This is a genomic window from Chryseobacterium sp. YIM B08800 (genome assembly GCF_026163565.1).
Taxonomy (GTDB): domain Bacteria; phylum Bacteroidota; class Bacteroidia; order Flavobacteriales; family Weeksellaceae; genus Chryseobacterium.
The window spans coordinates 1-115343 of sequence record NZ_JAPDKN010000019.1; the positions used below are offsets into that span (position 1 = coordinate 1).

At 33.4% G+C, this 115343-nt stretch carries 105 protein-coding genes (1 of these 105 running past the window's edge); 41 read left to right on the forward strand and 64 right to left on the reverse strand.

Features of this window, described 5'->3' with window-relative positions:
* Window positions 1-44: 44 nt before the first annotated feature.
* Together OEW74_RS08630 and OEW74_RS08635 are read right to left on the reverse strand one after the other, a co-directional pair.
* Window positions 45-866 carry an alpha/beta hydrolase gene (locus OEW74_RS08630; RefSeq protein WP_265428083.1) on the reverse strand — a complete coding sequence of 274 codons (822 nt, stop codon included), beginning with the start codon at window positions 864-866 and terminating at the stop codon, window positions 45-47.
* Between the two features lie 196 nt (window positions 867-1062).
* Complete coding sequence (locus OEW74_RS08635; protein ID WP_265428084.1) at window positions 1063-3396, reverse strand: ATP-dependent helicase; 2334 nt, start codon at window positions 3394-3396, stop codon at window positions 1063-1065.
* A 215-nt stretch (window positions 3397-3611) separates the two neighbouring features.
* Between OEW74_RS08635 and OEW74_RS08640 the strand changes: the two genes are divergently transcribed.
* The 3 genes from OEW74_RS08640 (at window position 3612) to secG (ending at window position 7495) form a co-directional block, all read left to right on the forward strand.
* A complete protein-coding gene (locus tag OEW74_RS08640) occupies window positions 3612-4925 on the forward strand; it encodes a M16 family metallopeptidase (protein WP_265428085.1) in 1314 nt (437 codons plus the stop codon).
* Between the two features lie 55 nt (window positions 4926-4980).
* Window positions 4981-7026, forward strand: coding sequence for a M16 family metallopeptidase (locus OEW74_RS08645; RefSeq protein ID WP_265428086.1), 2046 nt, complete (start codon window positions 4981-4983; stop codon window positions 7024-7026).
* 124 nt (window positions 7027-7150) lie between these two features.
* On the forward strand, window positions 7151-7495 hold the full coding sequence (gene secG / locus OEW74_RS08650) for a preprotein translocase subunit SecG (protein ID WP_265428087.1): 345 nt from the start codon (window positions 7151-7153) through the stop codon (window positions 7493-7495).
* A gap of 50 nt (window positions 7496-7545) precedes the next feature.
* On the opposite strand, the gene OEW74_RS08655 is transcribed toward secG, so the two are convergent.
* Both OEW74_RS08655 and recR read right to left on the reverse strand, forming a co-directional pair.
* Complete coding sequence (locus tag OEW74_RS08655; protein ID WP_265428088.1) at window positions 7546-8385, reverse strand: glycosyltransferase family 2 protein; 840 nt, start codon at window positions 8383-8385, stop codon at window positions 7546-7548.
* A 2-nt stretch (window positions 8386-8387) separates the two neighbouring features.
* Window positions 8388-8999, reverse strand: coding sequence for a recombination mediator RecR (recR, locus tag OEW74_RS08660; RefSeq protein WP_074229938.1), 612 nt, complete (start codon window positions 8997-8999; stop codon window positions 8388-8390).
* Between the two features lie 167 nt (window positions 9000-9166).
* On the opposite strand from recR, the gene OEW74_RS08665 reads away from it, so the two are divergent.
* The 10 genes from OEW74_RS08665 (at window position 9167) to OEW74_RS08710 (ending at window position 16511) form a co-directional block, all read left to right on the forward strand.
* Entirely contained in the window at window positions 9167-9769 is a 603-nt protein-coding gene (locus OEW74_RS08665; protein WP_265428089.1) for a hypothetical protein, read from the forward strand.
* 68 nt (window positions 9770-9837) lie between these two features.
* Complete coding sequence (locus OEW74_RS08670) at window positions 9838-10329, forward strand: hypothetical protein (RefSeq protein ID WP_265428090.1); 492 nt, start codon at window positions 9838-9840, stop codon at window positions 10327-10329.
* Window positions 10330-10440: 111 nt separating this feature from the next.
* Entirely contained in the window at window positions 10441-11886 is a 1446-nt protein-coding gene (locus tag OEW74_RS08675) for an aminoacyl-histidine dipeptidase (protein ID WP_265428091.1), read from the forward strand.
* 134 nt (window positions 11887-12020) lie between these two features.
* Window positions 12021-12254 carry a hypothetical protein gene (locus OEW74_RS08680; RefSeq protein WP_265428092.1) on the forward strand — a complete coding sequence of 78 codons (234 nt, stop codon included), beginning with the start codon at window positions 12021-12023 and terminating at the stop codon, window positions 12252-12254.
* On the forward strand, window positions 12238-12537 hold the full coding sequence (locus OEW74_RS08685) for a type II toxin-antitoxin system RelE/ParE family toxin (RefSeq protein ID WP_265428093.1): 300 nt from the start codon (window positions 12238-12240) through the stop codon (window positions 12535-12537). The genes OEW74_RS08680 and OEW74_RS08685 overlap by 17 nt, the downstream gene beginning before the upstream one ends.
* 79 nt (window positions 12538-12616) lie before the next feature.
* On the forward strand, window positions 12617-13081 hold the full coding sequence (locus OEW74_RS08690; RefSeq protein WP_265428094.1) for a GNAT family N-acetyltransferase: 465 nt from the start codon (window positions 12617-12619) through the stop codon (window positions 13079-13081).
* A 14-nt stretch (window positions 13082-13095) separates the two neighbouring features.
* A complete protein-coding gene (locus OEW74_RS08695) occupies window positions 13096-13677 on the forward strand; it encodes a TIGR00730 family Rossman fold protein (RefSeq protein ID WP_265428095.1) in 582 nt (193 codons plus the stop codon).
* Between the two features lie 43 nt (window positions 13678-13720).
* Window positions 13721-15874 carry a prolyl oligopeptidase family serine peptidase gene (locus tag OEW74_RS08700; protein ID WP_265428096.1) on the forward strand — a complete coding sequence of 718 codons (2154 nt, stop codon included), beginning with the start codon at window positions 13721-13723 and terminating at the stop codon, window positions 15872-15874.
* Window positions 15875-15960: 86 nt separating this feature from the next.
* A complete protein-coding gene (locus OEW74_RS08705; protein WP_265428097.1) occupies window positions 15961-16203 on the forward strand; it encodes a hypothetical protein in 243 nt (80 codons plus the stop codon).
* A complete protein-coding gene (locus tag OEW74_RS08710; RefSeq protein WP_265428098.1) occupies window positions 16194-16511 on the forward strand; it encodes a type II toxin-antitoxin system RelE/ParE family toxin in 318 nt (105 codons plus the stop codon). The genes OEW74_RS08705 and OEW74_RS08710 overlap by 10 nt, the downstream gene beginning before the upstream one ends.
* Window positions 16512-16581: 70 nt before the next feature.
* Here the strand turns inward: OEW74_RS08710 and OEW74_RS08715 are convergent, their stop codons facing one another.
* Window positions 16582-16911: a 2Fe-2S iron-sulfur cluster-binding protein gene (locus OEW74_RS08715; RefSeq protein ID WP_074229948.1), complete on the reverse strand. Its 330-nt coding sequence runs from the start codon at window positions 16909-16911 to the stop codon at window positions 16582-16584.
* Window positions 16912-16989: 78 nt separating this feature from the next.
* Entirely contained in the window at window positions 16990-18045 is a 1056-nt protein-coding gene (locus OEW74_RS08720; RefSeq protein WP_072952612.1) for an NAD(P)/FAD-dependent oxidoreductase, read from the reverse strand.
* A gap of 154 nt (window positions 18046-18199) precedes the next feature.
* Between OEW74_RS08720 and OEW74_RS08725 the strand changes: the two genes are divergently transcribed.
* Window positions 18200-18970 carry a DUF3108 domain-containing protein gene (locus OEW74_RS08725; RefSeq protein WP_265428099.1) on the forward strand — a complete coding sequence of 257 codons (771 nt, stop codon included), beginning with the start codon at window positions 18200-18202 and terminating at the stop codon, window positions 18968-18970.
* Between the two features lie 1398 nt (window positions 18971-20368).
* On the opposite strand, the gene OEW74_RS08730 is transcribed toward OEW74_RS08725, so the two are convergent.
* The 5 genes from OEW74_RS08730 to OEW74_RS08750 all read right to left on the reverse strand — a co-directional run bounded on the left by OEW74_RS08730 (window position 20369) and on the right by OEW74_RS08750 (window position 25085).
* Window positions 20369-21013, reverse strand: a complete 645-nt coding sequence (locus tag OEW74_RS08730) for a response regulator transcription factor (protein ID WP_265428100.1) — start codon at window positions 21011-21013, stop codon at window positions 20369-20371.
* A complete protein-coding gene (locus tag OEW74_RS08735) occupies window positions 21010-22749 on the reverse strand; it encodes an ATP-binding protein (RefSeq protein ID WP_265428101.1) in 1740 nt (579 codons plus the stop codon). The genes OEW74_RS08730 and OEW74_RS08735 overlap by 4 nt, the downstream gene beginning before the upstream one ends.
* A 266-nt stretch (window positions 22750-23015) precedes the next feature.
* A complete protein-coding gene (pheS, locus tag OEW74_RS08740) occupies window positions 23016-24026 on the reverse strand; it encodes a phenylalanine--tRNA ligase subunit alpha (protein WP_265428102.1) in 1011 nt (336 codons plus the stop codon).
* A 131-nt stretch (window positions 24027-24157) separates the two neighbouring features.
* On the reverse strand, window positions 24158-24418 hold the full coding sequence (locus OEW74_RS08745) for a hypothetical protein (RefSeq protein WP_265428103.1): 261 nt from the start codon (window positions 24416-24418) through the stop codon (window positions 24158-24160).
* Between the two features lie 16 nt (window positions 24419-24434).
* The gene (locus OEW74_RS08750; RefSeq protein ID WP_265428104.1) at window positions 24435-25085 is read right to left on the reverse strand and encodes a YceI family protein; all 651 of its coding nucleotides are present in this window, start codon (window positions 25083-25085) and stop codon (window positions 24435-24437) included.
* Window positions 25086-25158: 73 nt separating this feature from the next.
* On the opposite strand from OEW74_RS08750, the gene OEW74_RS08755 reads away from it, so the two are divergent.
* Complete coding sequence (locus OEW74_RS08755) at window positions 25159-26094, forward strand: sulfate/molybdate ABC transporter ATP-binding protein (protein ID WP_265428105.1); 936 nt, start codon at window positions 25159-25161, stop codon at window positions 26092-26094.
* Between the two features lie 292 nt (window positions 26095-26386).
* Here OEW74_RS08755 and OEW74_RS08760 read toward each other — a convergent pair whose 3' ends face one another.
* Window positions 26387-26719 carry a zinc ribbon domain-containing protein YjdM gene (locus OEW74_RS08760; RefSeq protein WP_265428106.1) on the reverse strand — a complete coding sequence of 111 codons (333 nt, stop codon included), beginning with the start codon at window positions 26717-26719 and terminating at the stop codon, window positions 26387-26389.
* Window positions 26720-26932: 213 nt separating this feature from the next.
* Between OEW74_RS08760 and OEW74_RS08765 the strand changes: the two genes are divergently transcribed.
* From OEW74_RS08765 to tyrS, 6 genes are all read left to right on the forward strand, one after another.
* Complete coding sequence (locus OEW74_RS08765) at window positions 26933-28138, forward strand: RsmB/NOP family class I SAM-dependent RNA methyltransferase (RefSeq protein WP_265428107.1); 1206 nt, start codon at window positions 26933-26935, stop codon at window positions 28136-28138.
* Between the two features lie 181 nt (window positions 28139-28319).
* Window positions 28320-29984, forward strand: coding sequence for a GLPGLI family protein (locus OEW74_RS08770; RefSeq protein ID WP_265428108.1), 1665 nt, complete (start codon window positions 28320-28322; stop codon window positions 29982-29984).
* A 318-nt stretch (window positions 29985-30302) separates the two neighbouring features.
* Window positions 30303-31970, forward strand: coding sequence for an asparagine synthase B (gene asnB / locus OEW74_RS08775; RefSeq protein ID WP_265428109.1), 1668 nt, complete (start codon window positions 30303-30305; stop codon window positions 31968-31970).
* Between the two features lie 144 nt (window positions 31971-32114).
* Window positions 32115-32930 (forward strand): hypothetical protein, encoded by an 816-nt coding sequence (locus OEW74_RS08780; RefSeq protein WP_265428110.1) that lies wholly within the window; start codon window positions 32115-32117, stop codon window positions 32928-32930.
* Between the two features lie 87 nt (window positions 32931-33017).
* Window positions 33018-33884, forward strand: a complete 867-nt coding sequence (locus OEW74_RS08785) for a GLPGLI family protein (protein ID WP_265428111.1) — start codon at window positions 33018-33020, stop codon at window positions 33882-33884.
* A gap of 216 nt (window positions 33885-34100) precedes the next feature.
* Window positions 34101-35300, forward strand: coding sequence for a tyrosine--tRNA ligase (gene tyrS, locus OEW74_RS08790; protein ID WP_265428112.1), 1200 nt, complete (start codon window positions 34101-34103; stop codon window positions 35298-35300).
* A gap of 169 nt (window positions 35301-35469) precedes the next feature.
* Here the strand turns inward: tyrS and OEW74_RS08795 are convergent, their stop codons facing one another.
* From OEW74_RS08795 to panD, 9 genes are all read right to left on the reverse strand, one after another.
* Window positions 35470-36981: a helix-hairpin-helix domain-containing protein gene (locus OEW74_RS08795; RefSeq protein ID WP_265428113.1), complete on the reverse strand. Its 1512-nt coding sequence runs from the start codon at window positions 36979-36981 to the stop codon at window positions 35470-35472.
* A gap of 27 nt (window positions 36982-37008) precedes the next feature.
* Entirely contained in the window at window positions 37009-37821 is an 813-nt protein-coding gene (locus OEW74_RS08800) for a hypothetical protein (protein ID WP_265428114.1), read from the reverse strand.
* 17 nt (window positions 37822-37838) lie between these two features.
* A complete protein-coding gene (locus tag OEW74_RS08805) occupies window positions 37839-39197 on the reverse strand; it encodes a PP2C family serine/threonine-protein phosphatase (protein ID WP_265428115.1) in 1359 nt (452 codons plus the stop codon).
* Window positions 39198-40241, reverse strand: coding sequence for a TerY-C metal binding domain-containing protein (locus tag OEW74_RS08810; RefSeq protein ID WP_265428116.1), 1044 nt, complete (start codon window positions 40239-40241; stop codon window positions 39198-39200). It abuts the gene before it with no gap.
* 247 nt (window positions 40242-40488) lie between these two features.
* Window positions 40489-41127, reverse strand: a complete 639-nt coding sequence (locus tag OEW74_RS08815; protein WP_265428117.1) for a vWA domain-containing protein — start codon at window positions 41125-41127, stop codon at window positions 40489-40491.
* 188 nt (window positions 41128-41315) lie between these two features.
* Window positions 41316-41981 carry a TerD family protein gene (locus OEW74_RS08820; RefSeq protein ID WP_265428118.1) on the reverse strand — a complete coding sequence of 222 codons (666 nt, stop codon included), beginning with the start codon at window positions 41979-41981 and terminating at the stop codon, window positions 41316-41318.
* Between the two features lie 176 nt (window positions 41982-42157).
* Window positions 42158-42733 (reverse strand): TerD family protein, encoded by a 576-nt coding sequence (locus OEW74_RS08825; protein ID WP_265428119.1) that lies wholly within the window; start codon window positions 42731-42733, stop codon window positions 42158-42160.
* 173 nt (window positions 42734-42906) lie between these two features.
* On the reverse strand, window positions 42907-43920 hold the full coding sequence (locus tag OEW74_RS08830) for a lysylphosphatidylglycerol synthase transmembrane domain-containing protein (protein ID WP_265428120.1): 1014 nt from the start codon (window positions 43918-43920) through the stop codon (window positions 42907-42909).
* Window positions 43921-43923: 3 nt separating this feature from the next.
* Entirely contained in the window at window positions 43924-44274 is a 351-nt protein-coding gene (panD, locus tag OEW74_RS08835) for an aspartate 1-decarboxylase (protein ID WP_066679682.1), read from the reverse strand.
* A 399-nt stretch (window positions 44275-44673) separates the two neighbouring features.
* On the opposite strand from panD, the gene OEW74_RS08840 reads away from it, so the two are divergent.
* Window positions 44674-44982, forward strand: coding sequence for an HU family DNA-binding protein (locus OEW74_RS08840; protein ID WP_265428121.1), 309 nt, complete (start codon window positions 44674-44676; stop codon window positions 44980-44982).
* A 78-nt stretch (window positions 44983-45060) separates the two neighbouring features.
* On the opposite strand, the gene pdxH is transcribed toward OEW74_RS08840, so the two are convergent.
* On the reverse strand, window positions 45061-45702 hold the full coding sequence (gene pdxH, locus OEW74_RS08845; protein WP_265428122.1) for a pyridoxamine 5'-phosphate oxidase: 642 nt from the start codon (window positions 45700-45702) through the stop codon (window positions 45061-45063).
* Between the two features lie 24 nt (window positions 45703-45726).
* On the opposite strand from pdxH, the gene OEW74_RS08850 reads away from it, so the two are divergent.
* Complete coding sequence (locus OEW74_RS08850; protein ID WP_265428123.1) at window positions 45727-46275, forward strand: YqgE/AlgH family protein; 549 nt, start codon at window positions 45727-45729, stop codon at window positions 46273-46275.
* Between the two features lie 229 nt (window positions 46276-46504).
* On the opposite strand, the gene OEW74_RS08855 is transcribed toward OEW74_RS08850, so the two are convergent.
* The 9 genes from OEW74_RS08855 to OEW74_RS08895 all read right to left on the reverse strand — a co-directional run bounded on the left by OEW74_RS08855 (window position 46505) and on the right by OEW74_RS08895 (window position 57457).
* Window positions 46505-47314 carry an aminotransferase class IV gene (locus tag OEW74_RS08855; protein ID WP_265428124.1) on the reverse strand — a complete coding sequence of 270 codons (810 nt, stop codon included), beginning with the start codon at window positions 47312-47314 and terminating at the stop codon, window positions 46505-46507.
* Between the two features lie 81 nt (window positions 47315-47395).
* Window positions 47396-47782 carry an START-like domain-containing protein gene (locus OEW74_RS08860; RefSeq protein WP_066675814.1) on the reverse strand — a complete coding sequence of 129 codons (387 nt, stop codon included), beginning with the start codon at window positions 47780-47782 and terminating at the stop codon, window positions 47396-47398.
* Window positions 47783-47973: 191 nt separating this feature from the next.
* Window positions 47974-49149 carry an aspartate aminotransferase family protein gene (locus tag OEW74_RS08865; protein WP_265428208.1) on the reverse strand — a complete coding sequence of 392 codons (1176 nt, stop codon included), beginning with the start codon at window positions 49147-49149 and terminating at the stop codon, window positions 47974-47976.
* Window positions 49150-49460: 311 nt separating this feature from the next.
* Window positions 49461-51206, reverse strand: coding sequence for an OstA-like protein (locus OEW74_RS08870; RefSeq protein ID WP_265428125.1), 1746 nt, complete (start codon window positions 51204-51206; stop codon window positions 49461-49463).
* Window positions 51207-51209: 3 nt separating this feature from the next.
* Window positions 51210-51683, reverse strand: a complete 474-nt coding sequence (locus tag OEW74_RS08875; protein ID WP_047399628.1) for a Fur family transcriptional regulator — start codon at window positions 51681-51683, stop codon at window positions 51210-51212.
* Window positions 51684-51758: 75 nt separating this feature from the next.
* On the reverse strand, window positions 51759-53750 hold the full coding sequence (locus tag OEW74_RS08880; protein ID WP_265428126.1) for a KUP/HAK/KT family potassium transporter: 1992 nt from the start codon (window positions 53748-53750) through the stop codon (window positions 51759-51761).
* A 123-nt stretch (window positions 53751-53873) separates the two neighbouring features.
* Window positions 53874-54854, reverse strand: a complete 981-nt coding sequence (locus OEW74_RS08885; RefSeq protein WP_265428127.1) for a pyruvate dehydrogenase complex E1 component subunit beta — start codon at window positions 54852-54854, stop codon at window positions 53874-53876.
* Between the two features lie 110 nt (window positions 54855-54964).
* The gene (locus OEW74_RS08890) at window positions 54965-55384 is read right to left on the reverse strand and encodes a DUF2147 domain-containing protein (protein WP_265428128.1); all 420 of its coding nucleotides are present in this window, start codon (window positions 55382-55384) and stop codon (window positions 54965-54967) included.
* A 144-nt stretch (window positions 55385-55528) separates the two neighbouring features.
* Entirely contained in the window at window positions 55529-57457 is a 1929-nt protein-coding gene (locus OEW74_RS08895; RefSeq protein ID WP_265428129.1) for an LTA synthase family protein, read from the reverse strand.
* 213 nt (window positions 57458-57670) lie between these two features.
* On the opposite strand from OEW74_RS08895, the gene OEW74_RS08900 reads away from it, so the two are divergent.
* The 5 genes from OEW74_RS08900 to OEW74_RS08920 all read left to right on the forward strand — a co-directional run bounded on the left by OEW74_RS08900 (window position 57671) and on the right by OEW74_RS08920 (window position 61178).
* Entirely contained in the window at window positions 57671-58384 is a 714-nt protein-coding gene (locus OEW74_RS08900; protein ID WP_265428130.1) for a CDP-alcohol phosphatidyltransferase family protein, read from the forward strand.
* An 82-nt stretch (window positions 58385-58466) separates the two neighbouring features.
* Window positions 58467-59231: a 3'-5' exonuclease gene (locus tag OEW74_RS08905; RefSeq protein ID WP_265428131.1), complete on the forward strand. Its 765-nt coding sequence runs from the start codon at window positions 58467-58469 to the stop codon at window positions 59229-59231.
* Between the two features lie 62 nt (window positions 59232-59293).
* Window positions 59294-59692 (forward strand): putative signal transducing protein, encoded by a 399-nt coding sequence (locus OEW74_RS08910; RefSeq protein WP_265428132.1) that lies wholly within the window; start codon window positions 59294-59296, stop codon window positions 59690-59692.
* Between the two features lie 373 nt (window positions 59693-60065).
* Window positions 60066-60671, forward strand: coding sequence for a fumarylacetoacetate hydrolase family protein (locus OEW74_RS08915; RefSeq protein WP_265428133.1), 606 nt, complete (start codon window positions 60066-60068; stop codon window positions 60669-60671).
* A 69-nt stretch (window positions 60672-60740) separates the two neighbouring features.
* On the forward strand, window positions 60741-61178 hold the full coding sequence (locus OEW74_RS08920; RefSeq protein WP_265428134.1) for a universal stress protein: 438 nt from the start codon (window positions 60741-60743) through the stop codon (window positions 61176-61178).
* Window positions 61179-61250: 72 nt separating this feature from the next.
* Here the strand turns inward: OEW74_RS08920 and OEW74_RS08925 are convergent, their stop codons facing one another.
* Window positions 61251-61484, reverse strand: a complete 234-nt coding sequence (locus OEW74_RS08925; protein ID WP_175621109.1) for a DUF6341 family protein — start codon at window positions 61482-61484, stop codon at window positions 61251-61253.
* Between the two features lie 42 nt (window positions 61485-61526).
* Here OEW74_RS08925 and OEW74_RS08930 point away from each other — a divergent pair, with 42 nt between their 5' ends.
* Complete coding sequence (locus OEW74_RS08930) at window positions 61527-62432, forward strand: DUF6427 family protein (RefSeq protein WP_265428135.1); 906 nt, start codon at window positions 61527-61529, stop codon at window positions 62430-62432.
* A gap of 12 nt (window positions 62433-62444) precedes the next feature.
* The gene (locus tag OEW74_RS08935) at window positions 62445-63029 is read left to right on the forward strand and encodes a DUF3109 family protein (protein WP_265428136.1); all 585 of its coding nucleotides are present in this window, start codon (window positions 62445-62447) and stop codon (window positions 63027-63029) included.
* Between the two features lie 235 nt (window positions 63030-63264).
* Here OEW74_RS08935 and OEW74_RS08940 read toward each other — a convergent pair whose 3' ends face one another.
* The 13 genes from OEW74_RS08940 to OEW74_RS09000 form a co-directional block, all read right to left on the reverse strand.
* Window positions 63265-66117 carry a M16 family metallopeptidase gene (locus OEW74_RS08940; protein ID WP_265428137.1) on the reverse strand — a complete coding sequence of 951 codons (2853 nt, stop codon included), beginning with the start codon at window positions 66115-66117 and terminating at the stop codon, window positions 63265-63267.
* A gap of 155 nt (window positions 66118-66272) precedes the next feature.
* Window positions 66273-66953, reverse strand: a complete 681-nt coding sequence (locus OEW74_RS08945; RefSeq protein WP_265428138.1) for a hypothetical protein — start codon at window positions 66951-66953, stop codon at window positions 66273-66275.
* A gap of 203 nt (window positions 66954-67156) precedes the next feature.
* On the reverse strand, window positions 67157-68119 hold the full coding sequence (locus tag OEW74_RS08950) for a T9SS type A sorting domain-containing protein (protein WP_265428139.1): 963 nt from the start codon (window positions 68117-68119) through the stop codon (window positions 67157-67159).
* A 163-nt stretch (window positions 68120-68282) separates the two neighbouring features.
* Window positions 68283-69617, reverse strand: coding sequence for a trigger factor (locus tag OEW74_RS08955; RefSeq protein ID WP_265428140.1), 1335 nt, complete (start codon window positions 69615-69617; stop codon window positions 68283-68285).
* A gap of 142 nt (window positions 69618-69759) precedes the next feature.
* A complete protein-coding gene (locus OEW74_RS08960; protein ID WP_265428141.1) occupies window positions 69760-70320 on the reverse strand; it encodes a hypothetical protein in 561 nt (186 codons plus the stop codon).
* Between the two features lie 27 nt (window positions 70321-70347).
* On the reverse strand, window positions 70348-72732 hold the full coding sequence (locus tag OEW74_RS08965; protein WP_265428142.1) for a TonB-dependent receptor: 2385 nt from the start codon (window positions 72730-72732) through the stop codon (window positions 70348-70350).
* Window positions 72733-73074: 342 nt separating this feature from the next.
* Window positions 73075-73428 (reverse strand): hypothetical protein, encoded by a 354-nt coding sequence (locus OEW74_RS08970; RefSeq protein ID WP_265428143.1) that lies wholly within the window; start codon window positions 73426-73428, stop codon window positions 73075-73077.
* 379 nt (window positions 73429-73807) lie between these two features.
* A complete protein-coding gene (locus tag OEW74_RS08975; RefSeq protein ID WP_265428144.1) occupies window positions 73808-75739 on the reverse strand; it encodes an ABC-F family ATP-binding cassette domain-containing protein in 1932 nt (643 codons plus the stop codon).
* 298 nt (window positions 75740-76037) lie between these two features.
* Window positions 76038-76709: a response regulator transcription factor gene (locus OEW74_RS08980; protein ID WP_265428145.1), complete on the reverse strand. Its 672-nt coding sequence runs from the start codon at window positions 76707-76709 to the stop codon at window positions 76038-76040.
* Window positions 76709-77440, reverse strand: a complete 732-nt coding sequence (locus tag OEW74_RS08985) for a sensor histidine kinase (protein WP_265428146.1) — start codon at window positions 77438-77440, stop codon at window positions 76709-76711. The genes OEW74_RS08980 and OEW74_RS08985 overlap by 1 nt, the downstream gene beginning before the upstream one ends.
* A 14-nt stretch (window positions 77441-77454) precedes the next feature.
* Window positions 77455-78078: a hypothetical protein gene (locus OEW74_RS08990; protein ID WP_265428147.1), complete on the reverse strand. Its 624-nt coding sequence runs from the start codon at window positions 78076-78078 to the stop codon at window positions 77455-77457.
* 9 nt (window positions 78079-78087) lie between these two features.
* A complete protein-coding gene (locus OEW74_RS08995; RefSeq protein WP_265428148.1) occupies window positions 78088-78834 on the reverse strand; it encodes a hypothetical protein in 747 nt (248 codons plus the stop codon).
* A gap of 82 nt (window positions 78835-78916) precedes the next feature.
* On the reverse strand, window positions 78917-79534 hold the full coding sequence (locus tag OEW74_RS09000) for a DUF5715 family protein (protein WP_265428149.1): 618 nt from the start codon (window positions 79532-79534) through the stop codon (window positions 78917-78919).
* 236 nt (window positions 79535-79770) lie between these two features.
* On the opposite strand from OEW74_RS09000, the gene aqpZ reads away from it, so the two are divergent.
* Window positions 79771-80487, forward strand: coding sequence for an aquaporin Z (gene aqpZ / locus OEW74_RS09005; RefSeq protein WP_265428150.1), 717 nt, complete (start codon window positions 79771-79773; stop codon window positions 80485-80487).
* 50 nt (window positions 80488-80537) lie between these two features.
* Here the strand turns inward: aqpZ and OEW74_RS09010 are convergent, their stop codons facing one another.
* The 8 genes from OEW74_RS09010 to aceB all read right to left on the reverse strand — a co-directional run bounded on the left by OEW74_RS09010 (window position 80538) and on the right by aceB (window position 88060).
* On the reverse strand, window positions 80538-81083 hold the full coding sequence (locus OEW74_RS09010) for a hypothetical protein (RefSeq protein ID WP_265428151.1): 546 nt from the start codon (window positions 81081-81083) through the stop codon (window positions 80538-80540).
* A 124-nt stretch (window positions 81084-81207) separates the two neighbouring features.
* A complete protein-coding gene (locus OEW74_RS09015; protein WP_265428152.1) occupies window positions 81208-82188 on the reverse strand; it encodes an acyl transferase in 981 nt (326 codons plus the stop codon).
* Between the two features lie 197 nt (window positions 82189-82385).
* Complete coding sequence (locus OEW74_RS09020; RefSeq protein ID WP_265428153.1) at window positions 82386-83162, reverse strand: UDP-2,3-diacylglucosamine diphosphatase; 777 nt, start codon at window positions 83160-83162, stop codon at window positions 82386-82388.
* A gap of 31 nt (window positions 83163-83193) precedes the next feature.
* The gene (gene queD, locus OEW74_RS09025; RefSeq protein ID WP_265428154.1) at window positions 83194-83637 is read right to left on the reverse strand and encodes a 6-carboxytetrahydropterin synthase QueD; all 444 of its coding nucleotides are present in this window, start codon (window positions 83635-83637) and stop codon (window positions 83194-83196) included.
* A 66-nt stretch (window positions 83638-83703) separates the two neighbouring features.
* Window positions 83704-84372, reverse strand: coding sequence for a Yip1 family protein (locus OEW74_RS09030; RefSeq protein WP_265428155.1), 669 nt, complete (start codon window positions 84370-84372; stop codon window positions 83704-83706).
* A gap of 43 nt (window positions 84373-84415) precedes the next feature.
* The gene (locus OEW74_RS09035) at window positions 84416-84799 is read right to left on the reverse strand and encodes an acyl-CoA thioesterase (protein WP_265428156.1); all 384 of its coding nucleotides are present in this window, start codon (window positions 84797-84799) and stop codon (window positions 84416-84418) included.
* A 300-nt stretch (window positions 84800-85099) separates the two neighbouring features.
* Window positions 85100-86380, reverse strand: a complete 1281-nt coding sequence (gene aceA / locus OEW74_RS09040; RefSeq protein WP_265428157.1) for an isocitrate lyase — start codon at window positions 86378-86380, stop codon at window positions 85100-85102.
* A gap of 105 nt (window positions 86381-86485) precedes the next feature.
* Window positions 86486-88060 carry a malate synthase A gene (aceB, locus tag OEW74_RS09045; protein ID WP_265428158.1) on the reverse strand — a complete coding sequence of 525 codons (1575 nt, stop codon included), beginning with the start codon at window positions 88058-88060 and terminating at the stop codon, window positions 86486-86488.
* 126 nt (window positions 88061-88186) lie between these two features.
* Here aceB and OEW74_RS09050 point away from each other — a divergent pair, with 126 nt between their 5' ends.
* Window positions 88187-89659, forward strand: coding sequence for a helix-turn-helix domain-containing protein (locus tag OEW74_RS09050; RefSeq protein WP_265428159.1), 1473 nt, complete (start codon window positions 88187-88189; stop codon window positions 89657-89659).
* 245 nt (window positions 89660-89904) lie between these two features.
* Window positions 89905-90558, forward strand: coding sequence for a ComF family protein (locus OEW74_RS09055; protein WP_265428160.1), 654 nt, complete (start codon window positions 89905-89907; stop codon window positions 90556-90558).
* A 175-nt stretch (window positions 90559-90733) separates the two neighbouring features.
* Here the strand turns inward: OEW74_RS09055 and OEW74_RS09060 are convergent, their stop codons facing one another.
* The 4 genes from OEW74_RS09060 to katG form a co-directional block, all read right to left on the reverse strand.
* A complete protein-coding gene (locus OEW74_RS09060; protein WP_265428161.1) occupies window positions 90734-92197 on the reverse strand; it encodes a hypothetical protein in 1464 nt (487 codons plus the stop codon).
* Window positions 92198-92420: 223 nt separating this feature from the next.
* Window positions 92421-93071 carry a uracil phosphoribosyltransferase gene (gene upp / locus OEW74_RS09065; RefSeq protein ID WP_265428162.1) on the reverse strand — a complete coding sequence of 217 codons (651 nt, stop codon included), beginning with the start codon at window positions 93069-93071 and terminating at the stop codon, window positions 92421-92423.
* Window positions 93072-93186: 115 nt separating this feature from the next.
* Window positions 93187-94497: a ribosome biogenesis GTPase Der gene (gene der, locus OEW74_RS09070; protein WP_265428163.1), complete on the reverse strand. Its 1311-nt coding sequence runs from the start codon at window positions 94495-94497 to the stop codon at window positions 93187-93189.
* Between the two features lie 257 nt (window positions 94498-94754).
* The gene (katG, locus tag OEW74_RS09075) at window positions 94755-97028 is read right to left on the reverse strand and encodes a catalase/peroxidase HPI (protein WP_265428164.1); all 2274 of its coding nucleotides are present in this window, start codon (window positions 97026-97028) and stop codon (window positions 94755-94757) included.
* A 347-nt stretch (window positions 97029-97375) separates the two neighbouring features.
* Between katG and OEW74_RS09080 the strand changes: the two genes are divergently transcribed.
* The 4 genes from OEW74_RS09080 to murA all read left to right on the forward strand — a co-directional run bounded on the left by OEW74_RS09080 (window position 97376) and on the right by murA (window position 100342).
* Window positions 97376-97837 carry a heme-binding domain-containing protein gene (locus OEW74_RS09080; protein WP_265428165.1) on the forward strand — a complete coding sequence of 154 codons (462 nt, stop codon included), beginning with the start codon at window positions 97376-97378 and terminating at the stop codon, window positions 97835-97837.
* Window positions 97838-97845: 8 nt separating this feature from the next.
* The gene (locus OEW74_RS09085) at window positions 97846-98259 is read left to right on the forward strand and encodes a thiol-disulfide oxidoreductase DCC family protein (RefSeq protein WP_265428166.1); all 414 of its coding nucleotides are present in this window, start codon (window positions 97846-97848) and stop codon (window positions 98257-98259) included.
* Between the two features lie 119 nt (window positions 98260-98378).
* On the forward strand, window positions 98379-99035 hold the full coding sequence (locus tag OEW74_RS09090; RefSeq protein WP_265428167.1) for a DUF4290 domain-containing protein: 657 nt from the start codon (window positions 98379-98381) through the stop codon (window positions 99033-99035).
* Window positions 99035-100342: a UDP-N-acetylglucosamine 1-carboxyvinyltransferase gene (gene murA / locus OEW74_RS09095; protein ID WP_076561011.1), complete on the forward strand. Its 1308-nt coding sequence runs from the start codon at window positions 99035-99037 to the stop codon at window positions 100340-100342. Before OEW74_RS09090 ends, murA begins: the two co-directional genes overlap by 1 nt.
* Before the next feature lie 272 nt (window positions 100343-100614).
* Here the strand turns inward: murA and OEW74_RS09100 are convergent, their stop codons facing one another.
* The 7 genes from OEW74_RS09100 to OEW74_RS09130 all read right to left on the reverse strand — a co-directional run bounded on the left by OEW74_RS09100 (window position 100615) and on the right by OEW74_RS09130 (window position 109605).
* Entirely contained in the window at window positions 100615-102609 is a 1995-nt protein-coding gene (locus OEW74_RS09100) for a DUF2207 domain-containing protein (protein ID WP_265428168.1), read from the reverse strand.
* 10 nt (window positions 102610-102619) lie between these two features.
* Window positions 102620-104575, reverse strand: coding sequence for a DUF2207 family protein (locus tag OEW74_RS09105; protein ID WP_265428169.1), 1956 nt, complete (start codon window positions 104573-104575; stop codon window positions 102620-102622).
* Between the two features lie 3 nt (window positions 104576-104578).
* The gene (locus tag OEW74_RS09110) at window positions 104579-105130 is read right to left on the reverse strand and encodes a LemA family protein (protein ID WP_265428170.1); all 552 of its coding nucleotides are present in this window, start codon (window positions 105128-105130) and stop codon (window positions 104579-104581) included.
* Window positions 105131-105394: 264 nt separating this feature from the next.
* On the reverse strand, window positions 105395-105700 hold the full coding sequence (locus tag OEW74_RS09115; RefSeq protein WP_265428171.1) for an NIL domain-containing protein: 306 nt from the start codon (window positions 105698-105700) through the stop codon (window positions 105395-105397).
* A 266-nt stretch (window positions 105701-105966) separates the two neighbouring features.
* Window positions 105967-106620 (reverse strand): YiiX/YebB-like N1pC/P60 family cysteine hydrolase, encoded by a 654-nt coding sequence (locus OEW74_RS09120; RefSeq protein ID WP_265428172.1) that lies wholly within the window; start codon window positions 106618-106620, stop codon window positions 105967-105969.
* Entirely contained in the window at window positions 106598-107053 is a 456-nt protein-coding gene (locus OEW74_RS09125; RefSeq protein ID WP_265428173.1) for a DUF1801 domain-containing protein, read from the reverse strand. Before OEW74_RS09125 ends, OEW74_RS09120 begins: the two co-directional genes overlap by 23 nt.
* A gap of 119 nt (window positions 107054-107172) precedes the next feature.
* Complete coding sequence (locus OEW74_RS09130; protein ID WP_265428174.1) at window positions 107173-109605, reverse strand: fibronectin type III domain-containing protein; 2433 nt, start codon at window positions 109603-109605, stop codon at window positions 107173-107175.
* A gap of 268 nt (window positions 109606-109873) precedes the next feature.
* Between OEW74_RS09130 and OEW74_RS09135 the strand changes: the two genes are divergently transcribed.
* The 4 genes from OEW74_RS09135 to OEW74_RS09150 all read left to right on the forward strand — a co-directional run.
* Window positions 109874-111079: a pyridoxal phosphate-dependent aminotransferase gene (locus OEW74_RS09135; RefSeq protein WP_265428175.1), complete on the forward strand. Its 1206-nt coding sequence runs from the start codon at window positions 109874-109876 to the stop codon at window positions 111077-111079.
* A 10-nt stretch (window positions 111080-111089) separates the two neighbouring features.
* Window positions 111090-111569, forward strand: a complete 480-nt coding sequence (locus tag OEW74_RS09140; RefSeq protein WP_265428176.1) for a hypothetical protein — start codon at window positions 111090-111092, stop codon at window positions 111567-111569.
* Between the two features lie 41 nt (window positions 111570-111610).
* Window positions 111611-112624, forward strand: coding sequence for a UDP-N-acetylmuramate dehydrogenase (murB, locus tag OEW74_RS09145; RefSeq protein WP_265428177.1), 1014 nt, complete (start codon window positions 111611-111613; stop codon window positions 112622-112624).
* 125 nt (window positions 112625-112749) lie between these two features.
* On the forward strand, window positions 112750-115343 hold the 5' portion of the coding sequence (locus tag OEW74_RS09150; protein WP_265428178.1) for a TonB-dependent receptor. Its footprint extends 166 nt past the window's final position; 2594 of the gene's 2760 nt are visible here — the first part of the coding sequence; the start codon lies at window positions 112750-112752; its stop codon lies beyond the right edge, outside the window.

Genomic DNA, 115343 nt, shown 5'->3' on the forward strand with positions numbered 1-115343 from the left:
GCGGGCTTTGCCCGCGCCGAAACTTTATAATTTTTTATCTGAAATTAGTTTTTCTTTAGATTTTCAATTCTTTTAATCTCATTTAAAAGCAACTGAAAAGCAGGATGAGCCATTCCACCATGATCAAAACCGTCCAATTCGTACAATGTTGTATCAGGATGACCTTTCAACTTCATCATTCTCCACATGTAAGCGTTTTCTTCGTATCTGCCGAAAAGTTCTTTTTCACGGTCGCCTGTAATTAAAAGCAATGGCGGGGCGTCTTTTCTAATAAAATGTAAAGGCGCCATTTCATCAATTCTTGCATCAAGCTCATCAATTCCTTTTTCTTTTCTTGTTGTGAAATGAGAAATCATTTGTCCGCTGAAAGGAATAATTCCAGCCAATTTGTTAGCATCAATATGATATTTATTTAAATAAGACTTATCTAAACCAACCATAATGGCAAGATATCCTCCTGCAGAATGTCCTGAAATAAAAATTTTCTCATTATTTCCACCGTAATTTTTAATATTTTCAAAAACCCATGCTGTTGCAGCAGCTGCATCTTCAATATATTTAGGAGCTTTTACTTTGGGAGAAAGTCTGTAATTTACTCCAACTACAGCAACTCCTTTATTTTTTAATTCTTCGGGAATTTCTTTTTGCCCGCCTGTAATTCCGCCGCCATGAAACCAAATGATCGTTGAAAAATTTTTAATATTTGTAGGAATATAAACATCTAAAACACATCTTTCATTGATATAAACATCAGATTTATTTGTTTTCTCATCATAGTAATGAATATTACTGATTGTATTATAGTCTTGTGAAAAAATCTGAATTGAAATAGTAGTAAGAAAGAATATTAAAAGAAGCTTTTTCATTTTTAAATATTTTGAAGTTTAAATAGGAATTGATGCTTTAAAGTCCCACAGAATACACAGATTTTCACGGATAATTACGTATAGAATCGCCACGAATTCACGAATAAACATAATTTTATTAAACATAAAATTCGTGTATTCGTGGCTAACGGAAATATTTTTGAGATTGCTTCGTCGCTTCGCTCCTCGCAATGACTTAAATCTTCGTCAATTTAGCATATTTCAAAATCAGATTCTTCTCGCCTTCGTGCAAGAAGACTACTTTCGCTTTGATATTTTGCGGATCGGTTCCATCTAGGAAAGCAACTTCTCCGATTCCGAAACGGTCGTGTCTCACTTTATCGCCAACCTCAATATCTTGGGAAGAAGCTCCGCTTGGGTTGATAATTCTTGCTGTTGCTACAGGTTTTAGTTTTCTCGGTTCAGCAATCGGTTTATCATTTTCAGTTTTAGAGATGGTTTTCTTTTCTATCTTTTTAAAGCTCTTCATTTCAGAAGGATGCTCATCAAAAATATTAGAAGTAATTCCAGAATTGTTGATGAATCTCTTCTCAATCGCAGGGTTTAAAAATTCAATATATTCTTCATCAACTTCACTTAAAAATCGTGAAGGTTCGGCATCGGTAATTTTCCCCCATTGAAAACGGGAAACTGCGTAGGAGAAAAATGCCTGTTTTTCTGCTCTTGTTAAAGCGACGTAAAACAAACGTCTTTCTTCTTCCAAATCTTCACGGGTTGCCGAACTCATAAAACTTGGGAAAAGATTTTCTTCCAATCCGACTAAATGCACCACCGGAAATTCAAGACCTTTTGAAAGGTGAATCGTCATTAAAGAAACCATATCTTCTTCATCATCTTTTCTTTGTGTATCAGCAGAAAGCGCAATATTTTCAAGAAAATTTGGCAAACTAGGATCACCATCTTCTATCTGCATTTGTTCTTCAATGAAACCTTGCATCGAGTTCATTAATTCCTGAACGTTTTCTACACGCGAAATTCCTTCCGGAGTTTGATCGTCTTTTAAAAATTTAATCAAACCACTTCGTTTTGCCACTTCCATTGCAACGCTGTAGGCTGTTTCTGTTTTAAGTAAAACCTGAAACGCTTTAATCATCGACCAAAAATCGCTTAGTTTGGTTAAAACACCATTATTAAATTTCAATTGCGGAGCATAAATCGCCAGATTATCTAAAACTTTAGACACCGGAAGATTTTGCGAATCTGCAAAAACAATTAATTTATTTTGAGTGGTTTCACCAATTCCTCTTGTTGGGTAATTGATAATTCTCATTAAGGCTTCAGAGTCATTTTCGTTCACCAAAAGACGAAGGTAACCAATCAAATCTTTTACCTCTTTTCTTTGGTAGAAAGACAAACCTCCATACACTTTATATGGAATATTTTTACGTCTCAAAGAGTCTTCAAAAGCTCTTGTTTGAGAATTGGTACGATATAAAATTGCAAAATCGCTGAACTTTCTCTGTTCTCTGTTTCTAAGCTCCCAAATATTTCCGGCAACGAAATTGGCTTCATCAGCATCGGAAAGCGAACGGTACACTTTAATTTTTTCTCCTTCTTCATTTTCACTGAAAACATTTTTCTTGAACTGCTGAAGGTTTTTCGCAATCACAACATTTGCTGCATTAACGATATTTTGTGTCGAACGGTAATTCTGTTCCAAAGAAACAGTTACCGCATCAGGATAATCTTTTTTGAAATTTAAAATATTATAAATATTCGCACCACGGAAAGAGTAAATTGACTGTGCGTCGTCTCCTACCACACAAATATTTTCAAATTTTGAAGCTAAAGCTTTTACAATCAAATACTGAGAATGATTTGTATCTTGGTACTCATCTACCAAAATATATCTGAATCTGTCCTGATATTTTGCTAAAACTTCGGGAAACCTCGTCAACAACTCATTGGTCTTCAACAATAAATCATCAAAATCCATCGAACCATTTTTGAAACAAGCTTCTACATATTTTTCATAAATTTTTCCGATGAATTTCATGTTGGCTTTTTCGTCAGCTTCCATTAATTCAGGATTATTATAATATGCTTTTACGGTAATCAGATTATTTTTATAATTTGAAATTCTAGCCTGAACTTTTTTAGGTTTATACAAATCAGCATCAATATTCATGTCTTTCAGAACTTTCCTGATCACATTCAAAGAGTCTTGCTGATCGTAAATTGTGAAATTGGAAGGATAGCCCAAATAATGCGCTTCACTTCTCAGAATTCTTGCAAAAACAGAGTGAAAAGTTCCCATCCAAAGACTTCTCGCATTGCTTTGTCCTACAACTTTCGCAATACGCTCTTTCATTTCTTTAGCGGCTTTATTGGTAAATGTTAAAGACAAAATATTGAAAGGGTCTACTCCATTGGTAATCAAATGCGCAATACGCATTGTGAGTACACGGGTTTTTCCGGAACCGGCTCCTGCAAGTACCATCAAAGGTCCCTGTAAAGTGGTAACGGCTTCAAATTGTGATTCATTCAGTCCTTTCAAATAATCCTCCATGCTGCAAAAAAATTTTGGATGACAAAATTAGTGTATTATGAGGACAATTCAAATTTGTATTTAATTTCCATTACCGAAGCAAAACTGAATAAGGTTTTAGAACGAAAATCAAACGTTATAAATTCAGTCGTCATTTAAAATTCTTAAAAAAATATTAAAAATTTTGTAACAATAAGTCTAATTTTACAACTCATTGACAAAACAATTTCTATTTTATGAAAAAACGACTTCTTAGTGTTGCAGCTGCTGCCTTTTTCGGAGCAATGCTAAATGCGCAACAAATCAAATTTGAAGAGTATGATTTACCAAACGGTCTACACGTAATCTTACACCAAGATAATTCTGCACCGGTAGTAACTACAGGTGTAATGTACCATGTAGGAGCAAAAGATGAAGTAGTTGGAAGAACAGGTTTTGCACACTTTTTTGAGCACCTTTTATTTGAAGGTACTCCAAACATTAAAAGAGGAGAATGGTTTAAAATCGTTTCTTCAAATGGTGGACAAAACAACGCAAACACTACAAACGACAGAACATATTACTACGAAACTTTCCCTTCAAACAACGAACAATTGGGACTTTGGATGGAATCTGAAAGACTTCGTCACGCAGTAATCAACCAGGTTGGTGTAGATACTCAAAGAGAAGTTGTAAAAGAAGAAAAGAGATTGAGAATGGATAACCAGCCTTATGGAAATCTTTTCACAAATGTACAGAAAAACCTTTTCACAAAGCACCCTTATCATTGGTCTACAATTGGATCTATGGATGATTTGAATTCAGCTAAATTAGATGAGTTCCAGGCTTTCTATAAAAAATATTACGTTCCAAACAACGCAACTTTGGTTGTAGCGGGAGATATTAAACCTGAACAAACTAAAAAATGGATTCAGGAATATTACGGAGCAATTCCTAAAGGAACGGTTTATCCTAAAAACTTCCCGAAAGATGAGCCAATCACAAAAGAAAAAGAAGTTACAGCATACGACCCGAACATCCAGCTTCCTGCTTATGTTTTTGCATACAGAACGCCGGGTAACAAAGAAAAAGACGCTTACATCTTAGACATGCTTTCTTCTTATTTAAGCAACGGAAAGTCTTCAGTTTTATATAAAAAATTGGTAGATCAGGAGAAAAAAGCGCTTCAGGTAGCAGCTTTCAACCAAGGTCTTGAAGATTACGGTATTTTCGCATTCTTTGCAATTCCGATGGGATCAACATCAAAGCAAACTTTACAGTCAGACATCGATGCTGAGATTAAAAAACTTCAGACGACTTTAATTTCTGACGAAGATTATCAAAAACTTCAAAATCAGTATGAAAATCAGTTTGTAAATGCAAACTCAAGCATTCAGGGAATTGCAGCTTCATTGGCTACAAACCACGTATTGATGGGAGATACAAACTTAATCAACAAGGAAATCGACATCTATAAATCTATCACAAAGCAGGATTTACAGAATGCGGCTAAAAAGTATTTAAATTCTAACCAAAGAATCATCCTTAACTACTTACCTGAAAAAAAGTAATCGTATAAAAAACTTCAAGTTTTAAATATGATTATAAATTTTTAAATTTTTTACAATGAAAAAACAATTTACCTATATAGCCGTAGCATTTTTATTCTCAGGAATGCTTTCTGCACAAAAAATTGATATTAACGCAATGCCGAAACCAGGACCAACTCCTGCGATTAACATTGCAAAACCAAAAACTTTTCAACTTAAAAACGGGATGACCGTAATGGTAGTTGAAAACAATAAATTACCAAGAGTAAACGTAAGTCTTTCTATGGACAGACAGCCTTATTTTGAAGGTGATGTAACCGGAGTAAGCGAAATCATGGCAGATCAGCTTGGTAACGGAACGACTACTTTAAGCAAGGATGCTTTCAACAAAAAAGTAGACTTTTTAGGAGCTAACTTAAACTTCTCTACCGGAGGAGCTTCTTCAAACTCTCTTTCAAAATATTTCCCTGAAGTTTTAAATTTAATGGCTGATGCAATCATCAATCCTAAATTTTCTGCTGAAGAAATCACAAAATCTAAAGAAAGAGCTATTGAAGGTTTAAAATCTTCAGAAAAGAGTGCAGATGCAATCGCTTCTAGAGTTTCTAACGCATTAGCTTACGGAAAAAACACTTCAAGAGGAGAATTTGAAACAGAAGAATCTATCAACAAAATTCAATTAGCTGACGTTCAGAATGTATATAAAAAATATTACGCTCCAGACAATGCTTATTTGGTAATCGTTGGTGATGTAAAATTTGACAAGGTAAAACCAATGGTTGAAAAAGCTTTCAACAATTGGAAAAAAGCTGATACAAAATTCCCAGCTTTAGAGCCTGCTTCAAATGTAGCTAAAACTGAAATCAATGTAGTAGATGTTCCTTCTGCAGTACAATCTGTAGTTTCTGTAGGGAACCTGAACACATTGAAAATGAAAGATCCTAATTACTTCCCTGCAACAATTGCCAACTACATTCTTGGTGGCGGTGGAGAAGCTAGACTTTTCATGAATCTTCGTGAGAAAAACGGGTTCACTTATGGAGCTTATTCAGATATGAGCGCAAGCAAATATTCTCCTTCTTTCTCTGCTGAAGCTAGTGTAAGAAACGAGGTTACTGATAAAGCAGTAAAAGAATTCATGAACGAAATCAACGGAATTTCTACTGTAAAAGCTGACGAACTTGCCAATGCTAAAGCTAAATTGAAAGGAAGCTTCATCATGGCATTAGAGCAGCCTGCAACTATTGCAAGATTTGCAGTTAACCAAAAAGTTCAGGATCTTCCGGATGATTTTTATACTAATTACTTAAAATCGATTGATAAAGTAACTGCTGCTGACGTTTCTAACGCAGTAAAAGCAACTATTTTGCCAAACCAAAGCAGAATTTTTATCGCTGGTAAAGCGTCTGATATTTCTGAAGGATTAGAAAAATTAGGATACCCTGTAAAATATTATGATGCGTATGCAAATCCTGTTGCAAAACCAACAGTTCAGAAAGTTGATGCAAGCGTAACAGTAGCTTCTGTTGTTGATAAATACATTAATGCAATTGGTGGAAAAGCTAATCTGGCAAAAGTGAATTCATATACAACGAATGCATCAATGTCTATGCAAGGACAAAACCTTGATTTCAAAATTGTTAAAGCTCAAGGTGGAAAAGAACTTCAAACAGTTTCTGCTGGTGGAATGACAGTTCAAAAACAAGTTTTTGATGGAAAAACAGGTTATTCTGAGCAAATGGGACAAAAAGTTCAGATGACTAAGGAAGAAATCGCTGACAACTTAAAAAATACTGAGCTTTTCGAAGAACTAGGTTTTGCTAAATCTGCAGATTACAAATTGACAGGAATTGAAAAAATCAACGGTGAAGATTCTTATGCAATCAAAGCAGGTGATAAAGCTTATTACTATAGCGTAAAAACTGGTCTTAAAACAGGTGAGACTGAAACAGTATCTGCACAAGGACAGACATTCACAGTTCCTACTACTTTTGCTGATTACAAAGATGTTGCTGGTGTGAAAATGCCTTATACAATCACAGTTAATCAAATGGGAATGGATATGGTGATGAAAGTAAAATCATACGAATTAAACCAAGCTAAAGATTCTGACTTCAAATAAGAATTAATATATTTTTAATGAAAACGGTAGCAATTGCTGCCGTTTTCTATTTTTAGCGCAAATCTTATTTTGTGGTTCGGTAAAAAAACATTAAATTTGCCCATTCAAAAAGATATTAAAATTAATGGATACTATATTTACACTATTAATGATTCTTATTATGATTGCCAGCGTTTTATTGGTAATCGTTGTTATGGCTCAAAACCCAAAAGGTGGCGGTCTTTCTAGTACATTCGGAGGGGCATCTTCTGCACAGTTTGGAGTACAAAGAACTAATGATTTTATGGAAAAATCAACCTGGACTTTAGGAGCAGTAATCATCGTTCTTATCTTGATAAGCGTTGTTGTGACTGGTAAACCTAAACAAGCAGCACCGGTAATTCCTCAAGCCCCAACTAAAGAAGCTCCTGCAGGAAAAGCTCCAGTTTCTCAGTCTTCGGCTCCGGTAAGTGTTCCGGCAAATAAATAAGAAATACTTTATTTAAGATAAAATGAAAGCAACTCGATGGAGTTGCTTTTTTATTTGAGTTTAATTTTTTCTATTTTATGCCTTAGCTTCAAACCTGCTTTCATAAATGAGTATTGCAAAGGCTTACTTTCTCTGTAATACTTATCTATAAAAATCTGCATCGCTCCGTAAAATCTTTCGAGGTACACTTCATCTTTCACCGTACTTTCGCCCTTATGATGAAGGATAGAAGCTTTTCCGTAATAGTAATTTTGATAACCGTTATTCAATAATGTGTAGCACAAATCGATATCTTCGCCGTACATAAAATAACTCTCGTCTAAACCTCCAACTTTTTCGTAAACATCCTTTTTAACCAGGAAAAATGCTCCGGTAATCACTTCCACTTCTGCGACTCCATATTCATCTACATCATTTCGGTAATATGATTTTGAGTTTTTCTTTTTAAAGTTGGTAAATAATTTTTCGAAAGAATTGATCATATCAGGAACCGAACGTTTGCTTTCTGGAAGAAAATTTCCGTTAGCATCATGCATTCTTACCCCAAGACAACCAAAATTAGGTTTAGAATCAGCGAAATCTAAAATTTCATTTAAATAAAATCCTTCCAATTCCGTATCCGGATTTAAAATCAAAAGATACTCTCCGGTTGCTGTTTCTATCGCCTTGTTATTAGCTTTAGCAAAACCTCCATTTATTTCAGAAGCAATAAAATGTACTTTTGGAAATTCCGGAATAAGGTCTCCCCACGAACTGTCTGTAGATTTGTTATCGATCACAATAACTTCATAATCGACTTCATCACTATATTTCTGAATAGAATTCAGACAGTTTCTCAAAAGTTGGGTCACATTGTAATTAACGATAATGATTGAAAGTTTTTTACTCATTTTTAATCCTTTTCGTTATATGGAAGTCTGTTGGTAATCGATCTGCCTAAAGAAATTTCGTCTGCATATTCTAGTTCATCACCTACGGAAATTCCTCTTGCAATCGTTGAAAACTGAACACCTGAATTTTTAAACTTTTTGTAAATATAATAAGCTGTAGTATCGCCTTCCATGGTTGCACTCAGAGCAAAAATAAATTCTTTTGCCAAACCTTGCTGTAACTTCTTTTCAATACTTGGAATATTCAGTTGATGAGGACCAACTCCTTCCATTGGAGAAATTTTTCCACCTAAAATAAGATATTTCCCTCTGTATTTCCCGGTATTTTCAATGGCGATAACATCTCGTACATCTTCCACAATACAAATAAGCTCATTGCTGCGTTTATCGTTGCTGCAGATTTCACAAATATCAAAATCAGAAAAATTGTGGCATTCTTTGCAGTATTTAATTTCATTCACCAGATTGATGATTGAAGTCCCCAAACTTGTCGCCCTAGAATTAGGCTGTTTAAGTAAATGAAGTGCAAGACGCAAAGCGGTTTTCTTACCGATACCCGGAAGTCCGGAAATCTCTTCAACTGCTTTTGCCAATACTTTACTTGGGTAATCCATAGTACAAAAATAAGAATTATAGATGTAAAATGTGATTAGTTAATGCTTATTTACACAATAACTTTGAAGGGTAAAATTTCATTAGCAATCTCGCCTTGTAGAATTATTCATAAATCTGAAAAAACCACTATCTTTGATCATCAAAATATTAAACAGAAATAAACTAAATGGTACTTAACAACCTCAACTATCCGCTGGATTTTAAATTTAAAATCACAACTTTGGCCAGCGATTTCAACATTACAGACCGACACGGAAACTATGTAGCTTATGTTCGTCAGAAAATGTTTAAACTAAAAGAAGACGTTATCGTTTTCAACGACGAAAGCAAAACCAAAGAATTGTTCAGAATTCAGGCTAATCAATGGATTGATTTTAATGCATCTTACTCCATTAAAGACACTCTTGGAAAAAGCTTCGGAAGATTAGCCAGAAAGGGAATGCGTTCTATCTGGAAATCTACATATAATGTTTTGGATGAAGCTGATCAGCAAAAATTTACCATTACAGAAGATAATGCATGGGTTAAGTTTTTCGACGGAATAGTTGGCGAAATTCCAATAATAGGAGCTTTTACCGGATATTTCCTAAATCCATCTTACACCGTAAAAGGAATGGATGGAAAAGAATATTTTAAGCTAAAAAAAATGCCTTCATTCTTTGGAAGAAGATTTCAATTAGACCGATTAATCGATATTGATGATGAAGATGAAAGTCTTGTTGTTTTATCATTTTTGATGATGGTTTTACTTGAAAGAGCAAGAGGGTAATTTGATTTTAGCAACTAGCTTTTAGCTTTTGGCATAAAACTCGAAGCTATAATTTAAAAAAATAAAAAATGAAATATTTTATCATTCTCTTTTCAGCCTTAACTTTGGTTGCCTGTAAAAAGGAAAAAGAAACTGTTACAGATTCAAAGCCAGCAGATTCTCTGAATATTGTTCAGGATTCTGCAAAAACAAATCCTGCACCTGAGAAAGTTTTAGTTGATGTATTTCCTTTTCCAAAAGAGATCAAAGAATGCTCTTGCTATTTTGCAAAAAACAAAGCAGATTTTGAAAACGAACAATACATTTATGCTGATGATGCAGGAAAAACTGCTTACATGAAACTCGACGGAAAAAGAATTGCGATGAATTTGATTTCCTCAAGCGATATGGAGGCAGATGAAGAACTAACTAAAGAAATTGAAAATGAGAATTATAAAATCTCTGTAAAAGGTAAAAAAATAAAACATGAAGAAGCTTTGCTTTTTGAAGGCACTTTAACCATTGAAAAACCAGACGGAAGCAAAACGACCATTCCTATTTATGGTGAATGTGGATGTTAAAAGCAATTAGCAATTAGCAATTAGCAATTAGCAATTAGCAATTAGCAAAAATATTGCTCCTGAATTTCGGGAGCATTTTTTATTTCGTAATTTTGATAAAAATAAATTTTTATGGAACTATCCAATATAGAACCGCAAATTATCTGGAAAAATTTCTCCAAATTAAATGCAGTTCCAAGACCGTCAAAAAAAGAAGAAAAAGTAATTGCTTTCATCAAAGAATTTGGTGAAAATTTAGGACTGGAAACTACAGTAGATGAAGTAGGAAATGTGATCATTAAAAAACCGGCTACTCCGGGAATGGAAAACCGTAAATCGATTGTTATGCAGTCGCACTTAGACATGGTTTGCCAGAAAAATAACGATGTAAATTTCGATTTTGAAACTCAAGGAATCCAGATGGAAGTTGACGGAGACTGGGTAAAAGCAAAAGGTACCACTTTAGGAGCAGATAACGGATTAGGAGTTGCCACTATTATGTCGATTCTTGAAAGTTCAGACATTCCACATCCTGATTTAGAGGCTCTTTTCACTATTGATGAAGAAACAGGAATGACCGGAGCTTTAGGTTTAAAACCGGGGCAATTAACCGGACAAATCCTTTTAAATTTAGATACAGAAGAAGATGACGAAATCGACATAGGATGTGCAGGTGGAATTGATGTTACCGTAACCCAAAACTATGCAACAGAAGCTTCTAACGGACAAATTGTAAGAATAGAAGTAAAAGGTTTACAAGGCGGACATTCAGGAATGGATATCCACAAAGGTTTTGGAAATGCCAATATCATCATGGGCAGAATTCTTTACAAAGCTTTGGAAAATCAAAACGTACAATTAATTTCAATTGATGGTGGAAGTTTGAGAAATGCGATCCCAAGAGAATCTGTAGCTTTAATTTCTGTGAGAAACGCTGGTGAATTTATTGAAAATGTAACCAACGGAATTAAAAAAGAAATTTTAGAAGAATTTGCTTCTGTTGAAGCTCATCTTCAAATTAATATTGAAAATTCTACAAGCGCAGATAAAGCGCTTTCTGTAGAAGATTCAAAGAAAATTATTCTGGTTTTAAAATCTCTTCACAACGGGGTTTACAGAATGAGCCCGGATGTACAGGATTTAGTAGAATCATCAAACAATGTGGCAAGAGTAGAATTAAAAGAAGGTGGTCTGAAAATTTTAAACCTTTCAAGATCATCTGTTGATTCGTCTAAAGATTCTGTTGCTGAACAATTGAAATCGGTATCAGAATTAGCCGGAATGAATGTAGAATTTAGCGGTTCTTACCCAGGATGGAAACCAAAACCAGGTTCTGAAATTGTACAAGTTTTAGAAAAGATTTACACAGAAAAATTTGCAGAAAAGCCTCACGTTGTAGCTTGTCATGCAGGTTTAGAATGTGGAATTATCGGTGCTAATTACCCAGAAATGGAAATGGTAAGTTACGGGCCAACCATCAGAGGAGCTCATTCTCCAGATGAAAAGGCAAATATTTCTTCAACCCAGAAATTCTGGAGTTTCACAAAAGATATTTTAGCGAATATTCCATTGAAATAAGAATGTAATTTTTATTTTGAAAATATCCAAAGTCTTTTGATTTTGGATATTTTTGTTTCTTTTCTTCACGGATTTGAAGTTTTAGAATTAAAATTTAATTTAAAAATCATAAATTTGAATAAGAAATAGGAATTATGAACTCACAGATTCTCAACGAAAAGCTTGAACTAATTCAATGGTTATCAACCTTGGAAGATACTTCTATTATCAAAAAGCTAGTTGAGTTCAGAAAAGAAGAGACAAAAGACTGGTGGAATTCTATTTCAGATGAAGAGAAAAAATCAATTGAAAAAGGAATAGCAGAAGCTGATGAAAATGATGTAAAACCGCATTCTGAAGCAAGAAAGCTCTATGAAAAGTGGCTATAATATTTCGTGGACTCCAAATGCATTGAGCGAGTTGGAGAAAACAATTGAATATCTTCAAAAAAACTTTTCAGATAAAGAAATCACAAAACTTGCCCGTAAAATCGAAAGTTTCTCGGAAATCATTTCTCAGAATCCATATATTTTTCCAAAGTCTGAACAGACAAACATTCACAAGGCGATTATCCTTACTTTTAACACTGCATATTATCGTATTAAGGACAACAATGTAGAAATCTTATCATTTTTCTCAAATCGACAATCTCCTGTTAAAAGAAAACTCTAAACTCAAAATTTATTGATTATAATAGTTTTCACTTTATTTATCAATAGTTTTCCTGCATAATAAAATTTAAAATACACCAATGAAAATCACAAACACCCATCAAGTCAGCCAAGAACAAAAAGAACAGATCCTGCAATTGTGGAATAATGAATATCCTGAAAAATTGGCTTATAAAAGTATCGATGGATTTGAAAACTATCTTGAAAAACTCAATGAAGTCAATCATTTTCTTTTATTGAATGATGATGAAAAAATTCAGGGTTGGGCAATAACATTTGAAAGAGAAAATGAAACTTGGTTTGCGATCATTCTTTCTGAAAACCTTCATGGTAAAGGTTGGGGAACGAAAGTTTTGAATAAACTGAAACAGTCTAAAAATGAGTTAAACGGTTGGGTTATCGACAATAACAATGACAAAAAGCTTAATGGTAATTTTTATAAATCTCCGTTAGAATTTTATTTAAAAAATGAATTTGAAGTTTTATCCGAAATCAGACTTGAATTAGAAATCATGTCTGCTGTAAAAATAAAATGGAAAAAATAATTGAAAAATAAATTATGAAAAGTATCACCGTATTTTGCGGATCAAGTTTTGGTTCGGACGAAATATATAAAGAACAGGCAACTTTATTAGGACAAACTTTAGCGAAGCAAAACATCCAACTTATTTATGGAGGCGCCAATGTAGGATTGATGGGAGCTGTAGCAGACGGAGTTTTACAGGAAGGTGGAAAAGCAATTGGAGTTCTCCCCCATTTTTTACAGTCAAAAGAAATCGCGCATCAAAATCTTACCGAACTTATTTTGGTAGAAACCATGCACGAAAGAAAAACCAAAATGAATGAACTTTGCGACGGTGTGATTGTTCTTCCCGGAGGTTACGGAACTTTGGAAGAGTTTTTCGAAATGATTACCTGGGCTCAACTTGGGCTTCATAAAAAACCAATTGCTATTCTGAATATCGACGGATTTTATGATGATTTAATTAAACTGGTTCAGACAATGGTTGATAAAGGATTTTTAAAACAAATCAATCAGGAAATGCTTTCGGTTAGTGATTCTATTGATGAACTTTTGGAAAAAATGAGAAATTATAAGGCTCCAACCGTTGGAAAATGGATTTCAAAGGAGGAAGTTTAGTACATTTGCAAATATCATTTTCACACCAATAAGAAATACAATTATGAAAAACATAATTCTATCTGCAAGTTTATTTGCGAGTCATTTATTTTTAGCACAATATAATTATCCGAAAACTCCTGAAATTCCTGTTGTTGACGATTATTTTGGAACTAAAATCACAGATAATTACAGATGGCTGGAAGATAGCAAAAGCCCCGAAGTAGAAAAATGGTTCAAATCTCAATCAGACTTTAGCCATAGCGTGATTAATAAAATTCCGCATCGTGAAGATCTTTATAAGCGTATGAAAGAGGTACAGGGAATGAACGGTGATTCTTTTGGCGGGATATTGGAAAGACAAAACACATACTTTTATACCAAAACAAAAAAGAGTGAAAATCTTTCGAAACTTTATTCTAGAAACCTTTCAACAGGAAAAGAAACATTGATTTTTGATCCCGAAACTCTTGGAAAAAACACACAAATCACCAATTTCATGGTTGATTCTAAAGCTAAGAAAATAGCTATTTTATTATCAAAATCAGGAGGTGAAATTTGTGATTTAAGAATTTTAGATCTTACGACCAAGAAATTTCTAAAGGATGAAATTGGTCCTATCTGGAGCGAATTTGCATTTGAATTTACACCAGATGACAAAGCTATCATTTATACTAAAATGAGTACTGCAGATCCGAAAAGCAATATGCTTTTAAAAGACATGAAAGCAATGTTGCATGTCATTGGAACTGATACAAAAACCGATAAAATATTAGCCTCAAGAGAAAATTATCCAGAATTAAATGCTTTAACGGAGCAATTTACAAGCATTTATTTTACTGATGATTATAAATATCTTGTTTTAAGATTAAGCTCTACAAAATCAGAAAACCCCATTTTTGTTGCACCTTATTCCGAATTAAAAAATAAAAAAATTAAGTGGAGACAGATTGTAAAGTCTTCGGATGATATTACTGATGTATTTATTTCAGGTGACAAGCTTTTTCTTCTCACTCATAAAGATGCTCCTAATTACAAAATTACCTTAACGAGCTTATCAAATCCTGATTTTACTAATGCAAAAGTGGTTGTTCTTGAAAGTAAAGACAGCGTAATTAGCGGCATCCACAATTCTAAAAATTATCTTTATTATTCATTAGGAAATGGGATCATCAGAGATAAATATCAAATAAATATTAATACTCTTAATGGTGAAAAAATTAATTTTCCAACGGGAATAAATGGTTCGTTATCACTTAACCAACGTGAAAATGATAACATTTTCTGTAGCAATGTCAATTGGCTTACTCCATTAACGTCTTATGAATACAATCCGGAAAAAGGAAATCCAGTAAAAAGTAAATTTATTAATTCCGAAAGCAATTATCCTGATTATAATCAACTTTATACTGTAAAAGAAGTTGAAGTAAAAAGCCACGATGGTGTAATGGTTCCACTCTCTATTATTTACCCTAAAAATATGAAAATGGATGGTAGCAATCCAGCTTATATAACAGGTTACGGTGGTTACGGAATTTCTTATGAGCCTCGTTTCTCAACGAGACTTTCCGTTTTATTAGAACAAGGAGTTGTTATTGCCATTGCTCACGTAAGAGGTGGTGGCGAAAAAGGCGAAAAATGGCATGAAGAAGGCATGAAAGCTACAAAACCCAATACCTGGAAAGATTTTATTGCTTGCTCGGAATATTTGGTTGATCAAAAATATACTTCTCCTTCAAAACTAATCGGAAACGGTGTAAGTGCAGGTGGAATTCTTATTGGAAGAGCGATTACTGAAAGACCTGATCTTTATGCCGTAGCCATTGCAGAAGTTGGCATGACCAATACATTACGATCTGAAACGACTGCAAACGGTCCCAACCAAATTCCAGAAATTGGATCTATTAAAAATGAAGAAGACACCAAACATTTAATTGAAATGGATGCTCAAAGCAAGGTAAAAAAAGGTGAAAAATATCCTGCCGTAATTGTACGTGTCGGTATGAATGATTCCAGAGTTGTTCCTTGGATGCCTGGAAAATTTGCGGGAATTTTACAAAATAATTCAGCTTCAGGAAAACCTACCTTATTGTATGCAAACTATGATAACGGGCATTTTACAAGCGATTTTGATGTTGTTTTTAAAGAATATGCAGATATTTATTCATTTGCATTGTGGCAAGTGGGGCATCCGAATTTTCAACCTTCTAAAAATTAAAATAAAGTTTCCTTAAAAAATTATCACTGTTAATATTCATTTTAATAATCAAAAAAAGCTAAATTTGATTTAAAATATTAAAAATTATGAATTTAGAAGCTCGTAAAATATTGCTTGTTCAAGAATTTTTAAGGATTGATAATGAAAAAATGATCAGTACTCTGGAAAATCTACTTCATAAAATTAAATCTGAAAATTTTGACAAAAATTTAAAGCCAATGTCTTTAGAGCAATTTAATAATGAAATTGATAATGCAATTAACGATGAAGCTAATGAAAGAATAACTAATGCAAAAGATTTAAAAAGTAAAATCCAAAAATGGGATTAGAAATTTTTTGGACGCAATTTGCAGAAGATAAATTGTATGATATTTTTCAATATTATAAATTCAAGGCAGGAATTAAAATTGCAAAGAAAATTATTAATGAAATTGTTGATAAAACTTTAATTTTAGAACAGAATAACAAGGCTGGACAAATAGAAGAATTATTAATCGAAAGAAAACAAGAATTTAGATATCTTGTTTCTGGAAATTATAAAATTATTTATTACATCAACGTAAAAACAAATAAAGTTATTATCGCAAATGTCTTTGATTCAAGACAAAATCCGTTAAAATTAAAGGAAACAAAATAACTTTAGTTAAAAACCAAAAAACTCCTGAAGAAAAATCTTCAGGAGTTTTTTTATGTTGTTTAAAATTTCTTTAAGGATAAGGAGCAATTGCTACAGCAAGACCTTCCATTGAAGGAACCATGTGTAATTGACAACCCAATCGGCTATTGCTTTCCACATGAAAAGCTTCGCCCAACATTGCATCTTCTTCATCACCCATTGGCTCAAGTCCCGGATCTTCCAGTACATAAACCTGACATGAAGCGCACATTGCCATTCCGCCACAAACTCCGATGGTACCTTCTTCTGCCAATTCATAAGAACGGATGATTTCCATTAAATTCATTGACATATCTGTTGGAGCAACCACTTCGTGAGTAACACCTTCTCTATCGGTGATTTTTATATTTATATCGCTCATCTTTCGTTGATGGTTAATGGTTGATAGTTGATGGTTTTTGTTTTTCTAACAACTAATAACCAACAACTAACAACAAGATTAGTCTATTTTCTTTACAACTGCTTTTTCAGCTTCTTTACGGCTTCCGTCGAAACCATCTACTCCACTTACGGTTGTATATTTTAAAACGAATTTTTTACCCGGATTTAGTCTGTTATAAACACTCTGACACATCAAAGTCGCCTCGTGGAAACCACAAAGAATTAACTTTAATTTTCCAGGATAGGTATTGATGTCTCCAATTGCGTAAATTCCGTCAATATTGGTTTGATAGTCTAAAGCATTGTTTACTACAATTGCATTTTTCTCGATATTCAATCCCCAGTTTCCGATTTCACCCAATTTTGGCGTCAATCCGAATAATGGAATAAAATAATCAGTTTCAATATCGTAAGGATCTTGTCCGTCAACAGCAACTGTGATTGCTTCTACTTTTCCGTCACCTTTAATTGCGGTAACTTCAGCAGGAGTAATCAATTTAATTTTACCTTGGTTTTTCAAATCCTGAACTTTTTCTACAGAATCTAAAGCACCTCTGAACTCATTTCTTCTGTGGATCAAAGTTACTTCACTCGCCACATTAGATAAGAAAACGCTCCAGTCTAAGGCAGAATCTCCACCTCCGGCAATAACTACTTTTTTATTTCTGAAATGTTCTGGCTCTTTTACAAAATATTCAAGACCTTTTTCTTCATAATCTGCAACGTTATCCATTGTAGGTTTTCTAGGCTCAAAAGTTCCCAAACCTCCTGCAATAGCAATAGCTTTACATCTGTGAACGGTACCTTTATTAGTTACAACTTCAAACCACTCATCATCAACTTTTGTGTAAGAAACTGCAGTTTCTCCCAAAGTGAATCCTGGCTGAAATTGTTTGATTTGTTCCATTAGATTATCTACCAATTCACCTGCATTTACAGACGGGTAACCCGGAATATCAAAAATCGGTTTTTTAGGATATAATTCTGCCAACTGACCTCCCGGTTGTGGAAGTGCATCGATAATGTGACATTTCATTTTTAAAAGACCTGCTTCAAACACGGCAAAAAGTCCCGTAGGTCCTGCTCCGATAATCAATATATCTGTAGTGATCATAATATGATGATAATTTAATATTTAATAGCAGCAAATTTACTAATTTTAATGCGAAGCATATTTAATTATACTCAAATAAAAAACTGAGATTTATCAAAAAGACGCAAAAAGCTGATAATGAAAAATTTGGCAGTGTTTTTGCAAAATTTATATTATGAAGAAGATACTCCACATTATTACCATATTTACTTTCTTTTTAGGCTATTCTCAATTGACCAATGTAGCCGATGGCGAATCGATCTCTTTAAGAATACATTATGGGTTTCTAAATGCCGGAATCGCAAATCTCACTACCAAAAAAGTTAATTACAAAGGCACTCCTCATTTATATGTAAAAGGAACCGGGCAAACAACAGGTGCTGTGAAAGCTTTTTTTAAAGTGGAAGATTTATACGAAAGCTATATTAATATCGATACAGAATTACCAAGCTTTTATGTAAGAAATGTAAAAGAAGGTAGTTACAGACAACATTTGCAAACCGTTTTTAATCACGATAATCAGACATTGATTTTAACAGATAAGAAAACTCCGGCAAATGGTTCAAAAACAATAAAATCGGTAAAAGGTGTGCAAGACATGCTTTCATGCTTTTATTATCTGAGAAGTAAAACGCCTGCAGAATTGAAAGTAGGAACGATTATTAATATGAATGTATGGATTGATGACGAAATGTTTCCTTTCCAGCTTAAAGTGATTGGAACCGAGAATTTAAAGACAAAGTTCGGTACTATTAATGCTTTAAAAATCATTCCTTCGGTAAAAAGCGGCAGAGTTTTTAAAGAAAAAGAAGGTGTTACGATGTGGGTAAGCAACGACTATAATCACATTCCTTTGTTACTGAAAGCAGAATTGGCGGTTGGCTCTTTAAAAGCAAGTATTGATGATTACAAGAATGTAAAATTTCCGTTAAAGTTTACAAAATAAAAAAGCCTCTGAAAAAGAATTCCGGAGGCTTACCAACCTAAATTAACATACTTGTGGGATTATTTCCCAAGTATTACTATGAAAAAACTTTCCCTGTTCATATTATACAAAACTCAACTTTGTAAATAATACTTAGGGTTCATCATTTGTGCCTTAAAAAATCAATTTGTGTTTATACTACTTTTTAGTATCTTTTTGCAGAGCTTTTCAGCTCCGCAATCAGACACTTTTTCTTTTTTCATCATCTATGTTTTCAAAATCAGATTCAAAATTCATTCTTATTTTAATATTAAAAAAATCCTGAACTTAATTTTAGATTAATGACTCAAAAAAATGATCTGTAAAGAAACTCTTTTTGTTCATCTTTCATAGTGTAAAAATAGTAAGATATAGAGCTATCTTCCCAATATTAATTGTAGATGTATCTCGTTAGGCTTGTAGATGTTTATCTACGAAAACATTTGCTATATAGTAGAATAATTAATTCTCAAAAGAAGAAAAAAATCAAAGATCTTTAAAGATTTTTGTGGTTAAATAAGAAGTTTAAGAGCGTGTTTAAATTTTTATTAAATATTTTTCTATTGCCTTTATCTTAATTTTGACTACGTCGAAATAGCATTCATCGACTGAAAGGAGATAATCTTCAATTTCTAAATTAAAATAAACTTTGTTTATTCTTATTTTAACATTGAGGTATTTAGTCAATTAAGCAGGAAATGATTAAGAACTCAACACGTTGATTTTGTATTAAGTTTTTTAAGACGATGATCTTAATTTTTTAATGTTAAAAATAAATATCAAATTTAAACAGTCTCTAAACGAATTTAAAATATTCAATTAAAGCTAAATAAAAAAAACCTCCGGAAAAATCCGAAGGTTTACCAACCTAAATTAACATGCTTTTGAAATCATTTTCTAGGGATTAATATGGAAAAAAATTCCCCAGTGCACATTACTTTTTTTTCAATTCCGTAACTAGTTACGTTTTTTTCATTTGTGTTTTATAAATATCTTAAGTGATCTTTTTAAGGCATCTTTTACAGAGCTTTTCAGCTCTGCAATGATGACACTTAGGTTAATCAATTGTGTTTATAAAAATAATTTTATTTTATTTTTAGTATCTTTTTACAGAGCCTTTCAGCTCTGCAATCAGACACTTATTCTTTTCTCATCATCTATGTTTTCAAATCAAGTTCAAAATTTTAAAAAGCCTGAACTTACATTTAGATTAACAACTCAAAAAAGATCCCTGTAAAGAACTTCTTTTTTCGTTCATCTTTCATGATGTAAAAATAGAAAGATATAGAGCTATCTTCCCAATATTTATTGTCGATGTTTTTCGATGTTTTTGTAGATAAATATCTACAAAAATTATTTTGAATTGAAATAAGGAAAAAACTAATGTTGATTTTTGATTAAATCTGCTAAGTCAACAATGTTTTCGATGTGTAGTTTATCAAAAATCCTTTTTTTAATTGTACTAATGGTATTCTGCTTTACGTTGAGATTGTTTGCAATTTCGAGATTACCATAGCCTTTTGCGTACATCTCGGCAATCTCTAATTCTCTCTCTGTAAGCCTTTGCAAAGGATTAATAATATTTCGATTCTGTAAAGAATCGATGAGCAAACCTTGAGTAATTGAAGAAATATATTTTCCCGTTTGATGAATTTTGAGAATTGCCTCTTTTATATCATTTTCTTCACTCAATTTACTTAAGAAACCGTTTGCTCCGGCATTGATATACTTAATAGACTGTGTACTCTCGTCAACTCCGGAAAAAACAAGAATCTTAATTTCTGGTTTGAGGTTTTTAATTTGTGAAATAATGTTCGCACTGTTTCCGTCTGGAAAAAGAGCGTCTATTATTACAATTTCTATTTGCTGCGTCTCGACAGTTTCTAAAACTTTCTGAAGAGTAGATGCGTGAAAAACTTCACCATCAAAACCAATCTCTTCTATAAGAAATTCTATCCCTTGTCTTATGAGACTGTGATCATCGGCAAGTAAAAAATTAATGGTTTTAGTATCTAGATTATTCATTTATTGACATTCAAATTAATTGTGAAACGTACTGTTGTTCCTACATTTTGCTCACTGTCTACCGAGATATTCCCAGAATACAGCTCTACAATTTCTTTACATAAGCTCAAACCTAAACCGGCACCCAAATTTTCTACATCTTCGGAAAGAACACCTTGATAATAAGGCTCAAATATTTTTTCGAGATCAGATTTTGAAATTCCAACTCCGGTATCTTTTATTGTCGTGGTTAAAGAAACTGTATTTTCATCAACAGATTCGGCTTTAGTTGTAACACTTATTTCTCCGTTTTCTGTAAATTTATTGGCATTGGCAAGTATATTCATAAAAACCTGATTAATCTTGGTATTATCAGAATACACCTCAATTTCCGGATTAATATTTTTTTCTACAACAAATTTATTATTTCTTGTTTCAATATATGGTTCTATTGAATTTAAAATAGACGTAATTTCATTTTTAAGATTAAAAACCACCGGAACCAAATGATTTTCTACATGTTGATTTTTTGTATATTCTAAAATCTGATTAGCCTGCATCAATAAAGTATTATTAGTAAAACTAATCGACTTTAAATATTCTTTAATACTGTCATCGTTTGTTTTTTTACTGATTTTCCTGATAAAAATACCAATAATCTTTAATGGAGAACGCAATTCGTGACTCAGCATTCCCAAAATTCTATTTTTAAAACTCAGGTTTTCTTTAATCTGCTTATTCGCAGCATTCAATCGATTTTCATATATAAATGCAATTCTGGTAAAATACATAATCAGTATAGACACGATAAACATGAGTACCATCGCTCCAAAAATCAGATACATTCTAATTTTATCATTTTCCGAATTTCGTTTGGCATATTCTTTTTCAAGATCTGCTTTAGAATCTTTAATGGCAAAATCATAAATATTCATCACGCCATTACTATAAATCAGAAGTTTATTAAATATGGTATAAAACTTTGCATTATCACTCTGTTTTCCAACTACTTTTACCTGTATTTTTTTTATTTCTCCGGTGTAATAGTTTTGAACAAGATTCATAACACTGTCTACATCTGCTTTTATAGAAGCTGCTTCCGGAGTTTTCCCTTGTTTTACGGTAATGATTGTGCTTTCTTTACGCACATTTTCTTTCCCGGAGATGGCATCGCCCAAACGTCCGAAAAGACCTTTTTTCTTAACAGTATCAGTTACGGTCTTTGTTTCTACATCAAAATTATATTTATCTAAGTTATAATTACTTACATATTTTTTAAGCGAAGGCATAGAAACCGGCTCTCTAAAATTGGATTTGGTGGAATATTGATATGTGGAATCAACCAACAGTTTCAGTTTTTTGCTTCCTAAAGAATCTGTTTTTTGAACAGTTAGTATATTTTTAAGTCTTGGATATTTAGATTCATAGCTGTTAATGTTATCTAAATTTGCACCTAATTTATCTAAAGAAGCAAAATAAGAATCCAAATACTTTTTGTCAGCCTTTACAAGATATTGCTGAAGTGAGTTTTGAGCGTTTAAAAGTTCTTTTCTGGAGTTATCTGTTAATTTTTCAAGAGAATTAACTTCTTTTAATTGATTTTCAATAAATGCTAAATTCTTTCTACTGATAAATTCGTTATAAAAAAAGCCTGCAATGATAAGCTGTATCAATAAAATACAAAAGATAAGAGAGTAATGAACGATTTTTCTATATCTAAAATTTAACGATTTCGGTTGGTTATCTTTTGACTTCATATACATGTATTTAAAGCTTTTTTTACAATCAGTATCAGATTTAACTCTCAACTACAGACTGCAAAAATATTCTATAATATTATCATTTGTTTAGAACGATATATTTTGTGAATTGGAAACTCTTATTATAACACTTATATTTTTCTCTAAATTCTTTAAAAGAACGTATTTTTTCCTAAAAAAAGATTCGTCTTTAAGTGATTTATAAAGTTAATAAAAAATCCCGTGAAATTTCACAGGATTAAAAATTATTTATGTTAAATTAATTACAATGTTTTAAACTGTTCTAAAGTTCTTATATCATTCTCAAAAAACATTCTAATATCGCTCATTTGGTAAAGAAGCATTGTAATTCTTTCAATACCCATCCCGAAAGCATATCCTGAATATTTTTCTGAATCAATATTTACATTTTTCAAAACCGCAGGATCTACCATTCCACAACCCATAATTTCCAGCCAGCCTGTTCCTTTGGTAATTCTATAATCGGTTTCAGAATTTAATCCCCAATATACATCAATCTCAGCACTTGGCTCTGTGAATGGGAAAAATGAAGGTCTCATTCTGATTTTAGATTTTCCAAAAAGCTCAGTCGTAAAAAACTGAATCGTTTGTTTTAAATCGGCAAAACTTACATTTTCATCAATATACAAACCTTCAATCTGATGGAAAATACAATGTGAACGTGAAGAAATTGCCTCATTTCTGAAAACTCTTCCCGGAGACAAAATTCTGATAGGCGGCTCATTTTCTTCCATATAACGGATCTGAACCGAAGAAGTATGCGTTCTCAATAAAATATCAGGATTCTGCTCGATGAAGAAAGTATCTTGCATATCTCTTGCAGGGTGATATTCCGGAAGATTAAGCGCAGTAAAATTGTGCCAGTCATCTTCAATTTCCGGTCCGTCTGCAACAGCAAAACCAATAGATTTGAAAATCTCAATAATTCTGTTTTTCACTAAATTAATGGGATGTCTGGATCCTAAATCTAAAGGAAAAGCAGGTTTTGTAAGATCTTCTTTTTCTAAAATAATAGAAGAAGCAGAAGCATTTTTCAAATCTTCCAGCTTTACATTAACCGCTTGCTTCAGAGTATTGATTTTCTGTCCGAATTCTTTCTTCTGGTCGTTTGGAACTTCTTTTAATGTTTCATAAAAATCATTCAGAACTCCTTTTTTCCCATTATACTTGATTCGGAAGTTTTCTATTTCCTCTTTACTTGTCGTATTGAAGCCATTGACCTCAACAAGCAATTCTTCTATCTTTTCAATCATTGTTTTACCCTTTCAAAAAAATGTATTTGCAAAAATACGATTTTCAGTTTAAAAAACCTTTTCAATTTATCATAAAAAAATCTGTCTCGCGAGAAACAGATCATATAATTGTTATTTAAAGCTGATTTGATTTAATCTAAAACAGTAGCAACGATGCTTATTAAAATTGTAAAAATATTAATTCCAAAAACCAGATAATACTCTTTCTTTTTCCTCATAATATTGATTAAACTGAAGAAAAATGCAAAAACCACAAACAACATCGCCGGAATGGTAAATAGTTCTCCAAAAATCTGAATGATTTGATTGCTGTAAGAAATATAATAGAGAATCTGAAGACTCAATAAAAACATCAGACAAGCAATACTAATTATTAAAATGGTCTTACTCATCTTTGTTTTGTTTAAATTATTTCTTTTCTAAAGCTTTCACTCTAATCTGAAGCGTCACTTCATTTTTAATCACTCCATTTGCAGCAGGAGATTGGAATTTCACACCAAATTCTTCTCTCATAATATCTTTAGGTTCTGTTGCAATACTTACTTCTGTTCCATTTACAGCAACATTTGCTTTAAACTGAGTCGGTTTGGTAATTCCTTTTATCGTTAAATTCCCATCTAAAATCGTATTATAATCACCTTCTGCAGAAGGACTTACTTTGGTAATTTCATAAGATGCAGTCGGAAATTTTTCAACTTCAAAAAAATCAGCACTTTTCAGATGACCGTTTAGTTTTTCAAGCTCATCTTTTTTGTTTTTTAAATCTTCTGAAGTTAACGAAGCCATATCTGCAACAAATTTTCCGCTTTCAAGTTTCCCATCTTTTATCGTTACATCGCCACTTTCAAATTTGATTGTTCCGAAATGACTTGTGTTTTCAGATTTAAAAACCTTATACCCTTTCCATTCTACATTACTGTTTAAAGTATCCAAAACAAATCGGCTTCCGTCTTTCGTTGTCGTTACTTCATTAGCATCGCTCGTTACCGGTTTTTCTTTAGAACAAGAAACCACAGTGAACAAAGCTGGAATTGCGAGAGAAAATAATATTCTTTTCATTTTGATATAATTTATGCATGGCTAAATTACTAAAAATATGCCAGTCTTCCCCAAAAACCCTTATTTTTGCAGTATGCTATTAGAGATAAACAACTTATATTTTTCTCATTCTCAGGAAAAACCGCTTTTTCAAAACTTTAATCTGAAACTGGATGAAGGTAAAATTATTGCATTGGCAGGCGAAAGCGGTTGCGGAAAATCTACGTTACTAAGCCTTATTTACGGATTACACGACTGGAATCAGGGTGAAATTGTATTTGAAGGCAGAAAACTGATGGGCCCGAAAGGAAATCTGGTTCCTGGTGAAGCTGAAATGAAATTTGTTGCGCAAAACTTTGATTTGATGCCTTATGCAACCGTTGCAGATAACGTTGGTAAATTTATTTCTAATATCAATTTAGCTAAGAAAAAAGAAAAAGTTTTAGAGCTTTTAGATGTGGTTGGTCTGGTTGAATTTGCAGATGTTTTACCAAAAAATTTAAGTGGCGGACAACAGCAAAGAGTTGCCATTGCAAGAGCGCTTTCTGTACTTCCAAAATTACTTTTACTTGATGAACCGTTCAGCAATCTTGATTTTGCAAGAAAAATTGAGCTTCGTGAAAAATTGTTCAGATATGTAAAGGAAAATAATATTTCTTTGGTCATTTCTACTCACGAATTGCAGGATATTATTGCATGGACAGACCAAATTATCGTTTTACAAAACGGAAGACTGATTCAAAATAATAGCGCAGAAGAAACCTATAAAGACCCTTACAATCCTTATGTTGCAAAACTTTTTGGAGAAGTAAATATCTTCAGTGAAGATGAAATTTCAGAATTACAGATTTCCAGATTTTTTTATTATCCGCATCAGATCAGAATTTCTGAAAATGGTATTGAAGCAGAGGTCTTAGAAAGCAGATTTGCAGGAAATCATTACTGGAATAAAATCAGAGTCAAAAACAGAGAAATGGTGATGTTTAGTAATCATCAGCTTGGAAACTCTATTAAAATTACTTTCGATTAGTATCCTCTTTAAAACTTATTATTAAGATAATATTAAGCTACTTATTGTTAGTATGTGGATAATTTTCAATGAATTAGGCTATTTCTTACAAAATATTTCTATAAATTTGTAAGACAACAACTTAAGGAAATTTTTGGTTAATTCTCTTTCTGCCTTCCAGACCTAAATTAGCATTATTGCAATCACGTCTTTGAAAGATTACTCTGTCCAATTCTTTCCTTTTTTTTATTGATTTTTGGCAATTAGTTTTAAAATATCATCCTAATTACCAAAAACCAACATTGCTTATCTATTAAGCTTTCTTTACAAATTCAGATTTCAAAGCCATCGCACCAAAACCATCAATTTTACAGTCAATATTATGATCACTGTCTGGTCTTAAACGAATATTTTTCACTTTAGTTCCTGCTTTTACAGGTTTCGGAGCACCTTTTACCGGAAGATCTTTCATTACGATTACTGAATCTCCATTTTGAAGTTCATTTCCATTGATGTCTAAAATTTGATCTTCATTTCCCGCTTCCTTAGGATCCCATTCGTGGAAACATTGTGAACAAACCATTAAATTATCTTGCTCATAAGTAAATTCAGAACTACATTTCGGACAAATTACTACATCACTCATATTATATTTTTTTTGCAAAGGTAGTATTTTGAGTTAGAAGTTAGAAGTTAGAAGTTAGAAGTTAGAAGTTAGAAGTTAGACAAAAGTACTACCTTAAACTTTCTCCAAATTAATTAACTTATAAAAACCAATAACTAATAACTAATAACTAATAACTAATAACTAATAACTAAAATTCGTATTTTTGCAGATTCAAACAGCTTACAGCAATTTATGGAATTAATTCACAGAAACCTGGCAATCGGTATTCACGATGCTTTACAGGAAACATTTTTCGAAAAAAACAAATATGCCGACAAAGTAATCGAAAGACTTTTGAAAGCTAACAGAAAATGGGGAAGCCAGGATAGAGCCGTTGTTTCTGAGATTTTCTATAACATTATCCGTTGGAAAAAACGTCTAGAATATTACATGGGTGAAGGTGTAAAACCCAACAACATCTACAAACTAATCATCGCTTATCTTCTTTGGAGCAAGACCAATTACAAAAGATTTGAAGAATTTGAAGGTATAAAAATCGCCGACATTACTACAAAACTTAAAAAAGGTACGGTTCCTACCAAAGCTATTGAGCATTCTATTCCGGAATGGCTTGTTGAAACTCTTGAAAGAGAATTAGGCGAAAAATGGGAAAAAGAAATGCATGCGCTTAATGAAAAAGCACCCACTGTTTTAAGAGCAAATTCTTTGAGAACAACTCCTAAAGAACTCATTTCTGATCTTGCACACGAAAACGTAGTTTCTTATCCTATTAAAAACTATCCTGATGCGGTACAGCTTGAGGAAAAGAAAAATGTATTTCTTACCACAGCTTTTAAAGAAGGTTTGTTTGAAGTACAAGATGCTTCTTCACAAAAAATCGGTTATTTCCTTGATGTAAAAGAAGGGCAAAGAGTGGTTGACGCTTGTGCAGGTGCAGGTGGAAAAACACTTCACATAGCTGCTTTAATGAAAAACAAAGGTCAGATTATCGCATTAGATATTTTTGAATGGAAATTGGCTGAGCTAAAACGTCGTGCAAAAAGAGCCGGAGCTCACAACATCGAAACAAGGGTAATTACTGATACCAAAGTAATTAAGCGTCTTCACGATAAAGTAGACCGACTTTTGATTGATGCGCCTTGTTCTGGTTTAGGAGTTTTAAAAAGAAATCCGGACAGCAAATGGAAAATCGATCAGGATTTTATCGACAGAATTAAAAAAGAACAACAGCAAATTATTCAGGATTATTCTAAAATGCTGAAGGTTGGCGGTAAAATGGTATATGCAACATGCTCTATTCTACCTTCTGAAAACAACAAACAAGTAGAAGAGTTTATTAAAAACAATCCTAACTATAAAATGATTAAAGACGAAAAAGTAATGCCAAGCGAAGGCTACGACGGATTTTACATGGCTTTGATCGAAAGACTTTCTTAAAAGTTTTAAACAATAAATTATACTAAAACTACTCTATTTTTTGGAGTAGTTTTTTTATTAAGCTCAAACCTAACAGGTTTTAAAAACCTGTTAGGTTTATTCAAAAATAATTTTCAAGGATTTTCTCAGAGTTTTTATTATCTAAATCAAACATTATCTTTGTAAAAACCATCAATACATTATGTTTAAATCTATTTTAGCAAGTTTCTTCATTTTAATATCTGTTTTAAGTTTTTCTCAGACATATGAAATTCAATATAAAAGTTCGTACAACGGAAAAGCGCAGCCCAATCAGAACCAGGCAATTGTTTGGGTCAATGAGAATGAAAACTTTATTTTAAATACAAAAATCAAAGAGCTAAAAAGCGATTATCCTTTTGAGATTAGCAAAATTGAAAAACCTTCGAACACGATTGTTTCTTATGCATTTTTAAAACCAAATGAAGCTATTTCAACTTCAGATAAAGAATCGATCGCTAAACAGGAATTTGAATTAACAGCACAGACTAAAAAGATTCTAGGTTACAACTGTAAAAAAGCGGTAACAAAGATCAACTCGAATACCATTGAAATTTGGTATACTAATGATCTGAAAATAAAAGGCGGACCATCAAGTTTGGGGCAAAATTTAGGTTTGGTCTTGCAGGTTGAAAGAAACGGAAATTCTGCAACAACTGCAGTTTCTTTAAAAAAAATTAAAACAACAGGAATTGACAAAATCATCAATAAAACAATTCCTACAACAGATTTATTGAGCTACAAAGATTTACTTTGGAAAAGTAGATTTACGACGTTAAAAGTTTTTGAAAATGAAATTATCAATTTCTCAGATCAGTCAAAATCTGATGAAAAAATAAAAAGATTTGCCAACGGAACGATTATTTTAAAGAAGGTAAAGTTTCCAAAAATTGCTCAGGGCGATAATATTTTTGTAGAATTAAAGCAACAATCTAACGGCGACGCTTACGACAGAACCGGAACTGTATTTTTTATTCCTGAAGAAAAATCGCAGACATTTTTTGATGGTTTAGAAAAAGGAGCAAAAACACTTCCTGTATACGAAAATGGCAACGGAAAACAATATTACGGAGTTGTTTCCAATCAAAATTATCAACCGACGGTTGAATTGATGAGATTTTTTACAGCTTTCGGAATCAACAAGTTCAATCATATTGAATTAAAAGATAAAACTTGGCAAACGGTAAGTCCGTTTCGTCAGGATATTACCGAATTAAAACCTTCCCTTTCAGAAAAAGAACTTTGGATCGGAACTTTCATTGGAAATTATGACAAAGGCGGTCACAAGGTAAGTTTAGATATTACGATTCACAACAGCGAACAAATTGTTAATAAAAACAATAAAGTAATTCCGCTTTTCAACACGACTAATATTATGGAAATGGCGGGTCAGGATTATGCAACAATGTTTAATAATGACAAAGGACTTTTTGTAGAATTTAATTTAGAAAAAGATCTTAAAAATGCACAGTTAAGATACATTACAACCGGGCATGGAGGCTGGGAAAACGGTGATGAATTTATCCCGAAAGCCAACTCAATTTATTTGGATGGAAAAATGGCATTTTCATTTACACCTTGGAGAACAGAATGCGGATCTTACCGATTATTTAATCCTGCTTCAGGAAATTTCGCAGACGGACTTTCTTCTTCAGATTTAAGCAGATCAAATTGGTGTCCCGGAACAGTAACCAATCCTAATTTTATTTCACTTGGTGATTTAAAAGCCGGAAAACATACAATTCAGGTGAAAATTCCGCAGGGAGAACCCGAAGGAACGAGCTTCAGCGCATGGAATATTTCAGGTGTTTTATTAGGAAATGACTAAAAACAAAACCTCCTTGCAATATTATTACAAGGAGGTAAAAACACAAATGATGAAAAAAAATTATTTCGAGCAACAAAGGTGAGAAAAATATTTGAATTACAAATAATAAATTAAAAAATATTTTTCAAAATTATTGTTTCTTTATGAATCATAGATATATTTCCGTTGTGAAAAAAATTCTGATTATTACTACATTTTAAACAAGATAGTTAATATTTTCAACCAAATAATTTAAATAAATTAAAAATATTAATTAATTATAAATTTTTATTTTATTTTTTAAACTATATATTTAGCTTTGCTTTAAATAAATATAACATGTGTGGAATCGTTTGCTTATTTGACGCAAAACAGTCAACCGAAATACTAAGACCTCAGGTTCTTGAAATGTCTAAAAAAATCCGTCACCGCGGTCCCGATTGGAGTGGAGTTTTTCAAAGTGAAAAAGTTGTTTTTTCTCATGAAAGACTTGCAATTGTAGATCCGGCTTCAGGAAAACAACCCTTGTTTTCAAAAGATGGAAAAATTGTACTTGCCGTAAACGGCGAAATTTACAATCACAGAGAACTAAAAAAAGAATTCCCTGATTATGAATTTCAAACCGAGTCTGACTGCGAAGTCATTATTGCTCTTTACCAGAAATACAGAAAAGACTTTATCGAAAAACTCAACGGTATTTTTGCTTTTGCATTATACGATATTGAAAATAATACTTATCTCATTTCAAGAGATCACATGGGAATTTGCCCGCTTTATCAAGGTTGGGACAGAGAAGGAAATTATTACGTTGCTTCAGAATTGAAAGCTTTGGAAGGAATCTGCAAAAAAATTGAAACTTTTTTACCGGGACATTATTTATATAGTATTGAAGGACACGAACTTCAGCAATGGTACAAAAGAGACTGGGAAAACTTCGATGCTGTAAAAGATAACGTTACAGATATTCAGGCTATCAGAAAAGGACTGGAAGACGCCGCTCACAGACAATTGATGAGTGATGTTCCTTATGGAGTTCTGCTTTCGGGAGGTTTAGATTCATCTATTATTTCTGCCGTTACCGCAAAATTTGCAAGACAGAGAATAGAAAGTGGCGATACTCAGGAAGCTTGGTACCCAAGATTGCACAGTTTTGCCGTTGGATTGGTTGGTTCTCCGGATTTGGCAGCAGCAAAAAAAGCGGCGGAACATATCGGTTCTATTCATCATGAAGTCAATTTTACGGTTCAGGAAGGTTTAGATGCGATTCGTGATGTGATTTATCACTTGGAAACTTATGATGTAACCACAATTCGAGCTTCCACTCCGATGTATCTTTTGGCAAGAGTCATCAAATCTATGGGAATCAAAATGGTACTTTCCGGAGAAGGTTCCGATGAGTTATTCGGCGGTTATTTATACTTTCATAAAGCTCCGAATGCAAAAGAATTCCATGATGAAACCGTAAGAAAATTGAGCAAACTTCATTTATATGATTGTTTAAGAGCCAACAAAGCATTGATGAGTTGGGGAATAGAAGGTAGAGTTCCGTTTTTGGATAAAGAATTTATGGATATTGCGATGAATGTAAACCCTGAAGATAAAATGATTCGTAAAGAAGAAGGAAAAGTTGAAAAATGGGTTTTAAGAAAAGCTTTTGAAGATCTTTTACCCGAATCTATTGCATGGAGACAGAAAGAACAGTTTTCTGACGGCGTGGGTTACTCATGGATAGACACTTTAAAAGATATTGCCGAGAAATATGTTTCTGATGAAATGATGACCAATGCGAAATTCAGATTTCCTTTAAACACACCACAAAATAAAGAAGAATACCGCTACAGAACAATTTTTGAAGAGCATTTCCCAAGCGAAACTGCAGCAGCAACAGTTCCGTCTGTTCCTTCAGTTGCATGCTCCACTCCTATTGCGTTAGAATGGGACGAAGCATTTAAGAAGATGAACGACCCAAGCGGAAGAGCCGTAAAAGTACACGAAACTTCTTATTAAAATCAATAATATTTATCAATCCTGTATTCGTACAGGATTTTTTATTCAATAAAATCAATAATATTTGCATAATTTAACTAAGTATTAAACTTATTATCTAATAAATAATTATATTTGGAAAATAAAAATAATCTCTGTTGTAAAATGAAAAGAAACATTACTATTTTTTTTGCTTTACTGTGTACAAGCTTAGCTTTCGGACAAGGTAAATACGGAAAAGTTCTCAATTCTAAAAAACTAGCTCTTTCTTATAAAACTGTAAAACCTGTTGACAAAGATGATTACTATCAACAATATTATTGGTTGGTAAAAGCGGAACAGCTTAAAACATATCCTCACCTTGCTGATGTAAAGCCTGTTGTTTTGTACAACTTTGTAAAGAAAGTAAACCCTCAAAATCCTACAAAAAAATTAGATGAAAGAGGAAAAGAGCTTAGAAGAACAGCAGAATTATCTTTAGACCAATACTTCAAAAACAAAAATTTCCAGAATAATGATGTTTTGCTTTATAATCTGGAAACGTATGTAGATCCTTCACAAGGAGAATACTTTACAAAAGTAGATGCTGAAAGAATCAAGCAACTGGTTCCTAAAGAATTTTTCGGGTTTGCGTCTTTAAACAAAAAAACTAAAGAAGAGACCAATTATTATCTTTGGGTTGACAAGAAAAATGATAAATTTAAAATCGTTGACATTGTTCCAAATGAAAAAGACAATGCTAAATTTTACGCTTCTGTAAAGCAGTATCTTCCGAAGTATAAGTTTGAAAGAAAATATATGCCTACGGTAAAAAAAGGAAGCAAAGCTGACAAAACAGACAAAGATTTCTTTTACATTATGCCTTTTGAGCAAAATAAAGATAATATCGAATACAAAACAGAAGATTTTGAAACATTCATCCTAAGCCAGGTAAAAAGAGAAGGTGAAGCATGGATTGGAGTAGAAAAACCGAGAAAATAAAAAAGTTAATCTTTTAATAAAAAGCCCCGAAATAATATTTTTCGGGGCTTTTTCATTTATATTAGCGACAATAAAATTCACCTAAATATGAAAATAAAATCATGCTTTTTCTTGTTATTTTTATTCGGAATTTTCTCAGCTCAATCTTACAAAGCCGTTTATGATTTTAAATGGAAACCTCAGAAAAACGCAACTGAATATTTGCATGAAGATTTTGCATTGTTAATCAATGAAAATAAAACATCAGATTTTCTTTCTTACATTAAATTTAAAAATGATTCTACAAAAACTAAAACCGTAAAAGACTTCAAAAAAATCGGACAAGGGAGTATGTCTTTCAATTACAAATATGGCGAATCAAAATTCAATGAAATTGTTACTAAAAATTACAATGACAAAGAAATTCAATTTGAAAAACAGCTTCACGACAAGCTTTTTGTTGTTAAAAACAATTGTAAAATAAACTGGAAAATAGATTCTGCAAAAGATAAATTCTTAGGATATTCCGTTCAAAAAGCAACGACAGAATTCGGCGGCAGAAAATGGACTGCATGGTTTTCTACAGAAATCCCTATTCAGGATGGACCTTATAAATTCTCTGGTTTGCCTGGTTTAATTTTAAAAATAACAGATTCAGAAAATGAATTTATCTATGAAATGAAATCAATTACCAAAGAAGCCAATGACATTTCAGAACGAAATTTCGGAGTGCTTAATATTATTAAACTGAGTTCAGAAAAATATCAGAAAATCTGGGAAGACTATAAAAAGCAACCTTCTTCTATTTTTAATTATAAGACTAATTCTGATAGTAATGATGGCTGGATGGCAACCTACACCATTGGTGGTGGTGACCCTAATGATAAAAAATACCGCGACAATTATGATAAAAAGACGAAGGAGTTTTTAAAAAACGTTGAAAATCCGATTGAGTTGAAAAATGATTGTTTATGATAAACAGCTGCAATTAAATCTAAACTTATTATCTTTGCAAAACAATGAAACACTTAAACAGCATTTTACGTTTACCGTTTTTCAGTACTTATTATTACCCGTTCTATCGTTCGGGAAGTATTTCTATATCTAAAATTCAATAAAATTTAAATTAAAAATATTGAAGAGCCCGAACAGATCTGTTCGGGCTTTTTTTATGCTTAAAATTCAAAAAAAATGATACACACTTTAAAAGAAAATGTAGAAATTATTCTGCCAGAAAACGGTTTGGAGCAAAAATTACAACAAGCCAAAGAAGAAAACAGAAAACTCATCATCAAGCTTGGTTTTGATCCCACTGCTCCTGACTTGCATTTGGGACATGCCGTTGTTTTGAAAAAACTCAAACAGTTTCAGGATCTGGGACATCAGATTGTCATTATTGTCGGAAGTTTCACCGCAAGAATCGGTGATCCAACTGGGAAAAACAAAGCCAGAAAACCATTGAGCGCTGAAGAAGTTCAACATAATGCAGAAACATATATTAATCAGCTTTCAAAAGTAATTGATGTAGAAAAAACGAAAATTGTTTTTAATTCTGATTGGTTAGATTCTCTGAATTTTTCAGAGGTCATTCAGTTGATGTCAAAAGTTACTGTGGCTCAACTGATGCACAGAAATGATTTCAGCAAAAGATTTTCAGAAAACTCACCGATTGCAATGCATGAATTGGTGTACCCAATTTTGCAGGGATTTGATTCCGTAAAAATAGAATGTGATATTGAAATGGGCGGAACCGATCAGCTTTTCAATTGCACGATGGGAAGACAATTGCAGGAAACACATCAAATATCACCACAAATTGTAATGTGCATGCCTTTATTAAAAGGACTTGATGGAAAAGAAAAAATGAGCAAATCTTTAAATAATACCATCGGTTTAACAGACGAACCCAATGAAATGTTTGGAAAAACAATGTCGATTCCTGATTCTCTGATTCATGAATTTATTGATTTGACCACAGATTTTTCAAATGCAGAAAAGCAAAATTTAAAATTGAGAATTTCTGATGGTGAAAACCCAATGAACATCAAAAAAGTCATTGCCAAAAATATTATTTCTCAATACCATAATGAAGAATCTGCTGAAATTGCCGAACAGTTTTTCATCAATCAGTTTCAAAACAAAAATTTCACAGAGAAAGTATTTGAACCAGTTTCTATTGAATCTTTATTTCCAAATCAATCAAAAATCAACCTGATAGAGCTTTGTCATCATTTGAAAAACAACGAAAGCAAATCTTTTATCAGAAGATTAATTGAAAGCGGCGGAGTTCAAATTAACAATGTAAAAATTACAGATTCTAATGCAGAAATTGAGATTTTAAAAAAGACGAAAATTAAGATCGGGAAAAGAGATTTTTTTGAATTGATATAAAATTTAACCATTAAGAAATTTAAGTGATTAAGATGAATTAAGAAATTATCAAAGATATTTTTAAGCGTTACGCTTAACATTTGACAATGTTAAATTCTTAACAATTCTTTTTTACAAGCTTTTACATTTCTTAATGGTTAAAAATATGATTTTAGTTAAACATATTTTTTTACTGATTTGCCATCGTCACATAAATAATTCTTCCGCCTTCTTCATTGGAAAGCAATATTTTTTTGCCTTCAGACAATTCAACCATTGAATTGGGCGGAATCTCTTTTTGTTCGGTTAAATCTTTCATAGAAGTCAAAGTCTGATTCACCAAAACCCATTTATCCTGATAAAAAGTAAAATATCCAACCGGTTTTTTATCTTCGAAAGTCAGACTTTCATTGCGGATTATTTTTCTTGAAACATGCCATTTAAATAAATACTGATTATGATAAACCATTAATCGATGATTTTCAGGCTTCCAAACCTCATCATCATATTTAAAATACAAATCGAGAACAGGCAAACTTCCTTTGTGAGAAGTTCCACAAAACGGACATCTCGGAGTTTGGGTATTATCGAAAACATACCATTTTTCATTACACTCAGGATTATGACAAGGTTGAATGAGGTCTACCGTTTTCAGTAAAGCCGTTTCCCATTCATTTGCCAAAGGTCTTTTTATTGGATCATGAAGCCCATCAATAAAAGCTTTTCTAAATAATTCAGACAAATAAGGTCCGGTAACGGTGTAAGGAATTTTATTTGGATCACCCCAAAAAGCATCCCATTTTTTCAGATATTCAGTTCGTACTTTGTTGGAAGAATCTGTTGGATGTTCTACAAAAAGTGCTTTTTCACCCATTGAAATAATTTCGTCTTTTTCAGAATCCAGATCCCAGATTTTACCGCCTCTTAAAGGATGACGGCGAAGAAGATACATATAAATAAGAACCGCCAAAGCATGAAGGTCGGTCTTCTGATTCGGAAGCTGTCTTCCTGGATCATGCAGGTGCAAATGTTTTGTTTTTAAAACTTCCGGAGCAATAAAATCAGCAGTTCCGATGACTTCGGGCGGAAACAGTTTGGGAACTACCAATCCGTCGATATCAATAATACAAGCCGATTTCGTCACCGGATCAACCAAAATATTATTATAAGAAAGATCTGAATGCGCCAAACCCATCTGATGCAGTTTTTTTATTCCTCGGGTGATGTTGATCGCAATCTGGAAATAACTCAGCCAATCGCCGAGTTCAGATTTATCTAAACGAAGCGGATAATGCTGGTTTCTGAACATTGGAGCCGTAAACCACTTCCCTACTTTATCGCCACCAGCAATATTATCTGAACCAAAATACCCTTTCGCAAAAAAGAATTTCTGGCTGTAGATTGGAACAACAATTCCTGTCAGATTATTTTTCTGAACAATATCATAAGGCCATCTGAAAACCTCATCTAAATAATAATCTGAAGCATTTCCGTTTTGGATATTTACCAAATAGGTAGAAACAATTCTTTTGATCCTTTCTTTTTGTTCGTTTTCCAAAGGTGTTCTGTAAAAAGCCACCACATATTTTCTGTCAGGCGAAAAATAAACATCTTTCACACCGCCTTTTACAGGGTTTTCATCTACATATTCATAAGATTTTGCAGTGTCTAAAATTGAGGAAACGGTGGTTGTTTTTTTCATTATAGCTAATTAAACTTAAAAAATATATTATGTAGTTTTAAAGATGTACCATCCATTACCTATTTCTCTAATCATAATTACACGACTAGGATTCATTTCAGGAATTTCTGATTTTTCTATATTATAAAAATATCCTACAGTATTATCAATCATTCCACCAATTGTTAATGTAAAGCAACTATCACAAGGAAAATAAAAATTTCCATAATTTCCAATCAATAAACTTTTCAATTCTTTTTCAAAATGTTTACTAATTTCCTTATTAGACAATTTTGGATTTTCCTTACTAAATTTTTCTATTTTCTCTTTTAAATCTGCGAACCTCGTTTTATTATCATTAAAATACTTTATAATATTATCATCTGATTCTAATGTAAGTTTTGTATTTCCAATTGTATTGTCTAAATCTATTTGGTTTTTGATTCCTAATTCATCGATTTTGAATAAATTTTGTTTATCTTTTTCAGACATTTTTTCAAATTCATGAAGCATTTGTTGCAAAATCCCAGTTTGTGCAAGAGCTCGGTAAGCAATTATCATCCATGTTTTATCTTTTTCAAAATGTAAATACGTATCAAATCCTTTTCCTAAGCTATCAGTTACAGTAATATTTACAACTGCTGTTTTATCATTTTGACTTAGTGTTTTAAAATCTAATTTTACATTACTGCCTAAGTCATTTTTATTTGGACGTCCCTCAAATTCATCTTTTGAATATTTTTTCACATCCGGAAAATCAGTTAAAAAAAGTTTTTGGGCAAGATCTAAAGGCTCATAGTTTTGGCCAAAAATAGTTAGAGAGTTAAGTATTAAAACTAAAATTATAAATTTCAACTTCATTTCATTTATTTTTTTATTTAATAAATCACCGCCAAAGTCCGATCATCATGATTTCCTTTGCTCCAGAAATCCAGCCAGGAAAGCAATTGTTTGTCGATTGTTTCGTCATTCTGAAAATCAACTTTTGCTTCATCATCATTTTTACCGTTTAAATCTTCAAAAAAAGTTCTCCAACTTTCGATATCTTCCAACTTATTTTCGGTGATAAATTTCGGATCGTAAATTCCGTCAGTCATTAAAACCAATTTAGAAAAGTCTTTGGCATGCGTAATTTTGAAACGTGAAGAAATAGTATCATCAAAAATTTCATTCATTGTGATAAAACGGGTTCCGCCTCCAAATTCGCCAACGTCCATTGTGTTCAGTAATTTAACATCAGAAAAATCTTCATTAATTAGATTAATCGGGCAATCACCTACTCCAAAACTTAAAATAATATATCCAAAATCAAACTTTTTAACCAAAACAAAAATCAAAGTAGAATGTAAATCCTTTAGCGTGACAAAATGTTCTTCTGCTTTATCTTTTAATGTTTTAAAAGTATCAGAAACTCCTTCATAAAGAATTTTTATAATGTTTTGTTTCGCTTCTGAATTCTCATTTTCTAAATTGAAAATTTCATTGAGATGAATATCTAGCTTGGTTAAAACTTCTGTATTTTTAAAATAATTGTTGATTGATTGAGTTGCCAATTCAGAGCCATATCTCGCTAATTGCGCCGAACCAGCCCCATCGGAAACCGAAATAATATTCCAGGAATTGGGTAATTCATTTACCGCAAAATCATCATCTCTGAATTTTCCTTCATGCGCGTGAGAGCGACCTCTTTGCGAAGCGACCACAATCTTTTTATCTGAAAAACTTCCTTTAAACATGGCTTCATCTGTTTTGTGAAAAGGCGCTTCTTTATCTGAAGGAATGTTTTTCCACAAATCTTTTGGATCTGCGTTGACGAAAAGCTGTGCTTTTTTAAATTCAAAATTTTTTTCGTCTTGAATATGAAAAAATTCGATCTTCAAATCGTAAGTATCGCTTTCAAAAGGTATTCCTTTAATCGTGTTTTCTTCAAAGCTTAAACCCGCCAAATCCAATCCTATAATATCTTTAATTCTGATATTCGGAAACTGCTCCATCGGAAAAACAAATTCATATTTCTTCTTGGAATGAGCGTTGGTAATCGGAAAAAATGCGTCGGCAAATTCTTCTCTTTCTTTATAAATCATTGCTTCCTGCATAATTTTGTTCTGAGCTTCGATAATAAGCTGTAGATTATTCTGAATTTCCTTTTGAGTTAACAGTTTTAAAACTACTTTATCCAATATTTTACGATCATGGATATCGTGATTCTTCAAAATCTGTCTGATTGTATTTTCCATTTAGCCTAAAGTTCGGTTGATGTCAAAACCTTCACTGCTAAATCCGTAATAATCTCCGGTTCCACACCAAGGACATTCATTGTAGCCTTCGCCTTTCAAGCAGTGAATTCCACCACACGAACAGGTTGCCAATGCAATAGGATTGGCGCAATGCGGACAAGATGGAGTGCCATGAAGCTCTTCCACAGAAATTTTCTGACTGCTTTTCTGCGCCGAAGAAAGTCGGTAATACGAAGCATCGTCTATTCTGTACGTTCCTTCCAATCGGTAATATCGGGTTTGCATTCCAGCAATTCCGGAGTCGGTAAATGCTTTTTTATATTTAATTAAATACGATTTTTTTGAGTCTGAACATTTTCCATTCAACACCACAAAATTATTATCGGGAAATCTTTGTTGAGCTTCGGGATCAACTTTTTCTAAAATACTGTGATCGATTTTAGATAAATTAATTCCTTCTTTATTGGCTTCCGTTACACTCTGACTGGTTGTTTTAATAGAATCAGTCACCCATTTGAAAAATTCTTTATAAGAATTTTCAGAATTGTTATTAAACAATAAAACATTGTCTGAAAGCGAGCCCAATAATTTATGATTGGTATTATCACCAATGGATATTGCGATCGTATTTGATTTTCCGTGATAATTTTTATTCCATTTTTCGATGGCAATTTGTGCATCATCAGTAGGAACTCCGTCTGTGAAAAGGAAAACAAGAGGTTTCCAGTCTCCTTTTCTGTCGTAAGTAGTTTTTACAATATCTTTGTCGATACAATCCATTACTTTGAAGAGACCCTTTGCCAAAGAAGTTCCGCTTCCTACCGGGATTTTTGGCGGATAAAAAGAAATAATATCCTGCAACGGCGTAATTACTTCTGCTTCTCCTGCAAAACCAATGACGGAAATCCAGACAGTTTCTAATGAATACGGATCTTTTTTTAGTTCTCTTACAATGGTTGAAATACCTTCCTGAACCTGATCAATCGGTTCACCAATCATCGATTCGGAAATATCTACCAAAAAATAAATGGGAAGTCTTCTCATATTTTTTATTGCGTTTTTATTTGTTTCTCGCTGATTGAGCAAATTTTTCAGATTTTTTTGATCTGCTTAATCAGAATAATCTACGAGAAAGTTTTTTAAATTAAACCATTAAGATTTTAATTAAGGAGTTAAGAATATTAAGTTGAGCTTCGCTTTTTTTCTAAAAATCTATTTGATTTTTCTTAATGAAAGTTGACTTCTTAAATCATCTTAATGGTTCAATTATTAATAATTTTTTAAACAGATTTTAAATAATAATATTCAGTTCTGATGGTGGTGGTGGAAGACTGATACTTTCGCCTGTTCCCTGAGATTTCCCGCCCATTGTGATGGATGAACTTACCCATTTGAAAAATGAAGATAATGTTGCAGCATCGGTTGTATCGAGTTTTACGACATTATCTGTTAATTCTTTCAGGAAACTTTCATCAGCTTTTGGACCAGCAGCACAACCTACAATCACCCCAAAATCCATATTTTTGATTACCGGAATCATCTGTCTGTATTTTTGAATATCGGAAGGTTTTCCGTCTGTAAAAATAAAAAGAAGAGGTTTCCAGTCGCCTTTTACTTCTGACGAACCTTTTATTAAATCAACCTGAAGCAGTGCAGAAACCAGTTCCAAAGCAGCTCCTGTATGAGTAGGACCACTATCGGGACACGTAATTTCCATCGGATGAAAACTCGCCAAATCAACCATCGGAATAATATTTTTCACTTCACGGTCAAAAGTGGTGACACTTAAATGCAGTGTATCCATCGCTTGCGGATCTGAACGAAGCGCACTAATCAATCCGTTGAAACCATTATTCAGTGCATGAATTGGTTCTCCATTCATTGAGCCGGAAGTATCCAGCAGAAAATACGCTAATAATCTTCTGTTCATTTTGCTAAACTTTAAAATTTCATTAAAAGAAAATTACTTTTAATGAAACTTATTGATAATTCTATTTTTAACGCAAAGCGCGCAAAGTTTTTAAAAAAAAATTGCTGAATATTTTTAAGTAAGCAAAGGCGTTCTACTCAGCAAAGTCCGCAAATAAAATACGTTAAAATAGAATTGTTTAAATTTGATTAATAAGAATAGTTTTTAAGAATATCTACAAAACTATCGGTATGATTTGGCTCTCCTAATGCACGGAATTTCCAGTCGCCATTATGTCTGTAAGCTTCTGCAAAAACCATAGAACACATTCCGTTCATACTTGCATCACCGGAAAGACTGTATTTTGTAATTTCTTTTCCTCTTGCATCAACCGCGCGGATAAATGCATTATCAATCATCCCGAAATGCTGATTGTTTTTTCTACCCATGTAAATTGTCACCAAAAAAACAATTTTCTGATAACGCTCATCAAGCTGATCTAATTTCACAATAATTTGCTCATCATCTCCGTCTCCAGCTCCTGTTCTGTTATCTCCTGTTAACCAGATTTTACCGCTTGGATGCTGCATCGAGTTGAAATAGATAACATCTCCCTGGTAAAGTCCCATTTGTCTTCCGTCATTCGTTTGAACGGTTCTTCCTAAATTGGCAACTTTTCCGTTTCCATCAAGAAGAAATGCAACTGCATCTAAATCATACTCTGCTTCTTTGCTGAACATTTTCCCGAAAAAACCACCTTGTTTACGAACATCCCATCCTAAACCGATGGTTACCTGAGACAGATCATAAACACTTTCTCCACGGTCGTTTTTTCTTAAATCAATAGTTTGACCTTTCTGTAAATTAATTGCCATTTTTAATATCGTTTTTGTGTTGTTTTAAAGTTTATTGTGGTTTCTTTTTTTGTAGTATTTATTTTAACGCAAAGTTTGCAAAGATTTTTTTCACTACTAACTGTTTTTAAGTACGCAAAGGCGTTCTACTCAGCAAAGATCAAAAGTCTTTGATTACGCTATTAAATTATGTTTTTTTATTTGATGATTTGACCTTTATAGTATTTCTCTAAAAAGAACCCAAGATCTGCTCTGTAACCAATCCCTGAAGCTTCAAATTTCCAGCTTCCGTTTCTTTTGTAAAGACGCCCGAATTCTACCCCTGTTTCAATAGAAAAATCTTCATCAAGTTCATATTTTGCAATTTCCTGATGACTATTGTTATCTACAATTCTAATGTAAGAGTTTCTTACCATTCCAAAGTTTTGCTTTCTTCTCTCGAAATCTTCAATCGTTACCACAAACAGAATTTCTTCTACTCTTGAATCTACTTTTTCAAGATCAATGATAATCGCTTCGTCATCATCTCCGTCACTGCTTTTTCCATCGGGATCATCTCCTGTATGTTGTAAAGCTCCGTCTGGAGAATTTAAGTTGTTATAAAAAACAAAATACTCATCACCGACCAATTTTCTGTCGGCATCAATCATAATTGCTGAAGCATCTAAATCGAATGCATGACCTGTTCCTTCATTTGGATCCCAACCTAAACCGATTGTCATTTTCGTAAGCCCTAATTCTATTTTTTGTCCTTTCTGTAAATTAATAGCCATAATATCTAAATATAATTTTTCCCTTAAGATAGATTTGATTTTTGAATTAACCAAATTAATGATAAAAAGTCATACAGTTTTAAAGTTTTTTTAATATTTGAAAAAAAAATTAAGCAAAAAAAATCCTGCTTCAAATGAAACAGGATTTCTATATTTTAAAATTAAATTTAAAATTATTCTTCTATTATATTATTACGTGCTTTTGCCAACATCGGAATAGAAATCAATCCCATCACCAACATAACGACAATCTGTAACGGAAGCGAAATAAATGAATACGTCAAGCCCATTTCACCACCCAACTCAGCACTTTTGCCCATTGCAAGGAATAAAGCCATAAAGCCGTATTTCATTGCTAAATTAAAAGCTCCAATTCCACCACTTGCAGGAATTATCATTCCTAAAGTTCCTACAACAATGATGAAAAATCCGTCAGCAAAAGTAAAATCTGAGGTTTCGGGCAATGCAAAACATACCAAATACGCTGCAAAGTAATAAGAAACCCAAATTCCTATTGTATATATAATGAACTTTCCTTTTTCTTTCAGTTTGAAAATTGAGGTAAGACCTTGAATAATACCATCAATAAAACCAATAATTTTACCCAGAACAGGAACATTAACAAATTTATTTTTAAAAACAAAAAATAAAACGCCTGCAACAGCTAATCCTCCAACAACTAAAAGTATTTTATTTGGATTAATATTGATCCCCGAATTTTTATAAAAAGCCAGTATTGCTTCATATTTAAAGATTAGGGTCAATCCTAAAAATCCTAACATACAAATCAAATCGACTACTCTTTCCAGAATAATTGTTCCAAAAGATTTATCTACAGGAACTTTTTCCACACCATATAAAGCAGTTGCTCTTGCCACTTCCCCACTTCTAGGAATAGTCAAATTCATTAAATAACCAAAAGATAAAGACCAAAGCGCATTTGAACTTGAGATTTTATGTCCCATCGGTTCCAACAATAAATTCCAACGAATAGCTCTGAACCAATACGCTAAAAGTGCAAATACGGCAGCAAAAGCTACCCAAAGGTAATTGGCTTTCGCTAAAGATTTCTGAATTACTTTAAAGTCTAATCCTCTGAGCGCTAACCACAAAAAAAAGCCTGCAAAAGCAAGCGAAATTACTATGGTTAAAAAAGATTTTAAAGTTTTATTAGATTTTTTCTCCATATTTTAGGTAAGAAGATTGGTCTTTTCGTCCGGGAAAACAATTTTCGGCTGAAACTCCTGAGCTTCTTCCGGCGTCATCTGCGCATAAGCAATGATAATAATAATGTCATCACGCTGCACCTTTCTTGCAGCAGGGCCGTTTAAGCAAACTTCTCCTGATTTTCTTTTTCCTTTGATCACATAGGTATCAAAACGTTCTCCGTTGTTGACATTGACGATATAAACCCTTTCTCCCACTACCAAACCTGCAGCTTCGATAAGATCTTCGTCAATGGTAATACTTCCAATATAATTAAGGTCTGAAGCCGTAACTCTTACCCTGTGAATTTTAGATTTGAATACTTCTATTAACATGGTGCAAATTTATTAATAATATTTAATAAAATCAGTTTAAAATGAAAATTACAACTACCATATATTGAGACAATTATTTTAATCAAAACCAAAATATCAACAATTATATTACAAACTTAACAAGTATATCAATAAAAAAATCAATACTTGATACCAAATTAGGAATTTAATAAATCAAAAACCAAATAACATAAATGTAGCAAAGTCAATATACATAAGTAGTTGGCACGATTTTAGTACCACGAAACGTAGATTTTTCGTAAAAACCTAAATTATCAAATTTTAATTGATTTTAATAAATTGTAAAAAAAATCAATAAGTTTTTACAAAAAATTTGCACAATTTGAAAATTGTTTTAAATTTGCTTTTATAACTAACTAACTTTTAATATTAAAAATTATGAACAAGTCTGAATTAATCGACGCAATCGCAAAAGACGCAGGTATCACTAAAGTTGCTGCAAAAGCTGCATTAGAATCATTTATTTCTAATGTAACTACTACACTAAAGACAAAAGAAGGAAAAGTGTCTTTAGTAGGTTTCGGTACTTTCTCAGTATCTGAAAGAGCTGCACGACAAGGTATCAACCCTGCAACTAAAAAACCAATTAACATTGAAGCAAAAACAGTTGCTAAATTTAAAGCGGGTGCAGATTTATCTGCTGCTGTTGCTACAGCAAACACTCCTGCTGGTAAAAAGAAAAAATAATCTTCTGATTATAAAAAAGAAAACCTCATCATCTGATGGGGTTTTTTTTATTGCTAAATAAACTTGTTATATTAAAAACTAAGGCGCCAATCGAGAAATCTTCCAATCGAGATCTTCTAATGTATAGATAATTCTGTCATGCAATCTATTGGGTCTTCCCTGCCAAAATTCTATTTCGTAAGGTTTTGCCAAATAACCACCCCAGTTTTCAGGTCTTGGGATTTCTTTATTTTCATATTCCTGCTCTAAGACTTTTAATTTTTCTTCTAAAAACATTCTGCTGGGAATTTCCTGACTTTGAGGCGAAACCGCTGCACCAAGCTGGCTTCCTTTCGGTCTTGAGTGAAAATAACCATCACTTAAATTCGGTGCAATTTTTTCAAGATCTGTTTTGATGATAATTTGTCTTTCTAAGCCCGGCCAAAAAAAATGAAGACAGGCTTTATGCGTTTTTTCGATAGCCTTTCCTTTGCGGCTGTCGTAGTTGGTATAAAAAACAAAACCTTCGTAAGTGTATTCTTTCAGTAAAACCATTCTCGTACGCGGACAACCATCTTCTTCCAGCGTAGAAACCGCCATTGCATTGGCCTCAGAAACGGTAGGATTTTCAGAAGCATCTAAGAACCAATCTCTGAATTGCTCAATAGGATTCTCTTTAATCTCAGTTTCAATAAGTTGAGATTTTTCGTAGATTTTTCTTTTATCGTGGAGGTTTTCCATAAATAATTTTTATTAAATTTGAGTATGAATTACTCATACAAAGGTAAAATATTAATTTCCACACCCGATATTTCCGGCGATATTTTTTCAAGATCGGTCGTGCTGATTATAGACCACTCCGAAAGTGGAGCATTCGGTTTGATACTGAATAAGAAAAATAGTAAAATGAGTAATCGCTTCAAAAACTTCTTTGATTTTGAGATTGAAGTTTACGATGGCGGTCCGGTAGAAAATGACAAAGTCTTCTTTATTATTAAAGGAAAAAAAGTAACTGAGAATTTTACAGAAATTAATGATGAGTATTATCTTACAGAAGATATTGAACTTATCATCAATGCCGTTTTGCAGAATGAAATCAGTATTCAGGATGTAAAAATCTTTTCAGGATATTCAGGATGGTCTCCATCACAGCTTGAAAATGAAGTTTTGCAGAAAGTCTGGACCGTTGTAGATGTTTATAATCTTGATTATACCCTTCCCAATGACAATACTTTGTGGAAATCTATTATGCAGAATCTTGGTGGTGAATACCTTTTGTGGGCAAACGCACCGGAAGACATTTCGTTAAACTAATCATTACTTCACATGGAAGCGATAAATTTTAACAATTTTTTAAGCTTTTATTGTATAATTTTTAGAATACTTTTCACGTTCTTTGATAACATAAAAACAAGTACTATGAAAGCGGTAAAACATGTTTGTTTACTAATTGAAGCTTTACCAGAATAAAATACAGTTTCTGATCTCAATCAGAATAAAACCCGGTAAAGGACTTTAATGTTGTTTACCGGGTTTGTCAATTTTAGAAACTATTTCTCCAGCTTTCTACCAATTCGGTAAAACGAGTGCTTTCAAAAGTTTTATTTCTAATTTTCTTTACAGAAAAGATTCCTTTTTCATCAGAAATCAATAAAATTTCTTCCGCTTTCTGAGATTCAAAAGCAATAATTTCATGCTCCTGAGTATCGGCAAGATTATTTTTATGCAAAAAGGTCACAAAGTTCTCCAATAAAGGCGAAATATAAGCTCCTTCCGACTGTTTTGGTATCTTGATAACATCTCCTTCCAAGAAAAGAAGATTTCCTGTTGTAGCGCGGGCAATTCGTTTGTTTGGATTTAATAAGATCACATCATCTAAGTCATTTTCCTGGGCGTAAATTCCGCCATAAATATTTTCAGGGCAATGAACTCTGATGTTACTTAAAAGATTATTATTTACATTGATTTCTTTAATTAAATCTAATTCTAAAGGTCTTTGATGAATAGAAAGTACATCATCCATTTCATCAACTTCAAAATAATAAGAAACCGTTGATTTAGATAAAATAGCTCCGTCTGAATTTCTGAATACCAAGAAATTGATAATTCCGTTTTGAACACCCTCTCCTTCAATCACTTCCGTATTAAAAAGATTCTGAAAAAACTCCAGCGTATAAGTAAGAGGAATATTCATTCTCATTTTTCTCATGGAAGCCATTAAAAAGAAATAGCATTCTTCATCCATGATTAATTTTGAATTTCTAATAAAAAAAGAAACTTTCACAGCATCTCCCGAAAGAAATGCACGGTTTTTCAATTCAAGTTCTTCAGATGTAAAATAGGTATTTTTCAAAATTTAATTCTTTTATAAAAAAAATAATGAACGATAAATCGTTCATCAGTTTTGTTCATTTAAAACAGTCCTACTTAAAAATTAAGCAGCACCTAATTTTATTCTAAGGTTTTCGATAAGGTTTTCCCAATACATTGCGTTTTCCTCTTCATCACCTTCCTCACAAAAATCTGTAATATTTAAAGCTAGATCTTCTGTAATATCATCAATTGTAATGGTCATTTCGAAGAAATTTTTCGTTCCTTCGTCTTCTTCCCATCTGTAACGTACGAAACCTTCAGGCTTATATCTGATTAAAGTCGCCTTTTCAGCAGGACCTCCACCCCAACTGAAAAAGAAATCATCACCTTTCTCTACTACCTCATCTGCAAACCATTCAGACAATCCCTCAGCAGTTGCCAAATATTCATACAAAATCTCTGAAAGACAGTGCATTGGGAATTCGTAATGGACTTTATGTTTCGCCATATAACTTATTTTTAACGTCACGCAATATATAAATTAATTTTTTCATTACGCAAAATTATATTTAAATTTTTATGATTTTTGTCAGAAATATTCTTATTGCTTCAAAACGAAGTTTAATAGTCTATATCGAAATAAAACTGCACTAAGAAAACTTATGGAAAAGTAACCTTCTGCGCACAGCTTTATATTCGTTATTCTTCATTTAAAACATCAAGAATAATCTTACATCCTTCTGTAATTTCTTCTTTAGAAATTGTTAAAGGTGGAGAAATTCTGAGGTATTCATTTCGGTATAACTGCCAGAAAACAATAAGACCTTTTTCCATACATTTTTTAGCAACATTGAGTGTAAATTCCGGAGTTCCAAGATTTACCGCAAGCATCAAGCCTTTGCCGTTTATATTTTTTATTTTAGGATGAACCAAAAGTTCTCTGTACAGTTTTTCTTTTTCATCCACTTCATTCATTAAACCACTTTCTAAAACTTCTTTTAAAGTAGCGTGAGAAGCTGCAGCAATTAAAGGATTTCCACCAAAAGTTGTGATGTGTCCTAATTTCGGAGAGTGAGAAAGTGTTTCCATAATCTTTTTAGAACTCATAAAAGCTCCTACAGGAACTCCACCTCCCATTCCTTTTCCCATGACCAAAATATCAGGAACAATACCGAAATGCTCAAAAGAAAAGAGTTTTCCTGTTCTACCAAAACCCGGTTGGATTTCATCAAGAATCAATAAAGCTCCGACTTCTTCACATCTCTTTTTTAGTTTAATTAAATAATCATTATTTGGAACTAAAAATCCAGCTGCTCCCTGAATGGTTTCTAGAATTACGCAAGCTGTTTTTTCTGTAATCTTATCAAAATCATTTTCATTATTAAACTCAATAAAAGAAACCATCGGTAACAAAGGACGGAATTCTCTTTTGTGTCCTTCATGCCCTGAAACACTTAATGCACCATGTGTATTGCCGTGATAAGAGTTTTTGAAAGAAACAATTTCTTCTCTTCCGGTATATCTCTTTGCCAGTTTTAAGCTTCCGTCAATTGCTTCTGCACCGCTGTTGACCAAATAAGTAATTTCCAAAGGATCTGGAGTGGCTTCGGCCAATAATCGACATAATTCGACAGGTTTTTCCTGAGCATATTCGCCATACACCATCACATGAAGATATTTGTCAGCCTGTTCTTTAATCGCATTAACTACTTTTGGATGCGAATGCCCCAAAGTATTGGCAGAAACTCCCGCTACGAAATCGAGATATTTTCTTCCGTCTTTTCCAAAAATATAGCTTCCTTCTGCTTTTTCCACTTCAAAACCCGCTGCAAATTGCGTCGTTTGAGCCTGATATTTAAAAAAATCGTTTTGCATTTCCATTATATGAAAAATTTTAGGCAAAGCTAAAAAACATTCATTAAAAGGAGAAATTTAAAATCCAATAATAAAGCTAAACAGAAATAAAACTTTGGGAAATATAAAAAACACGGACGTTTTGAAGATACATGTATTAGTCGGTTTTGATTTATGCGCATGAGTTTGGCAAATGATGCGCATGAATTGGATAAATCATGCGCATCATTTTATAAGTTAATGCGTATGAATTAAAATCTTGACAAGGCTCTACAAATCAAGCAAATATTTACAAAGAAAAAAGACCAGCTATACAACTGGTCTTTCATTTATTATTTTCTTACCCTTTTAGGTTTTTTAGCTTCTTCTTTAGCTCTTTCTTTTTCCGCTGCTTCCTGTACTTTATTGTAAAGAGCATCGTTGGGTTCGTATTTTATCTCTTCATAATTTGGTGAGTCGACGAGAATATCCTGCCATTTCCGTATTCGGTCTTTGGTATTCCAATTGAAATCTTCAAATTTTTTCTGCTCCGGAGAAATCTGGCTCATCGGATACGTTTTTGCTGCAGCTCCGATACTGCATGAAATAATCTGTACTTGTCGTTGCTCAAACAAGGCACTGATAATTCCGCATATTGACACGGTAACCCCAATCCTATCATTAACCTTTGTTTTCTTATTAAATTCATCGGCATACGTAATTGCTTCTGCATTTCCAATTACTTTAATTTCTTTGATATCCGGACCTTCGTAGTACACCGTCATCAACTTTCCTTTCACCTGATGAAATTCATCTAACAGATTTAATGAATCTACTTTAGCAATCGCAAAACCGTTTCCTATCACTTTTAAAGAGTCGATATTTTCAGTTTTAGTATTAAAATAAGCTTCTACTTTATCACCGGTTACCTGTTTTTCACCGCTCCATAAAATAGGATTGGTGTACATGTGCATAATTCCATCTGTTTCGTTGAAAGCGATAGAATCTGCTCTTCCCTGTGCGTTTGATTTATAAATTCTTGCTTTTCTGAAAGCTCTCAAGTAACTTTTCTTTTTGGTAATGTCTGCAGTATCCGGTTTTTGATAAGACAGGATTTTTTCGGACGAAAAGTAAAGCGAATCTTTTTCAAAAATCTTTACAGCATAAGGCTCTTTGGTCATCATCGACGAATCTTTCTTTTCGTAAATTTCACCATAGCCACCTTTAATGTATCTTTTCTCTAAAGGATCATCAAGCGTAACATTTCCTGTAGCCTTCCCGAAACCAGTGAGCTGATTATAATACATTTCGTCTCCGGTAAGAATCTTGTCATTATAGTAAATCCTCGAGTTTTTCGTAAGAAAAGACTCTTTGGTATTCATATTATGCGTTCCTTTATCGGTAATAATCCTGTTCTTCGGGTTTTTATTATTGGTAATTACGGTATAACCGTTGATGGTAACGATATTGGTATTCTGATTCTGAACTACATTATCACCTTCCAAAGTATAATCTTTATCTACAATTTTCACTCTTCCTGTAAGATCAATTGTACGGGTCGACAGAAAATAAGTAGCCGTTTTTGCATACGTTGTACTTTTCCCGTCATTGATGGTTCCACCTGTATTAAAATAAGCCTGATTAGAAACCCTGTCATAATACATGGTTTCAGTTTTAATAATCGTTCCTTTAGGATCAGTTAAGACCACGTTTTTTCGGGCAACACCTTTTTGAGTGTTTCCGTCGTACTCCATTTCACTGGAAGTAATAACAGAACCATCGCTATTCTGAAGTTTTACATTACCAATAGCTTTGATAAAATTTTCCTCTTCATACCTAATTACTTCATCTGCTGAAAGAATCGAACCTTGATGTTCGATGACAACATTTCCTTTTAAATATTGATTCCCATCATACTTAGCAGGATCTTTAATAATTTCATCAGCATGAATAATTTTCACCTTTTGTGTAGGCTTACTTTTCTGTGGCTGATTTTTTACAGGATTTTGTAAATAAGGATCTCGCTGCGCAGGTTTCGGTGTAACCTGAGCCAAAGTAAACGAGGAAATAAATAGGAATAGAAAAAGAACCAGTCTCATTGATTAATCATTCTTAGTGCCATAAAAATACAGCGAATGAGAATCAATTTTTACGCCAAAAGCTCCTTCTATTGCTTCTTTAATCCCTTGAATTCTAGGATCACAGAACTCGATGATTTCTTCAATCTCTTTGTCTGAATCTTTTTTGTAAATCACCAAATGATCGTGCTGTTTATCAAAATAAGATTTCTCGTAAGAAGATGAAGTTAATGTTTTTTCACCAAACTGGTGCTTACGAATTAAGCCTGCATCAAGGAAAATCTCGATGGTGTTATAAATCGTAGCTTTAGAAACATGATATTTTTTCTGCATCATCAGAAGATACAGATCATCTACATTAAAGTGATGATCCATATTATAGATCTCTTCTAAGATCGTGTATCGTTCAGGCGTGTTACGAAAACCTTTTTCAAGTAAATAATTTCGTAAAACGTCTTTTATTAAAGCTATATTTTTTTCTTTTTGTAAAGTATCCATTAAAAAATTTATCTTACAAATTTATTGATTTTTATTTAAATCAATATCATGTATTTAAGCTCTGTAATGCAAGTATTAAAAATTAGATCTTCTAAATTCTGCCTGTTGAATCTTACTGCTTGAGATCGTTTCTTCCGTTAATGGTGCCGATTCTACAACAACATTGTGTGAAGTAACGCCCCAAGATTTGAAGTCATCACTACCGATATATTTAACAAAATTATAAATATTTAACGTTATTTTTTGTTTTACCGTTAAAAGAATATCGTTGATATAGGTGTTATCTATGATTACATACTTCAAATCTGGCGGAACATTGTGCGCTCTCAAAGAAGGATGGCTGCTTCGTGAAGGAATCGTTCCGTCTGCCATTAAATCCTTTAAAACCATATTGAAATAGTCATTGATTCTGCGATCTACTTTAAATCCTAAAAGGAAATTGATTTTATAGATTGTTCCAGGCAAAATCTCATCCACACTGTATTTAAAAGTATAAGGATCTTCCTGATTGACAATGCTCAGAATAAAATAATGATCAGCTCTTTTCGGTTGTTTTTTAATGATAGAATAAATAATTTTCGATTCTATTTCATCATTTCGTTTTGCACGACTCAGATACGCAAGATTGGTACAATATTTTGGAATTGTTTCATCCAATTTCATGTCTTTGATGATAGAAACATATTTGTCGATCTTCACATAGCTTGTGAAATTGGCTTTTAATAATCTTCCGTTATACCAAGCGTACATACAAACCGCAATGAAACCTCCAAGAACCATCGTTAACCAACCGCCATCGAAGAACTTAATCACATTCGCATAGAAGAATCCAGATTCGAGGAAAAGATAAATAGCTACAAAACCAAAAAGAAATACTTTATTAAGTCTTGTACGGCTCAGCCAATATGTCAATAAGATTGTGGTCATCAACATTGTGATGGTAATTGTTAAACCATACGCTGCTTCCATGTGTTCTGATTTCTGGAAGAAAACAACGACGATGAAACAGAAAAACATCAATCCCCAATTGATTCTTGGGATATACATCTGTCCTTTTACTCCCGAAGGATATTCGATATGCTGATTCGGCCAGAATGAAATTGACATTGCCTCAGAAAACATCGTAAACGAACCTGTAATTACCGCCTGACTTGCAATAATTGCCGCTAAAGTTGCCAAAATTACTCCCGGTAAAACAGCCCATTCCGGCATAATTCCGAAGAAAGGATTGACTCCCGTGAAAACTTTTTCATAGTTATCTAACAACCAAGCTCCTTGTCCTAAATAATTCAAAATCAACATTAATTTAACAAAAAACCAGCTTACACGGATGTTTTTTGCTCCACAATGTCCTAAATCTGAATATAAAGCTTCAGCTCCAGTTGTACATAAAAACACAGCACCCATAATTACAATTGCGCTTGGTGAATGGGTAATCAGGTTATAGGCATACATCGGATTGAATGCTTTTAAAATTTCAATATGATCAGAAATATGCATTAATCCAAAACCTCCTAAAACTAAAAACCAGGTTACCATAATAGGCCCGAAGAATTTTCCGATAGAAGCAGTTCCGAATTGCTGTACGACAAAAACAATGAAGAGAATAAATAAGGTAATGAAAACAACAGGTGTTTCGGGATTGTAAATTTTAAGCCCTTCAATTGCAGACATTACAGTAAGAGAAGGGGTAATCACGCTATCTGCAACCAAGGTTGATGCTCCGATGATGGCGACGACGTAAAGCCATTTCTTTTTTAGCTTTTTAACTAAAGAATATAATGCTAAAATTCCACCTTCACCGCGGTTATCAGCTTTTAGAGCGATAATTACATATTTAAGGGTTGTCTGAAGTGTTAAAGTCCAGATAATACAAGAAAGTGCACCTTCAATGTAAGCATCGAAAGGCATTGTAGAGCCATCTTTCCTTGCATTGACAATTGCTTTCATTACGTAAAGTGGTGATGTACCGATATCTCCGAAAACAATTCCGAGAGAAACAATTACTCCCACAAATGAAAGCTTCTTAAGGTCGAAATGATGACCTCCTTCTGTAACTTCTGCCATGTCAGCTTATTATTTTTAAAAGCGCAAATTTATATTAAATTTATCAGCCACCGTCACATTAGTCATGCATTGTATAAATGAAAAAACTTCCTTTCGGAAGTTTTTTTCTATAATCGCATAATATTATTTCACGTACATCGCTTTTTTGATTTCCTCTTTCACTTTTTCAAGTTTAGGGAACCATTCTGCAAATAAAGCAGACGAATAAGGAGCAGGTGCATCAGGAGTAGTAATTCTCTTGATTGGTGCATCCAAATAATCAAATGCTTTTTGCTGTACCATATAAGTAATCTCTGAAGATACAGAACCAAATGGCCAAGCTTCTTCTAAAATTACCAATCTGTTTGTTTTCTTTACTGAAGCTAAAACAGTATCGAAATCTAAAGGACGAACTGTTCTTAAATCGATAACTTCTACAGAAATACCTTCTTTAGCCATATCTTCAGCTGCCTGAAGAGCCAATTTCATGATTTTTCCGAAAGAAACTAAAGTAACATCAGTACCTTCTCTCTTGATATCAGCTTTTCCTATTGGTAAGTAATATTCTTCTTCAGGAATTTCCATTTTGTCTCCGTACATCTGTTCAGATTCCATGAAAATTACCGGATCGTTATCCTGAATTGCAGTTTTTAATAATCCTTTCGCATCATAAGGGTTTGAAGGAACTACTACTTTAAGACCCGGAACGTTTGCGAACCAGTTTTCAAAAGCCTGAGAGTGCGTTGCTCCCAACTGACCTGCAGAAGCTGTAGGACCACGGAAAACAATCGGACAGTTCCACTGACCACCACTCATCTGACGGATTTTTGCTGCGTTGTTGATGATCTGATCGATCCCAACAAGAGCAAAATTGAATGTCATATATTCTACAATTGGTCTGTTACCATTCATTGCAGCGCCCACAGCGATTCCTGTGAAACCAAGTTCTGCGATAGGTGTATCGATTACGCGCTTAGCACCAAACTCATCCAACATTCCTTTAGAAGCTTTGTATGCACCGTTATATTCTGCAACCTCTTCTCCCATTAGAAAAATGGATTCGTCTTTACGCATTTCCTCACTCATTGCCTGCGCAATCACTTCACGAAAAGTATGTTCTGCCATATTTATTTGAAAAATTTAGAGTACAAAAATAGTGTTTTTTTATTATTTATATAACAAAAAAGACAACTCATTGCTGAGTTGCCTTAATATTTAATATTATTTTAAACTGATTAGTTTACTTTCTGCCAAACCTGTGTTCTGCCTAAAATAGAAACTCCCATATATCCTCTTACATTTAGCTTATCTCCGCTTTTTGTAATGGTACATTTGTAAGTTTTACCTGTTTTAGGATCTGTAATGGTACCTCCTGTAAATTCATCGCCATCTTTTGCCAAGCCTCTGATGATTTCCATGCCCAAGATTGGTTTCCCTTTTCTGTCATCTTTACAGCCTGTACAGTTAGGATCAGCAGGTTTTATCAATAACTGAGATACTTTTCCGTAATATTTACCATCAGATTTTTTGTAGATTTCAACAATAGATTTCGCCTGTTTAGTTTCATCATCTATGGTTTTCCATTTTCCTTCGATTTGTGCAAAAGACATCACACTGAATAGTGAAAGTACAAATGTTGCTAATAATTTTTTCATATTATAGAGTTTAATTTAAATTATAGATTCTTAAATTCTTAATTAGTTAAAAATAGACATAAATTTTAAACACACAAACATTTTTATTATCCTTTGCATATATAACAGCCGAAAAAACTATTTCAAAAATTAAACAATTAAAAATCAGTTCAACTTTCTATTGATCACACGGTTCATATAATCCTGATACCACGCTTTTGCCACTTGTTTTCCTTTTTCGGTTTCGGGAGATTTTATTTTATCATTCAGGTTATTTTCAAAACCTAAATCATTTTTATCATAAATTCCGATAATGTTTTTACCATCAAATCTATAAATATAGTTTCCGTAAATAAACTGTTCCGAAGTTCCGTCTGAGTTGACGATCAAAGGCTGGTATTTTTTTTCGCTCACCAGACTTCTGCCCCAGCTTCTTATTTTTTTATTGTATCCGATCAAATCTGCCAACGTAGGATAAATATCAATTTGCTGTGCCAATTCATCATTTACTCCTTTCAACTGATATTCAGGATTTGGAGAATAAAAAATCAACGGCACCGCAAAACGGTTCATCGCTTTCTCATATTCAGAATAATAAACCTGATTGGTATGATCTCCTGTAAACACAAAAATGGTATTTTTAAACCAAGGTTGTTTTTTGGCAGTTTCAAAATATTCCTTGATTGCATAATCGGTGTATTGTATTGGTTCATGCATTTCAATGTTACCTTTTTTAAATTTCCCGTTATATTTTGCAGGAATTTTAAACGGATGGTGTGAAGATGCTGTAAAAACGGTTGCCATAAAAGGTTGCGATTTTCCTACATTCTTAGCAAAATACTGTAAAAACGGTTCATCCCAGATTGCCCACATTCCATCAAAATCTTCATTATGATTGTATTCGTCTTTTCCGAAATAATGTTTAAATCCAAGAATATTTCCAAAACCTAAAAATCCCATCGAACCATTCGGAGCACCATGATAAAATGAAGTATCATAACCCATATCATTACAAACCGAAACAATCGACTGAATTTTCTGATTAGAATAAGGCGAACTCGTAAAAGCATCCATCAAGCTCGGAATTCCCGCCAAAATACTGCTCATCCCATGAATAGACTGTCTTCCGTTGGCAAAAGTATTTGGGAAAATCAAACTTTCGTTTGCCAAACTATCAATAAATGGCGTGTAAGAAACGTAATCTTTAATATTTTTATCTTTATTAAAAGCACCCGAATATTCTCTTCCGAAAGATTCTACAATAAAAATCACAATGTTTGGTTTATTCTGAATCTGTCTTTCGTAAGTTTTGTAGGGATTAATATTTTCATCAATAAATTTTTCATCAACAAAATGAACTTCTTTAAAATTATTGGTTCGCATGGTTCTGAAAAACGAAAAAGTAGAATTCAGAACGATATTTCCCTGAAGTGGAGTCTTTACAAATTTATTGGCATCCACTAAGTTAATCGGTCTTGTACTGTGTTTAAAATCACCTCTGATTCCGCCAACAATTAATACCGCAGAAATACACAAAGTCACCACAGACCAAATAAAATAAGGAATGAGTTTTACAGGCTTTTTATAATTAATTTTAAATCTTTTATACAGAAAAACCCATGTAGCCATTAAAAATACAAACCAAATAATCACAAAAGGATGCTCTGTGACAGAAGCTGTGAATACTTTGAAAATATTCGTCTCGTGTTTTGCCACCTGAAAAGCTGCAGAAGTAAGCCTTGCCTGAGAAAATTTATAATAAATAAAATCCCCAAAATTCATCGCATACGCAATTCCGTTGGTGATAAAATACAGCCAGATCATAAATTTCTGATATCCGCTTTTTGTATTGATTACAATCGGAATTAAACTCAACAAAATAAATAGAGCATTAACGTACAATATCGCAGTTGTATCAAATGCAATCCCGTGGTAAGCCAAGCTCAGATAATCTGAAACACTGTCAACTTTTATCAGATCTTTATTGAAAAACCAAAACAAAAGTCTCGCGATTTGATAAAAAACGAAAGCCAAAAAAAGCCTGTAACACAAAACAAGGATCTCTTCTTTTCTGAATTCTTTGAAAAATTTCATTTTTAAATAGTATTGTTTTTAAAAGTCGATTATTTATCGGTTGCAAAATTACATTAAATTCATATGTAGATATTTATTTTTTTAAAGGTCGTATGCAATCGCCAATCTATATTGACCTATCTTTCACTGTCAGTTATAGTGATTTCATAGGATTCTAATTTTTAGTTGATATTAATTAAGGTTAAAATTTTTAAAAAATGTAATTTTGCTTCTATGAATTTCATTAAGAACAATCTGGCAAACGCCATTACGCTGGGCAACCTCTTTTCGGGTTGCGTTGGTGCTGTACATTTGATTTTAGGTGATTACCAAACGACTGCGATCTGCATTATTTTATCTTTGGTCTTAGATTTTTTCGATGGTTTTGTGGCAAGAGCCTTAAAAGCCAATTCCAATTTGGGAACCCAGCTCGATTCTTTGGCAGACATGGTAAGTTTCGGATTTATTCCGGGATTGGCGATGTTTAAAATGCTGGAACCGTTCGGAAATGAACTTTTCGGATTACAGCTTCCTTTTGAAATTAAATATTTGGGGTTTTTAATAACGCTTTTCTCTTGTTTGAGACTGGCTATTTTCAATCTGGATGAAGAGCAGAAATATTATTTTAAAGGCTTGAATACTCCTTCAAATACAATTTTGGTTTTTGGATTATTTTATGCTTTCAAAGAAACCCAAAGCTTTAGTTTCCTTCTTGAAAATGCATTATTTTTATTGATCTTCACTGTAATTTCTTCTTGGATTCTTATCAGTCCGATTAAAATGATTGCTATGAAATTCAAATCGATGAAACTACAGGACAATTATCCGAAATTAGCTTTATTAATTGGATCAATTCTTATTTTAGCGATATTTAAAATTGTCGGGATCTCGATGGTTATTCTTTATTATATTTTTATTTCAATTATATTTCAAAAACAACTGAAGTAAGAAGCTGGATGGTGGAAGCTGGAAGTTTTATTCTGATTCCATTTTCAAATTAATACATTCTCAAATTTTCAAATTATAAAAAATGAACTTAAAACTGCATAAACCTCTTTGCGTATTTGATCTTGAAACAACTGGAACAAACGTTGGAAAAGACAGAATTGTTGAAATCTGTATTTTAAAAGTAAACCCTGACTCATCAAGAGAAAGCAAAACATGGAGAGTAAATCCTGAAATGCCGATTCCTGTTTCTTCGAGTGAGATCCACGGAATTTATGATGAAGATATCAAAGACGCGCCAACTTTCAAAGAAATTGCTCCAAAAATTGTTGAGATGATCTCCGGATCTGATTTAGGAGGTTTTAATTCAAACCGTTTCGATGTGCCTTTGTTGGCTGAAGAATTACTTCGTGCAGAATTTGATTTTGACTTAAACAAATTCAAATTAGTGGATGCACAAACAATTTTCCATAAAAAAGAACCAAGAAATCTTGGAGCTGCTTATCAGTTTTACTGTGGAAAAACTTTAGAAAATGCCCATTCTGCAGAAGCTGATGTTTTGGCTACGTTTGAAGTTTTGGATGCCCAAGTTGGAAAATATGATGATATTTCTAATGAAATTGCCGAGTTAAGTGAATTTTCTACTCAGAATAAATTTGCAGATTTGGCCGGAATGATTCATTACAATTCAAAAAATCAGGAAATTTTTGCTTTCGGAAAATACAAAGGTCAGGTTGTAAAAGAAGTTTTCCAAAAAGATTTGGGTTATTTCGGATGGCTGCAAAATGCTGATTTCCCTTTGTACACCAAGAAAGTTTTTACTAAAATTCAGCTTTCAAGTAAATTTTAAGTTTAATAGTCTTTTAATTTTCTATAAGGTATGAAAATTGAGTTATAAAAAATTAAAAAAAAATGAGCGATTTAGTTAAGTTTAAATTTTACGAAACTGCACTTGAAGCCAATCGCGACAAGCAGATTCTTGCCGAAAACGGCATCAACAGTTTTATCGCAAACGAACAGCTGATTCAGTCGGATTGGTTGCTTTCACAAGCTGTTGGCGGAATTCAGCTACAGGTTTTTGAGGATGATTTTGAAAATGCCGAAAAAGTCTTAGCTGATTATAAAGAAAATGAAAAGTTTGCTCTTGAAGTAGAACACACAATTGAAGATCCAAAATTTGATTTTGTCTGTCCGAAATGTGGCTCAAATCACATCTATAAAGATGACAGATCAACAAGTTTTTTTGGAATTTCCTTACTTTCGAGCGACAGATATGTGTGCTACTATTGTGAGAATGAATTTACGCATTGAGAAGATGGAAGATGGAAGTTTGATGTTGGGTGATGGAAGTTGACATGATTGAGGATAAATTTAAGATTGATTTACTTCGATAAGCTCAGCACAGGCTAATTCCACTTTTTTGCAATAATACATTTGAAATGACATGCGGAATTCCCCTCCTTTGGAGGGGTGGCGAAAATTTCAAAGAAATTTTTGACGGGGTGGTCTTAAACGCAAAAATTTTAATTAGCCCCGATTGCAGCGACATCCTTTTGTGTAGCGAAGCGGAACAAAAGATACAGCGGAAAGCGGGAAAAAGCTCTTAAAAAATACTACTAATAAATAACAATGAGTGATTCTGAGATTGTTTTTTCGCTTCGCTCATCACAATGACAAATAAATTATGAAAATAATCTGCATAGGAAGAAATTACAGCGAACACGCAAAAGAATTGGGAAATGCTATTCCCGATCAACCTGTGATTTTTATGAAACCCGACACCGCGGTTTTAAAAGGAAACGATTTTTACATCCCTGAATTCTCCAATGATGTACATTACGAATTGGAAGTGGTGGTAAAAATTTCAAAAGGTGGAAAATACATCCAAAAAGAATCTGCTAACAAACATTATGAAGAAATCGGTTTGGGAATCGATTTTACAGCAAGAGATTTACAAAGCGACCTGAAATCTAAGGGTCTTCCGTGGGAACTGGCAAAAGGTTTTGATGGTTCTGCAGTGGTAAGCAGTTTTTTTAAAAAAGAAAATTATAATCTTGAATCTTTGAATTTTTCACTTCTAAAAAACAAAGAAAAAGTACAAAACGGAAATTCAAAAGATATGATCTTCAGTATTGATGATATTATTGCTTTCGTTTCGCAGTATTTTACATTAAGAGTTGGTGATCTGATCTTCACAGGAACTCCGGAGGGTGTAGGAAAAGTATCTGAAAATGACGTATTGGAAGCCTATCTTGAGGAAGAAAAAATCTTAGATATAAGAATTATGTAACATTATCATTTAAGATTGGTCTGTTTTTTTCATATCTTTAAGAAGACTTAAATTACAAATTCAAAGCTTATGATAAACATTATTTTACCTGTAGATTTTGGGGAGAAAACAGACCAGCTTGTTGATGGCGCAGTAAAATTTGCCAAAGAAGTAAACGGAAAAATTTGCCTTATTCATGTTGCGCCAACAGATATTGGTTTTGCAATCGGAGATATGGGATATCAGTACTTTCCGGAAGTGGAAGAAAATGAAATAAGAGAAGAACTGGTTCTTTTAAATAAAATCAACCAAAGAGTTCTCGCTCAGGATGTAGAATGCGAACATATTCTGAAACAAGGTATCGCAAAAGATATTATTCTGGAATATTCTGATCTTAAAAATGCCAGTTACATTGTAATGGGCTCTCATGGAAGAAGTGGCATTTACGATGTATTTGTAGGAAGTTTAACCAAAGGATTAACGAAAAGCTCGAAAATTCCGGTATTGGTTCTTCCAATTCACGAATAAAATATATTACTTATCAACGTAAAAAAGACCGATCAAAAATTTTGACCGGTCTTTTTCTATATAACCAATTAATTAACCTTCTTTTTTATAGATCGCAGGATCGTAGTAAGGGTGCTTCCCTTCTGTAGGAGAATAATAATCTTTGTCTTTGTCTCCACCAAGAGTTACCACCAAAACGTAGCACCAATACGTGAATAGTACGCAACATACTGCGAACAAAATCCAGTTTAAAACGTTTCCAAAAATATCGTAGAAACCAAATGCCCATTTGAATGCATCACTTAAGAATAGAAAGAAAGACGTCATTATTTTCCTTTTTTAAATTAACTTTGCACAAATTTATAAAAAATGTTTAGATTACTTTCAAAAGAAAGCAATATTTTTTCAATTCCTGTGTACATTGGTTTTCTGCTTTTAATAGTAATACTATTTAACATCCTGAATTTCAATACTTATGAAGGGATTATTGCAGGAATTACTTTTGTAGGAATTGCATTGGGATATTTCTGTTTCAACGCCATTGATCTTAATTATCACACTCATTTACCATTGTTCCTCTACACATTTTTTATTTTCGGATTGTACGATGGCAATATCGACCTCGGAATTGCAGTTGCCATTCTTACCAATTCTTTTCTTTTGCTGCTTTTAACGAGTACAAATGAAGATGTAAGAAAGAAATCATACGTTTTGGTAGGCTCTATTGTTGCGCTCAACTTTATATTTTTGCCAACAACCTGGCCGATGATGATTTTCGTATTGATACATTTAATAGTTACTTCAGAAAGAGTTGCTTTAAATATTTTCAGATTTTTGTTGGGAATTATCCTGATTGGACTGAGCTATTTTTCGGTGATGTTTTTCTTTCAGTTCAATTCCTGGAATACCGATTACATTCCTTTTGGAAAAATAGAAATGATGACGGATTACACAGACTTATTTTCGCTGATTCCTATCGCTTTAATGCTAATTTATGCAATATATGACCACTTTACTCATTATAATAAGAAAAGCCCTGTAAGCAGATATAAATATACTTTTTTGCTGGTTTTTTCTTTGGCTCAGCTTATAAGCATCGTTCTTTATATGAATAAAAGCTACGAATATTTATTACTTCTGGCTTTCCCTTCAACGATCATCTTAAGCAGAATGTTTAAGTTTTTACCTAAATACTGGATGCAGGAAACCTGTGTTTGGTTAACGATTGTAAGCTTATTTGCTTTTAAAGCAGGAACTCACTTTAATTTATTTTAAAAAAAAAAGATTATGATTCAAATAGACGATAAATTAATTTCTGAAGATATTTTTTCTGAAGAATTTGTTTGTAACCTTACCAAATGTAAAGGTGCATGTTGTGTAGAAGGCGATGTAGGAGCTCCTTTAGACAAAGATGAGCTTGTGATTTTAGATAATATTTATGATAAAATAAAGCCTTATCTTACAGAAGCAGGTATTAAAGCACTGGACGAACAAGGAACTTGGACAACCGATCCTTCCGACGGAATGTATGTGACACCAATGGTGGAAGATGCAGAATGTGCTTATGTAACATTCGACGAAAAAGGAATCACAAAATGCGGAATCGAAAAAGCTTACGAAGATGGCGCTGTAGATTGGCAGAAACCAATTTCGTGTCACCTCTACCCGATCAGAGTTACCGACTATTCTACATTCTCAGCTTTAAACTATCATGAGTGGAATGTTTGCAGCGACGCCTGTACTTTAGGAAAAGAACTTCAGGTTCCGGTGTATAAATTCCTTAAAACTCCGCTTACCAGAAAATATGGTGAAGATTTTTATGCTACTTTGAGTGATGTTGCTGAAGAGTGGAAGAAAGAATATGGGAAATAGTTGATAGTTGATAGTTGATAGTTGATAGTTGAAAAATAAATGATTTCGCTATTATTATATTTCGATGCCTTTAAAGTCCCGAAGGGACGACTTAATAAGGAATAGGATGAAGTCCTGTTAATGATGATTTCAATTAAATGCAATTATCACAAAACATTTTAGCATTATTCTTAAAAAAACAAACCACCGCAGAAAAATTTCTTCGGTGGTTCTCATTATATGTAATCGACTAAGATTATTTTGCTGCAGAAGCTTTTACTGCTCCAGAAGCTTCTTTTTTAGGAGCATTTTCCCAACCGTCTTCTGGCATTAAAGTAGCTATAATTCTGTTTTTTGTCAGGTATTTCTTAGCAACATCCTGTAGATCTTTTACAGTCAATGCTTTTACTTTTTCCTGATAATTTAAGATTTCGTACTTATCGCTTCCGTCTAATTGGTTTTTAGAAATAGCATTCATCCAATAATTATTGTCTTTGATGTCTGTTTTATAATCATTCATCTCCCCTTCTTTGTACTTATCAAGATCTTTTTGTTCCGGACCTTTATCTATTAGTTTTTGAAGTTCTGCAATGGCACTTTTCGTCAGTTTATCTGCATTTTCAGGTCCACAAGGGAAGCTTAAGCTAAAACTATAGCTGCTGTAAGGTACTTTCCCCATATAACCTCTTGCTCCACCGCCGTAAATTCCACTTTCGTCTTCTCTCAGTTTTTCAATAACTTTGATGGTTGCCACTTCACCTAATGCTGAAAGTGCCAAAGCTTCTTTCTCGTTATAAGGAGCTTCACCCGAATAAACGATCTGAACCATACTCTTCGGATCTTTACCTTTTTTATAGACTTTGGTATAATCTCCGGTGATTCCTCTATATCCTGTGTCTTTGAAATTGGTAGTTTTTCCTGTAGTTGGTAAACTTGCGATATACTGTAAAACTTCATTTTTAAATTTAGCTTCATCAATATTTCCTACAAAATAGAAGTGGAAGTTTCCGGCGTTGGCAAATTTCTCTTTGTAAACATCGTACGCTTTTTTATAATCTGTCGCCGCCCAGTCTTTTTCCATTGGGATAATTCCGATGAATCTCGGGTTTTTCTGATTCGTAAACTTAGCATGTTCACTTGAAAAATAGAACTGAGGATTTGAAAGCAAATTATCGAGCATTGCAGACTGCTTTACCTTATAAGCATTGAATGCTTCAGGACTGTAATTTAAACTTGTAAAATAAGCATAAACAAGCTCCATTGCAGTACCAAGATCTTTCTGATTGGTTCTTCCTGAAATCCCTTCAAAAGTATTGCTGATGTAAGGATTTACACTTACCTGCTTTCCTGCCAAATAATTGGTAAGATCTGCTTTTGAAGCACCGCTTACTCCAGCTTCGGTTAAAGCCTGATAAGCAAACTGAGTTTTATTGTAATCTGCATCATTTAATAATGAGTTTCCGCCTAAACTTCTTGCTGAGAAAACGATCTCATCATCTTTAAAGTCGGTTTTTTTGAAGGTAACTTTTGCACCGTTACTTAGCGTCCACGTTGTAGTTCCTAATTTAGCATCGGTTTCAGTTTTAGCAATTTTACCTTCAGACTTGAATGGTTTTACTAAATTTTTAATGGTTGCTTTTTCTTCGTAAGGCTTAAGATCAGCCATTTTTACATCATCAAAAGTTTTTAGAACCAAAGCTTCTGTAGGCATCGTTACATTGTCTTTTTTAGGACCTGTAATTACAATTACTCTACTGTCTTCTTTCACCATTTTTTTGATGATATCATTGGTTTGAGCCAATGTTACAGATGGTAAGAAGCCTTTCACATCTTCATATTCCCAGGCAATTCCCGGCATTGGTTCCTGCTCCAGGAAGTTTCTTACGTATTCGTCTACCAACATATCACTTTCCGTCTTGTCGCGGTTATTGTAAGATCTTTCCATATTAGAAATGATCTGAGATTTTGCTCTGTCTAATTCACTTTGTGTAAAACCAAATCTTTTGGCTCTTTCAGTTTCTTCTAAAAGTACTTTTAAAGCATTAATTTGATTCCCTTCTTTTACCATCGCAAATCCCTGGAAAGCTTCTTTAGTTCTTGCATACGTTCCACCATGATAAACAGATCCGAAAGTAAACGGCGGATTATTAGAATTCACCAATTCTCTTAATCTGTTGTTCAGCATTTGTGTCGCCAAGTTTTCAACCAAACTTTGGTTGTATTGTTCAACGGTAACATCAGGTTTATAAGAATCTGCATCCTTCATGATGAACTGAACCATAGAATTAGTCGCATCCGGATCGGTTTCTATCGCCACTAAAGTTTCTTTGTGATTAGGAAGATCAAAAGTTTTTCTTTCTCTCGGCTTAGAAGGGTTTTTGTATTTGCTGAAATTGGTTTTAATTTTCTTTTCTACCTCGTCTACATTAATGTCACCTACCACAACAATTGCCATCAGATCCGGTCTGTACCAGTCTTTGTGAAACTGCCTGATCACTTCAGGCTTAAAGTTTTCCAGAACTTCTTTTTTACCGATAGGAAGTCGGTTTGCGTATTGAGAATTGTAAAGAAGCTTTGGTAAATATTTATCAGACATTCTTTTGTCTGCCCCTAAACCTAATCTTAATTCTTCTAAAACAACTCCTCTTTCTTTATTGATCTGCTCATCCGTCAATGTTGCATTAAATGCCCAATCTTCCATTACTTTCAAACCAGAATCCAGATTCCCGGGTTTATCTAAAGGAACAGGAAGCATATAAACGGTTTCGTCAAAACTTGTATAAGCATTAAGGTGTTGACCAAATTTAACTCCAATCGACTGTAAAAAGTCTACTAATTTGTTGTCTGGAAAGTTTTTGGTTCCGTTGAAGTTCATATGCTCCATAAAGTGAGCAAGCCCTCTTTGGTTTTCGTCTTCAAGGATAGATCCTGCATTGATTGCCAATCTGAAATCTACCTTTTTCTCAGGTAAAGTATTCTTTTTGATGTAGTACTTCATTCCGTTTGGAAGAGTACCTGTTCTTACAGAAGGATCCATCGGGATATTTTGTGCAAAAGCCATAGACGACATTAAAACTATTGCCGCTACTGATGATAACATTTTTTTCATACAATTTGATTTTTAAATCTGTTCTTGGAGATAAAATTAAAAATTAATCCCAGTATGAAGAAATTTAATCCCTATTTTTTTAGTTAAACTTACGTTAAAGTTTAAAAACAAAAAAACCAGCAAAAAGCCGGTTTAAAATATACTATTACTAATAATTATTTAAAATCTGCATCAGTAACCCCAGAGTTGATGGTAATTTTTGTTGTTTTAATAACGACCTTTTGCCCGCTTCCTTCAGCTTCTATATTCTCAGGAAACTTAATTCCGTCAACTGTTAGGTAAGATTTTATCACCGCATCGCCCATTTCTGTATTCGATTTATATAAAAGACCTGTAGCCACATCAAAATAAAATTTACCTTTATCTGAAGTCAATACATTATAATCTTTACCGTCTATTTTTTCTACAGTAACTCCACTGAAATTAGCAGCATCATATCCTAAAGCGTCAATTGTTTTTCCTTTTTTCAGCTCAGGAATTACGGTTGCAGGAAGATCACTTTTTGTTCCCATTTGATTAACGTATCCTTTTTCGCCATCAAACATCTGCGTAACTTCTTGTCCCATTACAGACTGTACAGATTTGAATTTATTGCCCATTTTTTTGGTATTCATGGCAATTTCCATTCCCTGAAGAGACATTGTATTTTCTGTAATTGTTGTTTTTACAGCTTCCAATTTACTTTTCCCGCCAAGTGCATTCAGGTAACTATCGATAACCAATTGAGGAGAAACTTGAGATTTTACTGCAGTTGCAGCAGTTGTCGTTTTTGTCTGCGCATTTACAGTAGTGGTAAACAATGCTGCACAGAAAAACGGGATGATGATCTTTTTCATATTGAAATATTTATTGTTTTAAAAGCTTTTGAAACCGCATTATTTCTTTCGGTTTCATTGTTAAATTAGGAGCGGTAAAGATAATCATATTATAGAATATACGATGATGAGCAGCATCAATCCTATGAAACATTTTTATATTTCGAAAAAAATATTTTGATAAATGAAAACCAGCAATTAGTACAAGAGCCAACCCTAGACTTTTAATCTTTAACAAATTTTGTAGAGGTTGAGTTTCCGTCTTTATCGATTATTTGCAAAATATAATTTCCCTTTGTCAGAGACGACACCTTAAGTTGTGGCAATTTTGAGCTGTTTTTCTGCGAAAAAACTTTGCGGCCTGCAAGATCGAATACATGAAACTCATCAATTTCTTCAGGAGATTTTACATAAAGAATATCTTTTACAGGGTTGGGATAAACCGACGTGCCATTATCAATTGTTACAGACTGTACACCTAATTTTTTTTCAGAATTGATTCTGACATGAGAAAAATTTGCCAATGTAACATTTGTACCCTGCTCCCAACACGCAGAAATATAATTCCCGTAACTTGTGGAATTGGTATAAATAGCTTTTGCAGGGATCGAAGCAGGATTACTATTTCCTGTATGACGTATTTCTATAAGAAGATTTCCACCATTATAAAGGTAAGGTGTATCGAAAACTAAAGTATAACTGAAAGGATTGGTACTGTTTCCGGCAGGAACCGAGCCTGCAGGAATCGTAAGGCTTCCCGATTTTACCATGGTCTGAGTACCGGTAATATTTGCGGCAAAATTCATCTGCATATTGGCAGGATTTACTCCGTTACTAATATAAATCTCATAGCTGCCGAATGTGGTATCTGTAGACGGCCAGGAATTCGTATAAGAATTCTGAAGACTAAACGAAATAGAAGTAATTGAATTACCTACCATTAAAGAGATTGGCGCATAATGAATAAGTAGCTGAAATCTTCTGGGAGTATTTGAATATGGTCCTAAAAAAGCCCCGTCTTCACTGCTCCCGGGAATTGTTATGAAACTGGTCTGTGCTTTAAGGTTTGAAGACATCATTAATATCATTAATAATAAAATCAACCATATTTTTCTGCTTTTTTTTCCATTGAAAATAACAGATGAACTTAAGAAAGCATAACCACTAAGGAATAGATTTTTATTCATACGTATTATTTAGTGTTTATAAAGATACAGTTTTTGGTTACATCCCAACTAAGGGTTTTATATTTTATAATACAAAATCTTATTATTTTTAATCAATTGACAACATAAAACACAAAAAACCTCCAATTTCTTGGAGGTTCTCAAATATTTATATCAAAATAAATTATTTTTTAAGTTCTTCTAAAAACTCGTCGTGAGAGATTTCAGTTTCCTTTTTTGTTGCTTTTTCAAGAATAACGTCTTTCAATTTAGCCATTGCTACTTCAGAAGAGATTTGTCTTACCTGCTCTTGGTCTTTCAACATTTCAGCAGCGTATTTTTGAATTTCTTCGTCACCTAAATGGTGAATTCCGTAGATTGCCAATTGATTTTTAACTAATTGTTCTGCCTGAGCCAAAACATCAGCATAGTCTAACTGAATATCGTTATCAGACATCAATTTACCTTCGATGATCTGATATTTCAATTGAGTTTTCTCAGCTTCAAGAATTGCTTGCGCCTGCTCTTCAGACTGAATGTTCTGGTTAGAGAAGATCAACCACTTCGTCAAGAAAGACTCAGGAAGTTTTACTTCTTCTTTTTCAGAAACCTGCTCCAACACTTTGTTTACAAAGTGTACGTCTGCATTCTGCTGGAAGTACTCGTCTAATTCAGCTTTTACTTTATCTTTAAGCTCTTCTTCAGTTTTGATGTTTCCTTCACCGTAAACTTTATCAAATAATTCCTGATTAAGTTCTGCCAAGTTTAAGCTATAGAAATCTTTTACTTTAACTTCAACTTCAGCGTGGTGTAAATGCTCAACTTCTTCTTTAGCGAAACCTAATTCTTTAGCCAAATCTTCGTCAGCAGCAAGAGTTTCTTTAGAAACTTTTACAGACTCATCCATCTTCAAACCTTTAAGCAATTTGAAAGCTGTTTTGTTTTCAGCTGTAATGGTAGCGATTTTTGGTGCATGGTTGTGCTCTCCTTCAGCATCTTCTTCAACAACCTGAGTGATCTCAAAGTTGATGTAAGAATCTTTAGTGATCTTATCTTGAGGAACCTGCTCAGCAAAACGCTTCTGCATATTTTCGATGCTCTTGTTGATTTCTTTATCTGAAGCCGAAACTTTGTAGTGAGGCGCTTCATATTTAGCCAAATCGATTGTAAAATCAGGCTCGTAACCTACTTCGAAAGCTACTTCCAACTGCTCTGCATTGTGATTGAAATCATTCACAGGCTGAGGAACCGGTTGACCAACTAATCTTAGTTTGTTTTCGTTGATATAGTTATTTAAAGCGTCAGAAACTTGTTTGTTGATTTCTTCGAATGCAATCCCTGCTTCATATTGCTTTCTAACCATACTCAAAGGCACTTTCCCTTTTCTGAAACCAGGAACTTGTGCATTTTTAGCATAATTAATCAATTGCTTTTCTACTTTTTCTTTGTAGTCAGATTTCTCCAATGTTACTGTAAGCAATGCACTTACATCATCATGGTTTTTTGCGGTAACCTTCATTATTGATTAAAATTTTAGGTTGCAAAAATATGAATTTTTTATTAAAACAAGACATTCCTTTTGTTATAATACGTTAAAATAAAAAAGACATTACCGAAATAATGCCTTTTTGTAATATTAAAAATTTGTCTGAACTAACTTTTTAGTGTGCGTCAACCGTAATATCTACATCACTTTCTCCTCCCTGAGTCTGCCCCAATTGGTTAGTTGCAGAAGGATAATTCTGGTTTACAGAAGTAGGTGCATGAATCAGTTTAATATTCATTTTTCCTGTCGGTTGTGTAGAGTTAATGGTCCATTCTGTTTTTAAACCTAATTTGTTACCATCTGTTCTTACAATGTCGTTTGCCGCTCTCAAGACCACAATATCTGCATTTGCGGGTGCAAAAGTGATAAAATGCTCATCTTTTTCTTCTACAATTTCATCTGAAGAATGATAATGATCGTCATGCTTAATCTGGAAATCAAGTACTGCAGTATAAGTATCTCCTTGATGCAAGTGAAGATGAGCATCTGCAACTCCGCCAATTACATTTACGGTTTGTATATCTGTGGCATCAGCTTTATTGGTCAATGTTAAAACTACTTTTCCGATCTCGTCGTGTTCGTGGATATCTTCCGGGATATCATCATCTCCGTTTCTACATGATAAGATAAAAACTGTTGCTAAAAGTAATAGTGTTATATTGAATAATTTTTTCATTTTAAATTTAATTTTAAGTATTAATAATTAGAAATTGTATTTCAGAGTAACGATAAAGTTTCTTCCGGATTCCGGCATAAAATATCTCAGCCTGTTAAGATATTCGCGATACTCTGTATTAAAAATGTTATTGATTCTGAAATTCACATTCAGGTTTTTGTATAAGTCTGCACCCACAGATGCGTTGAATAAGGTATATGCCGACGGAGGAGTACTTAGATCAAGCTCTTCAGTATACGTTGCCCCATCTTCAATAAAATCTATATTTTGGTTTCTGATCGGGAAACGATTTTGTCTAAACACATTTTCGTTTTCCACTCTCACGTAGAAGTTTTTGGGTGTATTAAGTTTAAACTCAACCGCATTTCGCAGATTAGCAGACATCATTAAAATCAGCGGCTCATCATGAGTAAGATCATCGCCTTTTAAAGCACTGAAACTCGTATTCCATTTTAAATTATCGAGAATATTAAGTTCTGCATCTGCATCAATTCCGAAAATCCGGGCTTTAATCTGCTGATAGCTCCAAACCGGAAAAACGCCTCTGTTTGAAGTTTCGATTCCAGTTGGCACCTGATTAATAAAGCTATCTGAAATCATGTAATAAGGATTTGCCTCAATGTGTAGTCCTTTCAAAACATTGAATTTTCCGATTAAAGAAAGATTAGCATTATAAACCGTTTCTTTCTGAATAGACAAATCCCCCTCTTCAATAATCGCAGCAGAATGGTGAAGACCATCAGAAAAAAGCTCTGCCGGATTCGGGGTTCTGTCTGCTCTTGCAAGGTTGACTTTAAATTCAAAAGTATTATTGGGTTTATAATTTAATCCTAAGTTGGCAGAAAAATTATGATAATCTAAAATAGGGCGTGTCAAGATCCTGCTGTCTGCATCTTTTACAAAAAACTGAGGATAAAGACTTGCAAATTTCGCGTTCCAGTCTTTTGCATCATAATATTTATAAGCATCATATCTGCTGAAATCATATCTTGCTCCCGCTTCAGCATTTAGTGTTGAACTGAATTTATATTTAAATACAGAAAAAGCGCCTGCATCATATTTATAATAATCAGGGATCAAACGTCTAGCTTTCGTTGCCGGGTTCGGATAATTGTCCTGAAAACCTGCAGAAAGCCCGCTTTCCAAGCTCCAGTTTCCTCTTTCAAGAAGATGAGTAAGACTTGCAGAATGTGTAATCAACCTCAAATCCATCGAAGGAAGCTCGTTAAGTTCTCCTCTTCTGATATCATATTCTTTACGCTGATTTAACTGAAAACTGTATTGAAAATTGATTTTTCCAAAGTTTTCGAAACGTTTATAAGCAGACAATTTTGCGATATGATGCTCTACTTCCTGTTTAGGATTGGTTATATCATAACTGAAATCATCAAGAAAATAAGGTTGTCCAAATTTAATTGCTTTATAAAAGTCAAGTGGGCTTCCTAAATGAGCTCCTTTATAAATCCCAAATTCCTGATTGATTCCGCTGTAAGAAACATCAAATCCCTGCATAAAACCATGATTTCCAAAAGAGAAATTAAAAGAATTCACTTCCGCTCCGGTATTTTGAAGCGTGTGATGAGGAATATACAAATCTCCCAACTTCTTATAACTTCCACCAGTTTTTACAAACCATTGGCTTTTCCATGTTTTAGCAACATTTGCAGAAATCTCACCGCCTCTGCCATTAGAAATACCTGAAAGTTTTATATTTCCCATGATGGTATCTTTTTTAGGCAAAACAGCAGGTTCCAAAACAACTGCTCCACCCACTGCGTCACTTCCATACTTCAATGCAGATGCTCCTTTAATGACATCTACATGCTCAAAGTCATTAACATCAACATTCGGAGCGTGCTCTACTCCCCATTCTTGCTCCGCCATCTTCACGCCATTATTCACAATTGCGATACGACTTCCATACAATCCATGAATAACAGGTTTTGAAATATTATTTCCTGTTTTCAACGCTGTAACTCCTGAAATTTTAGATAATAAATTCCCCAAATTTTCTGTAGAATTTCTATCAATTTCTGTTTTATCAAGCGTTCGCATAATTACAGAACCTTTTGTTTTGTGGCTTCCATGAATCGTTACCGTTTCAATATCACCCACATGATGTTCTAGAGTAATTGCTAAATGCAAATCTCTGTTGACTCCCACATTTTCAGTATAATCATCGCACAAAGAATGTTTAGCAATGAGATGATAATTTCCTGCAGGAATGTTTTTAAATGAAAACTCACCTTTTTTATTGGTATTGGCTGTAAAATTTCCAATTTTCACCACTGCATTTTCAAGCATTGTTTTATCGTGAAAATCCTGAACAGTACCTTCTACCGTGTAAGTTTTCTGTGCGTTTGTTATTGCAAATCCGCAAAGGATAAGCAGTACACTATATATCAATTTCATTGTAAAATAGATTGATTGAGTATTTTTCAAGCTGATTTTAATTAATAAATCGCTTAAAAAAATATATTCGTTAAAATTTTGAATTGGATTTTTTCCTTGAAACTATGAATCTTTACGCTCAATTTTGAATCATTAAGATTTTATTTAAGCGGTTTAGAATAATTAAGTTCAGCTTCGTATTTTAAAAGACACTTAAAAATCTATATGCTTTTTCTTAATAAAACTTAGCTCTAAAATTTACCTTAATAGTAAGAAGCAGGGTTAGTTTAATTAAAACACATCATACATATATTCAAATCTTGAAAAATTTAAAGCAAAAAAATCCGAAAAAGAATCTAAAGATTATGAAATTGAGGGAGGTCCTCGAAGTTGAAAAGAAAATTTAGTTTGTGACCAGATTTTTTCCTGTACAGCAAAAATCTGCTCTACCTCATGAGTATGTTTGATCAAATTGAAACTAAATTCGTCCGGTAATAAAGTGTTTCCTGTTGCTAAGAAGTGACAAGCCAAACAATCGCCTGCTTTTTCTTTTGCTTCTGTTTTTGAAATAACGTTTTCTGTTTTTTTAAGATTAAAATGCTTAAAATCTCCAGACTCGTGACTGTGAAAGCTTGAAGAAAAGAGTGCAAAGAAGTAAATCCCAAGCATCAGCTTTGAGATAAAATTCTTTAATTGTCTACTTTCCTTAAAAACCATTGGGCAAAATTATAAAAAATAAATGAAAGGCTTTTCAATAAACATTAATTTTTGAATAATAAAGCATTATTTGTAGAAGATAGCATTCCTACGAAATGCATTATTGTGTAATAATTTTATTTCCTACACAGATATTATTTCGATAGAGGGTGTCGCTCCTACGGAGCTTTTTATCTTTTGCAGCTTTCCCTTGCTACAAAGGTTTTTCTCCTACGGAGCAAAGCATATCTCACAAAAAAGAGTTAGTCTCACAACTCATTGATGTGGGTTCAGAATCGACTGTATGAAAATCATTCTCCGACAGGAGGTCGAGGAAAATCATAAAAAAACTCCGTTTTCATTAGTTGTGAGACGGACTCTTGATATTTATTTACAAAAATTAATCTAGTTGCGTTCCCAAATGTTCCCATTCCTGCAAAGCAAGATCAAGTTCTTCTTTGGTTTTATTGTATTTTTCTAGAGTTTCTTCAGAAGGATTTTCCTTAGTAAAAGAAGCTTCGAAATTTTCGATTGCTGTTTCCAGCTCAGAAATCTTTTCTTCTACTTTCTTTAATTTATTCTGAATACTTTTTTGTTCTTTGCTGATAATGGTTGATTGTTGTTGGTTATTAGTTGCTGGCTTTTCTTCAACTTTTTTAACCTCAACTTTAGGCTCTTCACCGTGAAGTTTTGCTTTTTCGGCAGAAATTTCTCTGATAGATTCTTTTTGTCTGAACTCAAGATATTCATTGATGTCACCCAAGAATTCTTTCATTTTACCATCACGGAATTCGTAGATTTTATCACAAAGACCTTGCAGGAATTCTCTATCGTGAGAAATTACGATTAATGTACCTTCAAACTTCTGTAAAGCCAATTTGATAATCTCTTTAGACTGAATATCCAAGTGATTGGTAGGCTCATCCATAATCAACGTGTTGAACGGGCGAAGAAGCAATTTACAAAGTGCCAAACGGTTTCTTTCACCTCCGGAAAGTACTTTTGTTTTTTTGTTTACTGCTTCACCTTGGAACAAGAAAGATCCTAACAAATCACGAACTCTTGGTCTTGTTTCTTCAGTTGCAGCATCTTCTGCTTCTTCCTGAACGGTTTTATTTGGTGTTAAAACTTCTTCCTGATTTTGAGCGAAATATCCAATATTGACGTTGTGACCTAAATTCCAGTTTCCTGAATAATCTTTGATATCTCCGGCAAGAATTTTAGCTAAAGTGGTTTTCCCTTGTCCATTTTGTCCAAGAAGGGCGATTCTGTCACCTCTCTGAACGATAAAGTCTACATCATCAAAAATTTGTTTTTCACCGTAAGATTTCCCAAGATTTTCTGCTTCGAAAATAACTTTTCCTGGAACCTGAGATTGTACGAAACGGATATTGAATTTAGAAACGTCTTCGTTATCAACCTCGATACGCTCAATTTTATCTAATTTTTTGATCAAAGACTGCGCAAAAGACGCTTTGGTTGCACTTGCACGGAATTTATTGATATTATCTTCCATTTGCTTGATTTCCGCATCCTGATTCTTTTTAGCCTGAATCAGTTTTTCACGGCGATCTTCACGCATCACCAAATATTTAGAATAATTGGCTTTATAATCGTCTACTTTTCTATTGTTTACGTCAAAGGTTCTGTTACAAACAGCAGTCATAAACTGTTTATCGTGACTTACCAGAACAATTCCTCCAGGATAATCTTTCAAGAAATTTTCCAGCCAGATAATCGATTCCATATCCAAGTGATTGGTAGGCTCATCGAGAAGCATCAAATCATTTTTTTGAAGAAGCAATTTTGCCAGCTCGATTCTCATTCTCCAACCTCCGGAAAATTCGTCGGTTATTTTTTGAAAATCATCCGCTTTGAAACCTAAACCAAACAAAACTTTTTCGATATCACCTTCCAAATTATACGCATCATGATGCATCAAAAGATCATTCAGATCGGTCATTCTGTTGATCAAATCTGTGTAAGAATCACTTTCATAGTCGGTTCTTACCGTCAATTGATGATTGATTTCTTCCAATTCGTCTTTCCAAGCATTAATTTGCTCAAAAGCCTGCATTGTTTCGTTCCAAACGGTTCTTCCTTTCACAAAATCAAGATCCTGTTTTAGAAATCCGATGGTAATATTTCCTTCGGGAACTACGTTTCCTTCGTAGAAAGTAATTTCGCCGGAAAGCATTTTCAGAAGCGTAGATTTCCCCGCTCCGTTTTTACCAACCAAACCAATTTTATCATCCTTTTTGATGGTGAAATTTACGTTTTGAAACAAATAATTACCCGAATGATGTAATCCTAAACCCTGAACCGAAAGCATTTGAAATGAATATTAAAAGTGAATAATGAATGTGAATCTTTTTCGGGTGCAAAAATACGGAAAAGAAATGAATGATCGTAAAATAAAAAGAGACGCCTTTGTGAGGCGACCCTATCCTAAATCTTAACAAAAATATTTACCTTCATAGCTTTGCTTCGTCGGCATAATATTTTTTTAATAACCTTTTGTATTCGCTATTTTGTGACATGTTGAATACAATTCAAAGTAACGAGAATAAAACAATAAATACTATCGTAAAAACAACGAAATAAAGCCCGTATTTATACGGAATCTGCTTTTAAGCCGGAGAATAAATATTGTTAACAATGGCGTAAATTACAATACCCACCGTATTTTTTGCGCCTATTTTTTCGATAGCTCTTTGTCGATGACTTTCCACTGTTCGTGGACTAATGAAGAGTTTTTCTGCAATTTCATGATTGGTAAATTCCTGACAGATTAGCTTTACAACATCTTTTTCTCTTTCGGAAAGATCACCATCCATACTAAACAATGATTTTTTCTTGGAAGTATTATTCATATAAGAAAGAAGCATCTCATGATCTTCAGTCGTAAAGAAAATACCATTTTCAAAAACTCTTGATATAGCTTCTATAAATAATTTTTTGTCGGAATTTTTCGGAAGAAAAGCAGAAACACCCAGCTTGACCATGTAGCCTAAAACCGATGTTTTATAATGAGATGAAAGAATAATAATTTTTAAATCAGGATATTTATCTTTTAAAATCTCAACCAATTCGAAACCATTCATAGGCTGCATCTGAACATCAACCAAAGCAATATCCGGAAAATCTTCTTCGGCGCAGGTCTCAAGGTTTTCGAGAAAACTGTTTCCATTATTTGCCATCATCGTTACCGAAAAGTTTTTTTCTTTAGACAATAGCATTTTTACTCCTTCAAGAATTAGCTGCTCATCATCAACCAAGGCAATTTTTATTTGGTCACACATTATTTTTTCTGAATTTTAAAGATTAATCGACTTCCTTTATTTATGATACTCTTCCATTTGAATCTGGCATCCATCGATTGCATTCTGGATTCTATATTTTTGATCCCCATTCCTTTTTTAACTTTTTCATAATCAAAACCTTGCCCATTATCAAAGATAACAATTCCGGTAAAATCATTAAAATCTTTGATAAGAATATCAATTTTGTCTGCACTTGAATGTTTAATAACATTTGTTGTAAACTCTTGTATAATTCTATAAATCTGAACTTCTACAAAGACATCTTTTTTGTGATATTCTGAAGAAACATAGAGTGAAATATTAATTCTTGCCGATAAATTGGTAATTAATTCCTCGATATATAAAATCAAGCCTAACCTTTCCAGATTTACAGGATAAAGTGAATGTGAAATATTCCTCGTACTGTCAATTAGCTCCGAAATCTGACCTGAAATAACTTCTGAAGTAGAATCATCTTCAATATCAAGATTATTCAACCATAAAGAAAGAATATTTAATCTGTTACCAATATCATCATGAACAGAAACTGCAATTCTTTTACGCTCTTCTTCCTGCACCTTGGTATTTTCTAAAACCAACTGTTTCTGATGCTGAATTTCTGCTAAATTCTGCGCTTCTTTTTCTTTTATAATACGGTCTACAAAAGTTTTGTATGCCATCAATATAAAAAATACGATAACTGCAAGTGTTACAATTATCAGAATAAGCAAATTGATATTTAAGGTTACTTCTTTAATTTTAAAAAGGTATATACGATTGAACAATAAAGAAAAGTTGACAGAACATTATTAACACCCATAATTAAATAAACGCTTTCTGTAGATAAATTAACAAATTGCGACAATACGACAAAAATAAGAACAGAAACCGAATAATAAAAGAAGATACTTGCATCAACCAAAATAAACCGATCTATATTTTTCCCGTTTTTAATCTGCTGAATAAGAAATGTCGCAACAAGGCAAATGATAACCAAATTGGAAATAATTTTTGCTAAATCATAATTAAAACTGATCTTTAAACCATAGATAACAAACAAAAAAAACAAAGAGAGAAGTCCTGAAATAATCAAAAAGAGTTTATTTAAATTTAGCTTTCTTATAAAAAGTCCTGTTAAAAGGCAAAATTCTCCTGCAATAAAGAAATGATACAAAAAAGAAGTATCATCTGACTCTAAAATATAAGGCAATGTAAAACTGCAAAGTTCAATTAAAAAAAGAAAAACAATATAATAAGTATATTGTTTTTCTTTTTTATTAAGAATGGTAAATTTCCAAAATATCAAGAATATGATGGCTAAAAGCAATCCATAATTGATAAATAAAAATGTTTTGTAAAATTCTACCATTTTTAGAAATTATTCATCAGTTCCAAGATCTGGTATTTTGCAGATTGGAGGACATGGTTTTGCGTAGTCGTAAGTATTTGAAATTGTTTCTACACTTCCTCCGTTTCCTAAGTTTTTATGGAAAGCAATAAATACTAATGCCGGTAATTGTTTTTGATAAATCTCAGAATATTTCAATCCAAACGAACAAACAAAGCTAAGATCTGCATCTGCATGAGAAATTTTCTCTGAAGGAACATAAAATTTATTGAAAATACTTCTTGCTTTATCTTCTTTATATTGAGCATAAAACCAGTCTTGCCCGTTACTTTGCCATGATTCGATAGAGTTTACAGCTTTATCCTGCTCCATTATCGGCTGGCTTGTGATTGGAAAAAACATATCAGAATCGTTATCAATCTTGCGCATATCTTTTGATAACAACGCATTCTTAACAACAGTATAAGTCTGAACTTCAGTTAATTTCAGATCATTTTCTAAAGGTTCAAAAGTACAGTAAGGAAACTCACCAACAGCCATTTTATTCCCTTTTTCATCCAATGGACATAAAATCATCGTCAATTGACCATTAACAACTCCTATCTCAGCACAAAATTCTTTATTAAGGTTAGTTTTCTTAAGCCACTGTACCTGTTCAGGTGATAGATTGAATACATAATTTGGCGGAAAAAGCTCTTCAATTCTTTTAATGTCTTGCTTTGCCATAATCCAGCCTTCCAAAGCCATGGAATATTCTTCTCTGTTTAAATTGTTCATAAAAGATGGTTTTTAATTCTGCGCATAAAATTATTGAATCTGCCCAAACTACACAAACATCCCATGAATAAATAATAATTATTTAATAGTTTCTCACCGTCACATGAAAACAGCTCTGTTGCTTTTCTTTAATATAATAAATTCGACCTGCATCTGCGTAGTATTTCAGAACTTTTTCTAAAGCTGCTTCCATTTTTGGATTATTCTTTAAAACTCCATTAAATCTCACATAAGAAATATCGAATGAATTTCCGTAATTATGTGAACTAATCCCTAAACTCGCATTAGAATTTACCCTTCTCAATCTGCATTGATCTTCAAGCGTTCTGGTAATCGATGAGACCGTAAAAGTGTGACCTTTTGTTTCTTTACTGAATCTTGCTCCGATTTTTTCTAAAGTTGCCTTTGCTTTAGAAACCATCCAGGCTCTGCTATAGTCTAATTTTTGAACCTTAAAGCCTTTTCCTGATTTTTTTATTGAATGAAATTTTCCGCTGTTGATGTATTTCTGAACGGTTGTTGTAGTTTTCAGAAGTTTCACATTAAAACTTTTTGAAGCATCTAAATGTGGTTTATAAAGCGGAGTAGGCTCTACTTTTAAAACTTCCGTAAGATCATAACAAGGCAACGTTTTTTTAGATTGCTGACCAGGAAAAATGGGATGGAAAAACAAAGGGATTACAAAAAGATACTTCCTCATTAAAAATCATTTAAATGTAAAACGAATAAAATATTGATTTTCTTATGTTCAAAGATATTAAATTCAAGCAACGGCATAATATTTTACTTTTAAAAAGATTAACTTAAAAAAAGTTAATTAACACAAATATCATCAAAAATAAAACCCTAATCAATACAAAATAATTACATAAAATAAAAAATCATTGAATTATTAATTTTCGTAAATTAGCTTGCTAATTAAAAATACAATAAGAAATGATTTCAAAAACCTCAAAATTCGTAGCTGAAATGTTCGGCACCATGGTTCTGGTCTTAATGGGTTGCGGAAGCGCTGTAATTGCAGGCGCAGACGGAACTACAGGAGTAGGACTTCTAGGAATTTCTTTCGCATTTGGCTTAAGTGTTGTTGCAATGGCCTATGCAATTGGTCATATTTCGGGATGTCACATTAATCCTGCAATTTCTATTGCGATGGTTGCAGCAGGAAGAATGAAAATGGGCGAAGCAATGAGCTACGTGATTGCTCAGATTATCGGAGCTATTATCGGAGCAGGAATTCTTTATCTGATTTTCACCAATCATCCCGGCGCAGAAATGAAACCTTGGGCTTTAGGGTCTAATGGGTGGGGAACCGGATATCTTGACCAATACAACACAATTGCAGCTTTTGTTGCCGAATTTGTATTCACCTTTATCTTTTTGATGGTGATTTTAGGATCAACTTCTACAAAAAACATTAACGGTGGATTTGCAGGTTTAGCCATTGGTTTCTCTCTGGTTTTAATTCATATTGTTGGAATCAAAGTAACCGGAGTTTCTGTAAACCCGGCAAGAAGTATTGGCCCGGCAATTTTCGCAGGTGGAGAGGCGCTTTCTCAATTATGGTTATTTATTGCAGCTCCAGTTTTAGGAGGGATTTTCGCAGCTTTCACTTACAATTTACTGATTGAAAAACCTGAATTAGCAAAATAAAAAACACACTTCCATATAAATTTAATTCCTGTCTTTTCGGACAGGAATTTTTATTTTGTTTTCTTAATTTCAAAAGGGTTTTTAAAGATTAATTCTTCATGCTTTCCTTTTACTTCCATTTTTTTAGATAATAAATTAAGTGCCATTTTTCTTATAAAAAGATCTTTATCAGTAAGGTTCCAATAAGAATCTTCATGCACTTTTGCCGGTTTTCGGATTAAATAAAATTCGGTTTCCCAGGAATCTACATTATGATAAAACTCAATAATTCCGCAATGTTCAGGAATTACAGAATGCTCAATCATTCCCATTGGTAAAAGAAAACTGAAAGAATTACAGATATAATCTCCACAGCAAATCTTATCGTGTTTTAAAAATTTTTCACCTGTAGAAGTATTGACGTAAGATTTTTTAAAATCATTTTTAAAATCACTTTTAGACAATTTAATTTCTATTTCGTGGCTAAAACCTTCAGAATTAATAATCAAAATATCTGCTTCCCAATCTGCCTGAAAATGATTAGTGAGCACAATTTCTTTCTCAAAATCACAATGAGAATGAATATATGCATGAACTAATTCTTCTATTTTTAACACTGAATTATTTTTAACGCAAAGAGCGCTAAGATTTTTTTAAAATTGTTGTGAATATTTTGTGTTCGCAAAGGCGTTTCACTCAGCAAAGATAACTAACTAACTAACTAACTAACTAACTAACTAACTAACTAACTAAAAGACTACAACCCCGAATATCAGAATGATCAATTCTTCCTAAAACCTGAAATTTATCACCAACAATTTTTCCTAAATCCTGAGTAGCAATAAATGAGCAAGAATGAATATTTGCTAAATCAATAATATTAATCGCTCCGGTTTTTCCTTCTTTTTCATAGCTGAAAGGATCTTCTACATTTCTAACTAAAATTCGCATCCAGCTTGGGCATTGATATATGTTTTGCCCTAAAGAATAAGCTTGCGAAAGAAGCTCGGTCATAGAATATTCGGAATAAATTTTATCGGTTTTAAAACCCGACTGCAAAATTTCAAGCAATTCATCTTTCGTCATTTCTTCTTTTCTACCTTTCATTCCACCCGTTTCTATTACTGTCAGATTGCCGGAGAATTGTAGAATTTGAGCATTTAAATTGCAAAAATCCAGAAAATCTAAAAGTGCAAACGAAACTCCAAAAAGAATAACTTTTTTGTCTTTTAATCCATTCAAAAGCCTAAATAGATCTTCATGGTTATAAAGAAAATATCCGTTTTCAGGTTTGTCGGATTTTTTCATTAAATAATCGACCATGTAGATTAAAGAAGAGTTTTGTTTTTCAAGATAACTTGGCAGCAGCCCAAGAAAAATAAAATCTTCAGGTTTTCCAATAAATTGTTCGAAGCTTTTATAAATGCTTTCCTGATAAATATTTTCATCAGCAATGAAATGCTTAGACAAATTCATCTGAGTTGTTCCTGAACTTTGAAAATATAATTCTGTAGAAACATTTTTGTTTAAAACCTGATGATTTTTAAACATCTCAATGGGCAAAAACGGAATTTTGTCTAAACTTTTAACTTCTTCAGGATCGATGTTCAAATAGTCAACAAACTTTCTATAAACTTCTATGTTGTCATATTGATAACGAAATGTCTTAAGTGACACAGCCAAAAAGTCATCTTCTGTCTTTATGTTGAATATATTTTCCAATGATATAAATATTTTTTCAACCTGTTATTAGCTCAAAATGAAGCATTTATTATAACAAGCATAACTTTTAATTATTTTTTAATATTAAAATCAAAAATTTGGTCAAGTTTTTGTAACTTCACTCTCGGAATATGGATTAGTAATAAAGATTGTAAAATCTTTTTACAAGGATTACCTCATTTATGGGGTAATTTTTTTTATTCCTGTTTTTCAAACGTTTTCAGTTGAAAATCATGCTCGAAAACTCCGTAGGTGAAATAGGAGATCCAGTCTCCCAGATTGATATATTTTGAATTTTTTCCTAAATCTAAAACCATCGGCAAATGTCGATGCCCGTAAATAAAGTAATCAATATTCTCAGTTTCGAGCTTTTTTTTAGAATAAATAATCAAAAACTCTTTGTCTTCACCCAAAAACGCTTTGTCTTCTTCTCCCGAAATCATTTTATTTTTCTGAGACATATACAAAGCAATCTTCATTGCAATATCGGGATGCAACCATTTAAAAAACCATTGTGCAATAGGATTGGTAAAGACTTTTTTCATTCTTTTATACCCTTTATCTCCGGGCCCTAAACCGTCTCCATGAGCTAAAAGAAACTGCTTTCCGGCAATTTCGAAATATTGTTTCTTATAAAAAACGGTACAGCCAATTTCTTCTTCAAGGTAATCTTTCATCCACAAATCGTGGTTTCCTACAAAAAAATAAACCTGAACACCATGATCTTTTAATTCTGCAATTTTCCCAAGAACACGTACGTATCCTTTGGGAATGACATGATTCCATTCGTGCCAAAAATCAAACAGATCACCCATCAAAAATAAAACCTGAGCATCTTCTTTGATCTCATTCATCCATCGGATAAATTTTTCTTCACGCACTTTGCTCTCCTTTGGATTAGGAGCTCCAAAATGCTGATCCGAAGCAAAATACACTTTTTTTCCCGGCTCTAAATTAATGGTTGTTTTAATCACCTTTTATATTTTAAATTCAGTAAAAAAAATATTAATTATCTTCTGCAAACCATTCTCCGTAAGAGTTTTCGGTTTCGTGAAGTTTAAGATAAGCTAAAGAAATCCCTTCCGGAAGCTTTGATTTTATTTTTGCAGCAATGGCATACAACATATTTTCGCAAGTCGGCTGAAAAGTACAGTAAATCACTTTGTGACCCTGATTTTCTAAACCTTCTCCCAACTCTCTATGCGGAGAAACACCATTAATCAAAACAGCATGATCCCAAACATCAACAATTTCAGATTTTACAATATCTTTAATATCGCCAAAATCTACCACCATCCCGTTTTTAGGATTTTCAAGATCATTTATCGGTTTCCCTTTTACTGTAACGAAAAGTTTATAGGAATGTCCGTGCATATTTTTACATTTCCCGTCATAATTGTACAAAACATGAGCAGTTTCGAATGTAAAAATTTTTGTAATACGTATCATACTGCAAAGATAAGGAAATTCGATATGTAAAAGAATCACCTTACTCTGACTTTAATTTTAATCTAATTAAAATACCGTCGCTATAAATACAATCAGCACAATTGGCACAACAATGAAGGCAATGGGTAAAATAAGATTAATAATTGCTTTTCCTATCGAAAATTTTTGCACTTCTGAAAGTCCGATTACCATAAGAACAAGTGAGGCAAAAGATAAAAGCATTTCCATTGAAAATGAAATCCAGAAAACAATACTTCCTTCAATACTAGACTCAAGATAATCTGTGTTGCTCCTGAAATAATCATTTCCAAACACCGCAATTTGTAAAAACAGAAATACCAATCCTAAAATCGAAGGGATCATTGCATAAGCCATCATTCTGTAAATAGATGAAGTATTTCCTACTCCGTTTAGCCATTTTCCTGTCCAGCTTAATAGTGCCGAATAAATGTAATAAGAGATCCAGCCCAACATTCCTCCTCCAACAACACAACTAAAAACAATAGTAGGCAATGAAGAATGATCACCCATATCTTTTGAAGACGCCCGATCAAAAGCCCTTACGATACCCGCAAAGATAAGCAGAAAGTACAAGTATTTCTCGTACTGTGTGTCGTTTATAAATTTGAAAACCCTTCTTGGCTCTGTCCAGATCTTTGTAAAAATATCCTGATCAGAAAGTGCATCATATTTTTCAAACTCTTCAAATTGATCTTCTGTATATTTTGTTTCCATGTAGTTTTTATAGGATCACGAAAATAAACATATTTATTAAAAATTAAAGTAAACTTAACCAATTCTCATCCAATCTTTTAATTTTCTGCGTTTCTTTATCAATAAAAACCCAAAGCGTAAGAGAATCTACAACCAAAATATCATTACAATAAAACTCTACTTTTCTCGGTTGCCGAATTCCTTCCGGAGGTTTGGGATAAGTTTTTATAGAAATCACATCTCCTAAATAAACCTGTTTTTTATACTGAATATGATGATCGAGAAGCATCCAGATATCATCAGGAAAACCCAATTGATTTTTTACAGAATCCCAATGTTCACCGGCAATTTCTTCTACCCATTTTACATATTGCACATTATTGACGTGATTATTTACATCTATATGCTGCTCTGTAATTTTTATTTGTTTTTCAAAAATCAAACTCATCTTCTTCAAATATTTACTCAAAAATAAAGCATAAAAACAGAACCTTCCCAAAATTGAGAAGGTTCTTAACAATTAAATTTAGTTAAAATGATCTTTTTAATATTTTCTTCATTTGGAAAACGCAAAAGCGCAAGAATTTTACAAATTATACGTTTTAAGAAGCAAGGATTTTATCTTCTATAAAATTATCAACTTTTAATATTAAAAATCTTTGATTTTCTTGCGCCTTAAAAACATTATAAATTTAATTAAGCTTTGCGCCCATGCGTTTTTCCAACAAATTATTTTTAATGAATTCTTTTAATGAAACTGTGCAGTTTCTGTAGAATCTTTCATCGCAACAGTCGCCGAAGAACCTCCTGTAACAATATTTTGAACCTCATCAAAATATCCTGTTCCCACAAAAGTCTGGTGCTTCACCGCTCTGAAACCTTTTTGCTGCAAAGCAAATTCTCTTTCCTGCAATTCAGAATAACCTGCCATACCTTTTTCTTTGTAGGCTAAAGCCAATTCAAACATCGCAGTATTCAATGCATGGAAACCAGCCAATGTAATAAATTGGAATTTGTAACCTAATTTCGCCAACTCCTCCCTGAAATTCAACATTTCTTCGACACTCAGTCTCGATGCCCAGTTGAAAGATGGTGAACAATTATATGCCAACATTTTTCCGGGATATTTTGCATGAATTCCTTCAGCAAACTTTCTTGCCTGCTCAAGATCAGGATTTGAAGTTTCCATCCAAATCAAATCTGCGTAAGGAGCATAAGATAAACCTCTGTCAATTCCCTGTTCTACTCCATTTTTCACCACATAGAACCCTTCGGAGGTTCTTTCATCAGTTACAAATTTTTTATCTCTGTCATCAATATCTGAAGTCAACAAATCTGCTGCATCCGCATCTGTTCTTGCAATAATTAAACTCGGAACACCCAAAACATCCGCCGCCAAACGAGCTGAAATTAATTTATTAATCGCTTCCTGAGTCGGGACCAATACTTTTCCGCCCAAATGGCCACATTTTTTTGCAGAAGATAACTGATCTTCAAAATGTACTGCTGCAGCTCCCGCTTCAATCATTTGCTTCATTAATTCATAAGCATTCAGATTTCCTCCAAAACCAGCTTCCGCATCAGCAATAATCGGAACTAAATATTCCTTTTCACCACCGCCGTTTACCGATTGTATCTGATCTGCCCTCAACAAAGCATTATTAATTTTTTTCACAACAGAAGGTACTGAGTTCGCAGGATACAACGATTGATCAGGATACATTTCACCAGATAAATTCGCATCTGCAGCAACCTGCCATCCTGAAAGATAAATCGCTTCCAATCCAGCATCGACTTCCTGTACAGCTTGGTTTCCCGTTAATGCTCCTAATCCTGCAACGAAATCCTGAGAATTCAGTTTATCCCAAAATTTCTTTGACATTTCGGTCGCAATTGTATAATCTAATTTATAAGAACCTCGAAGTTTTAATACCTCTTCTGCTGTATAAGGTCTTTTCACACCATTCCAGCGTGGGTTTTCCAGCCAGTCTTTTTCTATTTCCTGAATTTGGTCTTGTCTTGTTTTCATAATATTTTTTGTTTAGTTAATTGTTGATTGATATTAGTTGATAGTTGTTGGTTTTTAGCTGACAGCTTATAACTCTCAGACTCTCAAACACTAAAACTCTCCCACTCAAATGAACGGATATGCTTTTAATGTTAAAAATTCTTCGAAGTTTTCACAGAAAATCAATTCGTTGAAAAGTTCTTTTGCCAGATTGAATTTTCCGTTTTTGAAACGTTCTTCACCTACATATTTTTCGATGCGTTCCAGTTCTTCAAATTCCCACTGCAAAATCATTCCTCTCGTCAATGTTCGATCATCATTTAATACCGCTTCATTTTTTAGCCATTGCCAAATTTGGGTTCTTGAAATTTCAGCCGTGGCTGCATCTTCCATCAGATTATAAATGGCTGCAGCTCCAATTCCCATTAACCAAGATTCGATATAAAGAATTCCGACGTTGATATTTTTTCTTACCCCTTTCTCAGTGATTTCACCTTTCGGAATTTCCAGTAAATCATTTTCTGTAATTTGATAATCAAACTTTTTATCTATTTGATTTTTCTCAGGCATAAATTGGTCGAAAATATCTTTCGCCACAGAAACCAAAGCCGGATGCGCTACCCAAGTTCCATCGTGACCATTTTTCACTTCCCTTTCTTTATCAGTTCTTACTTTTCCGAAGGCTACACTATTCGCTTCATAATCATTTTTAATAGGAATTTGCGCTGCCATTCCGCCGATTGCATGAACGTTTCTTTTGTGACATACTTCAATTACTCTTTTAGAATAAGCACTCATAAAAGGCGAAGTCATGGTCACCTGATCACGATCGGGAACGATAAATTCAGGAAGATTTCTGAATTTTTTAATGAATGAAAAAATATAATCCCATCGTCCGCAATTCAAACCGGAGCTGTGTTCTTTTAATTCAAATAAAATTTCGTCGATTTGAAAGGAAGCTGTAATTGTTTCAATTAAAACTGTTGCTTTAATAGAACCTTGCGGAATACCAATGTAGTTTTGAGCAAAAATAAAAACATCATTCCACCAACGAGCTTCTTTGTAATGCTCTAATTTTGGAAGATAAAAATAAGCTCCACTTCCGTTTTCCTGCAACCTTTTCACATTTCTGAAAAAATAAATTCCAAAATCGATCAACGAAGCAGAAGTTGGCTCATCATTAATTTTAACATGTTTTTCGTTTAAATGCAAACCTCTCGGACGAACCAACAAAACAGCTGTTTTTTCATTCAATTGATAAGATTTCCCTTGCTCGTTCGTAAAATCAATCTTTCGATTAATTGCATCAGAAAGATTGATCTGTCCTTCCATACAGTTTTTCCAGGTTGGCGAATTGCTGTCTTCAAAATCTGCCATAAACGTTGAAGCCCCGGAATTCAGAGCATTAATAATCATTTTCCGATCGACTGGTCCGGTAATTTCTACTCTTCTGTCAAGCAAATCTTCAGGAAGAGGTGCGCAAATCCAATTTCCATTTCTGATCTCTTCAGTTTCAGACAAAAATTTCGGAAGAATTCCTTTATCAAATTCCTGCTGAGTTTTTTTTCTTTCTTCTAAAAGTTCTAATCTTTTAGCATTAAAGTTTTGATGAAGCTCCACCAAAAAATCGTTTAAATCATTAGTGAAGACTTCTTCAAACCGTGGCTGAGTATTTATATTTAATTGTGTTTTAGTTTCCATAACGTCTTGATTTTGTGATTCGACATTACAAACCTAAATAAAAATTTTCACATACAGCGAACGTTCGCTAAATTTATTTTAAAAATTATTATGCAAAAAATCGCTTCTAAATATTATATTTGAACTATGAATTCTGACAGTGACTTTATCAAAACGGTTTTCGGACTTAAACTAAAACAGCAGAGACAAAAGAAAAATTGGTCTTTGCAGGATCTTGCCGTAAAGACTGGATTATCAAAATCTTACCTTAATGAAATTGAAAACGGTAAAAAATATCCGAAACATGACAAGATTATCCAGCTTTCAGAATCTCTGAACTGTACTTTTGATGATTTGGTTTCAACAAAACTTGATAAAAGTTTAGCACCTTTCAATGAAATTTTACAATCGGATTTTTTTAAAGAAATTCCTTTGGATCTTTTCGGAATTAATAAAAATAATTTAATCAGTATCATCAGCGATGCGCCGAAAAAAGTGACCGCTTTTATTAATGCTTTGATAGAAATTTCACAGAACTATAATTTAGGAAAAGAGCGGTTTTACTTTGCCGTTTTACGCTCGTTTCAGGAATTAAATGATAATTATTTCCCTGAAATTGAGGATAAAGTTTTGCAGTTTGCACAGGAAAATCAATTGAAGATCAATAAAAATTTACAAACTGATATTTTAGAAAAAATATTGACCGATAGATTCAGTTACACGATTCAATCAGAAGATTTTGAACAATATGGAACATTGGATAATCTTCGGTCGTTATTTATTCCTGAGAAAAAATTATTGCTTTTAAATAAAAAATTAGAGCAAGATCAAAAGACCTTTATTTTTGCGAAAGAAATAGGCTTCAATGTTTTGGAATTAAAGAATCGTCCGAACACTTATTCATGGCTTGATTTTGGAAGTTTTGAAGAGATTTTGAATAACTTTTATGCTTCTTATTTCGCAGGAGCTTTATTGATCTCAAAACAAAAAACAATTGAAGAAACTTCTGATTTTTTCCTACAAAACGATTGGAAGCCGACCAATTTTGAAGATCTAATTAAAAAATTTACTCATTCACCTGAAACATTTTATTATCGTTTAACCAATATTCTTTCTTCAGAATTAGGAATTAAGGATTTGTTTTATTTATGTCTGGTTAAAAAGAAAAATTCAGATAAAATTCAGATTTTAAAGGAATTACACCTTAATCATCAACAAGCTCCACACGCCAACGCAACCAATGAACATTACTGCAGAAGATGGATTGCGATTAAAAACCTTCATGAATTAACTGAAAATGAAACATTGACAGATGCCCAAATTTCACATTACAAAGATCAAGGCGTAAGTTATTTGGTGATTTCTACTTCACAAAAAAACCCGTTTTCGGATGGAAGTAACAGAAGTTATTGCTTGGGAATTTTATTGAATTCGCAGACCATTAAAAAAATTAATTTTATTAAATCTGAAACTTTAAAAACCATCAATGTTGGGGTAACTTGCGAATCGTGCAGCATTGCAGATTGCGAAGTGAGACAGTCTCCTCCAATTCGATTGGAAAAGGAATATTTTAATTCTAGTATGAAAAATGCGATTGAGAAGATCAGGAAGGATTTTTAGGTTGGGAGTCGGATGATGGGAGTTTAATGTATTGAGAATATTCTTTTAACGCGGAGTTCGCAATGATTTTAGGATAATATTTTGTTGATTTTTCGTTCGCAAGGGCGTTTCACTCAGCAAATGAAAACAGTAGAAAAAATTAAACCGCTATGTTTTAAAACTTCCGACTTCATGCTTCCATCTTTTAACCAAAAACTTTTCTTCTTCCAGCCATTTTCACTATCTTAGTTAAAACAAACACACAAATGATTTTAGATATTTTCTTCCCGAATCGTTGCATTCACTGCAACCGGATTATTGACGGCGACTTGCTTGTCTGCAATCTTTGTTTTGAACAAATTCACTTTACACATTTCAATTTTTTAGACGACAATTATATTTTAGAGAAATGTAAACTTCTCTTTCCAATTGAAAATGCTTTTGCACTCATGCAGTTTGAAAAGGAAAATTTAAGCCGAAAAATTATTCACGAATTAAAATATAAAAGCCGAGAAAAAGTAGGAAAGATTTTAGCTGAATGGACAACAGAACGTTTAGATCTCAAAAATGAAAAACCTGATTTGTTGGTTTCTGTTCCATTGCATCCAAAGAAATTAAAAGAGAGAGGTTATAATCAACTGCATTTGTTTACAGAAACATTATCGAAGTTTTATGAGATTCCTTTTAGGCATGATTTAATTAAAAGAAATCATTATTCAAAAGCACAAGCTTTGAAAGACAGACAACATCGTCTGGAAACCCAAAATCCGTTTTCAATTACAGAAAACATTTCAGGAAAACATATTTTATTGATAGATGATGTTTTCACCACCGGAAATACAATTGCTTCAATCGCCTGGGAAATTTTGAAAACAGGAGACAATAAAGTGAGTATTTTGGTAATGGCAATGGATGAATGATTTTTAAGTCAGTTTAAAATAGCTTTAGATTTAACCGCAAAAGCAACAAAAGACAATCATAAAGCTATTATTAGATAATCAAAGTTCTCAAAAGAATAAAAATCAAAGATTTTTTAAAGGCTTTTTTTCATTAAAAAAGCCCCAATCATTAAAATTGAGGCTTTAAAAGTTTTTATTAATCTATTTTTTTTCTTCTAAATTCTTCGAAACTATCTTCATATTCTTCAGAGCCTCTACTCGACTTCATCATTCCATTATTTTTAGACTTATAATATTTATTCAAAAAGGCAAGATATGCATTCATCGATTTAAAATTCATCGCCATATTATAATCAAATGAGAATTGACCAGGATCAAAACTTTCTCCTTTCAAATTCCTATTGTATCGTAAAAATTCAGGAGTGTTGTAATTAAAAAAAGTAGCTCCCTTATTTGACGACGGCAAGAGAAACGAAGAGAATTGTTGTTGCGACGGCGCATGGCAACTCATACAAGAGGTCATTGGCAATCTGGCAAGTGTATCTGTTTTTACCACACCTTTGTCGGTAACATCAACCACACCTTGCAACGCAACAGCTCCGTCATTGGGACCGCTTAATCTTCCGCCCCACCCTAGAGTTTCTCTGCTATAGTAAGGAGCGTTATCATTAATCCATGTTTGTGTTAATTTTTTATTTTGTACTTCTACCGTTTTAAAATCGGTATCAACATCCGGATCCATCCCCCACATTGCACCCAACGGAACAAATTTGTCTAAAATATTAGTGGATTTAATATTTTTATCATACACAAAAGTTGTGAAAACCCAACCTGTTTCCGGAGCGGCTTTAGAATCTTTTACCACAACATCTATCTGAAATAGACTCACCTTTTTATAGTCATATTTTTTTCTGTAGGGATCCGTAGATTGAGCATCCAACTGATTATAAATCGTAAAAAGTGGCGCATCTTGCATATCTGACCATTCATCGCCATTCAACTCTGAAAAAGCAAACTTCACGATTACCGAGCCTTCTTTGAACTGACCTTTATCTTTATTCAGATCAACACTGATAAAGCTATTAATCGGTTTTGAGCTTTTAAAATAAGCCGAATCTATTTTTAACGGAACATTTCCGTTTTTATCAAAAACTTCGCCTATCGTAAACGCCGCCAATGGATCGTACAATACCAGTACAAAACCTTCCTGGTTTTTGTTTACACCTTTAAAAGTTCCTGCAGAATTGGGGTTTCCGGGATAAGTTCCCATGATAGGATCTCTTTTGCTTCCCATCCAAGGTTCATGAAACCAGCCGACATCTTTTGCATTGAATTTGTCTTTCTCATTAATCATTTTGGTAATTAATGGCGATGCATAATCTTTCAGTCCAGAAACATACTTTTCTGCATTTTGTACAGTGATTTTTTCATTAAAATCATTAATGAGTTTAAATCCTACATCCGGTTGTGTTCGAGGATAATCTGCATTTAATTTAAAAAATTCTGTTCTGTCTTTCGGGATAGAATCGGAATGATTCTTAAACGCTTCTTTCCTCACCAGTTCATCCGGCGGTAAATCTGATTTGGAATTCTTTTTCTCTTCGCTACAGGAGCATAGCGCAAGCGAGCCTAAAGTAAGGCTTAAAAAAAATGTTTTCATTGAATTAGTTTTTGGTTATTAGTTTTTTTACCATCATCAAACTTTTACATTCAATAATGATTAATTAAATATATGAATTTTTTAAATATAATTTAACATAAAATCAAAAACAATATAAAATTAACATTAACTTAAAGATATATTTCAGAAAACTTATTACAAAAAAACCTTAGACGAATCTAAGGTTTATATATTTTGATTAAAAATTAATGTCTTTCAAAACTTATCTCTGAAGTTTTTCGCCGTAACTTAAATCTCCGGCATCACCTAAACCTGGTGTAATATATCCTTTTGAAGTTAAGTTTTCATCAATAGCCCCTACCCAAATTTTTGCATTTGGATAAGCTTTTTCGATGGTTTCAACACCTTGCTTTGAAGCAATTGCCGCTACAATATGAAGCTGAGTAGGAGTTCCGTTGGTTAATAAATCTTTGATTGCTTCAATTAAAGAAGCTCCGGTTGCCAACATAGGATCTGCAACAATTAAAGGTCTTCCGTCAATATTCGGACAGGTAAGATAATCCTGTTTGATTGAAAAATAATCGTTGGCATCATGTTTTCTATACGCTGCTACAAAACCGCAATCTGCTCTATCCAAATAATTTAAAATCCCTTCAAACAAAGGCACTCCAGCTCTTAAAATCGTGGTAATAACAGGCTGAACAGCAATTTCTTTTACTTTAATCGTATCTAAAGGAGTCTGAATTTCAACTTCTTTCTGTTCTAAACTTTTACTGATTTCAAATGCTGCAATCTCCCCGATTCTTTCCATATTCCTACGGAATCTCATTCTGTCGTGCTGAATTTCTACGTTTCTAAGCTCATTAATCCAAGTATTAACCAAAGAAAACTGTTCTGATAAGACGGTAACCATAATCTTAATTTGAAAATTTAGAAATTTGAAAATTTGAAAATAATTCTAAAAAGCTTAACTAAAAACAATGATTTTAATTTTCAAATTAAACCTTTATCAAATTTTCAAATTGATATTATTTTTGTCTGAAATACACTTCAATAGGAACTCCGGTAAACCCGAATTGCTTTCTCAATTGGTTTTCAGTAAATCTCTTGTAAGGTTCTTTCACATATTGCGGCAGGTTACAGAAGAATACAAACTGTGGTGACGGCGTCGGAAGCTGTACACAATATTTGATTTTAATGTATTTTCCTTTATTTGCAGGAGGTGGAGTTGCCTCAAAAATAGGAAGCATCACTTCATTTAATTTTGAAGTTTTGATCTTCTTCTTACGATCTTCGTAAACAGTCATAGCCATTTCTACAGCTTTCAAAATTCTCTGCTTCGTTAAAGCCGAAACAAACAAAATTGGAATATCACTGAACTGTCCGATCTTGTCTCTGATTGATTTTTCGAAATCTCTGATGGTATTTGTTTGTTTGTCTTCAATCAAATCCCATTTGTTGACAACAATTACGATCCCTTTTCTGTTTTTCTGAGCCAAACCAAAGATATTCATATCCTGAGATTCCCATCCTAAAGTAGCATCAACCATGATAATCACCACATCAGAATATTCGATTGAACGAATAGAACGCATTACAGAATAGAATTCTAAATCTTCATTTACCTTAGACTTTCTTCTCATTCCCGCTGTATCTACCAATACAAACTCGTGTCCGAATTTATTGTACAACGTCTGAATACTGTCTCTTGTAGTTCCTGCAACATCAGTTACGATATTTCTTTCAGCATCAAGCAATGCATTCGTCATTGTAGATTTCCCTACGTTCGGACGACCTGCAATGGTGATTTTTGGTAATCCTTCAAACGGATCTTTATAATCTGTAGTTGGGAAATCTCTTACAATATCATCCAAAATCTCTCCTGTTCCGGAACCTGTTGCAGAAGAAATAGTGTAATATTTATCAATTCCCAATTGGTAAAATTCTGTAGCATCTAATTCTTCTTTTGAAGAATCTACTTTATTAATAACAATGTAGGTAGGCTTGTTTGATCTTCTCAACATTTCATGGATCTCATGATCCGTATCGGTAAGACCTTCTTCTACATTCAGCATAAATATAATTGATGTAGCTTCGTCAATCGCCAATTGTACCTGTTTAGAAATTTCTCCCTGAAAAACATCATCATTATTAACGTCATAACCTCCTGTATCGATTACAGTAAAATCTACACCATTCCAGTCAGATTTTCCGTAGTGACGGTCTCTGGTAACACCGGCAGTAGAGTCTACAATAGCCTCTCTTCTTTCTAATAAACGATTAAATAACGTGGATTTTCCTACGTTGGGACGCCCAACAATAGCAACAATATTTGACATAAAAAATGTTTAATAATCCTTCGACAAAGCGATAGGACAAGATTATCAATGAGTTACTCCAACTTTTGGAGCTCAATTTTTTGCAAAGATAAGCTTTTATTATTTAAGCAATAAAAATCTCTCTGATTGTGAATCTGATATTTTTAAATAGCTGTTTTTATCATTCTATTTTTTTAATAAACTTATACTTAATCACCATAATGACTAAACAAAAAAAAGACAGTCAAACGACTGCCTTCATAAATATGATTTATAATCTATTTTAAATCAAATCGGTCTAAGTTCATTACTTTCGTCCAAGCTGCTACAAAATCTTTTACAAATTTCTCCTGAGCATCCGAACTTGCATAGACTTCAGCTAATGCTCTCAATTCAGAATTTGAACCGAAGACTAAATCTGCACGACTTGCTGTCCATTTTGGTTGTCCGCTTGATCGGTCAGTTCCCATATACAATTCGTTATCTTCTGAAATAGCTTTCCATTGCGTTCTCATATCCAAAAGATTTACAAAGAAATCATTGGTTAGAATTCCGGGACGCTGAGTAAATATTCCGTTTTTAGAACCATCAAAATTGGTATCTAAAGCACGCATTCCACCAATCAACACCGTTAATTCCGGCGCAGTAAGCGTCAACAATTGTGCTTTATCGATTAATAAAGCTTCTGTAGAAACAGAGAATTTTTTCTTTAAATAATTTCTAAATCCATCTGCTGCAGGCTCCAAATACCCCATTGATTCTACATCGGTCTGCTCTTGTGAAGCATCCATACGACCCGGAGCAAAAGGAACAGAAATATTTTGTCCGGCATCTCTTGCTGCTTTTTCAACCGCTGTACTTCCTGCCAAAACAATTAAATCTGCCAATGAAACTCTTTTATTTCCAGATTGAGAACTATTAAAATCATTCTGAATATTTTCCAAAACAGATAAAACTTTCTGCAACTGAATAGGATTGTTTACTGCCCAATCTTTTTGTGGAGCCAAACGAATTCTTGCCCCGTTTGCACCTCCTCGTTTGTCACTTCCTCTGAAAGTTGAAGCTGAAGCCCAAGCTGTAGAAACCAATTCAGAAATACTTAATCCGGAATTTAAAATTTTTGATTTTAAAGAATCAATATCAGAATTATCTACCAATTCATGATTTACTTCAGGAATCGGATCTTGCCAGATTAATTCCTCAGCAGGAACTTCAGAACCTAAGTAACGAACTTTCGGCCCCATATCTCTATGCGTAAGTTTAAACCAGGCACGAGAAAAAGCATCTGCAAAAGCATCAGGATTTTCAAAAAAGTTTCTTGATATTTTTTCATAAACAGGATCAAATCTTAACGAAAGATCCGTTGTAAGCATGGTTGGTCTGTGTTTTTTATTAGCATCAAAAGCATCAGGAATAATGTTGGCTCCGTTTTTCGCCACCCATTGATGAGCTCCTGCAGGACTTTTAGTGAGTTCCCATTCGTTTTCGAATAAATTTTTAAAGAAAAGATTACTCCATTCTGTTGGTTTTTCAGTCCAAGTTACTTCTAATCCGCTTGAAATTGCATCTGGACCTTTTCCTGATCTATAAGAACTGTTCCATCCAAATCCTTGTGCTTCAATTCCGGCCGCTTCAGGTTCTTTGCCTACATGATCTGCAGGACCTGCACCGTGAGTTTTACCAAATGTATGTCCACCTGCGATTAACGCAACCGTTTCTTCATCATTCATTGCCATTCTTCCGAACGTATCACGAATATCTTTTGCGGCTAAAATCGGATCAGGGTTTCCGTCCGGTCCTTCAGGATTTACATAGATAAGCCCCATTTGTACTGCTGCCAAAGGTTTTTCAAGATCTCTGGAATGTTTCACTTCAGAATCATCTTCTGCGGGAAGAACACCATGCCCTTCAACACCCGGAGAACCGTGCGCATAACGAAGATCTCCTCCTAACCAAGTTTTTTCCGTTCCCCAATATACATCCTGATCTGGTTCCCAAACATCTTCACGACCTCCTGCAAACCCAAAAGTTTTGAAACCCATTGATTCAAGAGCAACATTTCCCGTAAGAATCATAAGATCTGCCCATGATATTTTTTTGCCATATTTCTGTTTGATTGGCCAAAGTAATCTTCTTGCTTTATCTAAACTTACATTATCCGGCCAGCTATTTAGCGGCGCAAAACGCTGTTGTCCAGCTCCTGCTCCACCTCTTCCGTCACCTACACGATACGTTCCTGCGCTGTGCCAAGCCATACGAATAAATAAAGGTCCGTAATGTCCAAAATCTGCAGGCCACCAATCTTGAGAATCGGTCATTAATGCATGAAGATCATTTTTTACACTTTCTAGATCGAGACTTAGAAAAGCTTCAGCATAATTAAAATCTTTTTCCATAGGATTTGATAGAGACGAATGCTGTCTTAAAATATCAACTCTTAATTGATCCGGCCACCAATCTTTATTGTTGGTTCCGCCTCCTGCAAAGTTTTCTTTTTTCATCGTTCCGTTATGAAACGGGCATTTACTAATGTCGTTTAAATCATTTTCCATTTTAGTTTAATTTTTTATGTTGGTTTAACGTTTTAATAATTTTCTATGCTTTACAATTATGCAAACTTACAATGCTTAATTAATAAACACAATCTATCAATAAAATTTTTACAATAGTTAAAAACTATAACAAATAATAACTTGTTAATTTCTATTTACAAACTCAAGAAAACATATTACAATGCAATTAAGTTAATAAAATTTGGCATTAGTTTAGATAAAAATCAATATTAAGTATTCGTATTTAGAATTATTCAATTTAAAGCCTCTGTTACAAAATTTATCATATTTATATATTGCTAAAAATTTACTATCTTTAATTAGTTTAGAAACCCAAATCTCAGCGTATGAAAAAAGTAATGATCATTCTTCTTGTCGCCTTTATTATCATCCAGTTTTTTCCGATTGATAAAACCAACAAGCCTCTTAATCCGAGAATGGATTTTTTAAAAATTAAAACCCATACTTCTCCGGAAATATCAAAACTGATTACCAACTCGTGTTACGACTGTCATTCTGACGAAACAAAATATCCTTGGTACACCAATATTGCTCCGGCTTCGTGGTGGATAAAAAATCATATTGATGAAGGAAGAAAACATCTTAATTTTTCTACATTTGCTACTTACGAACCGAAAAGACAGATTCATAAGATGGAAGAATGTGTAGAAATGCTCGAAAAACATGAAATGCCTTTGGAATCTTATTATTTGGGACATCAAGATGCAAAACTCACCGACGCTCAAAGAAAAGAACTGATTACTTATTTTAAAAGAGAGATCCAAGAAACAAAATTTAAAACAGAATAGTGGAAATCATGCCGGAAATTTGGGAACAAAAACATATTGTATTTTTTGACGGTGAATGTGGTGTATGCAATTTTTGGGTGCAGTGGATTCTTGAGAGAGACAAAAAAAATCAGTTTATGTTTGCTTCTCTGCAATCAAATTTCGGGCAAAAATTTTTATCGGAAAGAGGTTTAGAAACAAAACAGTTTAACACCCTTTATCTTTGGAAACCCCATCAATATTATCTCATTAAATCTAAAGCTGTTCTAAAAATCGCCAATCTTTTAGGCGGAATCTATAATTTATCCGTGATCGGAAAATTGATTCCCACATTTATAAGTGATAAAATTTACAACAAAATTTCTGAAAACAGAATGAAGCTTTCGTCTCAAAAGTGCTTCCTGCCCGATCAACATCAAAAAAAGAAATTTATTGAAGTCTGATTTGGTTCAGAATTTGGTATCAGATTACTATAAGAAAATCTTAAATATTTCTATTAAATTTTTATAAACATTTAAGTTTTTCGAAGCATTATTTTTATTAATCCATATATTTGCAGACTATGGAATACAATACCCAAAAAACTCATCTCAATATGCCAGAATATGGCAGAATTATACAACAGTTGGTTGAGCGTTGCAAAGAAGTTTCAGACAAAGACGAAAGAAACGAAATGGCAATGGCAATCATTGATTTTATGGGTCAGAGAAACCCACAGCTCCGCGACGAAGAAAATTACAAACATAAACTTTGGGATCACCTCTATATTCTTGCCAATCATGATTTGGATGTAGATTCCCCATATCCCTTTCCTACAAAAGAAGAACTTGCAGAAAAACCAAAAAGAATGGAATACCCTAAACTTCAGGGAGATTTCAAATTTTATGGAAAAAGTATTCTTCAGTTGATCGAAAAAGCAATCGAACTTGAAGCCGGTGACGAAAAAGAAGCCCTAATCGAAGTGATTGCCAACAACATGAAAAAGTCTTACAATGTTTACAACAAAGAACATGTAACAGACGATGTGATTTTCCGTCATTTGAAAGAACTTTCGCAAAACAGATTAGACCTTACCGGTATTGAAAGCTTAGAGAAAAGCAAAATCTACTACGCTACCAATAACAACAGGAATAACAACAATAAAAACACAAACAACAAAAACCAATCCGCAAAAAGAAGATTTAACAATAACAACAATAATCATAAGAACAGAAGGTAATGAGTGGAACATTTCAAATAAGAGGAGGAAAAAGACTGCAAGGTGAAATCACTCCACAAGGAGCGAAAAATGAAGCTCTTCAAATTTTGTGTGCAGTTTTGCTAACTGATGAAGAGGTAAGAATTAAAAATATTCCAGACATCCATGATGTCAACAGACTCATTGAGATTTTGGGGGACTTTGGTGTAAAAGTGACCAAAAATGCTCATGGTGATTACACTTTCAAGGCAGATAATGTCAATTTTGATTATATAAAATCTAACGAATTTAAAAAAGACGGTGCCAAACTGAGAGGTTCAATTATGTTGATGGGACCGATGTTGGCTCGTTACGGTGAAGCTTATATGCCGACTCCGGGAGGCGACAAAATAGGAAGAAGAAGATTAGATACTCACTTTCAAGGTTTAGTAGAACTTGGAGCAGAATTTAATTATGATGAGGAAGAGTATTTCTATTCTTTAAAAGCAAAAGAGCTTAACGGAAAATTTATCCTTTTGGAAGAAGCTTCTGTTACAGGAACTGCGAACATTGTAATGGCTGCAGCTTTAGCGAAAGGAAAAACAAGAATTTACAACGCGGCTTGCGAACCTTACCTACAGCAACTTTGTAAAATGCTGAACAGAATGGGTGCGAATATTTCAGGAATCGGCTCAAATTTATTGACGATTGAAGGAGTAACTCATCTAAACGGAACAGAGCACACGATGCTTCCGGATATGGTAGAGATTGGTTCTTGGATTGGTCTTGCAGCGATGACAAAATCTGAAATTACCATTAAAAATGTAAACTGGAATCAGTTAGGAGTTATTCCAAATACATTTAGAAAATTGGGAATTCAGCTGGAACAAAGTGGTGACGATATTTACATTCCTTCTCAGGAACATTATAAAATTCAGAAATTTATCGACGGATCTATTCTTACGGTTTCAGATGCACCTTGGCCAGGATTTACGCCAGATTTACTTTCTATTATTTTAGTTGTCGCAACTCAGGCAAAAGGAAGTCTTTTGGTACATCAGAAAATGTTTGAATCGAGATTATTTTTCGTTGATAAATTAATCGATATGGGTGCTCAAATTATTTTGTGTGATCCACACAGAGCTACCGTGATCGGTTTAAATCAGGAATCTCCGCTTCGTGGAACAACCATGGTTTCTCCGGATATCAGAGCAGGAAATGCACTTTTAATTGCTGCACTTTCGGCAGAAGGAAAATCAATCATTCATAATATCGAGCAAATTGACCGTGGTTATGAAAATATTGATGGAAGATTGAAAGCGATTGGAGCGGATATTGAGAGAATTTAGTCTAGTTATTAGTTATTAGTTATTAGTTATTAGTTATTAGTTATTAGTTATTAGTTATTAGTTATTAGCGAAATTAATTTTTATTATTCAATTTAAAATATAAAAAGCGTTTAGGATTATTTTTCTGAACGCTTTTTTATTAGAAATATAAAATGCTTAATTTTTAAGCCTTGTCAAGGTTTTGAACCTTGACAAGGCTCTTTATTTAAATTAAAAGAGAACTGATTTATTAAATCAAAATCATTTTTTTTAATGCTTTTAATGAAGATCGGCTACCAACCGCCACCTCCTCCGCCTCCGCCACCTCCGCCGGAAGATCCTCCACCGGAAGAACCGCTGGAACTTGATCCACCAGAATAGGATGATGAACTTCCTGAAGAACCAGATGAAGAAGATGAAGAACCGCTACTTACTGGAACGACTGTGGTTTCGTTAAGCGTACTTGTAAAAGCTCCGGCAAAACTATATCCAAAATTATACTGAACATTTTCATAAGGTTGAGCAGAATCAATGGTTTCCTGCAGTTTATCTCTAAATCTTTTACCCCAAATTCCTTCAACTCCAAAAACAATGGCGTACGGAAGAAATTTCTCATATACATCTGAAGTCATTTCCGGAGGATTATGAAATTGAAGCTGATTTTCTTCAGCAGCACTCAGATACATTTTGAAACCGTCAATCTCAGATTCCATTTTAATTTTTTCTTCACTTGGTTTATTAATCAAATAACGAAATATTAAAATCGAAATAATTCCGAGTATTAAAAACTTAAAACAGTTCGATTCAAAAGCTGTAATATCATCAGAATCTGCAAATGCTATGAAAAACATCGGCACTATAAATGTCATAGAAAACATCAGTACAACCAAAAAAATGAGCTTATTCCCTTCTTGCCAAGTCAATACCAAAATCGTTGTAAAGAGACTTGCAAAAATAATTATAACAGAAGCTATAAGTAGGGTTTGAAAACTCCACATGATTAAAGAACTTATAATTAAAGCAAGAAAAAAAGTCGCAAGCATTATTTTTATAGCTTGATAAACAATCTTCTTATTAGAAATCTTTTCAACAAAAATTTTATTTTCTTTAATGATAAAATTCTCAAAATCTTCAACTGCATTTTTAATTTTGGAATTGTAAGTACCGTTTACCGAAACTTCCTTTTCTTTTCCAAACATCTTTTTTAAAAGCAGTTCTTGATCATTCTGGATATTAATATTACCAGATTCCTTTCTCTTTAGTATAAACATCTTTGAAAGAAAACTTTTTTTAATGTCTTTCACCTCATCAATATCTACAAAACCTTTAATAGAAAGATCTACAAGATTTGCCGTCACCAAATTAACTTCAAATTTGCCATTATCAATATATCCTAAAGATGCGGGCGAAAGATTATTGGGTGCATTAAATTGTGGAATCACTACAGGTTTTTCAGGATCTCTTCCGTACTTCTTCCAGTTTTTATAGTAGAAAAACAACAGATAAAAACCAACGATAACCAATGAAAGACTGGGCCAGTTTCTATTGATCCATTTAGAAAAACCTGAAGGCTCTTTTAAAACACCTGCTTTAAAACCTACAGCTATCGTAAGGTTTTCGTGTTGGTTTAAATCTTTAGCATTAAATTCAATCTGTGTAGATGATATTTTTTTGCTGGCGCAATTCTGATCTTTACTTCCTTCTCTGCCTGTATAACAAGAATTCTGAATAATATCAGCATTTTTTGACAAATGAATTATTGCCTGAATGTTTTCAACAGGAAAAGACCAATCGGTTCCGTTTACATTCCAATAAAATTCATCATAGCCTTTGAATTTACCAATCTGATTCTGCGTTTGATAAACAATTTTGTAGGTATAAAAACCTGAAGCAAGTTGCTTATCTTTATTTCCGATATAAATAGTAAAAATACCATTCTCCTTTTTGGTGTGGTAAGGTTCTTTTACACTCTCTTTTTCAATCGCAATGATTTTGTAGTAAACACTTTCTTTTCTGCCGTTAATGTTTCTTACCGTTGGTAAAGCACGAAAAATCCCCCTTTTAATTTCATTTCCATTGGCAAAAACTTTAATAGTTTCTGTTACAGTAACATCTGCGTTTTCGGCAATAGTAATATCAGAATGAAAAGAAATAATTCTCTCTCTCTGAATATTAATTTGATTAAAATCCGTTGAATCTTCCGAAGTAACAGGCAATACTGCCGCTCTATCTTGCGCAAAAACAAGAAAACAGAAAAATAAAGCAATGACTTGTATACAATTTTTCATATCTAAAATTTTACCAGCCGCCACCACCGCCGCCACCGCCACCACCGCCGGAAAAACCGCCGCCACCAGATCCGGAACCAGAACTGCTTCCTGAACTTGAAGGTTGTGTCGCTGAAGATTGTATAGAATTGGTTAAACTGGAATTAAGCACACTTGTCATCGCATAATGATTCATTGACGAGCCAACATACCAATTGCTTTGATATTCGTAAGACATTTTTTTGAGCAAATCGTCGAATTTCTTACCCCAAATTTCATCAACACCCAAAACCATTGCAAAAGGCAATAGTTTTTCGAAAGACTGCGGCGTCATTTCCGGAGGATTGTGAAATTTAAGCTGTTGATTTTCGGCAGCTTCCATATACATTTTGAAACCATCGATCAAAGATCTTTTTCTCAGTTTTTCTTCTGAAGGACGCTTAATTAAAAACTGATAAATCACCAAAGACATAAAACCTAAAACAATAAAAATATAGCAAATATTAAAATTATTGTCGATCGTAAAATCGCTTCCTTTATAAATAAGCATTCCTAAAACGACAAAGGCAATGACAGGAAAAACCAAGAAAATTTTAAATAAACCAGGGAAAAATTTAAACAAAATAATAGCAACCACAAAAGCCACCGTTAAAATAGCCAAAATAAAAATTCCTAAAAATACTTTTTCAAGCTCAGGAAAAATAGTAAAACTTATAAAAAGTACGAGGAAATAAACTCCTAAAATGACTAAGATCGGTAAAATGAGCTTTTTAGAATTATTTCCTTCGTTCAACATTTTATCATGTTGAAATTTTAGCGTTGCTTGAAAACTTCGAACAGCCTGTTCTATTTTAGAATCATATTGTCCGTCAAATTTAATGCTATCCACAATACTTTTAGAAAATAGATTGTTCATCAAATTAATTTCCTCTTTTGGTAAATTCTGATCTGGATTTTTCAGTTTTTTCACCGTAAAATGTTTCGATTTAAACAAACCAAAAATTCCGGGATCTTCATCTTCAACAATCTGAACATAACCTTTTATCGCCAAATTGACCAAAGCTGCAGTGAGGTATTTATTTTTAAAACTTTCATTATGAATATAACCTAAAGAAGCCGGTGACAAATCATCCGGCGAATTGAATTGCGGATAAACCGTAGGTGTTTCAGGATCGACTCCATATTTTTTCCAGGTTGAATAATAATACAACAGCAATCCTAAAAAGATGATAATTCCGGCAATCAGAATTCCAAATTTCTCAAGAAAAGTTGGCGGCGGTGGCGGAATCAGAATTCCTTTTTTAAAACCAACCGCAATTGTGAGACCTTCACCAGATCCCAAATCTTTTGCACTCCATTCAATTGAATGCTCAGAAAGAACTTTTGCCAAACAATCCTGAGAAGTACTTCCATAACCGCCTTTATAACAAGAATTCTGAATAATTCCGGCTTCTTGCGGAAGATTTACTGTTGCTGAAATACTGTCAACAGGAAAATTCCATTCAGTTCCGTTGACATTCCAATACAATTCATCATACTTTTCAAAAAAACCGATTTGCTTTTCTGTGGTATATTTTATTTCGTAATCGTAATCTCCCGGAGACAAAATGACATCCTTATTTCCGACATATACTTTAAGATAACCATCCTCAATTTCTTCGTGAAAATCTTCATCAACACCATCTTTCTTTACAGAAAGGATGTTGTATTTTACTTTTTGAGTTCTGTCGTTCAAGTTCCTCACCAAAGGTAATGAACGAAAAATTCCTCTTTTAATATTTTCTCCAATACTGTGAACTTTTATTTTTTCAGTAATGCTCAGTTTAGAGTTTTTGTCAACATCTATATCTGCATGAAAATTGAGAATTCGCTCGGAGCCACTAACGAAACCGCTCGACTCTTCGCCAACAGCTACCGCTCCTTCAGCTTCCTGCGCAAAACCCAGAGAAAAGAAAATAAGAAAAAGAAATGCTATAAGCTTTTTCATTCCTTAGAATTTTACATTAGGAACTTCTCTGTCGGCAATATTTTCAAGCTCGAAGAATTTAGATTTTTCAAACTTGTACATATTGGCGATAATATTGCTTGGGAAAGACTCTACCAAAGTATTGTTTTCTCTTACCGTTCCGTTGTAATATCTTCTGGATTTTTCTATATCATTTTCAATTGAGCTCAGTTCAGCTTGTAATTGCTGAAAGTTTGCATTCGCTTTCAGATCGGGATATTGCTCTGCAACAGCAAATAAATTCACCATTGCCTGGTTCAGATTTTTTTCTGCCGCTTCTTTACCTTCTACAGAATCTGCTCCCACTGCCAAATTTCTTGCTTTGGTAACATTTTCAAGAGTTTCACGTTCGTGAGCAGCGTAACCTTTTACCGTTTCAACCAAATTTGGGATCAAATCGTGACGTTTTTTAAGCATTACATCAATACTGCTCCAAGCTTCCTGAACAAGATTTCTTAATTTTACGAGGCGATTGTAGATAGATACTCCGTAAAGTAAGGCAATAACCAAAACACCACCAATAATAAGTGCAATCATAATTTTGTAATTTAATTTAGATTAAAAATAATCTTTTTCTCGGAGAATTGAATAAAATCTATAATGAATATTAATTCCGTCACTTCGAGTAGATTTTGAAAAAATCGTATCGAGAAGTTGATAGCAAAAGTTCTCGATATAAATTCTTGCAGAATTTTACTCGAACTGACGGTAATCAAGAATAATCTTAACATCAATTAGATTTAAAAAATAAAAAAGCGCTCAATAAATTGAACGCTCTTCAAACTATATGGACGTACAGCTTTACGAATACTTTCTGCAGGTATATTCTACAGTGGTATTCAAGAGTTTATTATGATTAAGGAAAAATTCTAATTCCTGAGATTCTTCATCTGTTGCATTGATGTATAGCTGAAATGAGCCAAAATTGTTTCCGTTCATATACTCCACATTTGCGCTTAATACTTTGTAACAAATTCCCATTTGCTGATAAATAGCATTTAAAAGATGATCGAATTTCATTTTCCCGTTCAGTTCTACTTCAAGGATCAATTCTTTTCGGATAAGGTTTACATTTTTTGGCAAAGCCTGCACATTGGGTGTAATCATAACTAAAACATTTTTGATTAAATACTACTTTCTGAATTACATATTTTTAAATATTTTCTCATTAATTCTTTCACAAAAGTATTAAAAAATATTAGTCCACCAAATTAGTAGACTAATATTTTTTAATTTTAACATAAAAAAAGAGAAGCCTTTCAGTTTATACAGTTTTTATAAGACTCTAATGAATATAAAAAAGCCACGAATGCACGAATATAATTCATTCTAGTTGAAATTATATTCGTGCATTCGTGGCAAAAAAAAGATTATTATAGCTCTTTTATTCTTTCTATTTTATCTGAAGCAGCCAAACCATTTGGGTTACAACCCGGCTCACCTTCCGGAACTTTGAGATTTTTTTTAGCATAAAACTCTTCCCAAAATATATTTGTTTTTCCGGTTTTGGGATCGATGAAGGTCATCGGTTCTAATGTAAATATTTTATCTTTTCTAAATGCCCTTTCAATATAATCTGAACAGTAATAGGAATTTTCATCTAAAATATAGTTGAAATTGTAAGGTTTTCCCAACATAGAATTTGCCTTTTCAATGGCATCAAGAATATTTTTCTGATACTGAGGTTTTAATCTGTAAGCAACAACTTTTTGTCCGTCATTTGCCTGGTCTTTTAGAAAATCCTTCAGATCTTGTTTTTGAGAACCGCCTTTTGGTGCAGCATGAAGAACAAAAACACCAGATTTATCTTTTTGCAGGATTCCGATATGATCAAACGAAGCATTTTTCTGTTTTTGGGTCACATTATTGATCGCACCAGACAAACCACTTTCTTTTGCTGTAACAAACAACAGGTCTCCATTTTTTAAGCCTAAAGATTGAGAATTTTTGCAGCTAAAGACCAAAAGCAGAATTGAAAAGAAGAAAACTAAGTTTAATAGAAATCTATTTTTTAAGATTGCTTTCATAAATATTGATCCATTCATCTACAGTCATTTTTTTACTCAGTTCGGCAATTAATTCAAAAGGAATTTCATCCATTTTTTTGAAACGGATACACGATTTTCCCATATCTAGTTTTCTTTTTGAATGTTTCGGAAACTCTGCCACAAACCAGTCTAAAAGTTCAGGTTTTGCGTACATTCCCATATGATACAAAGCGATAAAATTTTTCTGCGAAGCCATTCCCATAAAAGGCAACGCTGAGCCAGGTGTACAATGATAGCCTGCAGGAAAAGTTTCTAAAGGAACATTCCAACCCACCATTCCATAACTGACACCTTTCTCAAAACCCTGAGGTAGATTATCATTAACTGTATCAAACATTTTTTTGAAAACCTCCTGTCTTTCTTCAGGAATTTTTGAGATATAATCTTCTACTGATGTCGATGGAATTTGCATTGTTTCAATTTTTATCAAATTTAAAAATAAAAGGCTTTATTAAATTACAATCTTACAAAAAATAAAAACAGCCTTACATAAATGCAAGGCTGTTAAAAAAAAATAATTCAAAAATAATTTTACTTTTTAATAGCTTTCACTGTATTTTGCGAACCGTCTTTGAAATACATTGTAATCAAATAAAGTCCTGGATTTAATGAGCCTAAACTGATTTCCTTCGTAGGATTTTCTATTGTTTTTAATGTTCTTCCAGCTACATCAGTAACTTTAACTGTTTTAACATCTTTAAATTCTGAAATATTAATAATATCACTGAATGGATTTGGATAAACTTTACCTTCTTTTTTAGCTGCAACAACATCTGAAGTTGATAACAATGAAGCATCATAAGCAGAAACTTTAAACTGTCCGCTTGTAGAAGATGAATAATTCCATACGCCAATTAACAAAGTAGCTCCCGGAGTTTGACCTGTTAAAGTAACAAGAGAGAAATTTCCGTCAGATGAACTGTCATCATCACAACCAATCTGCGTTAAACTACCGCAAGATCCTGAATAAACACCTAAAACCGTATCTGAAACAGACGAACCAGAAACCGATTGTGTTTCAATACTAATATTTCCGCTTGCAGGAACTACTACAGAATACCAAGTATCGTTATAACCTGTATTTTGGCATGAATGAGTAGCAGTAGCATCAGTAGTCGAGCTTGCTCCTACTGTTGTACCAATAACCGGATTTGTTGCGAATGATCCTCCAGGAGTAATAATAGTCGGAGCCGAGCATTCATCATTTATAGCTTTAGTAGTTACAGCAATCCCTGTCCAAGCGCTTAAATCAGTAGTAGTACATTTTGATCTTACCCATAAATAATATGTTGTACTTGGAGACGGTAAAGATATTGTAACCGATGTGCCTGCATTAGCTGTTCCACTTCCTGTAGGTGCAGAATTCGTAGTAGTGTAAGCATATTCATAACCATTTGCAGGTACATTTATAGGTGCAGTCCAGCTTAATGTCGCAGAATTTGCAGTAACACCCGATGTAGCAAGCGCAGTAGCTTCCAAACAAGATGGCATACTTTCAACCGTAATATCATCAAGATAAATTGCTCTGTAAGTTCCTCCCAAATTATGTCTGAAAGCTAAATAAGAACCTCCTCCTGATGGAATATTAACTGTATACTGAGTGTGTGTACCTGTAATAGTTGTTGTATTAAACGAAACAAATGTAGAAGGATCCGAAGGATTCGTTAAAGTTCCTACCTGTAAAGTATAGTTCGTACTACCTTTTGCATAAAACCTTACCCTCTTTGTCCCATCAGACAAAGCCGTTGTTTGAGGCGAAACCAATAATTGATTTCCTGTACTTGCCGAAGAATTATATAAATAATAGCTGTTTGTTGGTGAGTTTGAATTGCTATTGACAACATATCCATATCCTGTAAATCCGCTTGTTTCTAAATACGACCAGCACATTGGCGCATTGGTATTCGAAGTAGATCCAGCTGATGTAGTATCAAAATTTTCAGTATAAGGTACTGTAAACGTAGAACAAGGTGTTGTAAACGTTGTTCCGTAAGCCCATTCTCCCACAGATCCACCACAGTTTGATCTTATCCAGACATGATATTTGGTCATAGGAGAAATTCCACTGGTAATATTTGTTGTAAGCCCTGTAACACCGGAAACTGTAGGTGATGTACTCCCATTCGGTGCAACCGTGGAAGAAGTATAATAAATATCGTAGTTGGTAGGAACTGTAGCAGGAGCAGTCCAGCCAAGAGTAGCAGAACTTACAGTAACCGCTGAAGCAGTGACTGCAGTTGGTGCCAAACAAGTGGTAAATCTATTGGCTGAAACACCAAAAATATTGACAAACCCAGTACCCGAAGTCTTACTAAAAGTAATACTTTGTACAGTTTTAGATTGATTCGCAGAAGATATCGCTAAAGGAATCTGATAGATTCTAGGATTTGTACCTCCTCCATCTTCCAATGCATTAGTCGTAATTTTTATTCTGCCAATTCCCTGTATTGCAAAATTCGCCTGATCGTACCAATCCCCAACTGATAAGCTTGTAAATGTCTGATTAGTCCCATCTGTAAAATTAACAACAGCACTTACAACTCCAGATCCACTTCCGCCGGTTGCTAAGAAATACAAATTAAAAGCCGCTGTTGGTGTATTAAAAGTTAATGTTCCTGAATCAGCAACAGCGTTTAGCTTTAATGCATTGCTGCTGTTGTAAGAAGCCAATTGATAAGTTAATCCCGGAGTTGTACCCACAACACTCATAAATTGCCCCGAAACAGGAAGCCCGTAAGTAAGTGCAGGACTTGTTGCAGTAGTCTGAAAATCTTTTGAAACATAAGCATAATCAACAGCATCTACAGAAGCAGTTGTACTAGAAGAAGCATTTCCTATTCCATTAGCAATTACATCTTGTGTAAATCCGCTTACAGCAACGGGGTGATAATATTGGGCAAATACCATAGGCGCATAGAAAAGCGCACATAGATTAACCAATCCAAATAGTCTTTTTCCTTTCATAGAATATTTATTTTATTTAGTTCGGCGTAAAACTATGAATTAAATCTAAAAACACAATGTTTATTTTAAATTATTTTTAATATATTTAAAATATTAACACATTATAATCAAATCATAAATGTTTATATAATTTTAAATTGTACTTTTTTTGAATTATTAACATTAATAACGTAATTAATATTTACTGCATAATACTTCCAATATCATTTCAGATATATTCTCATGTGCCGAAATATTTTGTTATTTTTGTGCTTACAAATTTTAAACAATGCCAAACATTTCAAACAGAGCACAACAGATGCCGCCTTCACCGGTAAGAAAACTGGTTCCTTTTGCCTTACAGGCTAAACAAAGAGGTACAAAAGTATATCACCTTAACATCGGGCAACCGGATATCGAAACTCCTGAAACCGCTTTGAATGCTTTAAAAAACATTGATTTAAAAGTTTTAGAATATGCTCTTTCAGAAGGAAATATTGAATACAGAAAAGCGCTTACAGAATATTATCATTCTTTAGACTTCACAGATCTTACTCCTGATAATTTTATCGTAACCAATGGTGGATCTGAAGCTTTAAATTTCGCCATTTCTACTCTTTGTGATGACGGTGACGAAGTAATTATCCCAGAACCTTATTACGCAAATTACAACGGATTTACAAGCACATTCAATGTAAATGTCGTTGCAATTCCTTCTTCTATTGATACAGGTTTTGCTCTTCCTCCGATTGAAGAATTTGAGAAGAAAATCACTGCAAAAACAAGAGCAATCGTAATCTGCAATCCTGGAAATCCTACTGGATATCTTTACACCCGTGAAGAACTTCAGAAGTTAGCTGAAATTGCTTTAAAATACGACATCGTTGTAATCTCTGACGAAGTTTACAGAGAATATGTATATGACGGAAAACAACAAGTTTCAATGCTTGCTTTCCCTGAATTAAGCGAAAACTGCATTATTATCGATTCTGAATCTAAGCGTTACTCTATGTGTGGCGTAAGAATCGGTTGTATGATCACCCGTTCGAAAAAGATTCACGATGCTGCAATGCTTTTTGCTCAGGCAAGATTAAGCCCGGTACTTTTGGGACAAATTGCTGCAACTGCCGCTCACCAAAATGATGGAGCTTACATAAGAGCCGTAAGAGAAGAATATACTCACAGAAGAAATGTTTTGGTTGATTTGCTAAATGCAATTCCGGGAGTAATTTGCCCTAAACCGAAAGGAGCATTCTACTGTGTTGCTGAGCTTCCGGTAGATGATACTGAAAAATTCGCACAATGGCTCCTTGAAAAATACACTTTGAACAATGAAACCATTATGGTTGCACCTGCAGGAGGATTTTACAGCGATCCTGAATTAGGAAAAAAACAGGTGAGAATTGCTTACGTTCTGAAAGACGAAGATTTAAGAAAAAGTGCAGAGATTCTAAAACATGCACTTGAAAAATACAAATTAGAGTTCAATCTTTAATAGGATAAATATGTCGGCAGTAAAAATATATGATTTGAAAATTTTCGTTTCAATGTTTTTACTGCTGATTTTTTTTTCGTGTAGTGAAAAAATTACTGATAAAAAATCAGATTCTAAAACCGAAGAAATTACATTTATTGGTTTATCGGAAATTGGCGGTCAATTGGGTTTTTACAGAGTGATAAAAGTTACGAAAGACTCCATTCATCTTGAAACCGGAGCAACCTCAACCAAGAAACATAAAGAATGGCATTCTGCCATCAAACCGGAAACTTGGAAAAGTATAACTTCCTCTTTTAAAATCAAGAATTTAGACGGCATCGAAAGTTCACCAAGCATCCAGCCGATCGACGGAATTGACGAGAGTTTTCAGATTAAAACCAATAAAAAATCTCACGTTTACGTCAATGCACAAAACGATATTCATTATAATCAGTTTGCCCGTTTCAAGCAAGAGCTTTTAAAAATTATTCCTCAGGAATATCATTAAAATTTTATTTTCAAATTAATTCTAAACATTTACTCAATCTAATGCAGGAAAATTTTTCACTAAAACCTTTCAATACTTTTGGAGTAGAAGCAAAAGCAACATATTTTGTTGAAGTAAATACTGTAGAAGAATTAATTGAAACTCTAAAACTATCACACTCTCAAGCTCTCCCACTCCTATTCTTAGGCGGCGGAAGCAATATTCTTTTTACAAAAGATTTTGACGGTTTAGCGATACAATTAAATTTAAAAGGAATTTCTGAAGAATTTTTAAGCGAAAACGAAGTTTTAGTAACAGCAAAAGCCGGAGAAAACTGGCATGAATTCGTCATGTTTTGCCTGAATAAAAATTATGGCGGACTTGAAAATCTTTCTTTAATTCCTGGAAATGTAGGAACTTCACCAATGCAAAATATCGGAGCTTACGGAACCGAAATAAAAGACCATTTTGTAAACTGTAAAGTTTTAAACTTAAAAACATTAGAAATTGAAATTTTTGACCTGAAAAAATGCAGATTCGGGTACAGAGATTCTATTTTCAAACAAGAAGGAAAAAATAAATATGTAATTTTGGAGGTTAGTTTTAAATTAACCACTCAAAACCATACCATTAAAACTGAATATGGCGCTATACAATCTGAATTGGAAAATTTAGGAATAATAAATCCAACAATTCAAGATGTTTCAAAAGCCGTTATTAACATCAGACAAAGCAAACTTCCCGATCCGAAAAAAATTGGTAATGCCGGAAGCTTTTTTAAAAACCCCACTATTCCTTTAGCTCAGTTTGAAGATTTAAAATTAAAATTTGAAAACATTCAAGGCTATCCAAACGGAAATTTTGTAAAAGTTCCTGCAGGCTGGCTCATCGAACAATGCGGCTGGAAAGGAAAACAAATCAGAAACGTCGCTTCTCATCAATTACAGTCATTAGTGATTATCAATGCTACAGGAAATGCTTCCGGGAAAGAAATTTTTGATTTCTCAAGTCTAATTATTGATTCTGTAAAAGAGAAATTCGGAATTGAATTGGAAAGAGAAGTGAATATTTTATAATCTAAAAACAACCTCAAATCTTATCTGACATTTGTCAGTTATTTTAATTTGTTCTAAATAAATTTCATATCCGCAAATTTAATTCCTACTTTTGCGGTCGATTTTGCATTCGACAAATTAAAATAATGATGATCAGGCATTTAACATTTATAATACTATTTTTTTTCGGCTCTCAACTTTTATTGGCTCAAAACGAGAAATTACAATTAAGCATTAGTATTTCAGGTGAAAATCAGCAGAAACTGAAAGGCGTTACTGTAAAAAGTTCTCAAAACTCTGCAGTTACGGATGAAAATGGAGTTGCAACATTAGTCTTAAGCGAAGGCAAACATCATTTAAAAATCACACACTCCAATTATCAGGAAAAAGAGCTTGATGTAAATCTAAACAGTTCAAAAACATTAAATTTTCAGCTTCAACCCGTAGATAAACTTGAAGAAATTGTTATTTTCTCGAAAGAAGGAAAAGGTTTAACGACAAAAACCATCATCGACAGAAAAGCAATGGAACATTTGCAACCCTCAAGTTTTACAGATTTGATGGAGCTTTTACCGGGTGGATTGGCAAAAACACCTAATCTAAGCATAAACAACAGACCTATGCTTCGTGAGAACAGAGGTGATCTTTCTTACAGAACCACAGAATACAACACGAGTGCTTTGGGAACTCAATTCATGATTGACGGAAATGTGATTAACTCTAATGCAGATATGCAGGTTTCGCTAGACAACAGACAATTTGGATATTCACCTGAAGCTAGAGAAACTGCCACCACCGGAGTTGATATGAGAACCATCTCAACCAATGATATTGAAAAAGTTGAAATAATCCGTGGAATTCCATCCGCATCTTATGGAGATCTAACATCCGGAGTGATAAAAATCGAAAGAAAAATCAGCGAATCTCCTTTGCAGGCGAGATTTAAAGCAGATGGTTTCAGCAAGCAATATTACGTAGGAAAAGGTTTTAAAATTAATGAAAACTGGCAAATCAGTGCTGGTGCAGATTTTTTAGATTCTAAAGCTGACCCAACGGATAATTTCGAAAATTACCAGAGAATGACTGCTTCTATTCGTTCAAAAAAGAAAGGATTATTATGGTCTAATCCCTTGGAATGGCGTTCAAACATTGATTTTTCTTCAAATATCGATTCCAAAAAAAATGATCCGGATAATGGTGTTCCGGATATTGACCGTTACAGACAAACCAGAACAAGAATTAGTTTTACCAATAACTTTTTATACAGTTTAGATAAAGCTTCATTTTTTGATAAAATTATTTTAAATACTGCAATCAGACAGGGATTTGAAAAAATAGATCAGACAAAACTGGTACAATTGTCGGGACCGAGATCTTTTTCTTTAGCCACAGAACAGGGAGAAAATGTAGGCGTTTTTCCGGCTCTTCGATACATCAGCGAATACAGTACAGAAGGGAAACCGCTTGACATTACAGCGCTTCTTCAAACGACTGGAACAAGAAATACTTTTGGAATCAATCATCAGTATGAAGCGGGCTTAGACTGGAGGTATTCTAAAAACAACGGACGAGGCTTAATTTACGACATGAATTCACCTTATGCTGCTGAATTAAACAATTCAAGACCAAGACCATTTAATGATATTCCTGCGTCTAATTTAATGGCTGCATTTTTAGGAGATCAGATGAGCTATGCTGTTGATGAGCATAAGTTTACCTTATACACAGGATTAAGATTCTCAAAACAAATGGGAATTGACAAATCTTATGTTATCAGCAAAAAAGTTTTTGTGGAACCCAGATTAAATCTTCAATACAACCTTCCGCATGTAATGATTAATAACGCTCCATTAAAAACAGATATTACGCTTGGATACGGACAGTTCTACAAGCAACCTACTCTCTTGATGTTGTATCCGAATAGAAAATATTGGGATTACACTCAGCTGAATTATTATCACAATGACGCTCAATATCGTTACGTTAATTTTATGACGTATGTGCAAGATCTTGAAAACAAAAATCTTGAAGCAGCAAAAAGCATCAAAAAAGAAATCAGATTAGATCTTTCGTACAAAAATCACAGCATATTTTTAACTTATTTCAGGGAAGATATGACCAATGGTTTCCGTCAGATGCTTCATACGACATTACATACTTACAAGCAATATGATGCTTCACAAGTTGACCTTTCACAATGGAACAACGGACCGAATTTGGCTAACACGCCTTACGTTGAAAGAAAAACCAACGTTAACTATTCTCTAACAGAAAACGGAAGTGAAATAATTAAAAATGGTATTGAATTCGGATATACATCACCTCGTATTAAAGCAATCAATACAAGATTTACTTTAAGCGGAGCTTATTTTAAAACACAATTAAGAAATTCAGTTCCTATTGTATTCAGACCAAATGCATCCATCGGCGCAGATGGATTTCCTTATTATGGAATTTATCAGAATGATGATGGTTATGTGAATTCTAATATGAATTACAATCTTTTCATCGATACTTATCTTCCTAGTTTAGATCTAACAATTTCTGCATCATTTCAAGGAAGTGTGTTTGATCATCAAAGAAAAGATCAAAGAATTGCAGAGCCTATCTCTTATTATGGAATTGACGGAATTATACATCCTTTTACCGAGGCAGACAAAACAGATACTTATAAACAATGGTTAGTAAGAAACGTTTCTGTAACCGATAATATGCCGACAGATTACACATTTACGATTGT

Excerpts from the sequence above, each read along its gene's own strand:
- OEW74_RS08630 (WP_265428083.1), bottom strand. The coding sequence starts at position 866 with ATGAAAAAGCTTCTTTTAATATTCTTTCTTACTACTATTTCAATTCAG.
- OEW74_RS08635 (WP_265428084.1), bottom strand. The coding sequence starts at position 3,396 with ATGGAGGATTATTTGAAAGGACTGAATGAATCACAATTTGAAGCCGTT.
- OEW74_RS08640 (WP_265428085.1), top strand. The coding sequence starts at position 3,612 with ATGAAAAAACGACTTCTTAGTGTTGCAGCTGCTGCCTTTTTCGGAGCA.
- OEW74_RS08645 (WP_265428086.1), top strand. The coding sequence starts at position 4,981 with ATGAAAAAACAATTTACCTATATAGCCGTAGCATTTTTATTCTCAGGA.
- secG (WP_265428087.1), top strand. The coding sequence starts at position 7,151 with ATGGATACTATATTTACACTATTAATGATTCTTATTATGATTGCCAGC.
- OEW74_RS08655 (WP_265428088.1), bottom strand. The coding sequence starts at position 8,385 with ATGAGTAAAAAACTTTCAATCATTATCGTTAATTACAATGTGACCCAA.
- recR (WP_074229938.1), bottom strand. The coding sequence starts at position 8,999 with ATGGATTACCCAAGTAAAGTATTGGCAAAAGCAGTTGAAGAGATTTCC.
- OEW74_RS08665 (WP_265428089.1), top strand. The coding sequence starts at position 9,167 with ATGGTACTTAACAACCTCAACTATCCGCTGGATTTTAAATTTAAAATC.
- OEW74_RS08670 (WP_265428090.1), top strand. The coding sequence starts at position 9,838 with ATGAAATATTTTATCATTCTCTTTTCAGCCTTAACTTTGGTTGCCTGT.
- OEW74_RS08675 (WP_265428091.1), top strand. The coding sequence starts at position 10,441 with ATGGAACTATCCAATATAGAACCGCAAATTATCTGGAAAAATTTCTCC.
- OEW74_RS08680 (WP_265428092.1), top strand. The coding sequence starts at position 12,021 with ATGAACTCACAGATTCTCAACGAAAAGCTTGAACTAATTCAATGGTTA.
- OEW74_RS08685 (WP_265428093.1), top strand. The coding sequence starts at position 12,238 with ATGAAAAGTGGCTATAATATTTCGTGGACTCCAAATGCATTGAGCGAG.
- OEW74_RS08690 (WP_265428094.1), top strand. The coding sequence starts at position 12,617 with ATGAAAATCACAAACACCCATCAAGTCAGCCAAGAACAAAAAGAACAG.
- OEW74_RS08695 (WP_265428095.1), top strand. The coding sequence starts at position 13,096 with ATGAAAAGTATCACCGTATTTTGCGGATCAAGTTTTGGTTCGGACGAA.
- OEW74_RS08700 (WP_265428096.1), top strand. The coding sequence starts at position 13,721 with ATGAAAAACATAATTCTATCTGCAAGTTTATTTGCGAGTCATTTATTT.
- OEW74_RS08705 (WP_265428097.1), top strand. The coding sequence starts at position 15,961 with ATGAATTTAGAAGCTCGTAAAATATTGCTTGTTCAAGAATTTTTAAGG.
- OEW74_RS08710 (WP_265428098.1), top strand. The coding sequence starts at position 16,194 with ATGGGATTAGAAATTTTTTGGACGCAATTTGCAGAAGATAAATTGTAT.
- OEW74_RS08715 (WP_074229948.1), bottom strand. The coding sequence starts at position 16,911 with ATGAGCGATATAAATATAAAAATCACCGATAGAGAAGGTGTTACTCAC.
- OEW74_RS08720 (WP_072952612.1), bottom strand. The coding sequence starts at position 18,045 with ATGATCACTACAGATATATTGATTATCGGAGCAGGACCTACGGGACTT.
- OEW74_RS08725 (WP_265428099.1), top strand. The coding sequence starts at position 18,200 with ATGAAGAAGATACTCCACATTATTACCATATTTACTTTCTTTTTAGGC.
- OEW74_RS08730 (WP_265428100.1), bottom strand. The coding sequence starts at position 21,013 with ATGAATAATCTAGATACTAAAACCATTAATTTTTTACTTGCCGATGAT.
- OEW74_RS08735 (WP_265428101.1), bottom strand. The coding sequence starts at position 22,749 with ATGAAGTCAAAAGATAACCAACCGAAATCGTTAAATTTTAGATATAGA.
- pheS (WP_265428102.1), bottom strand. The coding sequence starts at position 24,026 with ATGATTGAAAAGATAGAAGAATTGCTTGTTGAGGTCAATGGCTTCAAT.
- OEW74_RS08745 (WP_265428103.1), bottom strand. The coding sequence starts at position 24,418 with ATGAGTAAGACCATTTTAATAATTAGTATTGCTTGTCTGATGTTTTTA.
- OEW74_RS08750 (WP_265428104.1), bottom strand. The coding sequence starts at position 25,085 with ATGAAAAGAATATTATTTTCTCTCGCAATTCCAGCTTTGTTCACTGTG.
- OEW74_RS08755 (WP_265428105.1), top strand. The coding sequence starts at position 25,159 with ATGCTATTAGAGATAAACAACTTATATTTTTCTCATTCTCAGGAAAAA.
- OEW74_RS08760 (WP_265428106.1), bottom strand. The coding sequence starts at position 26,719 with ATGAGTGATGTAGTAATTTGTCCGAAATGTAGTTCTGAATTTACTTAT.
- OEW74_RS08765 (WP_265428107.1), top strand. The coding sequence starts at position 26,933 with ATGGAATTAATTCACAGAAACCTGGCAATCGGTATTCACGATGCTTTA.
- OEW74_RS08770 (WP_265428108.1), top strand. The coding sequence starts at position 28,320 with ATGTTTAAATCTATTTTAGCAAGTTTCTTCATTTTAATATCTGTTTTA.
- asnB (WP_265428109.1), top strand. The coding sequence starts at position 30,303 with ATGTGTGGAATCGTTTGCTTATTTGACGCAAAACAGTCAACCGAAATA.
- OEW74_RS08780 (WP_265428110.1), top strand. The coding sequence starts at position 32,115 with ATGAAAAGAAACATTACTATTTTTTTTGCTTTACTGTGTACAAGCTTA.
- OEW74_RS08785 (WP_265428111.1), top strand. The coding sequence starts at position 33,018 with ATGAAAATAAAATCATGCTTTTTCTTGTTATTTTTATTCGGAATTTTC.
- tyrS (WP_265428112.1), top strand. The coding sequence starts at position 34,101 with ATGATACACACTTTAAAAGAAAATGTAGAAATTATTCTGCCAGAAAAC.
- OEW74_RS08795 (WP_265428113.1), bottom strand. The coding sequence starts at position 36,981 with ATGAAAAAAACAACCACCGTTTCCTCAATTTTAGACACTGCAAAATCT.
- OEW74_RS08800 (WP_265428114.1), bottom strand. The coding sequence starts at position 37,821 with ATGAAGTTGAAATTTATAATTTTAGTTTTAATACTTAACTCTCTAACT.
- OEW74_RS08805 (WP_265428115.1), bottom strand. The coding sequence starts at position 39,197 with ATGGAAAATACAATCAGACAGATTTTGAAGAATCACGATATCCATGAT.
- OEW74_RS08810 (WP_265428116.1), bottom strand. The coding sequence starts at position 40,241 with ATGAGAAGACTTCCCATTTATTTTTTGGTAGATATTTCCGAATCGATG.
- OEW74_RS08815 (WP_265428117.1), bottom strand. The coding sequence starts at position 41,127 with ATGAACAGAAGATTATTAGCGTATTTTCTGCTGGATACTTCCGGCTCA.
- OEW74_RS08820 (WP_265428118.1), bottom strand. The coding sequence starts at position 41,981 with ATGGCAATTAATTTACAGAAAGGTCAAACTATTGATTTAAGAAAAAAC.
- OEW74_RS08825 (WP_265428119.1), bottom strand. The coding sequence starts at position 42,733 with ATGGCTATTAATTTACAGAAAGGACAAAAAATAGAATTAGGGCTTACG.
- OEW74_RS08830 (WP_265428120.1), bottom strand. The coding sequence starts at position 43,920 with ATGGAGAAAAAATCTAATAAAACTTTAAAATCTTTTTTAACCATAGTA.
- panD (WP_066679682.1), bottom strand. The coding sequence starts at position 44,274 with ATGTTAATAGAAGTATTCAAATCTAAAATTCACAGGGTAAGAGTTACG.
- OEW74_RS08840 (WP_265428121.1), top strand. The coding sequence starts at position 44,674 with ATGAACAAGTCTGAATTAATCGACGCAATCGCAAAAGACGCAGGTATC.
- pdxH (WP_265428122.1), bottom strand. The coding sequence starts at position 45,702 with ATGGAAAACCTCCACGATAAAAGAAAAATCTACGAAAAATCTCAACTT.
- OEW74_RS08850 (WP_265428123.1), top strand. The coding sequence starts at position 45,727 with ATGAATTACTCATACAAAGGTAAAATATTAATTTCCACACCCGATATT.
- OEW74_RS08860 (WP_066675814.1), bottom strand. The coding sequence starts at position 47,782 with ATGGCGAAACATAAAGTCCATTACGAATTCCCAATGCACTGTCTTTCA.
- OEW74_RS08865 (WP_265428208.1), bottom strand. The coding sequence starts at position 49,149 with ATGCAAAACGATTTTTTTAAATATCAGGCTCAAACGACGCAATTTGCA.
- OEW74_RS08870 (WP_265428125.1), bottom strand. The coding sequence starts at position 51,206 with ATGAGACTGGTTCTTTTTCTATTCCTATTTATTTCCTCGTTTACTTTG.
- OEW74_RS08875 (WP_047399628.1), bottom strand. The coding sequence starts at position 51,683 with ATGGATACTTTACAAAAAGAAAAAAATATAGCTTTAATAAAAGACGTT.
- OEW74_RS08880 (WP_265428126.1), bottom strand. The coding sequence starts at position 53,750 with ATGGCAGAAGTTACAGAAGGAGGTCATCATTTCGACCTTAAGAAGCTT.
- OEW74_RS08885 (WP_265428127.1), bottom strand. The coding sequence starts at position 54,854 with ATGGCAGAACATACTTTTCGTGAAGTGATTGCGCAGGCAATGAGTGAG.
- OEW74_RS08890 (WP_265428128.1), bottom strand. The coding sequence starts at position 55,384 with ATGAAAAAATTATTAGCAACATTTGTACTTTCACTATTCAGTGTGATG.
- OEW74_RS08895 (WP_265428129.1), bottom strand. The coding sequence starts at position 57,457 with ATGAAATTTTTCAAAGAATTCAGAAAAGAAGAGATCCTTGTTTTGTGT.
- OEW74_RS08900 (WP_265428130.1), top strand. The coding sequence starts at position 57,671 with ATGAATTTCATTAAGAACAATCTGGCAAACGCCATTACGCTGGGCAAC.
- OEW74_RS08905 (WP_265428131.1), top strand. The coding sequence starts at position 58,467 with ATGAACTTAAAACTGCATAAACCTCTTTGCGTATTTGATCTTGAAACA.
- OEW74_RS08910 (WP_265428132.1), top strand. The coding sequence starts at position 59,294 with ATGAGCGATTTAGTTAAGTTTAAATTTTACGAAACTGCACTTGAAGCC.
- OEW74_RS08915 (WP_265428133.1), top strand. The coding sequence starts at position 60,066 with ATGAAAATAATCTGCATAGGAAGAAATTACAGCGAACACGCAAAAGAA.
- OEW74_RS08920 (WP_265428134.1), top strand. The coding sequence starts at position 60,741 with ATGATAAACATTATTTTACCTGTAGATTTTGGGGAGAAAACAGACCAG.
- OEW74_RS08925 (WP_175621109.1), bottom strand. The coding sequence starts at position 61,484 with ATGACGTCTTTCTTTCTATTCTTAAGTGATGCATTCAAATGGGCATTT.
- OEW74_RS08930 (WP_265428135.1), top strand. The coding sequence starts at position 61,527 with ATGTTTAGATTACTTTCAAAAGAAAGCAATATTTTTTCAATTCCTGTG.
- OEW74_RS08935 (WP_265428136.1), top strand. The coding sequence starts at position 62,445 with ATGATTCAAATAGACGATAAATTAATTTCTGAAGATATTTTTTCTGAA.
- OEW74_RS08940 (WP_265428137.1), bottom strand. The coding sequence starts at position 66,117 with ATGAAAAAAATGTTATCATCAGTAGCGGCAATAGTTTTAATGTCGTCT.
- OEW74_RS08945 (WP_265428138.1), bottom strand. The coding sequence starts at position 66,953 with ATGAAAAAGATCATCATCCCGTTTTTCTGTGCAGCATTGTTTACCACT.
- OEW74_RS08950 (WP_265428139.1), bottom strand. The coding sequence starts at position 68,119 with ATGAATAAAAATCTATTCCTTAGTGGTTATGCTTTCTTAAGTTCATCT.
- OEW74_RS08955 (WP_265428140.1), bottom strand. The coding sequence starts at position 69,617 with ATGAAGGTTACCGCAAAAAACCATGATGATGTAAGTGCATTGCTTACA.
- OEW74_RS08960 (WP_265428141.1), bottom strand. The coding sequence starts at position 70,320 with ATGAAAAAATTATTCAATATAACACTATTACTTTTAGCAACAGTTTTT.
- OEW74_RS08965 (WP_265428142.1), bottom strand. The coding sequence starts at position 72,732 with ATGAAATTGATATATAGTGTACTGCTTATCCTTTGCGGATTTGCAATA.
- OEW74_RS08970 (WP_265428143.1), bottom strand. The coding sequence starts at position 73,428 with ATGGTTTTTAAGGAAAGTAGACAATTAAAGAATTTTATCTCAAAGCTG.
- OEW74_RS08975 (WP_265428144.1), bottom strand. The coding sequence starts at position 75,739 with ATGCTTTCGGTTCAGGGTTTAGGATTACATCATTCGGGTAATTATTTG.
- OEW74_RS08980 (WP_265428145.1), bottom strand. The coding sequence starts at position 76,709 with ATGTGTGACCAAATAAAAATTGCCTTGGTTGATGATGAGCAGCTAATT.
- OEW74_RS08990 (WP_265428147.1), bottom strand. The coding sequence starts at position 78,078 with ATGGTAGAATTTTACAAAACATTTTTATTTATCAATTATGGATTGCTT.
- OEW74_RS08995 (WP_265428148.1), bottom strand. The coding sequence starts at position 78,834 with ATGAACAATTTAAACAGAGAAGAATATTCCATGGCTTTGGAAGGCTGG.
- OEW74_RS09000 (WP_265428149.1), bottom strand. The coding sequence starts at position 79,534 with ATGAGGAAGTATCTTTTTGTAATCCCTTTGTTTTTCCATCCCATTTTT.
- aqpZ (WP_265428150.1), top strand. The coding sequence starts at position 79,771 with ATGATTTCAAAAACCTCAAAATTCGTAGCTGAAATGTTCGGCACCATG.
- queD (WP_265428154.1), bottom strand. The coding sequence starts at position 83,637 with ATGATACGTATTACAAAAATTTTTACATTCGAAACTGCTCATGTTTTG.
- OEW74_RS09030 (WP_265428155.1), bottom strand. The coding sequence starts at position 84,372 with ATGGAAACAAAATATACAGAAGATCAATTTGAAGAGTTTGAAAAATAT.
- OEW74_RS09035 (WP_265428156.1), bottom strand. The coding sequence starts at position 84,799 with ATGAGTTTGATTTTTGAAAAACAAATAAAAATTACAGAGCAGCATATA.
- aceA (WP_265428157.1), bottom strand. The coding sequence starts at position 86,380 with ATGAAAACAAGACAAGACCAAATTCAGGAAATAGAAAAAGACTGGCTG.
- aceB (WP_265428158.1), bottom strand. The coding sequence starts at position 88,060 with ATGGAAACTAAAACACAATTAAATATAAATACTCAGCCACGGTTTGAA.
- OEW74_RS09050 (WP_265428159.1), top strand. The coding sequence starts at position 88,187 with ATGAATTCTGACAGTGACTTTATCAAAACGGTTTTCGGACTTAAACTA.
- OEW74_RS09055 (WP_265428160.1), top strand. The coding sequence starts at position 89,905 with ATGATTTTAGATATTTTCTTCCCGAATCGTTGCATTCACTGCAACCGG.
- OEW74_RS09060 (WP_265428161.1), bottom strand. The coding sequence starts at position 92,197 with ATGAAAACATTTTTTTTAAGCCTTACTTTAGGCTCGCTTGCGCTATGC.
- upp (WP_265428162.1), bottom strand. The coding sequence starts at position 93,071 with ATGGTTACCGTCTTATCAGAACAGTTTTCTTTGGTTAATACTTGGATT.
- der (WP_265428163.1), bottom strand. The coding sequence starts at position 94,497 with ATGTCAAATATTGTTGCTATTGTTGGGCGTCCCAACGTAGGAAAATCC.
- katG (WP_265428164.1), bottom strand. The coding sequence starts at position 97,028 with ATGGAAAATGATTTAAACGACATTAGTAAATGCCCGTTTCATAACGGA.
- OEW74_RS09080 (WP_265428165.1), top strand. The coding sequence starts at position 97,376 with ATGAAAAAAGTAATGATCATTCTTCTTGTCGCCTTTATTATCATCCAG.
- OEW74_RS09085 (WP_265428166.1), top strand. The coding sequence starts at position 97,846 with ATGCCGGAAATTTGGGAACAAAAACATATTGTATTTTTTGACGGTGAA.
- OEW74_RS09090 (WP_265428167.1), top strand. The coding sequence starts at position 98,379 with ATGGAATACAATACCCAAAAAACTCATCTCAATATGCCAGAATATGGC.
- murA (WP_076561011.1), top strand. The coding sequence starts at position 99,035 with ATGAGTGGAACATTTCAAATAAGAGGAGGAAAAAGACTGCAAGGTGAA.
- OEW74_RS09100 (WP_265428168.1), bottom strand. The coding sequence starts at position 102,609 with ATGAAAAATTGTATACAAGTCATTGCTTTATTTTTCTGTTTTCTTGTT.
- OEW74_RS09105 (WP_265428169.1), bottom strand. The coding sequence starts at position 104,575 with ATGAAAAAGCTTATAGCATTTCTTTTTCTTATTTTCTTTTCTCTGGGT.
- OEW74_RS09110 (WP_265428170.1), bottom strand. The coding sequence starts at position 105,130 with ATGATTGCACTTATTATTGGTGGTGTTTTGGTTATTGCCTTACTTTAC.
- OEW74_RS09115 (WP_265428171.1), bottom strand. The coding sequence starts at position 105,700 with ATGATTACACCCAATGTGCAGGCTTTGCCAAAAAATGTAAACCTTATC.
- OEW74_RS09120 (WP_265428172.1), bottom strand. The coding sequence starts at position 106,620 with ATGAAAGCAATCTTAAAAAATAGATTTCTATTAAACTTAGTTTTCTTC.
- OEW74_RS09125 (WP_265428173.1), bottom strand. The coding sequence starts at position 107,053 with ATGCAAATTCCATCGACATCAGTAGAAGATTATATCTCAAAAATTCCT.
- OEW74_RS09130 (WP_265428174.1), bottom strand. The coding sequence starts at position 109,605 with ATGAAAGGAAAAAGACTATTTGGATTGGTTAATCTATGTGCGCTTTTC.
- OEW74_RS09135 (WP_265428175.1), top strand. The coding sequence starts at position 109,874 with ATGCCAAACATTTCAAACAGAGCACAACAGATGCCGCCTTCACCGGTA.
- OEW74_RS09140 (WP_265428176.1), top strand. The coding sequence starts at position 111,090 with ATGTCGGCAGTAAAAATATATGATTTGAAAATTTTCGTTTCAATGTTT.
- murB (WP_265428177.1), top strand. The coding sequence starts at position 111,611 with ATGCAGGAAAATTTTTCACTAAAACCTTTCAATACTTTTGGAGTAGAA.